The sequence below is a fragment of the Sinorhizobium alkalisoli genome, from assembly GCF_008932245.1.
Lineage (GTDB): Bacteria > Pseudomonadota > Alphaproteobacteria > Rhizobiales > Rhizobiaceae > Sinorhizobium > Sinorhizobium alkalisoli.
On sequence record NZ_CP034909.1, the window covers coordinates 1 to 113,746 of the forward strand.

The 113,746-nt window shown below is 63.0% G+C and carries 104 protein-coding genes, 1 tRNA gene and 1 pseudogene (1 of these 106 cut by a window edge); 61 read left to right on the forward strand and 45 right to left on the reverse strand.

Annotation, left to right across the window (positions count from 1 at the left end; all coding sequences use genetic code 11):
- Positions 1–100 precede the first annotated feature (100 nt).
- The 5 genes from dnaA (at position 101) to EKH55_RS00025 (ending at position 4,971) form a co-directional block, all read left to right on the forward strand.
- The gene (gene dnaA, locus EKH55_RS00005; protein ID WP_069460012.1) at positions 101–1,543 is read left to right on the forward strand and encodes a chromosomal replication initiator protein DnaA; all 1,443 of its coding nucleotides are present in this window, start codon (positions 101–103) and stop codon (positions 1,541–1,543) included.
- Positions 1,544–1,759: 216 nt separating this feature from the next.
- Positions 1,760–2,134, forward strand: coding sequence for a YciI family protein (locus EKH55_RS00010; protein ID WP_151610754.1), 375 nt, complete (start codon positions 1,760–1,762; stop codon positions 2,132–2,134).
- The gene (locus EKH55_RS00015) at positions 2,131–3,393 is read left to right on the forward strand and encodes an RNA polymerase sigma factor (protein ID WP_069459693.1); all 1,263 of its coding nucleotides are present in this window, start codon (positions 2,131–2,133) and stop codon (positions 3,391–3,393) included. Before EKH55_RS00010 ends, EKH55_RS00015 begins: the two co-directional genes overlap by 4 nt.
- A gap of 187 nt (positions 3,394–3,580) precedes the next feature.
- On the forward strand, positions 3,581–4,063 hold the full coding sequence (locus EKH55_RS00020; RefSeq protein WP_069459692.1) for an SRPBCC family protein: 483 nt from the start codon (positions 3,581–3,583) through the stop codon (positions 4,061–4,063).
- A 44-nt stretch (positions 4,064–4,107) separates the two neighbouring features.
- Positions 4,108–4,971: a nuclear transport factor 2 family protein gene (locus EKH55_RS00025; protein WP_069459691.1), complete on the forward strand. Its 864-nt coding sequence runs from the start codon at positions 4,108–4,110 to the stop codon at positions 4,969–4,971.
- 16 nt (positions 4,972–4,987) lie between these two features.
- On the opposite strand, the gene hemW is transcribed toward EKH55_RS00025, so the two are convergent.
- The 4 genes from hemW to rph form a co-directional block, all read right to left on the reverse strand.
- The gene (gene hemW / locus EKH55_RS00030) at positions 4,988–6,169 is read right to left on the reverse strand and encodes a radical SAM family heme chaperone HemW (protein WP_069460011.1); all 1,182 of its coding nucleotides are present in this window, start codon (positions 6,167–6,169) and stop codon (positions 4,988–4,990) included.
- A gap of 11 nt (positions 6,170–6,180) precedes the next feature.
- Positions 6,181–6,825 carry an RdgB/HAM1 family non-canonical purine NTP pyrophosphatase gene (gene rdgB / locus EKH55_RS00035; RefSeq protein ID WP_069459690.1) on the reverse strand — a complete coding sequence of 215 codons (645 nt, stop codon included), beginning with the start codon at positions 6,823–6,825 and terminating at the stop codon, positions 6,181–6,183.
- Positions 6,826–6,845: 20 nt separating this feature from the next.
- Complete coding sequence (locus tag EKH55_RS00040) at positions 6,846–7,262, reverse strand: VOC family protein (RefSeq protein WP_069459689.1); 417 nt, start codon at positions 7,260–7,262, stop codon at positions 6,846–6,848.
- A gap of 87 nt (positions 7,263–7,349) precedes the next feature.
- A complete protein-coding gene (rph, locus tag EKH55_RS00045) occupies positions 7,350–8,069 on the reverse strand; it encodes a ribonuclease PH (protein WP_151610755.1) in 720 nt (239 codons plus the stop codon).
- Positions 8,070–8,223: 154 nt separating this feature from the next.
- Between rph and hrcA the strand changes: the two genes are divergently transcribed.
- Both hrcA and grpE read left to right on the forward strand, forming a co-directional pair.
- Positions 8,224–9,303, forward strand: a complete 1,080-nt coding sequence (gene hrcA, locus EKH55_RS00050) for a heat-inducible transcriptional repressor HrcA (RefSeq protein WP_069459687.1) — start codon at positions 8,224–8,226, stop codon at positions 9,301–9,303.
- Positions 9,304–9,509: 206 nt separating this feature from the next.
- Entirely contained in the window at positions 9,510–10,127 is a 618-nt protein-coding gene (grpE, locus tag EKH55_RS00055; RefSeq protein ID WP_151610756.1) for a nucleotide exchange factor GrpE, read from the forward strand.
- Between the two features lie 164 nt (positions 10,128–10,291).
- On the opposite strand, the gene ptsN is transcribed toward grpE, so the two are convergent.
- The 6 genes from ptsN to lptC all read right to left on the reverse strand — a co-directional run bounded on the left by ptsN (position 10,292) and on the right by lptC (position 15,544).
- Complete coding sequence (gene ptsN, locus EKH55_RS00060; protein ID WP_069459685.1) at positions 10,292–10,756, reverse strand: PTS IIA-like nitrogen regulatory protein PtsN; 465 nt, start codon at positions 10,754–10,756, stop codon at positions 10,292–10,294.
- A 171-nt stretch (positions 10,757–10,927) separates the two neighbouring features.
- Positions 10,928–11,494: a ribosome hibernation-promoting factor, HPF/YfiA family gene (gene hpf, locus EKH55_RS00065; protein ID WP_069459684.1), complete on the reverse strand. Its 567-nt coding sequence runs from the start codon at positions 11,492–11,494 to the stop codon at positions 10,928–10,930.
- Positions 11,495–11,763: 269 nt separating this feature from the next.
- On the reverse strand, positions 11,764–13,326 hold the full coding sequence (gene rpoN / locus EKH55_RS00070; protein ID WP_069459683.1) for an RNA polymerase factor sigma-54: 1,563 nt from the start codon (positions 13,324–13,326) through the stop codon (positions 11,764–11,766).
- Between the two features lie 142 nt (positions 13,327–13,468).
- On the reverse strand, positions 13,469–14,281 hold the full coding sequence (lptB, locus tag EKH55_RS00075) for an LPS export ABC transporter ATP-binding protein (protein ID WP_069459682.1): 813 nt from the start codon (positions 14,279–14,281) through the stop codon (positions 13,469–13,471).
- Positions 14,282–14,294: 13 nt separating this feature from the next.
- Positions 14,295–14,858, reverse strand: coding sequence for an LptA/OstA family protein (locus tag EKH55_RS00080; RefSeq protein ID WP_069459681.1), 564 nt, complete (start codon positions 14,856–14,858; stop codon positions 14,295–14,297).
- Positions 14,859–14,875: 17 nt separating this feature from the next.
- On the reverse strand, positions 14,876–15,544 hold the full coding sequence (gene lptC / locus EKH55_RS00085) for an LPS export ABC transporter periplasmic protein LptC (protein WP_069460010.1): 669 nt from the start codon (positions 15,542–15,544) through the stop codon (positions 14,876–14,878).
- 258 nt (positions 15,545–15,802) lie between these two features.
- Here lptC and sppA point away from each other — a divergent pair, with 258 nt between their 5' ends.
- The 3 genes from sppA to EKH55_RS00100 all read left to right on the forward strand — a co-directional run bounded on the left by sppA (position 15,803) and on the right by EKH55_RS00100 (position 17,731).
- Entirely contained in the window at positions 15,803–16,762 is a 960-nt protein-coding gene (gene sppA / locus EKH55_RS00090) for a signal peptide peptidase SppA (RefSeq protein ID WP_069459680.1), read from the forward strand.
- Positions 16,763–16,879: 117 nt separating this feature from the next.
- Complete coding sequence (locus EKH55_RS00095; RefSeq protein WP_069459679.1) at positions 16,880–17,182, forward strand: integration host factor subunit beta; 303 nt, start codon at positions 16,880–16,882, stop codon at positions 17,180–17,182.
- Positions 17,183–17,389: 207 nt separating this feature from the next.
- The gene (locus EKH55_RS00100) at positions 17,390–17,731 is read left to right on the forward strand and encodes a LapA family protein (protein ID WP_069459678.1); all 342 of its coding nucleotides are present in this window, start codon (positions 17,390–17,392) and stop codon (positions 17,729–17,731) included.
- Between the two features lie 46 nt (positions 17,732–17,777).
- Here the strand turns inward: EKH55_RS00100 and EKH55_RS00105 are convergent, their stop codons facing one another.
- Complete coding sequence (locus tag EKH55_RS00105) at positions 17,778–18,236, reverse strand: SRPBCC family protein (protein WP_069460009.1); 459 nt, start codon at positions 18,234–18,236, stop codon at positions 17,778–17,780.
- A 200-nt stretch (positions 18,237–18,436) separates the two neighbouring features.
- Between EKH55_RS00105 and EKH55_RS00110 the strand changes: the two genes are divergently transcribed.
- The 5 genes from EKH55_RS00110 to olsB all read left to right on the forward strand — a co-directional run bounded on the left by EKH55_RS00110 (position 18,437) and on the right by olsB (position 24,324).
- Positions 18,437–19,579, forward strand: coding sequence for an RsmD family RNA methyltransferase (locus tag EKH55_RS00110; protein WP_069460008.1), 1,143 nt, complete (start codon positions 18,437–18,439; stop codon positions 19,577–19,579).
- Positions 19,576–20,436 carry a TrmH family RNA methyltransferase gene (locus tag EKH55_RS00115; RefSeq protein WP_069459677.1) on the forward strand — a complete coding sequence of 287 codons (861 nt, stop codon included), beginning with the start codon at positions 19,576–19,578 and terminating at the stop codon, positions 20,434–20,436. The genes EKH55_RS00110 and EKH55_RS00115 overlap by 4 nt, the downstream gene beginning before the upstream one ends.
- Positions 20,433–20,933 (forward strand): signal peptidase II, encoded by a 501-nt coding sequence (gene lspA / locus EKH55_RS00120; protein ID WP_069459676.1) that lies wholly within the window; start codon positions 20,433–20,435, stop codon positions 20,931–20,933. The genes EKH55_RS00115 and lspA overlap by 4 nt, the downstream gene beginning before the upstream one ends.
- 47 nt (positions 20,934–20,980) lie before the next feature.
- Positions 20,981–23,155, forward strand: coding sequence for a hybrid sensor histidine kinase/response regulator (locus EKH55_RS00125; RefSeq protein ID WP_151610757.1), 2,175 nt, complete (start codon positions 20,981–20,983; stop codon positions 23,153–23,155).
- Positions 23,156–23,442: 287 nt separating this feature from the next.
- Positions 23,443–24,324, forward strand: a complete 882-nt coding sequence (olsB, locus tag EKH55_RS00130; RefSeq protein ID WP_069459674.1) for a l-ornithine N(alpha)-acyltransferase — start codon at positions 23,443–23,445, stop codon at positions 24,322–24,324.
- A gap of 439 nt (positions 24,325–24,763) precedes the next feature.
- Here olsB and EKH55_RS00135 read toward each other — a convergent pair whose 3' ends face one another.
- Positions 24,764–27,049 carry an NADP-dependent malic enzyme gene (locus tag EKH55_RS00135; protein ID WP_069459673.1) on the reverse strand — a complete coding sequence of 762 codons (2,286 nt, stop codon included), beginning with the start codon at positions 27,047–27,049 and terminating at the stop codon, positions 24,764–24,766.
- A 102-nt stretch (positions 27,050–27,151) separates the two neighbouring features.
- Between EKH55_RS00135 and mutS the strand changes: the two genes are divergently transcribed.
- The 14 genes from mutS to EKH55_RS00205 all read left to right on the forward strand — a co-directional run bounded on the left by mutS (position 27,152) and on the right by EKH55_RS00205 (position 44,170).
- Positions 27,152–29,896 carry a DNA mismatch repair protein MutS gene (mutS, locus tag EKH55_RS00140; RefSeq protein ID WP_069459672.1) on the forward strand — a complete coding sequence of 915 codons (2,745 nt, stop codon included), beginning with the start codon at positions 27,152–27,154 and terminating at the stop codon, positions 29,894–29,896.
- Positions 29,897–30,028: 132 nt separating this feature from the next.
- Entirely contained in the window at positions 30,029–32,878 is a 2,850-nt protein-coding gene (locus tag EKH55_RS00145) for a [protein-PII] uridylyltransferase (RefSeq protein ID WP_069459671.1), read from the forward strand.
- On the forward strand, positions 32,875–34,479 hold the full coding sequence (gene murJ / locus EKH55_RS00150) for a murein biosynthesis integral membrane protein MurJ (RefSeq protein ID WP_069459670.1): 1,605 nt from the start codon (positions 32,875–32,877) through the stop codon (positions 34,477–34,479). Before EKH55_RS00145 ends, murJ begins: the two co-directional genes overlap by 4 nt.
- Positions 34,479–34,871 carry a VOC family protein gene (locus tag EKH55_RS00155; protein ID WP_069459669.1) on the forward strand — a complete coding sequence of 131 codons (393 nt, stop codon included), beginning with the start codon at positions 34,479–34,481 and terminating at the stop codon, positions 34,869–34,871. Before murJ ends, EKH55_RS00155 begins: the two co-directional genes overlap by 1 nt.
- A 73-nt stretch (positions 34,872–34,944) precedes the next feature.
- On the forward strand, positions 34,945–36,009 hold the full coding sequence (trpS, locus tag EKH55_RS00160; protein WP_069459668.1) for a tryptophan--tRNA ligase: 1,065 nt from the start codon (positions 34,945–34,947) through the stop codon (positions 36,007–36,009).
- A gap of 52 nt (positions 36,010–36,061) precedes the next feature.
- Positions 36,062–36,553, forward strand: a complete 492-nt coding sequence (locus EKH55_RS00165; protein WP_069459667.1) for a universal stress protein — start codon at positions 36,062–36,064, stop codon at positions 36,551–36,553.
- A gap of 107 nt (positions 36,554–36,660) precedes the next feature.
- Positions 36,661–37,227 (forward strand): NifU family protein, encoded by a 567-nt coding sequence (locus tag EKH55_RS00170; protein ID WP_069459666.1) that lies wholly within the window; start codon positions 36,661–36,663, stop codon positions 37,225–37,227.
- 207 nt (positions 37,228–37,434) lie between these two features.
- Positions 37,435–38,115: a tRNA (adenosine(37)-N6)-threonylcarbamoyltransferase complex dimerization subunit type 1 TsaB gene (gene tsaB, locus EKH55_RS00175; protein ID WP_151610758.1), complete on the forward strand. Its 681-nt coding sequence runs from the start codon at positions 37,435–37,437 to the stop codon at positions 38,113–38,115.
- 80 nt (positions 38,116–38,195) lie between these two features.
- Complete coding sequence (locus EKH55_RS00180; RefSeq protein ID WP_069459664.1) at positions 38,196–38,693, forward strand: GNAT family N-acetyltransferase; 498 nt, start codon at positions 38,196–38,198, stop codon at positions 38,691–38,693.
- Positions 38,694–38,800: 107 nt separating this feature from the next.
- Positions 38,801–39,616, forward strand: coding sequence for a lyso-ornithine lipid O-acyltransferase (gene olsA, locus EKH55_RS00185; RefSeq protein ID WP_069459663.1), 816 nt, complete (start codon positions 38,801–38,803; stop codon positions 39,614–39,616).
- Between the two features lie 286 nt (positions 39,617–39,902).
- Entirely contained in the window at positions 39,903–41,303 is a 1,401-nt protein-coding gene (gene miaB, locus EKH55_RS00190; RefSeq protein ID WP_069459662.1) for a tRNA (N6-isopentenyl adenosine(37)-C2)-methylthiotransferase MiaB, read from the forward strand.
- A 117-nt stretch (positions 41,304–41,420) separates the two neighbouring features.
- The gene (locus EKH55_RS00195; RefSeq protein WP_069459661.1) at positions 41,421–42,476 is read left to right on the forward strand and encodes a PhoH family protein; all 1,056 of its coding nucleotides are present in this window, start codon (positions 41,421–41,423) and stop codon (positions 42,474–42,476) included.
- A 15-nt stretch (positions 42,477–42,491) separates the two neighbouring features.
- Complete coding sequence (ybeY, locus tag EKH55_RS00200) at positions 42,492–42,998, forward strand: rRNA maturation RNase YbeY (RefSeq protein WP_069459660.1); 507 nt, start codon at positions 42,492–42,494, stop codon at positions 42,996–42,998.
- A gap of 11 nt (positions 42,999–43,009) precedes the next feature.
- Positions 43,010–44,170, forward strand: coding sequence for a hemolysin family protein (locus EKH55_RS00205; RefSeq protein WP_069459659.1), 1,161 nt, complete (start codon positions 43,010–43,012; stop codon positions 44,168–44,170).
- Between the two features lie 19 nt (positions 44,171–44,189).
- On the opposite strand, the gene EKH55_RS00210 is transcribed toward EKH55_RS00205, so the two are convergent.
- Positions 44,190–44,768 (reverse strand): LabA-like NYN domain-containing protein, encoded by a 579-nt coding sequence (locus EKH55_RS00210; protein ID WP_069459658.1) that lies wholly within the window; start codon positions 44,766–44,768, stop codon positions 44,190–44,192.
- 415 nt (positions 44,769–45,183) lie between these two features.
- Between EKH55_RS00210 and lnt the strand changes: the two genes are divergently transcribed.
- From lnt to trmB, 4 genes are all read left to right on the forward strand, one after another.
- Positions 45,184–46,779: an apolipoprotein N-acyltransferase gene (gene lnt, locus EKH55_RS00215; protein ID WP_069459657.1), complete on the forward strand. Its 1,596-nt coding sequence runs from the start codon at positions 45,184–45,186 to the stop codon at positions 46,777–46,779.
- A gap of 147 nt (positions 46,780–46,926) precedes the next feature.
- On the forward strand, positions 46,927–47,346 hold the full coding sequence (locus EKH55_RS00220; protein ID WP_069459656.1) for a helix-turn-helix domain-containing protein: 420 nt from the start codon (positions 46,927–46,929) through the stop codon (positions 47,344–47,346).
- 203 nt (positions 47,347–47,549) lie between these two features.
- Positions 47,550–48,818, forward strand: coding sequence for a methionine adenosyltransferase (metK, locus tag EKH55_RS00225; RefSeq protein ID WP_069459655.1), 1,269 nt, complete (start codon positions 47,550–47,552; stop codon positions 48,816–48,818).
- 233 nt (positions 48,819–49,051) lie between these two features.
- The gene (gene trmB, locus EKH55_RS00230; protein WP_069459654.1) at positions 49,052–49,750 is read left to right on the forward strand and encodes a tRNA (guanosine(46)-N7)-methyltransferase TrmB; all 699 of its coding nucleotides are present in this window, start codon (positions 49,052–49,054) and stop codon (positions 49,748–49,750) included.
- Positions 49,751–49,899: 149 nt separating this feature from the next.
- Here the strand turns inward: trmB and EKH55_RS00235 are convergent, their stop codons facing one another.
- Both EKH55_RS00235 and EKH55_RS00240 read right to left on the reverse strand, forming a co-directional pair.
- The gene (locus EKH55_RS00235; protein ID WP_069459653.1) at positions 49,900–50,157 is read right to left on the reverse strand and encodes a BQ00720 family protein; all 258 of its coding nucleotides are present in this window, start codon (positions 50,155–50,157) and stop codon (positions 49,900–49,902) included.
- A 46-nt stretch (positions 50,158–50,203) separates the two neighbouring features.
- Complete coding sequence (locus EKH55_RS00240) at positions 50,204–50,635, reverse strand: Hsp20 family protein (RefSeq protein WP_069459652.1); 432 nt, start codon at positions 50,633–50,635, stop codon at positions 50,204–50,206.
- Positions 50,636–50,846: 211 nt separating this feature from the next.
- Here EKH55_RS00240 and EKH55_RS00245 point away from each other — a divergent pair, with 211 nt between their 5' ends.
- Positions 50,847–51,791 carry a nucleoside hydrolase gene (locus tag EKH55_RS00245; RefSeq protein ID WP_069459651.1) on the forward strand — a complete coding sequence of 315 codons (945 nt, stop codon included), beginning with the start codon at positions 50,847–50,849 and terminating at the stop codon, positions 51,789–51,791.
- A gap of 73 nt (positions 51,792–51,864) precedes the next feature.
- On the opposite strand, the gene EKH55_RS00250 is transcribed toward EKH55_RS00245, so the two are convergent.
- The 3 genes from EKH55_RS00250 to EKH55_RS00260 all read right to left on the reverse strand — a co-directional run bounded on the left by EKH55_RS00250 (position 51,865) and on the right by EKH55_RS00260 (position 56,678).
- Entirely contained in the window at positions 51,865–54,249 is a 2,385-nt protein-coding gene (locus EKH55_RS00250; RefSeq protein WP_151610759.1) for a methyl-accepting chemotaxis protein, read from the reverse strand.
- Between the two features lie 273 nt (positions 54,250–54,522).
- Positions 54,523–55,422: a ribokinase gene (locus EKH55_RS00255; protein ID WP_069459649.1), complete on the reverse strand. Its 900-nt coding sequence runs from the start codon at positions 55,420–55,422 to the stop codon at positions 54,523–54,525.
- A 50-nt stretch (positions 55,423–55,472) separates the two neighbouring features.
- Complete coding sequence (locus tag EKH55_RS00260) at positions 55,473–56,678, reverse strand: DNA recombination protein RmuC (RefSeq protein WP_069459648.1); 1,206 nt, start codon at positions 56,676–56,678, stop codon at positions 55,473–55,475.
- Positions 56,679–56,828: 150 nt separating this feature from the next.
- On the opposite strand from EKH55_RS00260, the gene def reads away from it, so the two are divergent.
- The 3 genes from def to truA all read left to right on the forward strand — a co-directional run bounded on the left by def (position 56,829) and on the right by truA (position 59,115).
- A complete protein-coding gene (gene def / locus EKH55_RS00265; RefSeq protein WP_069459647.1) occupies positions 56,829–57,353 on the forward strand; it encodes a peptide deformylase in 525 nt (174 codons plus the stop codon).
- An 83-nt stretch (positions 57,354–57,436) separates the two neighbouring features.
- Entirely contained in the window at positions 57,437–58,372 is a 936-nt protein-coding gene (gene fmt, locus EKH55_RS00270; protein ID WP_151610760.1) for a methionyl-tRNA formyltransferase, read from the forward strand.
- Positions 58,372–59,115 (forward strand): tRNA pseudouridine(38-40) synthase TruA, encoded by a 744-nt coding sequence (truA, locus tag EKH55_RS00275; RefSeq protein ID WP_069459645.1) that lies wholly within the window; start codon positions 58,372–58,374, stop codon positions 59,113–59,115. Before fmt ends, truA begins: the two co-directional genes overlap by 1 nt.
- A 9-nt stretch (positions 59,116–59,124) precedes the next feature.
- Here the strand turns inward: truA and EKH55_RS00280 are convergent, their stop codons facing one another.
- The 5 genes from EKH55_RS00280 to EKH55_RS00300 all read right to left on the reverse strand — a co-directional run bounded on the left by EKH55_RS00280 (position 59,125) and on the right by EKH55_RS00300 (position 66,383).
- Positions 59,125–59,721, reverse strand: coding sequence for a hypothetical protein (locus EKH55_RS00280; RefSeq protein WP_069459644.1), 597 nt, complete (start codon positions 59,719–59,721; stop codon positions 59,125–59,127).
- Positions 59,708–60,901, reverse strand: coding sequence for a succinyl-diaminopimelate desuccinylase (gene dapE / locus EKH55_RS00285; protein ID WP_069459643.1), 1,194 nt, complete (start codon positions 60,899–60,901; stop codon positions 59,708–59,710). The genes EKH55_RS00280 and dapE overlap by 14 nt, the downstream gene beginning before the upstream one ends.
- Before the next feature lie 138 nt (positions 60,902–61,039).
- On the reverse strand, positions 61,040–64,225 hold the full coding sequence (locus EKH55_RS00290) for an efflux RND transporter permease subunit (RefSeq protein WP_151610761.1): 3,186 nt from the start codon (positions 64,223–64,225) through the stop codon (positions 61,040–61,042).
- 115 nt (positions 64,226–64,340) lie between these two features.
- Positions 64,341–65,528, reverse strand: coding sequence for an efflux RND transporter periplasmic adaptor subunit (locus tag EKH55_RS00295; RefSeq protein WP_069459641.1), 1,188 nt, complete (start codon positions 65,526–65,528; stop codon positions 64,341–64,343).
- 39 nt (positions 65,529–65,567) lie between these two features.
- Positions 65,568–66,383 (reverse strand): alpha/beta hydrolase, encoded by an 816-nt coding sequence (locus EKH55_RS00300; protein WP_151610762.1) that lies wholly within the window; start codon positions 66,381–66,383, stop codon positions 65,568–65,570.
- Between the two features lie 136 nt (positions 66,384–66,519).
- On the opposite strand from EKH55_RS00300, the gene EKH55_RS00305 reads away from it, so the two are divergent.
- Positions 66,520–67,428 carry a LysR family transcriptional regulator gene (locus EKH55_RS00305; protein ID WP_151610763.1) on the forward strand — a complete coding sequence of 303 codons (909 nt, stop codon included), beginning with the start codon at positions 66,520–66,522 and terminating at the stop codon, positions 67,426–67,428.
- 11 nt (positions 67,429–67,439) lie between these two features.
- On the opposite strand, the gene EKH55_RS00310 is transcribed toward EKH55_RS00305, so the two are convergent.
- The 3 genes from EKH55_RS00310 to dapD all read right to left on the reverse strand — a co-directional run bounded on the left by EKH55_RS00310 (position 67,440) and on the right by dapD (position 70,709).
- Entirely contained in the window at positions 67,440–69,317 is a 1,878-nt protein-coding gene (locus EKH55_RS00310) for a DEAD/DEAH box helicase (RefSeq protein WP_069459638.1), read from the reverse strand.
- 148 nt (positions 69,318–69,465) lie between these two features.
- Positions 69,466–69,849 (reverse strand): DUF805 domain-containing protein, encoded by a 384-nt coding sequence (locus EKH55_RS00315; protein WP_069460007.1) that lies wholly within the window; start codon positions 69,847–69,849, stop codon positions 69,466–69,468.
- Positions 69,850–69,851: 2 nt separating this feature from the next.
- Positions 69,852–70,709, reverse strand: a complete 858-nt coding sequence (gene dapD, locus EKH55_RS00320) for a 2,3,4,5-tetrahydropyridine-2,6-dicarboxylate N-succinyltransferase (protein ID WP_069459637.1) — start codon at positions 70,707–70,709, stop codon at positions 69,852–69,854.
- 316 nt (positions 70,710–71,025) lie between these two features.
- On the opposite strand from dapD, the gene EKH55_RS00325 reads away from it, so the two are divergent.
- Positions 71,026–71,925 (forward strand): LOG family protein, encoded by a 900-nt coding sequence (locus EKH55_RS00325; protein WP_069459636.1) that lies wholly within the window; start codon positions 71,026–71,028, stop codon positions 71,923–71,925.
- Between the two features lie 81 nt (positions 71,926–72,006).
- On the opposite strand, the gene EKH55_RS00330 is transcribed toward EKH55_RS00325, so the two are convergent.
- Positions 72,007–72,720: a pyrimidine 5'-nucleotidase gene (locus EKH55_RS00330; protein WP_106407885.1), complete on the reverse strand. Its 714-nt coding sequence runs from the start codon at positions 72,718–72,720 to the stop codon at positions 72,007–72,009.
- A gap of 104 nt (positions 72,721–72,824) precedes the next feature.
- On the opposite strand from EKH55_RS00330, the gene EKH55_RS00335 reads away from it, so the two are divergent.
- Both EKH55_RS00335 and EKH55_RS00340 read left to right on the forward strand, forming a co-directional pair.
- Positions 72,825–73,736, forward strand: a complete 912-nt coding sequence (locus tag EKH55_RS00335; RefSeq protein WP_069459634.1) for a DMT family transporter — start codon at positions 72,825–72,827, stop codon at positions 73,734–73,736.
- 170 nt (positions 73,737–73,906) lie between these two features.
- Positions 73,907–74,683: an isocitrate lyase/PEP mutase family protein gene (locus EKH55_RS00340; RefSeq protein ID WP_069459633.1), complete on the forward strand. Its 777-nt coding sequence runs from the start codon at positions 73,907–73,909 to the stop codon at positions 74,681–74,683.
- A 70-nt stretch (positions 74,684–74,753) separates the two neighbouring features.
- Here the strand turns inward: EKH55_RS00340 and argB are convergent, their stop codons facing one another.
- A complete protein-coding gene (argB, locus tag EKH55_RS00345; RefSeq protein WP_069459632.1) occupies positions 74,754–75,641 on the reverse strand; it encodes an acetylglutamate kinase in 888 nt (295 codons plus the stop codon).
- Between the two features lie 267 nt (positions 75,642–75,908).
- Here argB and EKH55_RS00350 point away from each other — a divergent pair, with 267 nt between their 5' ends.
- Positions 75,909–76,616, forward strand: coding sequence for an anti-sigma factor (locus EKH55_RS00350; protein ID WP_151610764.1), 708 nt, complete (start codon positions 75,909–75,911; stop codon positions 76,614–76,616).
- A 13-nt stretch (positions 76,617–76,629) separates the two neighbouring features.
- On the opposite strand, the gene EKH55_RS00355 is transcribed toward EKH55_RS00350, so the two are convergent.
- The 5 genes from EKH55_RS00355 to rpmH form a co-directional block, all read right to left on the reverse strand.
- Positions 76,630–77,169, reverse strand: coding sequence for a DUF1269 domain-containing protein (locus tag EKH55_RS00355; RefSeq protein ID WP_069459630.1), 540 nt, complete (start codon positions 77,167–77,169; stop codon positions 76,630–76,632).
- A gap of 107 nt (positions 77,170–77,276) precedes the next feature.
- The gene (yihA, locus tag EKH55_RS00360; RefSeq protein ID WP_069459629.1) at positions 77,277–77,930 is read right to left on the reverse strand and encodes a ribosome biogenesis GTP-binding protein YihA/YsxC; all 654 of its coding nucleotides are present in this window, start codon (positions 77,928–77,930) and stop codon (positions 77,277–77,279) included.
- Between the two features lie 158 nt (positions 77,931–78,088).
- Complete coding sequence (gene yidC / locus EKH55_RS00365; RefSeq protein WP_192803729.1) at positions 78,089–79,873, reverse strand: membrane protein insertase YidC; 1,785 nt, start codon at positions 79,871–79,873, stop codon at positions 78,089–78,091.
- Positions 79,873–80,268 carry a ribonuclease P protein component gene (gene rnpA, locus EKH55_RS00370; RefSeq protein ID WP_069459627.1) on the reverse strand — a complete coding sequence of 132 codons (396 nt, stop codon included), beginning with the start codon at positions 80,266–80,268 and terminating at the stop codon, positions 79,873–79,875. Before rnpA ends, yidC begins: the two co-directional genes overlap by 1 nt.
- Positions 80,269–80,289: 21 nt before the next feature.
- Complete coding sequence (gene rpmH, locus EKH55_RS00375; RefSeq protein ID WP_083265374.1) at positions 80,290–80,424, reverse strand: 50S ribosomal protein L34; 135 nt, start codon at positions 80,422–80,424, stop codon at positions 80,290–80,292.
- Positions 80,425–80,963: 539 nt separating this feature from the next.
- Between rpmH and EKH55_RS00380 the strand changes: the two genes are divergently transcribed.
- The 6 genes from EKH55_RS00380 to EKH55_RS29640 all read left to right on the forward strand — a co-directional run bounded on the left by EKH55_RS00380 (position 80,964) and on the right by EKH55_RS29640 (position 85,882).
- Positions 80,964–81,764, forward strand: a complete 801-nt coding sequence (locus EKH55_RS00380) for a TVP38/TMEM64 family protein (protein WP_151610766.1) — start codon at positions 80,964–80,966, stop codon at positions 81,762–81,764.
- Between the two features lie 15 nt (positions 81,765–81,779).
- Positions 81,780–83,204 carry a dihydrolipoyl dehydrogenase family protein gene (locus EKH55_RS00385; RefSeq protein WP_151610767.1) on the forward strand — a complete coding sequence of 475 codons (1,425 nt, stop codon included), beginning with the start codon at positions 81,780–81,782 and terminating at the stop codon, positions 83,202–83,204.
- A 21-nt stretch (positions 83,205–83,225) separates the two neighbouring features.
- A complete protein-coding gene (locus EKH55_RS00390; protein ID WP_151610768.1) occupies positions 83,226–84,707 on the forward strand; it encodes a sensor histidine kinase in 1,482 nt (493 codons plus the stop codon).
- A 149-nt stretch (positions 84,708–84,856) separates the two neighbouring features.
- Positions 84,857–84,933: transfer RNA gene (locus EKH55_RS00395), tRNA-Arg, on the forward strand.
- A 74-nt stretch (positions 84,934–85,007) separates the two neighbouring features.
- A complete protein-coding gene (locus EKH55_RS00400; RefSeq protein ID WP_151610769.1) occupies positions 85,008–85,244 on the forward strand; it encodes a hypothetical protein in 237 nt (78 codons plus the stop codon).
- Positions 85,245–85,333: 89 nt separating this feature from the next.
- Positions 85,334–85,882, forward strand: coding sequence for a type II toxin-antitoxin system HicB family antitoxin (locus tag EKH55_RS29640; protein WP_246231748.1), 549 nt, complete (start codon positions 85,334–85,336; stop codon positions 85,880–85,882).
- A gap of 629 nt (positions 85,883–86,511) precedes the next feature.
- Here the strand turns inward: EKH55_RS29640 and EKH55_RS00420 are convergent.
- The 6 genes and pseudogenes from EKH55_RS00420 to EKH55_RS00445 form a co-directional block, all read right to left on the reverse strand.
- On the reverse strand, positions 86,512–86,985 hold the full coding sequence (locus tag EKH55_RS00420) for an aminoacyl-tRNA deacylase (protein ID WP_069459624.1): 474 nt from the start codon (positions 86,983–86,985) through the stop codon (positions 86,512–86,514).
- A 191-nt stretch (positions 86,986–87,176) separates the two neighbouring features.
- Positions 87,177–87,605, reverse strand: a complete 429-nt coding sequence (locus EKH55_RS00425; protein WP_151610771.1) for a DUF1810 domain-containing protein — start codon at positions 87,603–87,605, stop codon at positions 87,177–87,179.
- 263 nt (positions 87,606–87,868) lie between these two features.
- Positions 87,869–88,453 (reverse strand): IMPACT family protein, encoded by a 585-nt coding sequence (locus EKH55_RS00430; RefSeq protein WP_069459623.1) that lies wholly within the window; start codon positions 88,451–88,453, stop codon positions 87,869–87,871.
- A 151-nt stretch (positions 88,454–88,604) separates the two neighbouring features.
- Positions 88,605–92,312, reverse strand: a complete 3,708-nt coding sequence (putA, locus tag EKH55_RS00435) for a trifunctional transcriptional regulator/proline dehydrogenase/L-glutamate gamma-semialdehyde dehydrogenase (protein ID WP_151610772.1) — start codon at positions 92,310–92,312, stop codon at positions 88,605–88,607.
- 188 nt (positions 92,313–92,500) lie between these two features.
- Positions 92,501–92,815 carry a YkgJ family cysteine cluster protein gene (locus tag EKH55_RS00440; protein ID WP_069459621.1) on the reverse strand — a complete coding sequence of 105 codons (315 nt, stop codon included), beginning with the start codon at positions 92,813–92,815 and terminating at the stop codon, positions 92,501–92,503.
- Positions 92,816–93,122: 307 nt separating this feature from the next.
- Positions 93,123–93,626 (reverse strand): annotated as a pseudogene (locus EKH55_RS00445) (SEL1-like repeat protein); the annotation flags it as partial.
- A 166-nt stretch (positions 93,627–93,792) separates the two neighbouring features.
- On the opposite strand from EKH55_RS00445, the gene EKH55_RS00450 reads away from it, so the two are divergent.
- On the forward strand, positions 93,793–94,410 hold the full coding sequence (locus tag EKH55_RS00450; protein WP_069459619.1) for a FecR family protein: 618 nt from the start codon (positions 93,793–93,795) through the stop codon (positions 94,408–94,410).
- On the opposite strand, the gene EKH55_RS00455 is transcribed toward EKH55_RS00450, so the two are convergent.
- Together EKH55_RS00455 and EKH55_RS00460 are read right to left on the reverse strand one after the other, a co-directional pair.
- Complete coding sequence (locus EKH55_RS00455) at positions 94,402–96,285, reverse strand: CHASE2 domain-containing protein (RefSeq protein ID WP_069460003.1); 1,884 nt, start codon at positions 96,283–96,285, stop codon at positions 94,402–94,404. The two genes, EKH55_RS00450 and EKH55_RS00455, sit on opposite strands and share 9 nt — an antisense overlap.
- 23 nt (positions 96,286–96,308) lie before the next feature.
- On the reverse strand, positions 96,309–97,013 hold the full coding sequence (locus tag EKH55_RS00460; RefSeq protein ID WP_069459618.1) for a Crp/Fnr family transcriptional regulator: 705 nt from the start codon (positions 97,011–97,013) through the stop codon (positions 96,309–96,311).
- 230 nt (positions 97,014–97,243) lie between these two features.
- On the opposite strand from EKH55_RS00460, the gene EKH55_RS00465 reads away from it, so the two are divergent.
- Entirely contained in the window at positions 97,244–97,684 is a 441-nt protein-coding gene (locus EKH55_RS00465) for a DoxX family protein (RefSeq protein ID WP_069459617.1), read from the forward strand.
- Positions 97,685–97,739: 55 nt separating this feature from the next.
- Here the strand turns inward: EKH55_RS00465 and EKH55_RS00470 are convergent, their stop codons facing one another.
- Both EKH55_RS00470 and EKH55_RS00475 read right to left on the reverse strand, forming a co-directional pair.
- On the reverse strand, positions 97,740–98,174 hold the full coding sequence (locus EKH55_RS00470; RefSeq protein ID WP_069459616.1) for an RbsD/FucU family protein: 435 nt from the start codon (positions 98,172–98,174) through the stop codon (positions 97,740–97,742).
- 39 nt (positions 98,175–98,213) lie between these two features.
- Positions 98,214–99,443, reverse strand: coding sequence for an ROK family transcriptional regulator (locus EKH55_RS00475; RefSeq protein ID WP_069460002.1), 1,230 nt, complete (start codon positions 99,441–99,443; stop codon positions 98,214–98,216).
- Positions 99,444–99,781: 338 nt separating this feature from the next.
- On the opposite strand from EKH55_RS00475, the gene EKH55_RS00480 reads away from it, so the two are divergent.
- From EKH55_RS00480 to EKH55_RS00510, 7 genes are all read left to right on the forward strand, one after another.
- Complete coding sequence (locus EKH55_RS00480; protein WP_069459615.1) at positions 99,782–100,807, forward strand: sugar ABC transporter substrate-binding protein; 1,026 nt, start codon at positions 99,782–99,784, stop codon at positions 100,805–100,807.
- A 277-nt stretch (positions 100,808–101,084) separates the two neighbouring features.
- On the forward strand, positions 101,085–102,167 hold the full coding sequence (locus EKH55_RS00485) for an ABC transporter permease (protein WP_069459614.1): 1,083 nt from the start codon (positions 101,085–101,087) through the stop codon (positions 102,165–102,167).
- Positions 102,167–102,949 (forward strand): ATP-binding cassette domain-containing protein, encoded by a 783-nt coding sequence (locus EKH55_RS00490; RefSeq protein WP_069459613.1) that lies wholly within the window; start codon positions 102,167–102,169, stop codon positions 102,947–102,949. The genes EKH55_RS00485 and EKH55_RS00490 overlap by 1 nt, the downstream gene beginning before the upstream one ends.
- The gene (locus tag EKH55_RS00495; protein ID WP_151610774.1) at positions 102,946–103,566 is read left to right on the forward strand and encodes a nucleoside triphosphate hydrolase; all 621 of its coding nucleotides are present in this window, start codon (positions 102,946–102,948) and stop codon (positions 103,564–103,566) included. The genes EKH55_RS00490 and EKH55_RS00495 overlap by 4 nt, the downstream gene beginning before the upstream one ends.
- 243 nt (positions 103,567–103,809) lie before the next feature.
- Positions 103,810–104,847 carry a dihydroorotase gene (pyrC, locus tag EKH55_RS00500; RefSeq protein ID WP_151610775.1) on the forward strand — a complete coding sequence of 346 codons (1,038 nt, stop codon included), beginning with the start codon at positions 103,810–103,812 and terminating at the stop codon, positions 104,845–104,847.
- Between the two features lie 47 nt (positions 104,848–104,894).
- Positions 104,895–105,593 carry an orotate phosphoribosyltransferase gene (locus EKH55_RS00505; protein ID WP_069459610.1) on the forward strand — a complete coding sequence of 233 codons (699 nt, stop codon included), beginning with the start codon at positions 104,895–104,897 and terminating at the stop codon, positions 105,591–105,593.
- Between the two features lie 48 nt (positions 105,594–105,641).
- Entirely contained in the window at positions 105,642–106,568 is a 927-nt protein-coding gene (locus EKH55_RS00510; RefSeq protein WP_069459609.1) for a carbohydrate kinase family protein, read from the forward strand.
- Positions 106,569–106,628: 60 nt separating this feature from the next.
- Here the strand turns inward: EKH55_RS00510 and pgi are convergent, their stop codons facing one another.
- A complete protein-coding gene (gene pgi, locus EKH55_RS00515) occupies positions 106,629–108,254 on the reverse strand; it encodes a glucose-6-phosphate isomerase (RefSeq protein WP_069459608.1) in 1,626 nt (541 codons plus the stop codon).
- Between the two features lie 138 nt (positions 108,255–108,392).
- Complete coding sequence (locus EKH55_RS00520) at positions 108,393–110,093, reverse strand: long-chain fatty acid--CoA ligase (RefSeq protein WP_069459607.1); 1,701 nt, start codon at positions 110,091–110,093, stop codon at positions 108,393–108,395.
- Between the two features lie 436 nt (positions 110,094–110,529).
- Here EKH55_RS00520 and EKH55_RS00525 point away from each other — a divergent pair, with 436 nt between their 5' ends.
- The 4 genes from EKH55_RS00525 to EKH55_RS00540 all read left to right on the forward strand — a co-directional run.
- Positions 110,530–111,708 (forward strand): AI-2E family transporter, encoded by a 1,179-nt coding sequence (locus EKH55_RS00525; RefSeq protein ID WP_069460001.1) that lies wholly within the window; start codon positions 110,530–110,532, stop codon positions 111,706–111,708.
- A 143-nt stretch (positions 111,709–111,851) separates the two neighbouring features.
- Positions 111,852–112,511 carry a CDP-alcohol phosphatidyltransferase family protein gene (locus EKH55_RS00530; RefSeq protein ID WP_151610776.1) on the forward strand — a complete coding sequence of 220 codons (660 nt, stop codon included), beginning with the start codon at positions 111,852–111,854 and terminating at the stop codon, positions 112,509–112,511.
- Positions 112,508–113,119, forward strand: coding sequence for a lysophospholipid acyltransferase family protein (locus EKH55_RS00535; protein WP_151610777.1), 612 nt, complete (start codon positions 112,508–112,510; stop codon positions 113,117–113,119). The genes EKH55_RS00530 and EKH55_RS00535 overlap by 4 nt, the downstream gene beginning before the upstream one ends.
- Before the next feature lie 7 nt (positions 113,120–113,126).
- Positions 113,127–113,746, forward strand: partial view of a phosphatidate cytidylyltransferase gene (locus EKH55_RS00540; protein WP_151610778.1) — the 5' portion only. It continues 322 nt past the right edge of the window; only the first 620 of its 942 coding nucleotides appear in the window; the start codon lies at positions 113,127–113,129; its stop codon lies off the right edge, out of view.

A 113,746-nucleotide genomic window follows, 5' to 3' on the forward strand; every position in this document is an offset into this window, starting at 1 on the left:
GATTTTGGAAGGCGGCAACATGCAGATGAATTTGGCGACGGCACCTGAAGGATTCCAGGCCGGAAGCAATCAGTCTCAGGCGGCGGGGGAAAAACAGGACATGCGGCATGACGCACTTTTCGAGCGGGTAAGTGCGCGTCTGAAAGCTCAGGTTGGTCCGGATGTCTTCGCCAGTTGGTTTGGGCGTCTCAAGCTTCATTCCGTGTCGAAAAGCGTCGTGCGCCTGTCGGTGCCGACGACGTTCCTCAAATCCTGGATCAACAACCGCTATCTGGATCTCATCACCGGTCTGTTCCAGCAGGAAGACGGCGAGATCCTGAAGGTGGAGATTCTGGTCCGCACGGCAACGCGCAGCCAGCGTCCGGCCGCTCATGAAGAGACGGCGCCCGCCGTGGCCGAGCCGGCACCGGCGCCGGTCCGGCGCTCCACCTCGCCGCAGCCGGTCGCAATCGCTGCCGCCGCGGCGGTCGCTGCCGCGCCGAAGGCGGTCCAGGCGCCGCTTTTCGGCTCGCCCCTCGACCAGCGCTACAGTTTCGACAGTTTCGTAGAGGGTGCGTCCAACCGCGTCGCCCTTGCCGCCGCCCGCACGATCGCGGAAGCGGGCGCCGGCGCCGTCCGTTTCAACCCGCTCTTCATCCATTCGAGCGTCGGTCTAGGCAAGACGCATCTTCTCCAGGCGATCGCGCTTGCGGCCCTGCAGAGCGCGCGCGCGCCGCGCGTTGTCTATCTCACGGCAGAATATTTCATGTGGCGTTTCGCCACAGCCATCCGCGACAACGACGCCCTTTCCTTGAAGGAATCGCTGCGCAACATCGATCTCCTGATCATCGACGATATGCAGTTCCTGCAGGGCAAGTCGATCCAGCACGAATTTTGTCATCTCCTGAACATGCTGCTCGACTCGGCAAAGCAGGTGGTCGTCGCGGCCGACCGGGCGCCTTGGGAGCTGGAATCGCTCGACAGCCGCGTTCGCTCGCGACTGCAAGGTGGTGTGGCGATCGAAATGGAAGGGCCGGATTACGAGATGCGGCTGGAGATGCTGAAGCTTCGTCTCGAGGCGGCGCGGCAGGACGATGCCTCGCTGCAGATTTCCCAGGACATCCTGTGCCACGTCGCGCGCAACATCACCGCCAGCGGCCGCGAGCTCGAGGGCGCCTTCAATCAGTTGCTTTTCCGCCGCTCCTTCGAACCGCAGCTCTCGATCGAGCGCGTTGACGAACTGCTCGGCCACTTGGTCAATGCCGGCGAACCGCGCCGCGTCCGAATCGAGGACATACAGCGTGTCGTCGCCAAGCACTACAACGTCTCACGCCAGGAACTGGTGTCGAACCGTCGCACCCGCGTGATCGTCAAGCCGCGTCAGATCGCCATGTACCTGTCGAAGACACTGACGCCGCGTTCCTTCCCGGAGATAGGCCGTCGCTTCGGAGGCCGCGACCACACCACCGTGCTGCATGCCGTGCGCAAGATCGAAGAGATGATTGCCGGCGACACGAAGCTCGGCCACGAAATCGAACTCTTGAAGCGGCTGATCAACGAGTGAAGCCGATGCAAGTGAGCGCCTGGCGCGTGCATAAGTAAGCCGAACTTTATAGGGGCCCGGTTTTCCAGCCGGGCCTGTTTTTTTGGGGCCTGCCTGGGGTGAGGGCCTACTCGCCCCAAGCAACTTCGCCCGGAGAGCGTTCCAACCATTTTTTTCGCCGCGCTTGTCGGCTATCACTGGCTCCATTCGTCTTCAGACCAGAGCGGAGAATTCTCGATGCTTTATGCGGTGCTTTGCTACAACGATGAAAGTGTCACCAGTGCCTGGAGCAAGGAGGAGGACGACAGGGTCATGCGTGACCTGACCGCCGTCCAGAGCAAATATGTCGAGACCGGCAAGCTTGGGCCGGTTGCGCGGCTGCTGCCGACGACGGCCGCGACGACCTTGCGCCACGCAACGGGCGAAACGATCGTCATTGACGGCCCCTTTGCCGAAACGAAGGAGCAACTGCTCGGCTTCTATCTGATCGATTGCGAGTCGCTCGACGAGGCCCTCGCCTTTGCGCGCGACTTGAGTACCGCCAATCCGAGCGCCGGTTCCTATGAAATCCGCCCCCTCGCCCTCTATGAACCCGGCGGGCTTCCCTCATGACGGACACGGCCTGGATCGACCTCGCCCTCACTTCCTCGCGCCCGCAGGCGATGGGAGCGCTGCTGCGCTATTTCCGCAATCTCGACCTTGCGGAGGAGGCGTTCCAGGAAGCATGCATCCGGGCCCTGAAGACCTGGCCAACGAACGGTCCGCCGCGTGACCCGGCTGCCTGGCTGATCTTCGTCGGCCGCAACAGCGGCATCGATAAGGTTCGGCGCCAGGCGCGCGAGGCGCCGCTGCCGCCGGAAGAGCAGCTGTCCGATCTCGGCGATCGGGAAGAGGAGCTTGCCGACCGTCTCGACGGATCGCACTACCGCGACGACATCCTGCGGCTGCTCTTCGTCTGCAGCAATCCAGTGCTGCCGGCGACCCAGCAGATCGCGCTTGCGCTACGCATCGTTTCCGGCCTTTCCGTCAAACAGATCGCCCGCGCCTTTCTCGTCAGCGAGGCGGCGATGGAGCAGCGCATCACCCGCGCCAAGGGGCGTGTCGCTGCCGCGGGCATTCCCTTCGAAACGCCGGATGCCGCCGACCGCGCCGAGCGGCTCGCGACCGTGGCGACTATGATCTATCTCGTCTTCAACGAGGGCTATTCGGCGATGAACGGCCCGGACGGCGTTTCCGCCGATCTCTGCGACGAGGCGATTCGGTTGTCGCGGTTGCTGCTTCGCCTGTTTCCCGCCGAGCCGGAGATCATGGGACTGACGGCGCTGCTTCTTCTTCAGCATTCGCGCGCCCGCGCCCGGTTCGATGCCGATGGCTCCATCGTCCTACTGGAGGACCAGGACCGCCGGCTCTGGAACAGGCGGATGATCGCGGAAGCCCTGGCGATGATCGACAAGGCGATGCGCCACCGCCGCCCCGGTGCTTACCAGATTCAGGCGGCGATCGCTGCCCTTCATGCCCGCGCGGAGCGGCCTGAACTGACCGATTGGGAGGAGATCGATCTGCTCTACCAGGCGCTCGAACGGTTGCAGCCCTCGCCGGTCATCACGCTCAACCGCGCGGTCGCCGTGTCGAAACGCGAGGGTGCCGAGGCGGCACTTGCGATGGTCGAGCCGCTGGCTGAGAGCCTTTCCGGCTACTTTTATTTTCATGGCCTGCATGGTGCGTTGCTCAACCAACTGGGGCGAGCCCGCGAGGCCCGCATCGCCTTCGACCGCGCAATCGCGCTTGCCACCAATGCCGCCGAGGCCGCCTATATCCGCAAGCAGCTCGACCATTTGGCGGACGAAGCGGGCCACTGCATATCTTCTTAAATCGACCTCGGTTCAAGGGAGACATGCAACAATTCAAAGTGCTGCGGCCACGTTTGTGCGTCTGACGAGATGCGCGGTGCTGTAAACGGCCCTTGCCGAAGTGAAAAAACGACAAAACATACGCAGCCCTGTCGGGAGCCGTCGCCTCCATTCGTCCTTGGATCGAAACCAACCCGGAGGATACGAAATGACTGCAGCAACCGACAGGAAACCCGCCGACGAACGCGAACTGGTGCTGGTTCGGCTGATCGATGCGCCGCGCGAGAAGGTCTATCGCGCCTTCACCGACGCCGATCTCCTGAAGCAATGGTTCGCGCCGCTGCCGTGGACAATCACGGAAGCGGAACTCGATGTCAGGCCTGGCGGTACCAATCGTTTTATCATGCGCTCTCCGGAGGGTGATCTCTATCCCAATCAGGGCGTCTATCTGGAGGTCGAGCCCAACGAGAAGCTCGTCATCACCGATGCCTATACCGAGGCCTGGAAGCCCTCGGAGAAGCCCTTTATGACGGCGATCCTCACCTTCGAGGAGGAGGGTGGCAAGACCCGCTACACGGCGCGAGCCCGCCACTGGAGCACGGCGGACAAGAAGGCGCACGAAAAGATGGGCTTTCATGAGGGCTGGGGGCAATGCGCCGATCAGCTCGCTGCGCTCGTTGCCACACTTTGATGTCGCTTGCGTGGCCGCATTTCACGTTGACGAGGAGATGAACCATGTCCGAGATCGAAAGCAGAACCGCCGCGGCAGAAATTCGCGCGGTGATCGAGGATTGGGCGGGGGCCATTCGCCGGAAGGATGCCGGCCGCTTCCTCGCGCATGGCGCGGAGGATTGTCTCATCTATTCGCTGGCGCCGCCGCTCAAGGCGCCGGAAGCGGATGCCGAGGGGCTTGAGCGGTGGTTTTCGACCTGGGAGGGCCCGCTCGGCTATCGGATTCAGGATCTCGACATTGCCGCGAACGGCGACGTCGCTTTTGCGACGGCGCTAGCGCATCTTTCCGGCGAGAAGCTGGACGGCGAGAAGGCATCTTTCTGGTACCGCCTGACACTCGGTCTGAGGCGCGTGGCCGAAGGGTGGAAGATTGCACACCAGCACGAGTCCGTGCCCTTCTACATGGACGGAAGTCTGAAGGCGGCGGTCGATCTCGACCCCGACTCCTCGGTCGACTGGAACGCGCCGTCACGCCCGCCGATGGCCGGTGTCATCGCCTATCTGAGCGTTCAGGACGCCAATGCCAGCGCCGAATTCTACGGCCGCGCCTTCGGCGCCAGGGAACAACACCGCAAATATGCCGAGGACGGCAAGCGGCTCATCCATTGTCATCTGGCGATCAATGGCGGCGCGCTCATGATCAATGATCCCTTCCCGGAATTCGGTCATTCCTGGAAGCCGCCGGAAGGTTTCGTGCTCCATCTCGTCGTCGACGACGCGGATTTCTGGTGGCAACGTGCGGTTGCGGCCGGCGCGGAAGTGACGATGCCGCTGGAGATCGCCTTCTGGGGCGACTATTACGGCCAGCTTCGCGATCCATTCGGCGTCATGTGGGCGATCGTGGCGCCGATGAAGAAGGGTGATTGAGCAGGCCCGCCGACCGTCAGCAGGCGAGGTCGGCCACCACCGCGTCGAGGATCAGCATGCCGGCGGGCGTGCAGCGCAGACGCGAATTGCCGAGCCGCTCGAGGAATCCGTGCTCTATCAGGAACTGCTCGCGATCTGGATCCGGATCGCGACCGGAAAGCATCTGCCAACGGGCAAGGTCGACGCCTTCCCGAAGTCTCAGCCCCATCAGCAGGAGCTCGTCGGCCTGCGCTTCGAGGTCGAGCAGTTCCCGTTCGGCAATGCCGTCGCCGCGCTCCTCGACCAGACGGAGCCATTCCTCCGGGTTCCGCTCCGTTGCCGTCGCCACCTTGGCGGCACCGATGGTGAGCCGCCCATGGGCCCCCGGGCCGATTCCCGCATAGTCGCCGTAGCGCCAATAGGTGAGGTTATGGCGACTTTCGGCGCCCGGCCGCGCGTGGTTGGAGACCTCGTAGGCCGGCATGCCGATCGCCGCCGTGATCTCCTGCGTCGCCTCGTAAAGCACGGCCGAATGCTCGCCGTCCGGGACGATCAGCTTGCCCGCCTTGTGCAGCCCGAAGAAGGGTGTGCCCTCCTCTATGGTGAGCTGGTAGAGCGAAAGGTGATCGACGGCGTAGGAGACGGCCTCCTTCAGTTCGCGCTCCCAGTCCTCGACCGTCTGGTTCGGTCGTGCATAGATCAGGTCGAAGGACATGCGCGGGAAAATCTCGCGCGCGAGCCTTACCGCCTTCAGCGCATCCTCGACATTGTGCAGCCGGCCGAGGAATTTCAGGTCGCGGTCGTTCAATGCCTGGACGCCGAGCGAGACGCGATTGACGCCGGCCGCCCGGTAGCCGTGGAACCGGGTCGCCTCGACGCTCGAGGGATTGGCTTCCATGGTGATCTCGATGCCGTCCGGCACGTGCCAGTTGCGGGCGATGCCGTCGAGGATCGCCTCTGCCGTTCCTGGCTCCATCAATGATGGCGTGCCGCCGCCCATGAAGATGCTGGTCACGGTCCGGGGCCCGGAAATCGCGCGAATAGCCGCCATCTCCTCGAGGAAGGCGGCGACGAAACGCTGCTGATCCACCGGCTGGTGGCGAACATGGCTGTTGAAGTCGCAATAGGGGCATTTGGCCGCGCAGAACGGCCAGTGCACATAGACGCCGAATCCCGGGTCCATGCCATCACCGATCGCCGAAAGCGGAGCCGCTTGCATCATATTCCGTCTCAGGCGCCGAGGCAGGTCTCGGCAAATAGCTTGAAGGCGCGGGCGCGGTGCGACAAAGCCTCGGCGTCGCCCGGCCTCCAGCCGTGCTTCTCTTCCGCGCTCATTTCACCGAATGTGGTGTCGAAGCCCTTCGGCTGGAAGACCGGATCATAGCCGAAGCCGCTCGTCCCGCGCGGCGGCCAAACGACACGGCCCTCCACCTCGCCGCGGAAGAGCTCGACATGCCCGTCCGGCCAGGCAAGGCAGAGCACTGACACGAAACGAGCGGTGCGGCTTTCGGCCGCTGTCGCACCTTTTTCTCGAAGTGCCTTCTCGACCTTTTCCATCGCCATTGCAAAGTCGCGGCTGCCGTCTTCGCGTTCGGCCCAATTGGCGGTGTAGACCCCGGGCGCGCCGCCAAGGGCGTCGATGGCGAGGCCGGAATCGTCCGACAGCGCCGGCAGGCCCGCGGCCTTCGCCGAGGCGACGGCCTTGATCATTGCATTTTCCTCGAACGTCGTTCCGGTTTCCTGGGGCTCGACGAAATTGAGCTCGGCCGCCGATTTCGCCTCGAAGCCGAGAGGACCGATCAAATCGCGGATCTCGCGGATCTTGCCGGCATTGTGGCTCGCGACCACAATCGTCTTGTCAAGCAGTTTGCGCATCCTGATCACTTCCGTTCGGGTCAATTCTTGGCCCAGAGGCCCGGTTCCGCGCATTCGAGGCTATTGCCGGCCGGATCGCGGAAATAAAACGACCGGGCGCCATTAGGCCAACGGATATCCGCTTCGATTTCGATACCCGCCGCCTTGAGCGTCGCCTTCCAGGCGTCGAGCGCTTGCGGCGCCACACGGAAGCACATGTGGCCGTTGCCCTTCGCGCCATGCGGCGGCACCGGAAGCGCATCATTAGTAGGGTGCTTCACGGTCTCCGCCGGGTTGAAGATCAAGAGCACGCCCTCGCCGCAGCGGAAGAAGACATGCCGATTGCCGACACGGGTGATGCGCTCAAGGCCGAGGATCCTACCGTAGAAGGCCTCGGCGCTGTCGAGATCGTCCGCATAGAGTGCGGTTTCGAGAATGCCTTCGAGCGCCGGAGCCAATGCCACGCCTCCTCTTCAATGCACGGCTGCAATTCAACGCAGCGACCTTCGCGCGCCTGAAAAGGCGCGCGAAGCCGCAGGTGATTCTCAGCCGGCTATCGCCTGCTTCTGCAGCCCTACGAGCTCGGCAATGCCGTCTTTTGCAAGCCGCATCAGCGTTGCGAATTCCTCCTCGCTGAAGGGCTTGCCCTCTGCCGTTCCCTGGATTTCGACCAGGCCGCCGGCGCCCGTCATCACGAAATTGGCATCGGTTTCGGCAGCCGAGTCCTCGATGTAATCGAGATCGATGACCGGCTGGTTGGCGAAGATGCCGCAGGAGATGGCGGCGACATGATCCTTTAGAACCTTCTCCAGCTTGATCATGTTGCGTCCTTCCATCCACTTCAGGCAGTCGTGCAGCGCGATCCAGGCGCCGGTGATCGAAGCTGTCCGGGTGCCGCCATCCGCCTGGATCACGTCGCAATCGATCGAAATCTGGCGCTCACCGAGGGCCGGCAGGTCGACCACCGCGCGAAGCGACCGGCCGATTAGGCGCTGAATCTCCTGCGTGCGACCGCTCTGCCTGCCTGTCGCCGCTTCGCGCCTCATCCGCTCGCCGGTCGCCCGCGGCAGCATGCCGTATTCCGCGGTGATCCAGCCCTTGCCGCCATTGCGCAGCCAGGCGGGAACCTTTTCTTCAAGGCTTGCCGTGCACAGGACATGCGTGTCGCCGAAGCGCACGAGGCATGAGCCCTCCGCGTGCTTGGAGAAATTGCGCTCGAAGGAAACCTTGCGCATTTGGTCGGTTCGTCTGCCGGATGGCCGCATATTCTGCTCCTGTTCTACCTTGCTCAGCCTTCTAGATCATGGCGCGGCCAAAGGGAACCGGTTGATATCGGGGAGGGGAGGCGATTTTTCCCTTTTGCCTTCGGATCGGCGGATCACTATATTCGCGAGGAAACCAATGACTGCACGGAGTGACATGGTAGCGCGCAACCCTCCAAAAAAGGGGATCGCATCGGCGCTGGACGAGCGCTCCGGCGAGATTTTCCGGCGAATCGTAGAGACCTATCTCGAAAGCGGCGAACCGCTCGGTTCACGCAATCTGTCGCGGCTCTTGCCGATGTCGCTCTCGCCCGCTTCCGTGCGCAATGTCATGAGCGATCTCGAGCACCTCGGGCTTATCTATTCGCCTCATGTCAGCGCCGGACGGCTGCCGACTCAGACGGGCTTACGCTTCTTCGTCGACGCATTCATGCAGGTCGGCAGGCTTTCCCCCGAAGACCGCGCCTCGATCGAGCGGCAGGTGCGACCGGGCGACCGCGATCAGCCGGTGGAGAGCCTGCTTACGGAAGCAAGCCAGATGCTCTCCGGCATGTCCCGCGGCGCCGGCCTCGTGATCACGACCAAGAGCGATCCGGTGCTGAAGCACGTCGAATTCATTCGCCTGGCGCCGACAAAAGCGCTCGCCGTCCTCGTCGGAGAGCACGACCAAGTGGAAAACCGGATCATCGAGCTGCCGGCGGGGATCACGAGCGCGCAACTCACCGAAGCCGCGAATTTCGTCAATGCCCATCTCGCCGGCCAGACCATACCCGAGTTGCGTTCGCAGCTGGAAAAGGTCAAGGAGACGGTGCGCGGCGAACTCAATGCACTGTCGCAGGATCTGGTCGAGCGCGGGCTGGCGATCTGGTCGGGCAGCGAAGGCGATGGCAAGCCGGCGCGCCTCATCGTGCGCGGGCGTGCCAATCTGCTCGAGGGCGTGGAGGGCGGCGAAGACATCGACCGGCTGCGCATGCTGTTCGACGACCTGGAAAAGAAGGACAGCCTGATCGAACTGCTCGATCTCGCCGAAAGCGGCCCGGGCGTGCGTATCTTCATTGGCTCGGAGAACAAGCTGTTCTCGCTATCCGGATCGTCGCTGATCGTTGCGCCCTATCGCGACGGAGACGACCGCATCGTCGGCGCAGTCGGCGTAATCGGGCCGACCAGGCTCAATTATTCGCGCATCGTCCCCATGGTGGATTATACCGCGCAACTGATGTCGCGGCTGTCTCGCTGAACCTGTGCGTTGGTCGATCGGCCGATTGGACCCTTGATTTTTCGGGCTCAAACCTCGATATCGGCTTCGAACCCACTGCATCATTCTTAAACGGGATTCTTGATTTGAGCACAAATCATGCAGCGTTTCAGAACGTTCAAGCAGAGCGACTTCCGCTGGTTTGATGATGCCGAAGAGATGACAAGAGAAGAAATTCGGAGAACGTCATGACCGACGAAACGAACAAGAACGGATCTGGGGCCGCGGCGCCGGAGGAAAACGTGAAGGCCGCTGAGCCGGAAGCGACGGAAACGCCGGAAGCTGCGGCCGCGCCAGATCCGCTGGAGCTCGCCAAGGCGGAGAATGCAGAGCTTCGTGACAAGTATCTTCGCCTGGCCGCCGAGATGGACAATCTGCGCAGGCGAACCGAGCGTGACGTCAGGGATGCCAAGTCCTATTCCGTCGCGGGCTTCGCGCGCGACATGCTGGCCGTGTCCGACAATCTTCGCCGCGCCCTCGACGCCATTCCAGCGGAAGCAAGGGAATCGGCGGATGCGGGTCTCGCCGCGCTGATCGAGGGCGTCGAGATGACCGAGCGCTCCATGCTGGCCGCGCTTGAGCGCCATGGCGTGAAGAAGCTCGACCCCACAGGGCAGAAATTCGATCCGAATTTCCACCAGGCGATGTTCGAGATTCCCAACGTCGAGGTTCCAAACAACACCGTCGTTCAGGTCGTCCAGGCGGGCTACACGATCGGTGAACGCGTGCTGCGTCCCGCAATGGTCGGCGTCGCCAAGGGTGGTCCGAAAGTGGCCTCGAGCGAAAACGAGACGCCGGCAGCCTAGCGCATCGGCCCGAAAATCGTACCCGATTTTCGGAGATTCAAAGAGTTAAAGCGAGCTTTGCGCGTCTGAAAAGACGCGCAAAGCCATAGCGGCGTCAACTCAGTTGCGGATTGCTGTGTCGGCGGAAGCGTTTCGGTCGCGCTCCAGGCTTCGCTCAGCCGGCCTCAGGCGGCGTGCGAGGTCGTATCCTCGTTGAGAAGCGTGTAGATGGCGCTCGCGGAATCGCTCGCCCGCAGCCGCGTGACCATGTCATGGTCGCGCAGTACGCGCGCAATACGCGACAGCGCTTTCAGGTGGTCGGCGCCGGCACCCTCGGGCGCGAGCAACAGGAATACGAGGTCGACCGGCTGGTCGTCGAGTGCCTCGAAATCGACCGGCGTTTCGAGCCGGGCGAAAATGCCAACAAGCGAGGATAGTTCGGCAAGCTTTCCATGCGGAATGGCGATGCCGTTGCCCACGCCCGTTGAGCCGAGCCGCTCCCGCTGAAGGATTACATCGAAGATTTCCCGCTCGGGAAGACCGGTGAGTTTGGATGCTCTGGCCGCCAATTCCTGGAGGACTTGCTTTTTCGAGTTGGCCCTCATGGCCGGGATGATCGCATTTTGATGCAGCAAGCCTGCCAATGCCATTCTTCTGTCCTCGTTCGCCGGTTAGAGCCTGGCAACTTCATCACAAATATGCCGCAATGGCTCTAACCATCTTTGTTCCGGCGGGGGCCATTCACAGAAAAGTAACCCTTTTCCACCACACCGTCGGCGCGTGCGGCGGGAAGACCGGTTCGCCCGGTCCTTCCGCTCTGCTCATGCCTTGATATTGGCGGCGTCGATCCAGCCAATATTTCCATCGTTCCGTCGATAGACGATATTCAACTCTTCCTTGCCGGGGCTGCGGAACATCAACACCGGTTCGTCCGTCATATCGAGTGCCATCACGGCATTGGCGACAGTCATCGTTCTCAGCTGCTTGGTGCTTTCGGCAACGATCGTCGGCGCATAGTCCTCGGGAACTTCCTCGTCTTCATAGGGCACCGAGTCCATCACCCGATAGGCGACCTCCGCCTGGCCGTTGCCGTTGTGGTGATCCTTGAGCTTGCGCTTGTAGCGTCGAAGCCGTTTTTCGATGCGCTCCGAAGCTACATCGAAAGCCGCCTGTGGCTCGTTCGCCTGGCCGTTCGCCTGCAATATCACGCCTGTATCGAGATGAAGCTTGCAGTCGGCGCTGAAGCGCGACCCGGATTTTTCCACAGTGACCTGGCTCGAATATCCTCCGTCGAAATATTTGCTGACGGCCTGGCGTATCTGCTCGCCGATACGCGAGCGAAACGAATCGCCGATTTCCATATGTTTACCGGACACACGCACACTCATGGAGTTTCCTCTCTCGTTCGTGACTTGCGCATCCAGTCTATTCCAAGCGCCGTCGTCATCCAAGCATTTCAGCAAACATGCCGACCTCCCGGAGTCCAGTCGATGTTCTCCGGAAATTGCGGCGGCCTCATATCCGCTGCGCCGCAGGGAGTCAATCGCGGGCCGCGAGATTAAACGATGACGGTGCGCTGGCGGTTCCACGTCCCGGTTGCAAATGATCAGCCATTTTTTGTACGATCCGGCGCCAAATGGGAAGTTGATGCGCCCGGTCAGAGACCGGCGGCTTTGGCAAGCGCACGTTTCTCGCGCCGCCTCTGCACCGAGGAGGGGATATTCATCGCCTCGCGATACTTGGCGACCGTCCGGCGGGCGATGTCGACGCCGGCCCCTTTGAGCATATCGACGATATCGTCGTCCGAAAGCACGGTGTGGGCGCTTTCCTCATTGATCATCGTGCGGATGCGATGGCGAACCGACTCCGCCGAGTGGGCATCGCCATTCTCCGCCGAACCGATGGAGACGGTGAAGAAATATTTGAATTCGAACAGGCCGCGCGGGGTCAGCATGTATTTGTTCGATGTGACGCGGCTCACCGTCGATTCATGCATCTTGATCGCGTCGGCAACGATCCTGAGGTTCAGCGGCCGCAGGTGATCGACGCCGTGCAGCAGAAAAGCGTCCTGCTGGCGGACGATTTCGCTCGCCACCTTCACGATCGTTCGGGCTCGCTGGTCGAGGCTGCGCGTCAGCCAATTGGCGTTCTGCAGGCATTCGCTGAGAAAGGCCTGTTCAGCGCTGTTTTTCACGCTCCCGCGTGAGATCTCGGCAAAGTAGTCGTGATTGACGAGAACGCGCGGCAATGCGTCGGGATTGAGTTCGACCAGCCACCCGTTGGTGGAGGTGCGCACGACGACATCGGGGATGATCGCTTCGGTAATGCTGGTCTCAAAGCTCGTGCCCGGCTTCGGGTCGAGCTTGCGGATTTCGCCGAGCATGTCGATGAGGTCCTCCTCATCGACTCCGCAGATCTTCTTGAGACTTGCGAAATCGCGGCGCGCCAGAAGTTCGAGATTGGCGAGCAGCGCTTCCATGGCCGGATCGAGGCGGTTGCGTGCTCGCAATTGAATGGCGAGGCATTCGCTGAGCGAACGCGCGAAGACGCCGGGCGGGTCCAGCCGCTGTAGCGCGAGAAGCACGCGTGTCGCGTCCTGTGTCGTCGCGCCGAGCGCCGCCGCCGCCTCTGCCAGGTCGCCATGCAGATAACCCGCTGCGTCGAGCTGGTCGATGAGGTACTGGGCGATCAAGCGGTCGCCGGGCGCGCTCAGCGCAAAAGGGAGCTGTTCGAGGAGGGTTTCCCGCAAGGTCGCTCGGACGGCGACGAAATCGTCGAGATCGTATCCTTCGCCGTTGTCGCCGTCGCCCGCCCCCGGCATCGATTTCCATTGGCCGAGCAGTTCCGGGGCATCGGCGCGCTGCGGCATCGTGTCGTCGGGAAAAACATTGGCGAAATCAGAGTCGAGCTCGGCGCTGAGCCTCTCGCCCGAGCGGGAGGTGGCGCTGTCGTAGAGGTCTGCCTGGTCCGTCGATTCTGCGGCACCGTCGGAGGTCTCGGCGGCAGGCGGGGCAGCCTCCTCGCTTCCTCCTCGGTCCTGGTCGGCGACCGCTTCCTCGCCGCCCTGCAATTCGAGCAGGGGGTTCTTCTCGATTTCCTGGGCGATGAACTGTGTCAGCTCGACATGCGTCATTTGAAGCAGTTGGATCGACTGCATCAATTGCGGCGTCATCACCAGCGACTGAGATTGCCGCAAATGTAGGCTGGCGGACAAAGCCATGCTGACGCGCTTCTCCCGTCAAATGTCTGTGCCCATGTCTTCTTCGGACGGGCCATAATCGTTTGGCCCAAAACTTGCTTATTACTTGGATTTGGTCAAGCGCCGTGACTGCCAAGGACGGCTGAATCGTCGTCGGCGACGATCAGAGGCTGAAATTATCGCCGAGATACAGCCTGCGCACGTCCGGATTGGTGACGATATCGTTGGCGCGGCCATGCGTCAGCACCTCGCCTGCATGGATGATGTAGGCGCGGTCGATCAGTCCGAGCGTTTCCCGTACATTATGATCGGTGATGAGAACGCCGATACCGCGCGAGGTGAGATGGCGCACGAGGGCCTGAATGTCGGCGACCGAAATCGGATCGACGCCAGCGAAGGGCTCGTCAAGCAGCATGAAGGTCGGGTCCGTCGCAAGCGCACGGGCGATTTCCAGACGCCGCCTTTCGCCGCCCGAAAGTGCAATCGCCGGCGATTTGCGCAGATGCGTGATCGAAAATTCACCAAGTAGTTCGTCGAGCTTCTCCTCTCGGCGATCGACATTCTTGTCATGGACCTCGAGCACGGCGCGGATGTTCTCCTCGACCGTCAACCCGCGGAAGATCGAAGCCTCCTGCGGCAGATAGCCGACGCCAAGGCGCGCGCGGCGATACATCGGCATGCTGGTGACGTCGTTGCCGTTGATCTCGATCGAGCCTTCGTCGACGGGTACGAGCCCCGTGATCATGTAGAAGCAGGTGGTCTTGCCGGCGCCGTTCGGCCCGAGCAGGCCAACCGCTTCGCCGCGGCGCACGACGAGCGAAACGCCGTTGACGACGCGGCGAGACCGGTAGGTCTTCGTCAGGCCGCGAGCAATCAGCGTGCCCTCATAGCGCGCCTTGTCGACCGTGCGTGTAGCTGCGGTTGCCGCCGACGGCCTCTTTATCCGTTTGCGTTTGTGAAAAAAGGGGAACTGCACGAGCGGGTCTATGTCAATTCTGCTTGCGGGACTTTGGGTCGAGCTGGATCTGCACGCGGCCTCCGCAGGCTTCGAGCTGAGCTTCGCCCGTATCCATCTGCACGTTCAGCTGGCAGCCGACGAAGACGTTCTTGCCCTCGGAGAGCACCACCTTGTCGCCCTTGAGCACCAGTTTCTGCGTCGTCAGGTTGACGGAGCCGCTGTCGCCCGTCGCCTGTTGAGTGCCGGAGCTGAGGAATACGCGCTCGTTCACCTCGATCCGGTCTATATCGGCATTGCCGCTCGTGACCGTGGCGCCGCCTGCAGTCTTGTAGAAGACGGTCATGCTGCCGGCCTGCAGCGTCGTCGTGCCCTGAACGACCTTCACATTGCCGGTGAAGATTGCCTTGCTCTCCGGATCCTTGATCTCGAGCTTGTCGCTCTCGATCTGAATCGGCTGGTCATTGGACAGCTGCATGCCTTTCATGCGGCCGGACGTGGCCTGGGCGGCTGCCTGCGGGACGATCGCCAGGGCGCCGAAAACCACGGCCGCGAGACCGGCGGAAAGTTTGAAAAAAACGGTAGATCTCACCGACATGGGAGCGCCCAGTCCTATTATTTTGCGTTCTTACGGATGGCGCTGGGTTCGACGTTCACCCGTACCATGCCCTCGAATGTTACAATACGTCCCTTATCTGTCATTCTCAGCGTCTGCGCAATGATCGATCCGCCATTCATGCTGATCGCGATCGGTCGTTTCGTTTCCATTTCGCCGGCACTGATGTCCAGATAGGCCGACTGGAAATCGGCATTGACGCCATTATTCAGGGAAATGGTGAACGGGGCGTTCATGTCGAGCGTGTTCCCGCCCCGGTCGTATATGCCGCTTTTCGCGTCTACGGTCGCGATCAGCGTGTCGTTGACCGGCATGGCGGCGTGAATGTTCTGGAGCGTGATGAGATCCGGGTTCTCGATGTCCTGGAGCGCGCGCTCGGCCTTCATCGAATAGCTGATGCCCTGCTTGTTACGGCCGGAGATCGCCGGATTCTGCATGACGATCTTACCGTCCTCGATCGTGGCGGCATCGAGTTGCAGTTCCTCGGGCAGGAAAGCGCGCACGAACGAAACCGCTATGAAGATCAGGGCGATGGCGCTGGCGAGGAGCGGCAGGGCGACCTTCAGTCGCCGCACGCGCGCGGAGTGCCGCGCTGCCGATGCGTAGGCATCGCCGGTGGCTGCACCCGGATCTTCAAAGATTTCGGGAAATCGCGCTTCATTCAGCATGAAATGGCTCGTCGAACTCCGTTGGGTCTCGGCAGGGCCCAGCACCCGCATTTACATACAGTGGCGTAAATCACGGCGAATATGGTTCCTTTGTTGTCGTCCGGCAATGGAGCGACAAAAAATCGAAACGCCGCGCGGAGCGCCGGACGGGCTTGCAATTGCCGCCGACCCCAGGCCTATAGGCTCTCACGCTTCGCGCAGATAGCATGTTACTGAGGAAACTGACAGAAGGCTGTGCCAAGAAATCGGGAGATACCAATGGACGAACTCGCCATCGCCGATCGCCGCCGCCTGCGACGGAAACTCAGCTTCTGGCGTTGGGCGGCCGCCGTCGTTCTTCTGTCCGCCGGCTTCGCGCTTTTCGCATTTTCCGGTATGGGCGAGACGAGGGAGCGTGCCCGCGACCACGTGGCGCGCGTTACCATAACGGGCGTCATCCAGGACGATCGCGAGCTGGTCGAGCGCCTGGAGAGAATCGCCGACAGCGACTCCGCCAAGGCCCTGATCGTCACGATTTCATCGCCGGGCGGCACCACCTACGGAGGTGAAGTCATCTATCGGGCCATCCGCAAGGTCGCGGCCAAGAAGCCGGTGGTCTCCGATCTCAGAACGCTGGCCGCCTCCGCCGGTTACCTAATCGCGCTCGCCGGCGATCGCGTCGTCGCCGGCGAGACCTCGATCACCGGCTCGATCGGTGTGATCTTCCAATATCCGCAGATCAGGGAACTGATGGACAAGCTCGGCGTGTCTTTGGAGTCGATCAAGTCGCGTCCGCTCAAGGCCGAACCGTCCCCGTTCCATCCGCCGAGTGACGAGGCGAGAGCGATGATCCAGAGGATGATCAATGACAGCTACGACTGGTTCGTCGATCTGGTCGCCGAGCGGCGCAATCTGTCGCGACCGGAGGCGTTCGCGCTTGCGGATGGCCGCATATTCACGGGGCGCCAGGCGCTCGAGTACAAGCTTGTCGACGAGATCGGCGGGGATGACGAGATCAGGGCCTTCCTGGCCGAGCGCCAGGTGTCCACAGATCTGCCCGTCGTCGATTGGCGAGCGGCAAGCGGCAAATTCTCGTTCGGACTCGCGGGATTCGCCTCCGATCTCCTCAAGATATTGGGATATGAGGCTTTTCCGGCGATGAACGGGTTCGAAAAGCTGGGCGGAGACAAGTTGTTTCTTGACGGTCTTCTTTCGGTTTGGCAGGTTGAAGGTCAATGAGGAAGGCGAAAATTTGCTGGCGTGCGCGAGTGGGGCTGACGACATCCCGCAGGCCGCATTAGGCCTTCGAAACGGCAAGAACCGAACAGAACAAGCAAAAAGACGAAGGGGGCGACAGTGATCAAGTCAGAACTGGTGCAGATTGTGGCCGCGCGCAATCCGCATCTCTATCACCGCGACGTCGAAAACATCGTCAATGCGGTTCTCGATGAGATCACGGATGCACTTGCCGCCGGCAATCGTGTCGAGCTGCGCGGCTTCGGCGCCTTCTCCGTCAAGAACCGCCCGTCGCGTTCAGGCCGCAACCCGCGCACCGGCGATGCCGTCTTCGTCGAGGAAAAGTGGGTGCCCTTCTTCAAAACCGGCAAGGAGCTACGCGAGCGGCTCAACCCCGACATGAACGGCAAGGACGAGACTTGACGAGAGATCCTGCGCGTTGCAGTGCCGCGCGTCCTTTCAGTCGCGCAAGGGGCGCTGAAACTCTTTGAACCGGGCGCATCGGCCCGAGCATCGGATCCGATTTTCGGGCCGATGTGCCAGGCAGCGCTCAAGAAGCGACTGAGGCAAACTGCGTGCGGTGATCCGCCGGCACGCTCCATCCAATCGCAATCGAGTCGGAGCGGGTGAATGCTCAAGAAACTCATCAACATCATCGTCTTCGTGCCTTTGGCGGTCGTCCTCGTCGTCCTGAGCGTCGCCAACCGGCAGACGGTGACCTTGGCGCTCAATCCGTTCGAGCCGGCCGACAGCATGCTTTCCGTCTCGGCTCCCTTTTTCGTGTTCCTCTTTCTCGCCGCCATTGTCGGCCTGATCCTCGGTGCCGCCGTCACCTGGTTTGCCCAGGGAAAACACCGCCGTCGCGCACGCAACGAAGCCAATGAAGCCTTGAAGTGGCACAGAGAAGCCGAAAAGCAGCGCAGCGCGGCCGAAAGACTGGTGCAGCCGACGCTACCGACGCCGCAAAACTGAGCGGCGCCCGGTTGTAGCGTTTAGACGCCTGCATGGCTCTCGCGCGTCAGCCTGCCGCTTCGGTTGGACTGCTGACCGCAACATTGAAATTCGTGAAGAACTGCTGTGCGAGCTTCCTGGCTGTCGAATCGATTAGCCGTGATCCGAGTTGAGCGAGCTTGCCGCCGACTTCGGCCTTGACGTCATAACGCAGCACCGTCTCGTCGTTTTCCTCGTCAAGCGTGACATCGGCACCGCCCTTGGCAAAGCCGGCGATGCCGCCCTTGCCTTCGCCCGATATCGTACAGCCGGAGGGCGGACTCAAGTTGGAGAGCGTGACATGGCCGTTGAAAGTTGCCGAAACGGGGCCGATCTTCACTTTCACGACAGCGGCGAGTTCCGTCGGCGATTTCATTTCGAGCGACTGGCAGCCCGGAATGCAACGTTTCAGGATATCCGGGTCGTTCAAACCTTGCCATACGGCCTCGCGGCTGGCCGGAATGCGTTCCTCTCCTGTCATGTCCATGAGCATCGCCTCCCGTTTTGCCCGCGGGATCAAGGGGTGGCAAGCCGCCGACGCCGGTCCTTGTCCCGCTATCGCCTCATCTTCGCAATCGGAAACGGCTTTGCCAAGAGCATTCGCGATGCTATTGCACGCGACGAGCATGTCGCGCGCCCGATGAGCGGAGGCGCCGGATGGTATGATTGAAGGCCAAGGGTCAGCGCGTGAAGGAAAAGGATCGGAGATCAAAGAACGCTTCGGTCACCGCGGCAAAGGGCCGGGGGGCGGAGGCGCGTGGCGGTCGCCACGAACTGCGACATCCGCCCCCGAGGAATGCCGGTCCGAAGGGCAATGCGGCTGGGCCGCCAGCCGCAAAGCCTGTGTCGGAAAGGACAGGGCGGCCGGCGGCGCAGGGGGCGGCGCCGACCCGTCCGGTCGAGCTGAGACACGGCGACAAGCCGGTCGAAACGGTGCCGTTAATCCTGGAGACAGCGGCGACGGCCGGCTATCACCTGATCGACAGCGGCGACGGGGAAAAGCTCGAGCAGTACGGCCCCTATCGTATCGTGCGGCCCGAGGCTCAAGCGCTGTGGCCGAAGTCGGTACCGGCGGTCGTCTGGGACGAGGCGGATGCCATCTTCACCGGCGACACGGACGAGGACGGCATCGGCCGCTGGCGCTTCCCCGGCGAGGTGCTCGGGGAAACCTGGCCGATGCAGCTTCTCGACACGGATTTCCTCGGCCGTTTTACCTCGTTCCGGCATGTCGGCGTCTTTCCGGAGCAGCTTGCACATTGGTCCTGGATGCGAAACCAGGTGGCCTCGGCCGGCCGACCGCTGAAGGTCCTCAACCTATTCGGCTATACGGGTGTCGCCTCGCTCATCGCCGCCAGGGCGGGCGCGGAGGTCACCCATGTCGATGCCTCCAAGAAGGCGATCGGCTGGGCGCGTGAGAACCAGGCGGTGGGGCGGGCCGAAAGGCTGCCGATCCGCTGGATCTGCGACGATGCGATGAAGTTCATCCAGCGCGAGGAACGCCGCGGCATCCGCTACGACATCATCCTCACCGACCCGCCGAAGTTCGGCCGCGGCCCGCATGGCGAGGTCTGGCATCTCTTCGACCACCTGCCGGCCATGCTGGATACTTGCCGGGAGATACTCTCCGACGAGGCGCGCGGCCTGGTGTTGACGGCCTATTCGATCCGGGCAAGCTTCTATTCGATCCATGAGTTGATGCGCGAGACGATGCGCGGGCGCGGCGGCCGGGTGGAGTCGGGCGAGCTCATCATCCGCGAAGGCGGCCTTGATGGCGCGAGCCCCGGCAGGGCGCTCTCCACGTCGCTTTTCAGCCGCTGGGTACCGAAATGAACAAAGAGAGAAACGATCACAGCGCGCCGCGCGTCGGCCAGGTGAAGGAGGTCACCAGCCTCGTCAACCCGGTCATCAAGGATATCCGGGCGCTTTCGCAGAAGAAGCATCGCGACGAGACGCATGCCTTCATGGCGGAAGGGCTGAAGCTAGTGATCGATGCGCTCGATCTCGGCTGGAAGATCAGGACGCTCGTCTATGCCAAGGCGGCAAAGGGCAAGCCGCAGGTCGAGCAGGTTGCGGCCAGGACCATAGCAAAGGGCGGACTTGTTCTCGAAGTGAGCGAGAAGGTGATTTCGACTGTCACCCGGCGCGACAATCCGCAGATGGTGGTCGGCATCTTCGAGCAGCGCTACCGTGCGCTGAAGGACATCCAACCGCAGGAAGGCGAGACCTATGTGGCGCTCGACCGCGTGCGCGATCCGGGCAATCTAGGCACGATCGTCCGCACCGCGGATGCCGCCGGCGCCTCCGGCGTTATATTGGTGGGCGAGACCACCGATCCGTTTTCGCTCGAAACCGTGCGTGCGACGATGGGTTCGATTTTCGCCATGCCGATCGCGCGAGCAAGCGCCGAGGATTTCGTCAAGTGGCAGAAGTCGGCGGATGTTCGGGTCGTGGCGACGCATCTCGCAGGCTCGGTCGATTACCGCACGATAGATTATCGGTCGAAGCCAGTCGTCCTGCTGATGGGCAACGAGCAGGCCGGCCTGCCGGTGGAGCTTGCGCGCCAGGCCACCGCACTCGCCCGGATTCCGCAGGCGGGGCGCGCGGATTCGCTCAATCTCGCCATTGCCACCGGCATCATGCTGTTCGAGGCGCGCCGGCACCTCCTATCATTGGACGGACCCCAATGAGCGGACACCGGACCCTTTTTTCCCGGCCCATGCCGATCGCGCTCTTTGTCGTCATCGCCATTGCCGCAGACCAACTGCTCAAATATCTGGTCGAAGCCTTCCTGCCCTTTCAGCAGGCGGTGCCGGTCATGCCGATGCTCGCGCTCTACCGCACCTACAACTACGGTGTCGCCTTCTCGATGCTTTCCGGCATGGAGGGTTGGTTCATCGTCGGCATGCGCCTGGTCGTCGTCGCCTTCGTTCTGTGGCTTTGGCGTCGGACGCCGAAGGATCGCTTCTTCGCCCATCTTGGCTATGCGATGATCATCGCAGGCGCGCTCGGTAACCTGGTGGACAGGCTGCTGTTCGGCTATGTCATCGACTATATCCTGTTTCATACGGACAACTGGTCTTTCGCGGTCTTCAACCTCGCGGACAGCTTGATCACCATCGGTGCCGGAGCGATCGTTCTCGATGAGCTGCTGCAGACGAAATGGGGCCGCTCGCTAAAACTTTAGCGATACGTTGAAGCCATTCGGAAGGCTTGCCATGCCAGGTTGAAAGCATGAACAAGCCTTCACGACTCGGACAGCGGATGAGGATCACGGCCGCCCACGACGGCGCGCCGTCCGCCACCCGCATTCTTTGCGCCTGTGCGGGTGTTTTGGCCGCACTTGTCGTCCTCACGATCGGTCTCAGCGCAAATCTTCATTTCTTGCCGGCGATCGTCGCCATTGGCGGCTTGTCGGGGGCTTTCCTCATGCTTTCCGGTGAAGGCGAGCCTGGATGGCAAATGCTGCCAGGGAGACAGAGAGGCGTGCCGGAAACCCCGGCCCTGCTTTCGACCATCCATGACGCGCTCGGAGATATTGCTATCGTGCGCGACATGGATGGCCGGATCGTGCAGTCGAATGGCGTTTTTCACCAGGTGCTGGGGCGGGTCAATGTGATGGGCCTGACCTGCGCTTCCCTTGGCCTGAGCTTCGAGCCGAAGCCGGATCCCGATCATTTCCTCGTACGCGTCGCAACGGCGGGGGGAGAACGTCTTTTCGATTGGCACGACGTGATCGTGCGCGAGCCGGGTCGGGGGAGGCTGGTGCGCCACAGCATCGGCCGCGACGTCACCGAGGAAGCGAGGGCGGCGCGCGAGCGGGAGGCGGCGCGCCACCGCGCCGAGGAGGCGAGCCAGGCGAAGTCGCGGCTGCTTGCCACCGTGACGCACGAGATTCGCACTCCGCTGTCCGGAATTCTCGGCATGAGCCACCTGCTCGGACAGACGGAACTTTCTGCGGAGCAAAGGAACTACCTTGCCGACATGCAGCAGTCCGGGCACGCGCTGGTGCAACTGGTCGAAGACCTGATTGACTTCTCCTCGCTTTCCGCCGGGCGGTTCCAGTTGCACCCATCCCGTCAGGATCTGCGGCTAGTGGTCGAAAACGTCGTGGAAATGCTCTCCCACCGGGCGCATGAAAAGGGCATCGAGATTGGCGCGACCATTGCGGCGGATGTGCCCACCTCGATGATCTTCGACGCGGCGCGGCTGCGGCAGGTGCTGTTCAACGTCGTCGGAAATGCCGTGAAATTCACGGAAACCGGCGGCGTTCTCGTCTCGGTTGCCAGGATCGAGGGCGCGCTGCGAATCCGGATTGACGATAGCGGGCCGGGTATGTCGGAGGTCGAGGTTGCCCGCGTTTTCGAGGAATTCGAGCAGGCCGGCGACGACGCCCAGCGCGCGAAGGGAACCGGTCTCGGCTTGGCGATCTCGCGTCGGATCATGGAAGCCTTCAGGGGCAGCTTGACGGCATCGAGCGTCGCCGGAAAGGGAAGCCGATTCGAGATATGCTTTGCGATGGAAGGTGCCGAGCCATCTTTGCCGAGCCGGAACGGAGTGCTCGCCGGCGCGCATGTTCTCGTCATGGCTCCGGAGGGCCCGGCCTCGGCCGCGCTTGCCGCGACCATCGAAACGCTCGGCGGCTCCTGTCATCGGGCTCCGACGCTCGATGCGGCCCGAAGCCTTGTCAAGGATGTGCTGCAGGATCGCCTGCGCTTGACCGACATCATCGTCGACCACCGACGGGCGGATGACTTCCAGCAACTGCTTTTGCTTCACCCGGCGCTGGATCGCCTTGGGCTGCGGAGGACCTACCTCATCAATCCGGAAGAGCGCAGCAGTCATCCGGTGCATCGCCTGGGCGGCTACGCGGCGTGGCTGATTCGTCCTTTGCGCGAAAAATCACTGGTCGAGGTGCTGCTCGGCCGCCTGAAGGGAATTGAGAGCCGGGACGCGATCGCCGACAACAGACCTGTGCTCCGCGACGCACCCGCAACGGCCGGGGCTGGCAAAGCTGTCCATCGCGTCGTTCTGGCCGAGGACGATCCGGTCAATGCATTGATGCTACGGACGATGCTCGAGCGCAATGGGCATGCCGTACAGCACGTGGCGGACTTTTCCGCGCTTGAAACCCTTCTGCACGAGCCCGGCGCCAATTGGCCAGCGATAGTCGTCACGGATCTCAACATGCCGGGCGGCGACCTTCCCGCCATGCTGAGACGGCTGCGCCGAGAAGGTGCCTCCCACGATCGGCGTCGGCTCCCCGTCCTGGTGCTGACGTCCGACGGCCGCAGCGATCTTCACCAGAGCCTCACCATCGCCGGTGCCGACGCGGTGCTGACTAAGCCCGCCCAACCGGCGCAGCTCCTTGCCGAAGTCGCGCGCCTCATCGAAACGGGCAAGGCCTGATCCAACCTACGCGGATATTGACCGATTGCGTGGGACCGGCCGCGGATGTCCAAAAAATGTCTCAAGAAAAGAGCTGAGCGGATGAAGCCTTGGCTTGCCAACGCAAGTCTGCTTGGGGCTTGCCCGCTGGTCTGCTGCCTGTATCTTACGATTTAAGATGCATGCTGCGGCAAAAGTGCTACAGCGGACTTTGCGCTTCTATTGGATGCGCGACGCGCAGTGTCACTATCTTGTTGCACAAACGTGTTCTAAGCCCGGCAGAAACTGACGATTCGGGATGACACGAAATGGCGCTCGAGCTTTTGGAATCGACAAGCGTGGTAGATACGTCGCAGGCTTGCCCCCGCAAGACGATTGCCGTTCCGGCAACGGCCGTCCTCGGCCGCATTGCCAATCTCGAGACGCGACTTGCTCGCTCCGCCTCCGAGATCGACGCCGCGCAGGCGGTCCGTTACAGGGTCTTCGTCGAGGAGATGAGAGCGCAGGTCGCACCGGAAGCCGAAATGCGCAAGCGCGATGTGGATAGCTGGGATTCGATCTGCGATCATCTCCTCGTGCTCGACACCGCCATCGAAGGCGATCCGGAGGAACAGATCGTCGGCACCTATCGCCTGCTCCGCCAGGACGTGGCCGAGCGCGCCGGCGGTTTTTATTCCGCTTCGGAGTTCGCGATCGACAAGCTGCTCGCGCGCCACCCTGACAAGCGCTTCATGGAGCTCGGACGTTCTTGCGTCCTGCCGGAATATCGGACCAAGCGTACGGTCGAACTGCTTTGGCAGGGCAATTGGGCCTATGCGCTCAGGCATGGCGTCGATGCGATGTTCGGCTGTGGCTCCTTTCCGGGCGTGATTCCCGAGGAGCACGCGCTCGCTCTTTCCTTCCTGCACCACAATGTTCTCGCCCGAGACGATTGGGCCGTCGCTGCGCGGCCGGAGCTCCACCGCACGATGGACCTGATGCCGTCCGAGGCGATCAATCCGAAGAAGGCGCTGGCGGCCCTGCCGCCGCTCATCAAGGGCTATATGCGTCTCGGCGCCATGGTCGGTGACGGTGCAGTGGTCGATCACGCCTTTCGCACGACGGATGTACTGATCGTCCTGCCGATCAGCAATATTTCCGGCCGGTATCTCAATTATTATGGCGCCGACGCGGGACGCTTTGCCTCCTGACGTATTTTCTCCAGATACGTGTTCGGCTCCGGCCAGATGGCGAGAGTGAGATCAGCAAATCACAGCCGCGTGGAACCTGGGTCTATTCCCGGGTGGGGCTTTGCTTCGAATCTGAATTGGTATTAACCACTTGTTAAGTATGTGTTTGACTTTCAACGTCGAACGGGGAAGTGTATCTCCGTGGTTGGGCCGAATTTCATAAAGCGAAAGTGTAAAAACAGAAAGGGAAAATCGTAGACTCGACTCGAGGGGGTCGATGTCGCGACGAATTCCCTCTCATTTTTCATGACCTAAGGAAGCGGACCGCCCACGATATATTGAGCCCACTTCCGTTCGGGCGGAGGTGGGCTCCTATTTTGTCTGGGTAAGCTGTGCCGTTACTGAACAGTTAGGGCGCGGCTTGGCGCCGGCGGCGGTTATCGTCCCGAAACGGTCCAGTTCAAGTGCCGGCATTGTAGGCAGCGATGGCCGCCATATTGACGACGTCCGAATCCTTTGCCGACATCGACACGATCTGCACGGACTTGTCGAGGCCGACAAGCAACGGACCGATCACGGTCGAGCCGCCGAGTTCCTGCAGCATCTTGGTCGAGATGGAGGCCGAGTGGAAGGCGGGCATCACCAGTACATTGGCGGTGCCGGAGAGGCGGCAGAACGGGTATTGCTCCATCACCCGGCCGTTGAGTGCGACGTCGGCCGCCATCTCGCCGTCATATTCGAAATCGACGCGGCGCCTGTCGAGTATCTTCACGGCCTCGCGCACCCGCTCGGAGCGTTCGCCGGAGGGGTGGCCAAAGGTCGAATAGGCGAGCATGGCAACGCGGGGCATATAGCCCAGCCGCTTGGCAAGCCCCGCGGCCTCCTCGGCGATGTCCGCCAGTTCCTCGGCCGTGGGCATGTCGTGCACCGCGGTATCGGCAACGAGCACGGTGCGACCGCGGCAGAGCGCGATCGATACGCCGATCACCCGATGGCCGGGCTTGGCGTCGATGCAGCGGCGCACGTCTTCGAGCGCCGTCGAATAGTTGCGCGTCAAGCCGGTGACCATGCCGTCCGCATCGCCGAGCGCCACCATCGAGGCGGCGAAATGGTTGCGGTCGTTGTTGATCAGCCGCTGCACGTCACGGAAGAGATAGCCCTTGCGCTGGAGTCGCGAATAAAGGAAGTCCGTATAGGCGCCGACACGTTTCGACAGGCGCGCATTGACGATCTGAATGCCGGGCCGGTCGAGGTCGATGCCCTCCCGTTCGGCAGTTTCGCGCATCTGCTCTTCGCGCCCGAGCAGGATCGCGGTGCCCAGTTGCTGGTTGGCATAGGCGATAGCCGAGCGCATCATCTGCACCTCCTCGCCCTCGGCGAAGACAATGCGCTTCGGCTGGCGGCGGACACGCTCGTAAATGCGCTGCAGGGTCGAGGCGATCGGATCGCGGCGGGCGGATAGCTGCTGTCCATAGGCGTCCATATCCGCGATCGGCTTGCGGGCCACGCCCGATTCCATGGCAGCCTTGGCGACCGCCATCGGGATGGCAGAGATGAGACGCGGATCGAAGGGGACCGGAATAATGTATTGCGGTCCGAAGCGCGGCCGGTTGCCCTGGTATGCCGCCGCCACGTCGTCCGGCACGTCCTCCTTGGCAAGGCGCGCCAGCGCTTCCGCCGCGGCGATCTTCATCGCATCGTTGATCGTCGAGGCGCGCACGTCCAGCGCTCCCCGGAAGATATAGGGAAAGCCGAGAACATTGTTGACCTGGTTGGGATAATCCGAGCGGCCGGTCGCGACGATGGCGTCGTCACGAATCTGGGCAACTTCTTCCGGAGAGATTTCCGGATCCGGGTTGGCCATCGCGAAGATGATCGGCTTATTCGCCATCGACCGCACCATGTCCGGTGAAAGTGCGCCCTTTGCCGAAAGGCCGAAGAACACGTCGGCCCCCTTGACCGCCTCGGCCAGCGTCCGTGCATCGGTCTCCACCGCATGCGCCGATTTCCACTGGTTCATGCCGTCGGTCCGGCCTTTGTAGATCGCGCCCTTGGTGTCGCAGAGAATGATGTTGTTCGGGGCAAAACCCATTGCCTTGATGAGCTCGACGCAGGCGATTGCCGCGGCACCCGCCCCGTTGCAGACGAGCTTCGTCGACTTGAAGTCGCGACCCGTCAGTGTCAGCGCATTAATGAGGCCGGCGGCGGCGATGATCGCAGTGCCGTGCTGGTCGTCGTGGAACACCGGGATGTCCATGACTTCGCGAAGCCGCTGCTCGATGATAAAGCAGTCCGGCGCCTTGATGTCTTCGAGATTGATGCCGCCGAAGGAAGGGCCAAGGAAGCGCACGCAGTTGACGAATTCATCGACATTTTCCGTATCGACCTCAAGATCGATCGAATCGACGTCCGCGAAGCGCTTGAAGAGGACGGATTTGCCTTCCATGACCGGTTTGGAGGCGAGCGCGCCGAGATTGCCGAGGCCGAGGATTGCCGTGCCGTTCGAAATCACCGCAACCATGTTGCCGCGCGCGGTGTAGTCGTAAGCCGTCTGCGGGTCATCGGCGATCGCCTTCACCGGCACGGCGACGCCGGGCGAGTAGGCGAGCGACAGGTCGCGTTGGGTCGCCATCGGCTTCGTCGGTGAAATCTCCAGCTTTCCGGGGCGTCCCTGTGAGTGGAAGTCGAGCGCTTCCTGGGCGGTTACGCTCGTCATCGCGCGATCGGACTTGTCGGTAGCCGGCATGTTTCCTCAACCTCCTGTGGGCGACCCTACTGGTCAGCCTCTTTGCTATTGTCGTCTATAAAACCTTGCGGATAGTGTGCCATCTCTTTTTTTGGAACAACTATGAATTTGCTGACCGATTCATCGAGCCAAACGGGTGAGATATTCTCAGTGTCCGATCTGGCGAGCGAGGAGAGCCGCTCCGCAGCCACGCCGATGATGGAGCAGTACATCGCGATCAAGGCGAACAATCCCGATTCGCTCCTGTTCTATCGCATGGGTGATTTCTACGAGCTGTTCTTCCAGGACGCGGTCGAGGCTGCGCGCGCGCTCGGCATCACCCTCACCAGGCGCGGCCAACACATGGGCCAGGAAATCCCCATGTGCGGCGTGCCGGTGCACGCCGCCGACGACTACCTGCAGAAACTGATTGCGCACGGCTACCGCGTCGCCGTCTGCGAGCAGGTGGAGGATCCGGCGGAAGCGAAGAAGCGGGGCGGCAAGTCGGTCGTGCGCCGGGACGTGGTGCGCCTGGTGACGCCGGGAACGATCACCGAGGAAAAGCTCCTTTCGCCGTCGGAAACTAATTACCTGATGGCGTTGGCCCGCATCAGAAGCGGCTCGGAGCCGGCCTATGCGCTGGCCTGGATCGACATTTCGACCGGCATCTTCCGCCTTGCCGAGACGATGGAGAGCCGTCTGCTCGCCGACATATTGCGCATCGAGCCACGCGAACTGATCCTGCCCGACACCGTCTTCCACGATCCGGAACTGCGTGCAGTTTTCGACGTGCTCGGCCGTGTCGCCGTGCCTCAGCCGGCCGTGCTCTTCGACAGCGCCACGGCGGAAGGCCGCATTGCCCGCTACTACGGCGTCAAGACCCTCGACGGGTTCGGAAGCTTCTCCCGGGCCGAACTTGCGGCGGCCTCGGCGGCCATTTCCTATGTCGAGAAAACGCAGCTCGCCGAGCGTCCGGCGCTCGGTATTCCCGAGCGGGAAAGTGTCGCTTCGACCCTGTTCATAGATCCCGCCACGCGCGCCAATCTCGAACTGGTGAAGACGCTTTCCGGTGGCCGCGAAGGAAGCCTTCTGCGAGCGCTGGACCGGACCGTAACCAGCGGCGGCGCCCGGCTGCTCGCCGAGCGGCTTATGTCGCCCCTGACCGATCCCGACCGGATCAATCAACGGCTGGATTCAATCGAGATCCTCGCCGATCAGCCAGGCTTCGCCATAGAGGTCCGCGAGGCCCTGCGGCGAGCCCCCGACATGCCGCGCGCCCTGTCGCGGCTCGCCCTCGGTCGCGGCGGTCCGCGCGATCTCGGTGCCATCCAGGCGGGCTTGCGGGCCGCGGCGGCCCTGTCCGCGCTGCTTGCCCGCGCCGAGCTTTCGGCCGAGCTCGACGAGGCGCGAGAGGCGATCGCCGCCCTGCCAGTGGAGTTGCTCGCCCGTCTCGACTCGGCGCTCGCCGAGGAACTGCCGCTCCTGAAGCGCGACGGCGGGTTCCTGCGCGAAGGTGCGAACGCCGAACTCGACGAGATGCGGGCGCTGCGCGACCAGTCGCGCCGCGTCATTGCCGGTCTGCAGCTCAAGTATTGCGAGGAGACAGGCGTCAGGTCGCTGAAGATCAAGCACAACAACGTGCTCGGCTACTTCATCGAGGTGACCGCCGGCAATGCCGGGTCGATGACCGACACGGATGCCGGACGGGCCCGCTTCATCCATCGCCAGACCATGGCGAACGCCATGCGCTTTACCACCACCGAGCTCGCCGACCTCGAAACCAAGATCGCCAACGCCGCCGACCGGGCGCTGGCGATCGAACTCGAAGCCTTTGAGGCGATGACGCGTGAGGTGGTGGCCCATGCCGAGGCGCTCAAGGCGGCGGCGCTGGCGCTGGCGGCGATCGACGTGTCTGCCGCTCTCGCCGTGCTCGCAGAGGAGCAGAACTATGTCCGCCCGATCGTCGACCGGTCGCGGATGTTCGCCATCGACGGCGGACGTCATCCGGTCGTCGAGCAGGCGCTGCGGCGCCAGGTGGCAAGCCCCTTTGTCGCCAATGGCTGCGACCTGTCGCCGCCGGATGCCCAAGAGGCAGGTGCGATCTGGCTGCTCACCGGCCCGAACATGGGCGGCAAATCGACTTTCCTGCGCCAGAACGCACTCATCGCCATCATGGCGCAGATGGGCTCCTTCGTGCCGGCGGTCGCCGCGCATATCGGCGTCGTCGACCGGCTCTTCTCTCGCGTCGGCGCCTCCGACGACCTCGCCCGCGGTCGCTCGACCTTCATGGTCGAGATGGTCGAGACGGCAGCGATCCTCAACCAGGCGACCGATCGCTCGCTGGTGATCCTGGATGAGATCGGCCGCGGCACGGCGACCTTCGATGGCCTGTCGATCGCCTGGGCGGCGGTCGAGCATTTGCACGAGGTCAATCGCTGTCGTGGCCTTTTTGCCACCCATTTCCATGAGTTGACGGTGCTCTCCGAAAAGCTCGGCCGCCTGTCCAATGCGACGATGCGGGTCAAGGAGTGGGACGGCGACGTCATCTTCCTGCATGAAGTCGGGCCCGGCGCCGCCGACCGGTCCTACGGCATCCAGGTGGCCCGTCTTGCCGGCCTGCCGGCATCTGTCGTCGCGCGGGCGCGCGACGTGCTCGCCAAGCTCGAGGACGCGGATCGCAAGAACCCGGCAAGCCAGCTGATCGACGACCTGCCGCTCTTCCAGGTCGCGGTGCGACGGGAGGAGGCCAAGGCGGCCGGGCCATCCGAAGTCGAGGACTCCTTGCGCTCTCTCAATCCGGACGACATGACTCCACGGGAGGCACTTGAGGCGCTGTATGCGCTAAAAAAAGAACTCGCCAGCCGTTGAGCCGGGGTTGCCGGTCCGGGATGTTTTTCCTGTCCATCGACCGGCAAAAAGGCTATACAGCGCCGCGCGTCTTGTCAGACGCGACATTGAGCGACCACATATTCAGTCGGACAGGACGCCTCTCGGCACTTCATGGCCAGCCAAGAAACTTCTTTTCCCGAGATCCTCGACGTAGCGGCGCTTCGGGCGAAGTGCAATTTCATCGCATCGGCCCATGCCGAGCAACGCCAGCCAATGCGCCAGGCCCTGCTTGCGGTCTTGAGGCAGGCCAATGTCGAAGGGCGCGCCAAGGCGCGCGAAATGCTTGCCGCCGATGGCGCCGGAATCCGATGCGCCGAGCGTATCTCCTGGCTGCAGGACCAACTGATCACTGTCCTGCACGATTTCGCGCTGAACGAGGTGTTCGACGCCGCCGAGGCCCCGGATGCTGCGCGCATCGCCGTCGCTGCGGTCGGCGGCTACGGGCGCGGGACGCTGGCGCCGGGATCCGACATCGACCTGCTCTTCCTTCTGCCAGCCAAGAAGGCCGTTTGGGCGGAGCCGGCGATCGAGTTCATTCTCTACGTGCTCTGGGATCTCGGTTTCAAAGTCGGCCATGCGACCCGCACGATCGAGGAATGCATCCGGCTATCGCGGGCCGACATGACGATCCGTACGGCGATTCTCGAAAGCCGCTATATTTGCGGCTCGGAAGCACTGGCAAGCGAGCTCGAGGCACGCTTCGATCACGAGATCGTCCGCAATACCGGCCCCGAATTCATCGCCGCAAAACTCGCCGAACGCGACGAGCGCCATCGCAAGGCGGGCGACACCCGTTACCTCGTCGAGCCGAATGTCAAGGAAGGCAAGGGTGGCTTGCGCGACCTGCACACACTGTTCTGGATCGCCAAGTATTTCTATCGGGTCAAGGATCCTGCCGATCTCGTCAAGCTCGGGGTTCTCTCCAAACAGGAATACAAGCTGTTCCAGAAGTCGGAGGATTTCCTCTGGGCGGTGCGGTGCCACATGCATTTCCTCACCGGAAAGGCGGAGGAGCGGCTGTCCTTCGACATCCAGCGCGAGATCGCCGAGGCGCTCGGCTATCACGACCATCCCGGCCTGACCGCGGTCGAGCGCTTCATGAAGCATTACTTCCTCGTCGCCAAGGACGTTGGCGATCTCACCCGCATCTTCTGTGCGGCACTCGAAGACCAGCAGGCGAAGGACGCGCCGGGAATTTCCGGAGTCATCAGCCGTTTCAAAAACCGCATTCGCAAGATCGCCGGCACGCTCGACTTCGTCGATGACGGTGGGCGCATCGCGCTTGCGAGCCCCGACGTCTTCAAGCGGGACCCCGTCAACCTCCTGCGGCTGTTCCACATCGCCGACATCAACGGGCTGGAGTTCCATCCCAATGCCCTCAAGCAGGTCACGCGCTCGCTGAGCCTTGTCACGCCGCAATTGCGCGACAACGAGGAGGCGAACCGTCTGTTCCTGTCGATTCTGACGTCGCGGCGCAATCCGGAACTGATCCTGAGGCGCATGAACGAGGCGGGCGTGCTCGGCCGCTTTATCCCCGATTTCGGGAAGATCGTCTCGATGATGCAGTTCAACATGTATCATCACTACACCGTGGACGAGCATCTGTTGCGCTCGGTCGATATCCTTTCGCGCATAGAGCGCGGCCTGGAAGAGCAGGGGCACCCGCTGTCGGCCTCGCTGATGCCGGGTGTGGAGGACCGCGAGGCGCTCTACGTCGCGGTGCTGCTGCACGACATTGCCAAGGGCCGCCCGGAGGATCATTCGACCGCCGGCGCGAAGGTGGCGCGCAAGCTCTGCCCGCGGCTCGGGCTTTCGCCGAAACAGACGGAGACCGTGGTCTGGCTGGTCGAGGAGCATCTGACCATGTCGATGGTGGCGCAGACCCGTGACTTGAACGACCGCAAGACCATCGTCGATTTCGCTGACCGGGTGCAGTCGCTCGATCGGCTGCGAATGCTCTTGATCATGACGGTCTGCGATATCCGCGCCGTCGGGCCGGGCGTGTGGAACGGCTGGAAGGGCCAGTTGTTGCGCACCCTCTACTATGAAACCGAACTCCTGCTTTCGGGCGGCTTCTCGGAACTGTCGCGCAAGGAACGCGCCAAGCACGCCGCCCACCAGCTGTCCGAAGCGCTCGAGGACTGGCCGCGCAAGGAGCGGGACGCCTATGTCCGGCTGCACTATCAGCCCTACCTCCTCACCGTCGATATCGCCGATCAGGTCCGGCATGCCGAGTTCATCCGGCAGGCGGACCGTGCCGGCAAAACGCTGGCGACGATGGTCCGCACCCACCAGTTCCACGCCATAACCGAGATCACGGTGCTCTCGCCGGACCATCCGCGCCTGCTCACTGTTATCGCGGGGGCCTGTGCCGCCGCCGGCGCCAACATTGTCGACGCGCAGATCTTCACGACGTCGGACGGCCGGGCACTGGACACTATTCTCGTCAATCGCGAGTTCCGGGTGGACGAGGACGAGACTCGCCGTGCTGCAAGCATCGGCAAACTGATCGAGGATGTGCTCGCGGGCCGCAAGCGCCTGCCGGAGGTCATAGCCAGCCGCGCCCGGACGAAGAAGCGCAACAAAGCCTTCACGGTTACGCCGGAGGTGACGATCAGCAACGCGCTGTCGAACAAGTTCACCGTCATCGAGGTCGAAGGCCTCGACCGGCCAGGCCTCTTGTCGGAAGTCACGGCCGTGCTATCCGACCTCTCCCTCGACATCGCCTCCGCCCACATCACCACCTTCGGCGAGAAGGTAATCGACACTTTCTACGTAACCGACCTGGTCGGTCACAAAATCACCAGCGAGAGCCGGCAGATCAATATCGCCGCCCGCTTAAAGGCCGTGCTGGCGGGCGAGGTGGATGAGGCACGCGCGCAGATGCCTTCCGGCATCATCGCGCCGGCCCCGGTTCCACGCGCATCGCATGAACCCAAATCGACAAAAGCCGAAACATGAGTCTGGTCAAGAAGTTCGCAACTGTTGGCGGCGCAACGCTCGGTAGCCGCGTCTTCGGCTTCGTTCGCGAGACCTTCATGGCGGCGGCGTTGGGCACCGGCCCGGTCGCCGACGCTTTTAATACCGCCTTCCGGCTGCCGAACACGTTTCGCCGGCTTTTTGCCGAGGGAGCCTTCAATTCGGCCTTTGTGCCACTCTTTGCCAGGGAAATCGAGGCCCGCGGCATGGATGGCGCCCGGCGCTTCGCCGAAGAAGTCTTCGGCGTGCTGTTCACTGTGCTTCTGCTTCTGACGATCGCCATGGAACTGGCGATGCCCTTCATTGTGCGGGAACTGATCGCGCCGGGCTTCGCCGATGATGCGGCGAAATTCGCAAGCACCGTCACCTTTGCGACCATCATGTTCCCGTATCTCGCCTGCATGTCGCTCGGCGCGATGATGGCGGGCATGCTCAATTCGCTGCATCGCTATTTCGCCGCCGCGATTGCACCGGTGTTCCTGAACTTCATTCTGATCGGCGTCCTCGCCTTTGCCTGGTACAGCGGCCATGACGCCATCGCCGTCGGCTACGGTCTTTCCTGGGGCGTGTTGGCGGCGGGTTTGGTTCAACTCGCTATCGTCTGGGTCGCCGTGCGGAATGCCGGGATGCGCATCGGTTTGCGGCGCCCACGGCTGACGGCCAACGTCAAACGGCTGCTGGTGCTGGCGCTGCCGGCGGCGATCACCGGCGGCATCACCCAGATAAACCTCTTGATCAACACCAATATTGCCTCGGGAAAGGCGGGTGCCGTGTCGTCGCTCGTCTATGCCGACCGCATCTACCAGTTGCCGCTTGGCGTCGTCGGCATCGCCGTCGCGACCGTGCTTCTGCCGGAGCTTGCGCGTGCGCTGCGCGCCGGCAACCTGAACGAAGCGGCCAATCTGCAGAACCGCTCCGTCGAGTTCACCCTGTTCCTGACATTGCCGGCGGCCGCCGCGCTGCTCGTCATGTCGGAGCCGATCGTCCGGTTGCTGTTCGAGCGTGGCAAGTTCTCGCCGGAATCGACCGTCGTCGTCGGACATATCCTGGCGATCTACGGCCTCGGCCTGCCGGCTTTCGTGCTGATCAAGGCCTTCATTCCCGGTTTTTTCGCGCGAGAGGATACGCGTACGCCGATGATATTCGCCGCCATATCGGTGGCAGTGAACGTGTCTCTGGCCTTGACGCTCTTTCCGTCGCTCGGAGCAGGCGGCATTGCGATTGCCGAGATCGTCGCCGGCTGGGCGAACGCGCTTCTGCTCTTTGCGACGCTCCTGTGGCGCGGACATTGGGGGCGCGACATTCCGCTGCTGACCCGCGTTCCGCGCCTTGTGATCGCCGCAGCGATCATGGCGGCCGCGCTCCACTACGCCGTTCAGTGGTTGGCCTTCCCGCTTTCTTCGGCCGCGCCGCTCGCAGTCCGCGCCGCGACGGTTTGCGCCCTGGTGGCAGTCGCGATGCTGATCTATTTCGCCGCCGCCTTCGGTCTCGGGGGGGCCAGCCTGGCGATGATCGGCCGCAGTCTGAAGCGCAAGGCGGCACCGGCGGCTGCTTCGACAGCAGGTGAAGGGACGGACGAGTGATGAGGCAGACCATTGCCCGTGTCGCCATTCTCGTTCCTGATTATGACGTGGCCATCGCGTTCTATTGCGGCCGGCTCGGCTTCGATCTGATCAAGGATAGCGATCTCGGTGGCGGCAAGCGCTGGGTGCTGGTGCGGCCGAGGGGCGCGAGCGAAACCGCGCTGCTCATCGCCAGGGCCGAGGGCGATCGGCAGACCGCGGCGATCGGCAATCAGACCGGCGGCCGCGTCGGCTTCTTCCTCTTCACCGACGACTTTGCCCGCGAGCATGCGGCAATGCTTGCCGCCGGCGTCGAATTTCTGGAGACGCCGCGCCATGAGGCCTATGGGACTGTCGCCGTGTTCACCGATCCCTTCGGCAATCGTTGGGACCTTCTGCAACCCGCCTCTTGATTGCAGTTGGTCCGCCGTGCATAAGCGCGGCGGTATCAATTGGTGGGCCCTCCACAAGCCCGATGAGGACGACATGAACGAATTCAAGCCGCTCGTATTTTCCGGGGTGCAGCCGACCGGAAATCTGCATCTCGGCAACTATCTGGGCGCGATCCGGAAGTTCGTCGCGCTGCAGGAGAGCCACGATTGCATCTATTGCGTCGTCGATCTCCATTCGATCACTGCGCAGCTTGTCCATGAGGACCTGCCCGGTCAGATCCGCTCGATCGCCGCAGCCTTTATCGCTTCCGGCATCGATCCCGAGAAGCACATCGTCTTCAACCAGTCGGCCGTGCCGCAGCATGCGGAGCTTGCCTGGATCTTCAACTGCGTCGCCCGCATCGGCTGGATGAGCCGGATGACCCAGTTCAAGGACAAGGCCGGCAAGGACCGCGAAAACGCTTCGCTCGGCCTGCTCGCCTATCCGAGCCTGATGGCGGCCGACATCCTCGTCTATCGGGCGACCCATGTTCCCGTCGGCGACGACCAGAAGCAGCACCTGGAACTGACCCGCGATATCGCCCAGAAGTTCAACATCGACTTCATGGATCACATCCGCCGCGGCGGGTATGGCGTCGACATCGTCGTCGGCGAGGAGCCGATTCACGCCTATTTCCCGCCGGTCGAGCCCTTGATCGGCGGCCCGGCGCCGCGCGTCATGTCGCTGCGCGACGGCACCAAGAAAATGTCGAAGTCCGACCCGTCGGATCTGTCGCGTATCAACTTGATGGACGACCCGGAGACCATCGCCAAGAAGATCCGCAAGGCGAAGACCGACCCGGACGCGCTGCCGAGCGAATCGGAGGGGTTGAAGGACCGTCCGGAGGCTGAAAATCTCGTCGGCATTTATGCGGCACTCTCCGACAAGTCGAAAGAAGCGGTTCTTGCCGAGTTCGCCGGACAGCAATTCTCGGTCTTCAAGCCGGCGCTGGTCGATCTCGCCGTCAGCGTCCTCGCGCCGATCAGCGGCGAAATGCGCCGCCTGCTGGACGACACGACGCATATCGACGCAATTTTGCGCAAGGGCGGCGAGCGGGCGCGGGCGCGGGCGGAAAAGACGATGCGGGAAGTTCGCGAGATCATCGGCTTTTTGCAGTAGCCGGCAAAAATGAGACCTTGCGGGCGGCGTGCTGCGATGTAATGTTCGCCGCATGGTTTCGACCCGACTCTCAAGACAGGAAGGTCATCGCCGCAAGTTCATGGCGGTGATCGACGACACGCCCGAATGCAGCCGTGCCGTGCATTACGCCGGCATGCGCGCGAAGAACTCCAATGGCGGTCTCGTGCTGCTCTACGTCATCGCCGATGGCGACTTCCAGCAATGGCTGGGCGTGGAGGAGATCATGCGGGCGGAGGCGCGCGAGGAGGCCGAGGCGACGCTTGCAAAGGTCGCCCAGACCGTGCGGGAAACGATCGGCATCGAGCCGGAGATCGTCATCCGCGAGGGTATTGCCACCGATGAGATCCATGCGCTCATCGAAGAGGATCGCGATATTGCGATCCTCGTGCTGGCAGCCGGCTCGGCCAAGGAGGGCCCTGGGCCGCTGGTGTCGTCCATTGCCGGGAAGGCGGCCGCCTTCCCGATTCCGGTGACGGTCATTCCCGATCTTCTGACCGATGAGGAAATCGACGCGCTGAGCTGACGGATTTGCGGTCGAAGGCGCTTGCGGCGCTGTGCCGGAGCTCCTATATTTTTGAATAATTCTAAAGAGCCGGTCGAGAACCGCTCGCGGCCGCGATGGAGATAGAAATGTTCATTCAAACGGAAGCCACGCCGAATCCGGCCACTTTCAAATTCCTGCCGGGCAAGGTCGTGATGGAGAGCGGTACGGCAGAATTCCGCAGCGAGGAGGATGCGCGCGCCGCATCGCCGCTTGCGGCACGGCTTTTCTCCATTCCCGGCGTGACCGGCGTCTATTTTGGTTATGACTTCATCACGGTCAGCAAGGAGGGGCAGGAGTGGCAGCACCTGAAGCCCGCGATCCTGGGCTCGATCATGGAGCATTTCATGTCCGGGCAGCCGGTCATGTCCGGCGCGGGTCGCGCCGAAGAGACCGACGAGGAAGGCGAGTTCTACGACAAGAGTGACGAGGCGATCGTCGCCACGATTAAGGAACTGCTCGAGACGCGCGTGCGCCCGGCTGTCGCCCAGGATGGCGGTGACATCACCTTCCGCGGCTTCAAGGACGGCACGGTGTTCCTCAACATGAAGGGGGCCTGCTCCGGATGCCCGTCGTCGACTGCGACGCTCCGCCATGGCGTGCAGAACCTGCTGCGCCATTTCGTGCCGGAGGTCGAGTCGGTCGAAGCCGTCTGAGCTCGGACGGACCGTGTTGGATTGAGTGGTCCCGCTGACGGGCCGCTCTCCCTCCAGACATCGATCGCGGCGAGCCGGCTTTCGGTCTCATGCGATCTCGGGATTACCCCACCGGCCAGGCTCGCTGCATCACAGTCGAGTGACCGGAGAGGGGAGAGGGGCGCCGTTGCGCGGCCGCGCAAGGCTCGGGAGGTTGTGTCGGCTAACATGCTTGTTCTTGCCATTGATACGTCCGGTTCCGGCTGTGCGACCGCCGTTTACGACGGCGCCGCCGGGGTGATTCTGGCGCGCGCGCAAGAGGATATCGGGCGCGGACATGCGGAGCGCCTGATGGCTTTCGTCGACGAGGCGCTCAGCGCCGCGGCCCGACGGCTCGAGGATATCGACCGGATCGCGGTGACCGTCGGTCCCGGCTCCTTCACTGGGATCCGCGTTGGCGTTGCGGCGGCAAGGGGACTGGCACTTGCACTTGGCAAGCCGGCTGTCGGCGTCACCACGCTCCATGCCGTCGCCGAGAGCGCCCGAAAGACTGAGCCTGGCCGGCCGGCGCTTGCCGTGATCGACGCCAAGCGCGACGAGGTCTATGTCCAGTTCTTCGACGCGCTTGGTCAGCCGGAGACGGCGCCAGAAGTCCTGCCGGTTGACCTGGCGCGCGAGCGGTTCTCCGGCTTTGACGGCCTCGTCTGCGGTTCCGCAGCGCATCTCGTCGCCGCTTCCGAAATGGCAGGTGAGGCGAGCCGTAAGACGGACATGATCGACATCGCCGTGGTCGCCCGGTTGGGTGCTGCGGCCGATCCAGCTTCGGCCAAGCCGAAGCCGCTTTATCTGCGCGGCCCGGACGCGAAGCCTCAAGCGGGTTTTGCGCTGACGCGGGCCGTTGCGGGATAGACCCAATGTTGATGTGACGAATTCGGTGCGTCGACGACGACGTACCGCGCCGTGCAACCGGATGCGCAGAATCGACGACGATGAGTTTCACCGACTATTTCACCCGCCGCGCCGAGTTCGATATTTTCCCGCTGGAGGAGGCTGATCTTGAGGCCGCGGCGACGCTTCATCGTCACCGTTTTGCCGCGCCCTGGAGCGACGGCGAAATTCACGCGCTTCTCACGCAGGATACGGTCTTCGGTTTTGCCGCACGCCAGACCAGCGGTGGCTTCCGCGCTTCCTTCGGCGGCTTCGTTCTGTCGCGTGCTGCCGCCGGCGAGGCGGAAATCCTGACGATCGGCGTCGACCCGCGCTTTGCCCGCTCCGGCCTCGGCTGGCGCCTGATGCAGGCCGTGACGCGCGAGGCGCTCGTCAAGGGAGCCGAGGCGCTCTTCCTCGAAGTCGACGAAACCAACGAGGCTGCGATCGGGCTCTATCGCAAGCTCGGTTTCTCGAAAGTCGGCGAGCGCCGGGCCTATTACCAGGGGCCCGCCGGCGCGCGCACCGCCGCGCTTGTCATGCGGCTCGATCTTCGCTAGTTCCCTGCGACGGCGATCCCCCAGCCCACATCCGTAGATCGGATGCGGGTGGAGGGAGATTTCGTAAGAGGCCGCGATGCCGCGGCCGGCGATCGGAAAGTTTGCGGATGGTCAACTGGATACGGGTCGCGTTCTACGGCCTCCTGCTCCTCGTCGTCTCCTTCCTTCTGATACCGGTCCAGTTGATCTGCCTCCGGTACGACCTGATGCCGCGCCGCTACCTGCCGCGGGTCTGGCATCGCATCGCCTGCGACCTGCTCGGTCTTCGCGTGCGGGTGCACGGGACCCTGGAGCGTCGCCGTCCCTTGCTTCTCAGTTCCAATCATGTCTCCTGGAAGGACGTCCTCGTTCTTTCGTCCATCGCCGACGTCGTCTTCGTCGCCAAATCCGAGGTCAAGGATTGGCCCGTCTTTGGCCATCTTGCCCGCCTGCAGGCTTCCGTCTTCATCGAGCGCGAGCAGAAACGTTCGGCCGGTCAGCAGGCAAATGAGATCGGCCGCCGGCTTGCCGATGGCGAAGTGGTGGTGCTGTTTCCCGAAGGCACGACATCGGACGGCAATCGCCTGCTCGAGATCAAATCATCCCTGTTCGGCGCCGCGGCCACGGCCGTGCCGCAGTCTCCGACCGGTGTGGTCCATGTCCAGCCGGTGGCGATTTCCTATACGGGCATTCACGGCATGCCGATGGGACGCTACCACCGGCCGATCGCAGCGTGGCCGGGCGATATCGGGCTGATCCCGCATCTCCTCGGCGTCCTTCGGGAAGGGGCGATCGATGTCGAAGTCGATTTCGGCGAGGCGGTGGACTACGACCGTCGGTCCAACCGCAAGGAGGTGAGCCGCCTGGTCGAACGGCGGATCCGCCGCATGTTGTCGGACCGGTTGAGGGGACGATCGGCAAGCGGCGCCCAGGACGCGGCCTAGAGCGCCGCGCGTCTTATTAGACCCGCAAAGGTCACTGTAGCACTTTGAAATGCTGCATGTCTTTGTCCTTTAATCGAGGTCGTTTAAAGGAGACATGCAGTAGCGCATCGCTCGGAAAGCTCAGTACTCAGTTCGAAGCGTTGCAGCGACCTGTTCGCGTCTGAAGGGTTGCGCGGGGCTGCAAGCGCCCTTGCGGGCGAACGCCGGACCCTGGCAGGTCCGGCCGAGCCACGGTGGCGGCCGAAAATGCTTCAATTTTGGGCCGCTTTGAACTAAAGAACCGCGCATGAGCCAGGAAACCGCCCTTCTGCCGACAGCGCCCGTTGCCGGCGACGACCACGCCCCGGTACGCAAGGTCTTTGTCAAGACCTATGGCTGCCAAATGAACGTCTACGATTCCGACCGCATGTCGGATGCGCTCTTGCGTGACGGCTATGTCGCGACCGACGCGGTGGAAGAGGCAGATTTCGTCCTGCTCAATACCTGCCATATTCGCGAGAAGGCCGCCGAAAAGGTCTATTCCGAATTGGGGCGCCTGCGCGAACTGAAGAAGGCGCGGGCGAGCGAAGGCCGCGAGATGGTGATCGGCGTTGCCGGCTGCGTCGCACAGGCCGAAGGCGACGAAATCCTTCGCCGCGCGCCGGCGGTCGATCTCATCATCGGTCCGCAGACCTATCATCGCCTGCCCGAGGCGCTGAAGCGGGCGCGCAACGGCGAACGCGTCGTCGAGACGGACTACGCCGTCGAGGACAAGTTCGAGCATCTGCCGCAGCCCGACAAGGCAAGGACCCGCGCCCGCGGCGTCACCGCCTTCCTGACCGTGCAGGAGGGCTGCGACAAGTTCTGCACCTTCTGCGTGGTGCCCTATACCCGCGGCTCCGAAGTGTCGCGGCCGGTGGCGCAGATCGTTGCCGAAGCGGAAAGGCTGGTGGAGGGCGGCGTTCGCGAGATCACCCTGCTCGGTCAGAACGTCAATGCCTGGCACGGAACGGGCCCGGACGGTCGCGACTGGGGGCTTGGCGATCTTCTGAAGCGCCTTGGCGCAATCGAGGCGCTCGCGCGCCTGCGCTATACCACGAGCCACCCGCGCGACATGGACGACAGCCTGATCGAGGCACATCGTTCCATGGCGAAGCTGATGCCCTACCTGCACCTGCCGGTTCAGTCGGGGTCCGATCGCGTCCTGAAAGCCATGAATCGGCGCCATACGGCTGCCGAATATCTCGCCCTTGTCGAGCGCATCCGGGCCGCGCAACCGGACCTAGCGCTTTCCGGCGATTTCATCGTCGGCTTCCCGGGCGAGACGGACAAGGACTTCGAGGACACGATGGGCCTCGTCGAGGCGGTCGGTTATGCACAGGCTTTCTCGTTCAAATATTCGAGCCGCCCGGGCACGCCGGGCGCAGAACTCGAGGAACAGGTTCCCGAGCACGTGAAGGCCAAGCGCTTGGAAAGATTGCAGACTTTGCTTACACGGCAGCAGCGCGACTTCGCCGCGGCCTGCGTCGGACGGGAAATCGATCTGCTTCTGGAAAAGCCGGGCCGCATGGCCGGCCAGCTTGTCGGTCGCTCGCCCTGGCTGCAGCCCGTGAATGTTGATGCAAAGCGATCGCAAATCGGTGACATTATCAAGGTACGAATCACCAAGGCCGGCTCCAACAGCCTGTTTGCCGAGATGATCGAATAGCGCCGTGACCGGCAATGGAGTTCAACGGGAGCTTTTGCGCCGGTAAAGTGTTACAAGAGTCTGCGCGCTGCCGTCCACGCGTGGCGCCGCGGATCAAGAGCGAGGAGCCCGAACCGCTTGAACGGACACGAGATGATTTCATCCTCATCGCGCCAATCGAAGACATCCGCGACAGACGCCAATCACTTCGTGCTTACGTTCGAGAACAATCGGTTCGCCAGTGAACTCTTTGGCCAATTCGACCAGAACCTGAAATTGCTCGAGGAGCGCCTGCGCATCCATGCGAGGCCCCGCGGCAATTCCGTTGCCATCTCCGGTGATGTGGTGGCGACGAATCAGGCGCGGCGCGCGCTCGATTACCTCTACGGGCGACTGCAAAGCGGCGCCGCCATCGAGACCTCCGACGTCGAGGGCGCGATTCGCATGGCGGTTGCGGCGGATGACCAACTGCAATTGCCGACGATGGAGCGCAAGGCCAAGCTGACCATGGCGCAGATTTCGACGCGCAAGAAGACGATCGCCGCCCGTACCCCGATGCAGGATGCCTATATCCGTGCCATGGACCGCTCCGAGCTCGTCTTCGGCGTCGGCCCCGCCGGCACCGGCAAGACCTATCTTGCCGTCGCACATGCGGCCCAGCTTCTGGAACGCGGCGCGGTCGATCGCATTATCCTGTCGCGGCCGGCGGTCGAGGCGGGCGAGCGGCTGGGCTTCCTGCCCGGCGACATGAAGGAGAAGGTCGATCCCTATCTGAGGCCGCTCTACGATGCCCTTTACGACATGATGCCAGGCGACAAGGTAGAGCGGGCGATATCGGCGGGCGTCATCGAGATAGCGCCGCTCGCCTTCATGCGTGGACGCACCCTCGCGAATGCCGCCGTAATCCTTGACGAGGCACAGAATACGACCTCGATGCAGATGAAAATGTTCCTGACCCGTCTTGGCGAAAACGGCCGGATGATCGTGACCGGCGACCCGAGCCAGGTCGACCTTCCGCGCGGCGTGAAATCCGGTCTCGTCGAGGCGCTGCAGATCCTGAAGGGTGTCGAAGGCGTTTCGGTCATCCGCTTCAAGGATGCGGACGTCGTGCGCCACGAGCTGGTGGCGCGCATCGTCAGGGCCTATGAAAGCCACACGGCCGTCCACGATGAGAGCGAGCAGAGCGATCGCTGACGATTGCGGGCGACCATGACGGCCTTGGATATTCAGATCAGCGTCGAAGGGGGAGACTGGGCGTCGGAGAGCGACCTGCAGTCGTTTTCGGCAGGCGTTCTCGCGACGGCAGCGGATTTTCTGGCAACTGAAGAGGGGCAGCCATTCCCCGCCGAAGCGCCGGAACTGTCACTGGTCTTTACCGATGATGCGTCGATCCGGGCGATCAATGCGGAATGGCGCAATCAGGACAAGCCGACCAATGTCTTGTCCTTTCCGGCATTTGCAGTCACTCCGGGCCAGATGCCGGGGCCGATGCTCGGCGACATCGTCATCGCCCATGAGACGTTGAAGCGTGAAGCGGCCGAATTGGGAAAGCCATTCGAGGAGCATTTGACCCATCTACTCGTCCATGGATTCCTGCATCTTTTCGGGTATGATCACATCGAAGACGGCGAAGCAGAAAAAATGGAGGGCCTGGAGACTCGCATTTTGGCGCGTCTTGGCCTATCTGACCCTTACGGGGACCTCTCCCCGCATTGACAGTTGGAACGATGAACGAGTTCAAGACACAGCCGGTCACGGTTGCGAATGAGGAGGCGGAAGCCTCCGGCGAGCCCGAGGCGGGCAGTAGTAGCTCCGCCTCCAGATCAGAGGGCAGCAGATCCACAACATCCTTCTGGAGCCGAGCTGCACGCCTGCTGCGCGGAGCAAATACGTCGAGCCTGCGAGAGGACCTCGCGGATGCGTTGATGTTCGATGCCGCCAGCAACACCGTGTTTTCGCCCGAGGAGCGGGCGATGCTCAACAACATCCTCCGCTTCCGCGAGGTGCGGGTCGAGGATGTCATGGTGCCACGCGCCGATATCGAGGCGGTGGACCAGGGCATCACCATTGGCGAACTCATGGTCCTCTTCGAGGAATCCGGGCGCTCGCGCATGCCTGTCTACAGCGAAGGCCTCGATGATCCGCGCGGCATGGTCCATATCCGCGACCTTCTCGCCTATGTGACGAAGCAGGCCCGCAACCGTCGCCGCAACGGCAGGGCGCAGGCCACCACGGCCATTGAAAGGGGCGAAAAGGCGTCGCGTCAGCCAAGGTCCGGCTTCGACCTCGCGCGCGTCGATCTGAACAAAACGGTCGAAGAGGCGGGCATCATACGCCAACTCCTCTTCGTGCCGCCCTCGATGCTCGCCTCGGACCTGATGCAGCGCATGCAGGCCGCACGCATTCAGATGGCTCTCGTCATCGACGAATATGGCGGCACCGACGGTCTCGTCTCACTGGAAGACATCGTCGAAATGGTGGTCGGCGACATCGAGGACGAGCATGACGACGAGGAGGTGATGTTCGCCAGCACCTCGGAGGACGTCTTCGTGGCGGATGCTCGTGTCGAGCTCGAGGAGATCTCCCAGGCGATCGGACCGGATTTCGACGTGCGGGAGCAGATCGAGGATGTCGATACGCTTGGCGGCCTCGTCTTCGCCTCGCTTGGCCGGATTCCGGTTCGCGGCGAGGTGGTTCAAGCCATTCCAGGCTTCGAATTCCAGATTCTCGACGCGGATCCGCGCCGCGTGAAGCGCGTGCGCATCATGCGCAAGCGTCCGCCGGCCCGTCGGCGACTGCACAAGGCCGAGAAAGAGGGCGTGCCGGAGGCGTTCACGCCGATCGGCGGCGGTCAGGCCGACCTCCGGTCTCCGCCACCCGTCGAGTGATCGCTGAGGCCATTCCGCGTCAATGGTTGACGTCTGCGTTCTTCTGTTTGACCGGCTGAGGTAAATATTCCGGCGGATGCCGGTCTATCTCGCCGCGCAAGGTGATCAGGTCGATGAAATGGTCCGCCTGGCGACGCAGGTCGTCGGCAACCATGGGCGGCTGCGTCGCCATCGTCGAAACGACGGAGACCTTGCGTCCCTTGCGCTGCAGCGCCTCGACGAGCGTGGTAAGGTCGCCGTCGCCGGAGAAGATCACGATGTGGTCGGCGACCTGAGATTGCTCCATGGCGTCGATCGCGAGCTCGATGTCCATATTGCCCTTGATCTTGCGCCGACCCTGGGCATCGGTGAACTCCTTGGCCGGTTTGGTGACGACCGTATAGCCGTTATAGTCCAGCCAATCGATCAAGGGACGGATCGTGGAAAATTCGAGGTCATCGATCAGCGCAGTGTAGTAATAGGCGCGCAGCAGATAGGCGCGCTTCTGGAATGCGCTTAGTAATTTGCGGTAATCGATGTCGAAGCCCAGGCTCTTCGATGCTGCGTAAAGGTTGGCGCCATCGATGAAGAGTGCGATCTTTTCGCGGGAATCGAACATTGTGACTCCTTTGTCACTCAACATACCCAAATCCCGGCGCCCTAAACGGATCGCCATAGGCGGAGTCGAACGCCTACTGCATGTCCACTTTAATCGTCCTCGATTTAGGGACAAAGACATGCAGCAATATAAAGTCCTACAGCGACCTTTGCGCCTCTGATAAGACGCGCGGCGCTGTAGTGACGATATGGTACGCAAAAATGAGAAAACCGATAGCTGCGCCCTAGCATATTGGCAACTGTGGTTAACTCGCGTCAATTCTACCTCAACCCTCGCGCGAAGTCATCGACGCAATTGCTGCGTCCGACAGGAATGGCCGCCGCCGTGGCGGGACAAGCGACCGTTTTTTTGAAAAACTGCCGCCAATCGATTCGGTTCTTCCCGCGCGGCTTTCCGGCCGCCGATTGGAGTGTCAATGGAAAGACTGGCAGGTAAAATCATCCTCCTTTCCGGAGTTTCCCGAGCATTTGTCGGCTTTCTGGCCGGTCTTGTGGCAGTGTTCACCCAGGCGCCTTTCGGGATTTTTGCGGCCGCTTTCCTGTCCTTCCCAGTCCTGGTCTGGTTGATCGACGGCGTGGCCTCCGATCCGAACGAGGGCTTGGTCCGGCGCCTGCTGCCCGCCGCTTCGATTGGCTGGAGCTTCGGCTTCGGCTATTTTCTGGGTGGCTTGTGGTGGCTCGGCAACGCCCTTCTCGTGGAGGCGGATGTCTTTGCCTGGGCGCTGCCGCTGGCAGTCATCGGCCTCCCTGCTTTTCTCGCACTCTTCTATACCTTCGCCGTGCTCGTGGCGCGCTGTCTCTGGTCCGACGGTGTCGGCCGAATTGCCGCGCTTGCACTCGGCTTTGGCCTTGCCGAATGGGCGCGCAGTTTTCTCTTCACCGGATTTCCCTGGAATGCGATCGGCTATGCGGCGATGCCGATGCCGCTGATGATGCAGTCGGCAAGCGTCGTGAACCTGGCAACGATCAATATGCTCGCGGTCTTCGTGTTTGCAGCCCCAGCCCTGGTCGGCACGGGAAGGGGCGCGCGTATCGGACTTGCCGCCGCCATTGTACTCTTCGCCGCCCATATCGGCTTCGGCTACTATCGATTGACCCTGCCGCCGCCAGCGCCGAAGAGAGCTTCGCTGACGGTGCGGCTCGTTCAGCCGGTCATCGACCAGGCGAAGAAGCTCGACGATCGCCAGCGCGCCGCCATTTTCGCCGAGCATCTCGCGCTGACGGCCGCACCGGGCGAGGAAGGCGCCAAAAGGCCGGACATCGTCGTCTGGCCGGAAACATCGATCCCTTTCATCCTGACGGACAATCCCGATGCGTTGACGCGGATCGACGAGGTTCTCGATGATGGCCAGATCCTCATCACCGGCGCTGTTCGTGCCGAGGATGCGGGCGCCGGCCTGCCGCCGCGCTATTACAATTCGATCTATGTCATCGACGACCGCGGCCAGATCGTCGCGGCCGCCGATAAGGTCCATCTGGTACCCTTCGGCGAATATCTGCCGTTTGAGCAATTGTTCTCGTCCTGGGGCCTGAGCTCCGTCGCCGCCTCGATGCCGGGCGGCTTTTCGGCGGCGAGAACACGTCCGCTGCTGACGCTGCCGGGGGGCAAGACCATCTACCCGCTGATCTGCTATGAAGCGATCTTTCCCGACGAGATTGATGGTAGTGGCCGTTTGGCCGACGCGCTCCTGAACGTCACCAATGATGCCTGGTTCGGCGATACGCCCGGGCCCCGCCAGCACTTTCATCAGGCGCAACTGCGTGCCGTCGAAAGTGGGACGCCGATGATCCGCTCCGCCAATAGCGGTATATCAGCAGTGATTGATGCACGCGGCGTTTTAGTGGTAGGGTTGGGATACAATTACAAGGGAGTTATTGACGCCACCTTACCGGGAAAAATGCTCACGGCGACTGATACTACTACGCGTGACCGGATTCTCTGGGTTACGATAGGGATTCTCTTTTTGATTGCGATGATTTCACGCAGAAGTTTCAGCCTTCGGAAGAATTGACCAAAAACCCCTAAAATTGCATAGTGGTTCTTACCGTCAACCTCCACCTGCCGCTGTAGCCCCGCCTTCGCGGGAAGCGTGCTTCCGATGAGCGGCAAGCAATGAGAGGTTGTGGATCATTGAAACAGCGTGTTTAGGAACGCGAATATGGTCGAAAACAAGAAGAAGCCGAATCCGATCGACATTCATGTCGGCAGCCGGATTCGCCTTCGCCGGACGATGCTTGGCATGAGCCAGGAGAAGCTCGGCGAGAGTCTGGGGATCACCTTCCAGCAAATCCAGAAGTACGAAAAGGGCACGAACCGCGTCGGCGCCAGCCGCCTGCAGAATATTGCCACGATCCTCAATGTCCCGGTCTCGTTTTTCTTCGAGGACGCCCCGGGCGAGGGAACCGGCGTTCAGTCCGGAATGTCGGAGTCATCCAGCTCCAACTATGTGGTCGATTTCCTGTCGTCTTCCGAGGGTCTGCAGCTCAATCGCGCCTTCGTCAGGATTTCCGACCCGAAGGTTCGACGCAAGCTGGTGGATCTCGTGAAGGCGCTGGCCGCGGAGGCGGAGAGCGACTGAGAAAGCGCTCCACCAATCTGAAAAAGCGGCCTTGGGCCGCTTTTTTCGTGCCGGCCGGCGCCTTCGGTAGTCCATCCCAGGCGCGCAGCGGAGCGTTGATCAATGCTGATATAAAGATATATTTATGTCGTTGTTCGCTTGTTTTTTGGCGGCAAAACCACTAACAGTTCGGGACCGCTTCTTTCATTGAGGGGACTTCCCGCATGCGCGCAAACTACCTGTTCACGAGTGAATCCGTAGCCGAAGGTCATCCGGATAAAGTGTGTGACCGCATCTCCGACGAGATCGTCGATCTGGTCTACCGCGAAGCGGCGAAGTCCGGTGTCGATCCGTGGAGTGTGCGCATTGCCTGCGAGACGCTGGCGACGACCAACCGCGTCGTCATCGCCGGCGAGGTCCGCCTGCCGCCGAGCCTGCTGAAGAAGGACAAGAACGGCAACGAGGTGATCAACCCGTCGAAGTTCAAATCCGCCGCCCGCAAAGCCATTCGTGACATCGGCTATGAACAGGACGGCTTCCACTGGAAGACGGCGAAGATCGACGTGCTCCTGCACTTCCAGTCCGCGCATATCGCTCAGGGGGTCGACAGTGCCGCAGACAAGCAGGGCGAGGAGGGCGCCGGCGACCAGGGCATCATGTTCGGCTACGCCTGCCGTGAGACGGCAGAGCTCATGCCGGCTCCGATCTACTATTCGCATCGCATTCTGAACCTGCTCGCCGCTGCGCGCAAAAAGGGTGACGGCGAGGTTGCCAAGCTTGGTCCGGACGCCAAGAGCCAGGTGACCGTTCGTTACATCGACGGCAAGCCGGCCGAGGTCACCTCGATCGTGCTTTCGACGCAGCACCTCGACGAGAGCTGGGATTCGGCCAAGGTTCGCGCCGTCGTCGAGCCATACATCCGCGAAGCGCTCGCCGACTTGAAGATCGCCGCTGACTGCACCTGGTATATCAATCCGACCGGCAAGTTCGTCATCGGCGGTCCGGACGGCGATGCGGGCCTTACCGGTCGCAAGATCATCGTCGATACCTACGGCGGTGCCGCACCGCACGGTGGCGGCGCCTTCTCCGGCAAGGACACGACCAAGGTCGACCGCTCGGCCGCCTATGCCGCCCGCTATCTCGCCAAGAATGTGGTCGCGGCAGGCCTGTCCGACCGTTGCACGATTCAGCTTTCCTATGCGATCGGTGTCGCCCAGCCGCTGTCGATCTATGTCGACCTGCACGGCACGGGCAAGGTTTCCGAAGACCAGGTCGAAAGGGCTATCCGTAAGACCATGGACCTCTCGCCCACCGGCATTCGCCGTCATCTCGATCTCAATCGGCCGATTTATGCCAAGACGGCCGCCTATGGCCATTTCGGACGCAAGGCCGGCCGCGACGGCTCCTTCTCCTGGGAAAGGCTCGATCTTGTGAAGCCGCTCAAGGAAGCGATCGCATTCGACGCCACGGCGCTCAACGGCCGCGCCGCCTGACCTGCCGGCCTGACAGAGGTCGTCGCGCTCAAATCGAAGCGCCACGGATCGATTCTGATGCATGGTTCTGCTACTGCATGTCTCCTTTAATCGACCTCGATTAAAGGACAAAGACTTGCAGAAATTCAAAGTGCTATAGCGACCTTTGCGCGTCTAATAAGACGCGCGGCGCTGTAGATCGCGGCGGATGCTCGAAACGGGCATCCGCCCCGCCTGTTGAATGGAATGACGACATGACCGAACCGCGCCGCGCCAGAGCAACGGAGGCCTTCTACGGCCGTCGCAAGGGCAAGCCCTTGCGGGAACGCCAGGCCACGAATCTGGAAACCATTCTGCCGGTTCTGAAGCTCGATCTCGACCATCCGGCGCCTGCATCCCTCCCGGAGCTCTTCGCCGTCCCGGTCCAGCGGATCCGATTGGAGATCGGCTTCGGCGGCGGCGAGCACCTCCTGCATCGCGCGGCGGAGGATCCGCGCACGGGCTTCATCGGTGTGGAGCCCTTCGTCAATTCCATGGCCAAGCTGCTCGGCCAGATCGAAACGCGGGGGATCGGCAATATCCGGCTTTACGACGACGATGCGACCCAGGTGCTCGACTGGCTGCCCGCCGCCTCACTGGACCAGATCGATCTGCTCTATCCCGATCCCTGGCCGAAACGGAAGCACTGGAAGCGGCGGTTCGTCTCGAAGGCCAATCTCGATCGTTTCGCCCGCGTGCTCAAACCCGGCGGCTTCTTCTGCTTCGCCTCGGACATCGACAGCTACGTCAATTGGACCCTTATCCATTGCCGCGATCACGCTTCCTTCGAATGGACGGCGGAAAATGCGGCCGACTGGCTGTCACCGTTCGCGGGCTGGCCGACCACGCGCTACGAGGCCAAGGCCCGCCGGGAGGGGCGCAACTCCGCCTATCTGACCTTCCGGCGCACTTAGCGCATCTGCCGAAAATCGGAATCGAGGTCGATGCGGTAGCCCTTCCAGGGGGGAGAGCCGCGGCACGCCCCTTTTCCCCGTCTTCGCGCCCGCTGGGAGAAGGCTGCGGCAGCGGCAGCCGGGTGAGCGGGAAGAAAACTGTCCAGCAGTCAATGCAGCGTTACGGTGCGCAATTCGTCCTCGGCGGCCTTGAAGAAAGTGCTGGAGCGGTTGTCGGTCAACAGGATCGGCGTTCCGTCGGCTGCAAATAACGCCCAGAGATCGATGCCGGGGCCGATTTCGGGTGCTTCCGGAAAGCAGCGGGAGACCTCCTCCGAACGCATCTTGCGGATATAACCGACTTCGCCCGCGCCGAGATGCGCGAGGTCGTTCTTGGACAGCAATGTGTTGATGGTTTTCAGTCCCATGGTGGTGCTCCGTGGTCGCCGGCGCGGGAAATGCCCGCCGGTTATCCTATTCTGGGACCGAAATGTTAATTTTCTTTACCATTCTCAACGGCTCTGGCCGCACGAGATCGACCGAGAGGAGTCCGTTGCGCAATTCCGCGCCGAGCACCTGCATGCCGTCGGCAAGAACGAAGGTGCGCTGGAACTGGCGGGCCGCAATGCCGCGATGCAGATAATCGCGCTCGCCGGTTTCTATCTGGCGGCCGCGGATGACGAGCTGGTTTTCCTCCGTCGTCACATCCAGGTCGTCCTCGGAAAAGCCGGCAACGGCAAGGGTAATGCGCAAGCGCTCCGGCGCGCCGGCCGTGCCGTCGCCATGAATGCGCTCGATATTGTAGGGAGGGTAACCGTCATTCGCCTTGGCGATGCGCTCAAGGGTCTTTTCCATGCTGTCGAAGCCCACCAGGAGCGGGCTCGTAAACGGCGTAATCCTGCTCATTCTTCAAGTCCTTGCGAGATCAAGCGACCATCTTCCAGGACCTGCCAAGCAGCATCCCGCCAAGCAATATGGTGGCTGTGCGCAACGAGTGCAAGCGGCTTGCCTCTGGTGCGGGCGCAAATCATAGTCCACCGGGCGACGGCCTGAAGCCGCGCCGTGGTTATGTGTTGCGCGGCAAATCCGCAGATTCGAGATGGCAGGAGTAGGACAAGTGTCAAACGCGCGAAAGATCATCATCGACACGGATCCGGGGCAGGATGACGCGGCCGCGATCATGCTCGCCTTAGGCAGCCCGGAAGAAATCGACGTTCTCGGCATCACCACCGTCGCTGGCAATGTGCCGCTCACGCTGACGGCGCGCAATGCGCGGATCGTCTGCGAGCTCTGCGGCAGGACGGACGTGAAGATTTTCGCAGGCGCGGATAGGCCGGTGGCGCGCCCGCTCGTCACCGCCGAGCACGTCCATGGCAAGACCGGGCTCGACGGCCCCGAATTGAGCGAGCCGACAATGCCGCTTGAGGAGCAGCACGCCGTCGATTTCATTATCGCGACGCTCAGCGCCGAGGCGCCGGGCGCGGTGACGCTTTGCACGCTTGGTCCGCTCACCAATATCGCGCTCGCCCTCACCAAGGCCCCGGAGATTGCCCCGCGGGTACGGGAACTGGTGATGATGGGCGGCGGCTTTTTCGAAGGCGGCAATATCACGCCGGCGGCTGAGTTCAATGTCTTTGTCGATCCGGAGGCCGCCGAGATCGTCTTTAGCTCCGGCATTCCGATCGTGATGATGCCGCTCGACGTGACGCACCGTGTCCTCACACACAAGGCCCGAGTCGAGAAGATCCGCGCAATCGGCAGCCCGGCGGCGGTCGCGCTTGCGGAGATGCTCGAGTTCTTCGAGCGCTTCGACATCGAGAAGTACGGCACCGATGGTGGGCCGCTGCACGACCCGACGGTTATCGCCTATCTGTTGCGGCCCGAGCTCTTCACCGGTCGCGACTGCAATGTCGAGATCGAAACGACTTCGGCGCTGACAACCGGCATGACTGTCGTCGACTGGTGGCAGGTCACGGGCCGCGAGCACAATGCCATGGTCATGCGGCACATCGACGATGAGGGCTTCTTCGATCTGCTTACGGATCGCCTGGCGCGTATCTGAGCATGGCCGGATGATACCCCAGAATATGAAAACGGCGCCAATGGGGCGCCGTTTTCTGTGTCTCCTGCTCTGGTCAGAACTCTTCCCAGTTGTTCTCCGCCAGGGCGTTGGCGCCGATAGTCCGGGCCGGCATGTGCGGCCGCGGGGGGGAGTACCCAGTACCTTGCTGCGTGCGGCTCGCCGCTGCGGAATGCGGACGGGAAGCTGCGCCTTCGGCTGACCGCAACCGCGCGGCGGCACCACGCAGCCGCTCGGCGGCCGCCTGCGTCGTTTCCTCCTCCGCCAACCGGAAGCGGGAGACGAGAGCGCTGAGCGCCCGGGCCTCGTCGTTGAGCGCCATGCTGGCCGCCGTAGTCTCCTCGACCATGGCGGCGTTCTGCTGCGTCACCTGGTCCATCTGATTGACGGCCACGTTGATCTCCTTGAGCCCGACGGCCTGCTCGGAGGCGGAGCTCGAAATCTGGCGGATTAGCCCGTTGATCTCGACCACCTGCTCGGCGATCTTTTCGAGCGCGCCGCCCGCCTTGCCGACCAGATCGACGCCCTCGCGCACCTGGCCCGCCGATGTGTTGATCAGCGTCTTGATCTCCTTGGCGGCATTTGCAGAACGCTGGGCAAGCTCGCGGACTTCCTGCGCCACGACCGCAAAGCCCTTGCCCGCCTCCCCGGCGCGAGCGGCTTCGACGCCGGCATTGAGCGCCAGGAGATTGGTCTGGAAAGCAATCTCGTCGATGACGCCGATGATGCGGCTGACCTCGTGCGAGGATTGCTCGATGCCATGCATCGCAGCTATCGCCTTTTGCACGACTTCGCCCGACTGTTCGGCATCGCTGCTGGCGAGCTCGACCGATTTTGCCGCGACCTTCGCATTTTCGGCACTGGCATTGACCTGCGAGGTCAGCTCGTCGAGGGCGGCCGCGGTCTCTTCGAGACTTGCCGCCTGCTGCTCGGTCCGCTGCGAGAGATCGTTGGCGGCGCTCGAAATCTCGCCGGTGCCGCCGCCGATGTTGACGACGGACTGGTTGACTGTGCGGATCGTCTCTTCGAGGCTGTCCATCGCGGCGTTGAAATCGCGCTTGAGCTGCGCGTATTCCGCGGGGAATTCATCCGCGATCCGGAAGGTGAGGTCACCGGATGCGAGATGTGACAGGCCGTTGCCGAGGCGTGCGACGATGTCGCGCTGGAGCGCACTGGTTTCGGCTCTTTCGCTCTCGGAGCGGCTGCGCTCGCGCTCCGCCTGCTCGCGTTCGTGCCGCGCTTCGCCTTCCAGGCGTTTGGTGTCGGCAAGCTGGTGGCGGAAGCCTTCGAGCGCCTTGGCCACGGCGCCGGTTTCGTCGGTGCGGTCCTGGCCGGAGATCGGGTTTGCGTAATCGCCGTTGCCGAGCGTCTCCACGTCGCGCACGAGCCCGGAGAGCGGCTTTTGCACGAAACTGCGCACGGCAAGATAAAGACCCGTGAGCACGGCGAGGAGTACGACGAGACCGCCACCGATCATCATATAGGTCTGGTTGTTGACCGGAGCGTTGATGATGGTGCGAGGCACATCCACGAGCACGACCCAACTGGCGTTCACATTGGGCAGCTTGAAGGGATAGACGACGCGGTCGAAGGGTTCGTTTCCGTCATAGGTCAGGTTCTTGATCGTGCCGGAGGCGTTTGACGAGAGGGCATTCTTGACCACGTCCGCGCCTTCGCCCTCATATTCCTTCATGAGCAACTCGGGAATCGGCGCGGCGAGCCACTTTCCGCTCTGCGAAAGCAGGTATACGCGGCCGGACCCGAAAGGCTTGAGCTTGCCGAGCCGGTCGGCGAGAGAAGCGAGCGAGATGTCGACCCCCGAGACACCGATCATCCTGCCATCCGACATCACCGGGTAGGCGATCGACGTCATCGTCGTCGGTACGTCAGTGCCTTCGGCGAGGTAAGGTTGCGTGATCGCACCCTTGCCGCTCTTTGCGGCCAGCGCGTACCATTCGGCGGCATAGTCGGCGCCGAAAGTCGAAAATTGCGCTTGGCCGTCGCGGTTCTTCGACCAATAGGGCGTGAAGACGCCGTCGGCGTTGGCGCCGAGTTCCTCGTTGCTGGCCACTTCCCGCTGACGCCCGTCGAAGGCTTTGATCTCCTCGGCAAACCAGCTGCCGAAGGCGAATTCATGCTGGTCCAGGTTCGCCTTCAAAAGGTTGATGGCGCCCGCACGGTCGACGGACTTTCCCGCGTGGCCGCGCCCGAGCACGCCTGACATGGTCCGCGCCGCCGCGGCGAGTTCACCGACGCTGCCGGCAATGTCGGAAGCAATGGCGCGTGCTTCCGCCTGCGCCCCCTCAAAGACCAGCGTCTCGACGCGATCCTGGGTCTGGGAGATGAGAACGAAATTCGAGGCGAGCAGCACCAGGGCGATCGTGCCGCCCGTCACGGCAATCAGCTTGGTCGCCAGCGATTTGGCATGGAACTTGATCATTAAATCCTCACGCACTGAGAGTCCGCAGCTTGCAATGCGGCGCGACAGTCCGAACTGTAGGGTGAAACTCCGTCATGGAGCGCGTGATGCCGACCGGCATGAAGGAACCGGGTCTAAAATGGCCCGCTTCGTAATCTGGATAAGCGATCAAAGATTAAGATAGAGGCAACAAATCGGCCAATTCCTGGCCCTCCGGGGATATTCCAGGGTGCAGGCGTCGTTGCCGCGACAGAGCCTGTCCTGATTGCGAATGGCCGAATATCGGCGCTGTCGTCAGAGGCGGACGGCGACCTCGGAGGCGAACGGGATCGCCGGTTGTGCGCCCGGCTTCAGGCAGGCGAGCGACCCGGCGACGGCGGCGCGGCGAAGCGCTTCGGGGAAGAAGAGTCCCGAGTCCAGACTCGCGGCGAGATAGCCGCAGAAGGTGTCGCCGGCACCGACCGTGTCGACGGGCTCGATCGCCAGCCCCTTCGCGCGATGGACCTCGCCATCGTGGATCGCCACGGCGCCGTCGGCGCCCAGCGTAACGATTAGCGTCTGCCCGGTCTCCGCGTGGAGAGCCATCATCGCCGCTTCCCGTTCGGGGCCCGCGATGCCGACCCTGCCGGCGAGCAGTTCGAACTCGGTCTCGTTCGCGATGACGATGTCGGCCATGCGGCCAAGGCGGGCGGCGTCCGGCGTCAGCGGCGCGATGTTGATGACGGAGCGGATCCGGCGCCGCCGGGCTTCGGTCAGTGCCTTCTCCACGGAGGCTGCCGGTATTTCCAGCTGCAGCATCAGCGTGTCGCCGACTGACATCGACTCGACGGCGGCAACGGCATTGCTTGCGCTGACGGTCGCATTGGCACCGGCAACGACGACGATGACATTCTCTCCCTCACCGTCGACCATGATATGTGCGGTACCGGTCGGCTCCACGGCCGTCTTCACAAGGCTGAGATCGGCACCCGCCTCCCTGAGCAGTGCAAGCGCACCTTCGGCAAAGCCGTCCGAGCCGACCGCACCGGCGATGCGCACGGATGCGCCGGCGCGACGGGCGGCCAGCGCCTGGTTGGCGCCCTTGCCCCCGGCGGCGGTGGCAAAGCCCGTCCCGGCAACGGTCTCGCCGGGCTTCGGGAGGCGCGTGGTCGTGGCGATCAGGTCCATGTTGATGGACCCAAGGACAGTGATCATCTGGAACGTGCCCCATCGGTTGCTGATTTGCCGGACAGTGCCCGAGCGCGTCAGTCCTCGTCAACCACTCTGAGCTTCAATTGACCGATACGGCCCTCCATGGACCGTTCGCCCGAACCTTCTTCCTTGCTGCTGCGCGCGGGTGCGGGTGGCGTTTCCAGGTCCAGCGCCTCGATCTTCGCGCCACGGCGCGTCAGCTTGTCGGAGGAGATCAGGATCTCGTCGATATCTTTCTGCGTCAGGGCGAAGTGCCCCTGGAGCTTGCGCACGCGCTCGTCGAGGCGGGATAGATCCTCCATGAGGCGCACGACCTCGCCCTGTATTAGATGCGCCTGCTCGCGCATGCGCGCGTCCTTGAGGATCGCCTGGATGACCTGGATCGAAAGGAGCAGCAACGACGGCGAGACGATGACGACGCGCTGGCGATGGGCCTTCTGCACGACCGTCTCGAAATGCTCGTGGACCTCAGCGAAGATCGATTCGGATGGGACGAAGAGAAACGCGGTCTCCTGCGTTTCTCCGGAGAGCAGGTATTTGCCGGCGATATCGCGGATATGGACTTCCATGTCGCGGCGAAAGGCCTGCGCGGCCTGCTGGCGCCGCTCGGCACTCTCGGCATCGCGCATGGCGTTCCAGGCCTCCAGCGGGAATTTCGCATCGATCACGAGCGGCGGCTGATCGTTCGGCATGCGGATGACGCAATCAGGCCGTGCGCCGTTGGAGAGCGTCGCCTGGAAGATGTAAGCGCCGATCGGCAGCCCATCCGCGACGATCGCCTCCATGCGCGACTGGCCGAAGGCGCCGCGCGTCTGCTTGTTGGAAAGGATGCTCTGCAGCCCGGCCATGTCCTTGGCGAGCGCCTGGATGTTGTTCTGGGCGCTGTCGATGACGGCCAGCCGCTCCTGCAGCCGCCGAAGATTTTCGTGGGTTGCCTTGGTCTGCTCGCTGATCGAGGCACCGATCCGGTGCGTCATCCCGTCGATCCGCTGACTGAGCGATTGGTTGAGCTCAGCCTGTCGGGCGCCGAAGACGTCCGCCATCGCTGCGATCCGTCCCTGCATTTCGGTCTGTGCCGCAAGCAGCGACGCAATCTGCTCGGCGCGCTCGTCCGCGCGAAGCGCACGGGCACGGCCCGCGGCCATGATCGCCAGGAGTGCGATCAGCAGGGCGGCAGCGGTGACAAAATAGCCTGCCGTGATGGGCAGGGCGCCGAGTTGAAACAGCGGCTGGTCGAAGGAAAAGGCGACGGGCTCCATGGCCGCAGCCTAACAGATTCGTTTCCGATGGCCAGATCAAAACGAGAACAAAGAAAAGTCGCGCCTTGGCGGGAGCCGATCGGGTGGCCATCCGGACCGCAATCGGCAAATTCCTTGCGCCCGAGCGGAAAGATCGGTTATGGGAGCGGCATGACGATCAAGCCGCTTATCATCCTTCCCGATCCCATTCTGCGCCAGATGTCGGCGCCGGTGGAGACCATCGACGACGAGGTCCGCCGCCTTGCCGACGATATGCTCGAGACCATGTACGATGCTCCTGGCATCGGCCTTGCGGCCATCCAGATCGGCTTGCCGAGGCGCCTTTTGGTGCTGGATGTCACCAAGGAGGGCGAGGAGAGAAAGCCGCTCGTCTTCATCAATCCCAAGGTCGTCCGCTACTCCGAGGAGCGCTCGGTCTACGAGGAAGGCTGCCTGTCGATTCCGGACTATTACGCCGAAGTTGAGCGCCCGGCGGCGATCACCGTCGAATATCTCGACCGTGACGGCAAGCAGCAGAGCATCGAGGCCGACGGGCTGCTTGCCACTTGCCTGCAGCATGAGATCGATCACTTGAACGGGGTGCTCTTCATCGACCATATCTCCAAGCTCAAGCGCGATATGGTGATCCGCAAGTTCACCAAGGCTGCCAAGGTACGCGGAAGCCGGGCGATCTGACGGCTCCGATGCAACCGGCATGAAGGATCGGCGCTTGAGCACGACGCCGTTTCGGGCAATCGAGAGATACGGAGTACACCGACTTGCCGCTGCGCATCATCTTCATGGGCACACCGGACTTTGCCGTTCCGACGCTGGCGGCGCTCGCAGAAGCCGGGCATGAGGTCGTCGCCGTCTACACCCAGCCGCCGCGTCCCGGTGGCCGGCGTGGCCTCGATCTTCAGAAATCGCCGGTGCACCAGGCGGCGGAGCTACTGGGCGCGCCGGTGTTGACGCCTGTCGACTTCAAGGATCCGGCCGATCGGCAGCGTTTTCGCGGCTTCGATGCCGATGTCGCCGTCGTCGTCGCCTATGGGCTCTTGCTGCCGGAGGAGATTCTCTCGGGCACGCGCCATGGCTGCTACAACGGCCATGCCTCGCTCCTTCCGCGCTGGCGGGGTGCGGCCCCGATCCAGCGCGCCATCATGGCCGGCGACAGCGAGACCGGCATGATGGTGATGAAAATGGACAAGGGGCTCGACACCGGCCCCGTCGCGCTGACGAAGCGCGTTGCGATCGGCGAGGCAATGACGGCCGGCGAGCTGCACGACAGGCTGATGCATGTCGGCGCGAGCCTGATGAAGGAAGCGATGGCGAAGCTCGAGGCGGGCGATTTGACGCTGACGCCGCAGCCGGAAGAGGGCGTCGTCTACGCCGCCAAGATCACCAAGGACGAGACACGCATCGATTTTTCGAAGCCCGCGCGCGAGGTCCACAACCATATTCGCGGCCTTTCGCCCTTTCCGGGCGCCTGGTTCGAACTCGTGACCGCCGGCCGTATCGAACGCACCAAGGTTTTGGGATCGGAACTTGCCGAAGGAACCGGCAAGCCCGGCACTGTGCTCGACGAAGCATTGACGATCGCCTGCAGCGAAGGGGCCGTGCGGCCGACGCGCTTGCAGCGGGCGGGCGGCAAGGCGCTTCCCACGGCCGAGTTCCTGCGCGGCACGCCCGTTGCGACCGGCTCGAGGATCGCCTGATGCCGCGCTATCGCCTGACTGTCGAATATGACGGCTCCGGCTATGTCGGCTGGCAGCGGCAGGAGAACGGCCGTTCAGTGCAGGGCGCGATCGAGAAGGCGGTGCTGTCGCTGACCGGCGAGATCGTCTCGATCCGCGGCGCCGGGCGCACTGATTCCGGCGTTCATGCAATCGGCCAGGTGGCGCATGTAGATCTGGGGCGCGAATGGAAGAGCCACACGCTGCGCAACGCGTTGAACGCCCACCTGACGCTCGCTGGCGATAGGGTCTCGATCCTCGATGCGGCGGACGTGCCGCCGGATTTCGACGCGCGCTTTTCCGCCGTCCGCCGCCACTATCTCTACCGCATCATTTCCCGCCGTTCGCCGCTGGCGCTCGAGGCAAGGCGCGCCTGGTGGGTGCCGAAGACGCTCGACCATGAGGCGATGCAGGAGGCGGCCCAGCGGCTCGTCGGCCATCACGATTTCACCACTTTCCGCTCGGCCCATTGTCAGGCGACGAGCGCTCTCCGTACGCTCGATCGGCTGGATGTCACCCGCAACGGTGAACTCATCGAGATCCGGGCGAGTGCGCAGAGCTTCCTGCATAACCAGATCCGCTCCTTCGCCGGCTCGCTGAAACTCGTCGGCGAGGGCAAATGGACGCCGGAAGCTCTGCAGGCGGCACTCGAAGCGCGGGACCGCAAGGCTTGCGGTCCTGTCGCGCCGCCCGACGGCCTTTACTTCCTGCAGGTGGACTACTGAACCGTGGGTTCAACCCGGTACCAGGCCGAAGAGATGCTGCAGATATTGTCCGACCATCATCGAAGGCAGCAGGAACAGCCCCGTCAGCGCTGCGGCGAGCAGGTTCTCATTGCCGGTGATCGTGCGCAGCAGCCGGAAGAGCAGGGCGATGCTGGCGAAGAGCACGATCAGCCACAGGAATGCGGTCACCTGCTGGCTTCCTCGCGTAAGGAGCAGGATCGCGGCCGGCACAGCCATCGCATAGGAGAGGGGCACAGACAGCCAGTTGCTGGTGACGATCACCGGCACCACGAGACCGGCGAAGCCGAGCGGCCGTGAAAGGACGACGATCAGCAGGATCGGCACGAGCCAGCTTGCGAGATCGACGATGAAGAGCTTGAGGAAAAAGCTGCCGCCGACGGTGGTGCCGCTCGGCATTGCGGAAAGATAGTAGAGACGCCAGGAGGCCCAGGTCACCGCCATGGCAGGCAGCGACCAGAGGATCGCCGCGAAGGAGCGCCACAGGCCGCGTTCGCTGATGTCCAGCCAGCCATAGCCTTCGCGCTTGCCGAGGATCAGCAGCCAAAGTCCCTTGACGTAGGAGAGGACCTCTTCAAGCGACGGCATGGCCGAACCAGCGGGCTATGAAGGATTCATAAATATTGGTGAGCGTCTCGAGATCGGCGACTGCGACGCGCTCATCGACCATGTGCATCGTCTGCCCGACGAGGCCGAATTCGACGACCGGGCAATAATCCTTGATGAAGCGTGCATCCGAGGTGCCGCCGGTGGTGGAGAGTTTGGGTCGGCGTCCGGTGACGCTTTCGACTGCGCCCGAAAGCGACTCGATCAGCGCATCGTTACGGGTCAGAAAAACATGGCTCGGGCGTTCGTTCCAGACGATTTCATAGCTGACCGGCGCCCGGCCGGGTCTGAGCCTGTCGTCCTTAGCGGCCTCGTCGAGCCGCGAGACGATCTCTGCCTTCAGGCTCTCGACCGTCCAGCTATCATTGAAACGGATGTTGAAAGCAGCACTTGCCTTGGCGGGAATGACATTCACGGCGACATTTCCGACATCGACCGTCGTCACTTCCAGGTTGGACGACTGGAAATTCTCCGTGCCCTTGTCGAAGGGCGGGTGCATGAGCGCCTGGACGAGCTGAACGACACCGCGCACCGGATTGTCGGCGAGGTGCGGATAGGCGGCATGTCCCTGAACGCCATGGACGGTGATCCGGCCGGAAAGGGAACCGCGGCGACCGATCTTGATCATCTCGCCGAGCGCATCGGGATTGGTGGGTTCGCCGACGAGGCAGGCGTCCCAGCGCTCGCCTTTGCCTGCCGCCCATTCGAGCAGCTTCACCGTGCCGTTGATCGCAGGACCTTCCTCGTCACCGGTGATCAGGAAGGAAACGGAACCCTGCGGCGGCCCATGCGTCTCAATGTGTCGGGCAACCGCTGCCACGAAGCAGGCGATGCCGCCCTTCATGTCGACGGCGCCGCGGCCATACATCTCGCCGCCGGCGATCTCGGCGGAGAACGGGCCATGGCTCCATGCGGCCTCGTCGCCGACCGGGACCACATCCGTGTGGCCGGCGAACATCAGATGCGGACCTTGCGTTCCGAGCCGTGCATAGAGGTTCTCGATATCCGGCGTCCCGGCCTCTTGCGCGACCATCCGGTCGACCTTGAAGCCGAGCGGCGAAAGCATCGCTTCGAGCGTAGCGAGCGCCCCGCCCTCGGTCGGAGTTACCGACGGGCAGCGGATGAGGGTGGCGAGATTGGAGATCGGATCGGTCGGAAACATGGAGCGGAATGCCTGCGGTGCCGGTGGGCCAATGGAGGAATTGCTGGTTTATCCGATCGATTTCGAGCTGTCACGCAGTCATGGAATCGAAAACGGCCGGACGATCGTCCGGCCCGCTTCCATCCTGATCGGACAAGCCTATTCGCCCGGGGCGAGATGCGGCGCTTCGATCCGGGCTCCCGCATGCTTCAGCGGCCTTTCGCCCGAGAGCTTGCGGATCAGCACATAGAAGACCGGTGTCATGAAGATGCCGAAGGCCGTAACGCCGATCATGCCGGCAAAGACCGCGATGCCCATGGCCGAGCGCATTTCCGCGCCGGCGCCGGTGGAGGTGACGAGCGGCACGACGCCCATGATGAAGGCCATGGAGGTCATCAGGATCGGCCGGAGCCGAAGCCGGCTCGCCTCGATCGCGGCGCTGACGGCATTGCTGCCGGAGAGCTCGAGTTCGCGGGCGAACTCGACGATCAGGATCGCGTTCTTCGCCGATAGCCCCACAAGCACGATCAGACCGATCTGCGTGAAGACGTTGTTGTCGCCACCCGTTAGCCAAACGCCCGCCAGCGCCGCCATGATGCCCATCGGCACGATGAGGATGATGGCGATCGGTAGCAGCAGGCTCTCGTATTGCGCGGCGAGCACGAGATAGACGAGCAGCAGCGCCAATGGGAAGATGAGGATGCCTGAATTGCCGGCGAGGATCTGCTGGTAGGTCAGATCCGTCCACTCGAAGCTAATGCCGGGCGGCAGCGTTTCCGCCGCGATCCGCTCGACCGCCGCCTGCGCCTGGCCCGAGGAGAAGCCCGGAGCCGGCCCGCCATTGATGTCGGCGGCGAGGAAGCCGTTATAGCGGATTGCCCGCTCGGCGCCCACCGTCTGCTCGACCTTGAGGAGCGCCGAGAGCGGGATCATCTCGCCCGAGGCCGAACGTACCTTCAGCTTGCCGATGTCGTCCGCATGGCTGCGGTAGCTCGCATCCGCCTGGATCCGCACGCTGTAGGTCCGGCCGAAGGCGTTGAAATCGTTGACGTACAGCGAGCCCAGATAGATCTGCAGCGTCTCGAAGACGTCCGTCACCGCCACGCCAAGCTGGCGCGCCTTGGTGCGGTCGAGGTCGGCATAGAGCTGCGGCACATTGATCTGGTAGCTCGAATAGAGTCCAGCCAACTCCGGCGCTTGCATCGCCTTGCCCAGGAAAGCCTTCGCGGCATCGTCGAGGGCCCGGTAGCCGAGGCCGTTCCTGTCCTCGATCTGCAGCTTGAAACCGCCCGTCGTGCCGAGGCCTTGGACCGGCGGCGGCGGGAACATGGCAATGAAGGCATCCTGGATCGCCCCGAATTGCTGGTTCAGCTGCATGGCGATCGCACCGCCGGAAAGCTCGGGCGTCGTGCGCTCCTCGAAGGGCTTTAGGGAGACGAAGACGATGCCGGAATTCGAAGAATTCGTGAAGCCGTTGATCGAAAGGCCGGGGAAGGCGATGGCATGCTCGATGCCCGGATGCTTCATCGCGATGTCGCTCATGCGGCGAATCACGTCCTCCGTACGGTCGAGTGTGGCCGCATCCGGCAGCTGCGCGAACCCGATCAGATACTGCTTGTCCTGCGCCGGCACGAAACCGCCGGGGACGGAGCGGAACAGGACGAGCGTGACACCGAGAAGCACGACATAGACGCCCATGATCAGCGACTTGCGCGTGAGAATACCGCCGACCCCTCGGCCATAGGCCCCGGAGCTCGCTCCGAAGAAGCGGTTGAAGCCGCGGAAGAACCAGCCGAAGGCCTTGTCCATCGCCCGCGTCAGCAGATCCTTCGGCGCACGATGATCCTTGAGCAGAAGCGCGGCGAGCGCCGGCGAGAGCGTCAGGGAGTTGAAGGCGGAGATCACAGTCGAGATCGCGATGGTCAGTGCGAACTGGCGGTAGAACTGGCCGGTGAGCCCGGTGATGAAGGCGAGCGGCACGAAGACCGCAACCAGCACTAGGGCGATCGCGATGATCGGACCGGAGACCTCCTGCATGGCGCGATAGGTGGCCTGGACCGGAGACAAGCCCTGCTCGATGTTGCGCTCGACGTTCTCGACGACGACGATCGCGTCATCCACGACGATGCCGATCGCCAGCACCAGTCCGAAGAGGCTCAGCGCGTTGATCGAGAACCCGAAGACATACATAACCGCGAAGGTGCCGACGATCGAGACGGGAACGGCGACGAGCGGGATGACGGAGGCGCGCCAGGTCTGCAGGAAGACGATCACCACGAGCACCACCAGCGCGATCGCCTCGAGCAGGGTGTGTACCACCGATTCGATCGACGCCCGGACAAACTGCGTCGTATCGTAGACGATCTCGTAATCGACGCCTTCCGGCATGGTCTGCTTCAGTTCGGCCATGACCTTGTGGACGTTCTCGGAAATCTGGATGGCGTTCGAACCCGGGGCCTGGAAAACGCCCATGCCGACGGCGGCGCTGTTGTCGAGGAGCGAGCGCAGCGAGTAGTCGGCAGCACCCATCTCGATGCGCGCGACGTCGCCAAGACGCGTAATCTCGCCATTGGCGCCGGACTTGACGACGATCTCGGCGAAGTCCTCGGGCGTTTTCAGACGCCCTTGCGCATTGACCGAGAGCTGCAGGTCGAGCCCTGGGACGGAGGGCGAGGCGCCGATTACGCCGGCGGCCGCCTGGACGTTCTGCCCGCGGATGGCATTGGCGATGTCGCTCGCCGCAAGCCCGCGCGCGGCGGCCTTTTCCGGGTCGATCCAGACACGCATCGAATAGTCGCCGCCGCCGAAGATCTGCACCTGGCCGACGCCCTCGACCCGCGCCAGCCGGTCCTTCACCTTGAGCACGCCGTAGTTGCGCAGATAGTTGATGTCGTATTGCCCGTTCGGCGAAATGAGATGCACGACGAGCGTCAGGTCGGGCGAGCTCTTGACGGTAGTGACACCGAGGCGGCGCACCTCCTCCGGCAACCGCGGCTCGGCCTGCGATACGCGGTTCTGCACCAGCTGTTGCGCCTGGTCCGGATCGGTGCCGAGTTCGAAGGTGACGGTCAGCGTCATCAGTCCGTCGGCAGTCGCCTGGCTCTGCATGTAGAGCATGCCCTCGACGCCGTTGATCTGCTCTTCGAGCGGTGTCGCGACAGTCTCGGCGATAACGGCGGGGTTGGCGCCGGGATACTGGGCGCGAACGACGATCTGCGGGGGCACCACCTCCGGGTATTCGGAGATGGGCAGGCCGGTCATGCCGATCAGGCCCGCGACGAAGATCAGGACGGAGAGAACGCCCGCGAAGACCGGGCGGTCGACGAAATAGCGTGAGAAGTTCATGTCATCCCCCTTTGGGACAAGTCAGGCACGCGGCGGGGCTTTTGCGGACAAGAATGCTTGTCCGCCGGCTCGGCGCATGCAGATTTGTGTTCGGACGCCCCCTTGGGACGATAGGCTATGGCTTCGCGATCGACGCCGTCGTTTGCTCGACCGGCTGCGGCGCGACGATCACGCCGGGGCGCACGCGCTGCAGCCCGTTGACAACGATGGTCTCGCCGGGAGCCAGGCCGTTCTCGACGATTCTCAGGCCATCGGCGGTCGGGCCGAGTGTCACCTGCCGGTATTCGACCGTGTTGTCGGGGCCGACGACCAGCACGAATTTCTTGTCCTGGTCCGATCCGATCGCGCGATCGCTGATCACCAGCTTCTCCCCCGGCTCCGGGTCGCCGATGCGGATGCGGACGAACTGGCCCGGGATCAAACGCCCGTCGGCATTGGCGAGCGCCGCACGGAGACGGATGGTGCCGGTCGCCGCGTCCACTTCATTGTCGATCAGCTGGATGTGGCCTTCGATCGGCGTGCCCTCGTCGGCGGCGGTGCCGATCTGGACCGGAATGCGCTCGATTGCATCCGTTCCGGAAAGCTTGGCAAGTGTGGCGGCGGCGACTTCCTCGTTGACGTTGAAGCTCGCATAGATCGGATCGATCGAGACGATTGTCGTCAACACCGGCGAAGCCGTGCCGGCTGCAACGAGATTGCCGGCCGTCACCTCGAGCGCTCCGACGCGCCCGGTAATCGGTGCCCGCACCTCCGTATACTGCAGGTCGAGCTGCGCGGAACGGAGCGCCGCCTTGGCCGATCGGACATTCGCCTGCGCCTCGTCATAAGCGCTTAGCCTCTGATCCACGCCGCTTTGCGGGATCGCATTGGTGGCAACGAGCTTGCGACCGCGCTCGAGCTCGGTGTTTGCAAGCGCAACCCTTGCTTCTGCGGCCGCGACCTCCGCCTCGGCGCGCTCGACGGCGGCGGCATAGGGCGCGGGATCGATCGTCAGGAGCAGGTCGCCCTTCTCGACCAGCGCCCCCTCGCGGAAGTTGGCACTCAGGATAGCGCCGCCGACGCGGGGGCGAATCTCGACTCGCTCAATCGCTTCAAGACGACCCGAGAAGCTCTCCCAGGTCGTGATCCGGCGCGTCTCCGCCTTGGCAACGGAAACAGGGATTGCCTGCGGTGCCGCCGCGGCCGTGGCGTCCGCCTGGGATCGGGTGGGCAGGCCGAATACAACAGCAGCACCGCCGGTGATGGACAACAGGATACTGAGGCCGGCACCCCAAAGGGCCCGGCGGGCAATGGTCGACGTCATGTTTTCTCCTTGCCGGTTGGGAGCCGGCTTTGGTTTCGATTACTGCCTGGTCGGCTTCGCCCCCGCCGCTTGAAAGAAGCGGGAGAAAAGGCCGGAAATGATTTCTTGCTGCGAAAGCCAGTGATGCTCGGCCGTGCCATTCGCCGTCAGCCAGGCTGCGCGCCCCGGCAGCAGGTGGAACTCGACCCGAACATCGGCCTTGCGCAGCCGCTCGGCGTAGGCCTCGGCCTCGTCACGCATCGGACATTCCTCGCTGGTGATGATCAGCGCCGGAACAAGACCGCCAAGCCGCGTGCAATGGCCGGGTGCCGCATAGGGGTGGGTCAGGCCGCTGTCTTCGCCGAGATATTGCTGCCAGCCGTTAGCGATCGACTGCGCCGAGCTCTGCGGACAGAACTTGCGGAACGACGGCGTAGCGAGACATGGATCGAGCAGCGGCGAGAGGAGAATCTGACCCTTGAGATCGGTCAGGTACTGGTCCCGCGCCATCAGTGCCAGACCGGCCGCTAGATTGCCGCCCGCCTCCTCGCCGGCGACGAACAGCATCGATTTCTTGTGCGCGAATTGCGGGCAGCGGCCACGCATCGACGCGAGCATCGAATAGGCGACGTCGATCGCCGCAGGGAATGGATTGAGACAGGCGGAGGGATAGTCAGGCGCGACGACGACGGCGCCGGCGGCGGCCAATGCAGTCGCCACCTTTTCGCCTGCGGCGACCGTCTCTCCGACAAAGCTCCCGCCGTGAAGGTGCAGCACGACCGGCGGCGGCGACAGCAGGGACCCGCCGCGATAGACGCGCGCACCGCACGAACCGCGGTGCGTTTGCATCGTCTCTTCGGTAAAATGCGTCTCCATCTCTTGCCTCCGCGCTGGGTGAATCCCTAAATGAGGGACAACCCGCGATATTCCAATCATACCATTGTCTTTCGTTTGGAATAGTCCGTAGAATTCGACTACACTATTCGGTATTTCGAACAATTCGGTTGTTGAAATGGATCAGCTCACGGCCATGCGCGTGTTTCTACGGGTGGTGGAAACCGGTAATTTCACTCGCGCTTCCGCCTCCCTCAACATGCCTAAAGCAACAGTCACCAATCTGATCCAGGGCCTGGAGGCGCATCTGCGCACCAAGCTTCTGAACCGCACGACCCGGCGGGTGCTGGTGACGCCAGACGGCGCTCTCTACTACGAACGCGCCGCCCGCCTCCTCTCCGACCTCGACGAACTGGACGGCAGCCTGTCGACTGCGCAAAGACTGCCCAAGGGGCGGCTGCGGGTAGAAACGGCGAGCGCCTTTGCCAACCTGATCATCATCCCGGCGCTACCCGAATTTCACAGGAAATATCCGGATATCCAGATCGATCTCGGCGTTTCCGACCGTACCGTCGATTATCTCGCGGAGAATGTCGACTGCGCCATCCGTGCCGGCACGCTGACGGACCAGTCGCTGATTGCCCGCCGCATCACGGAAATGAAGTTCATATCTTGCGCTTCGCCGGATTTTCTCGGCCGGCACGCGATGCCCGGACATCCGACCGATCTCGAGAAGAATTGCTATGTCGTCGGCTATTTCCTGCCGAAGACGGGGCGGCAGATGCCGTTCCATTTCCGCCGCGGCAATGAAGAGATCGAAGTAAACGGCCGTTATGTCGTGGCCGCCAACGAATCGACGAGCTATCTCGCCGCCGCCCGCGCAGGCCTTGGCATCATCCAGGCGCCGCTATTCATGGTGCGCGGCGATCTCCGCGCCGGCACTCTCATCCCGGTGCTCCCCGATTGGGAGATCGACCCGACGCCCATCTATCTCGTCTATCCGCCGAACCGGCACCTGAGCAGCCGCCTGCGTGTCTTCGCCGATTGGGTAGTGAAGGCAGTGGCGCAGGCGCAGATGGAGGGCTGAATCAAACCGGCCTATCGCTGCTGCGGCTTGTTGGGTTTGGATTTTGGCTTGAAGCCGCCGCGCTCTTTTTGGGCGCCCGGATAGGATTTCTTCTTGCCAGGCAGTGTCTCTCCGGGCCTCTCTGGGCGGATCTCCTGCCCCGGGTTCTTTTTGCCTTTGTGCCCCGGCTTGAACTCTGACGCTTCGCGCTCCACCCGTGGAGGCCGTTTTCTTGTGAACTCCGCCTTGTCCGACGATGGCCGAGAGAAGTCCGGCGTGCCTGTCAGCGGTGTGACGCGGATGCTCTTTTCCAGTGTGCGACCGGGGCCGATTGCCTCCAGCAAACTTTCCGCGCCGTCCGCCGACAGTTCGACAAAGGTCTCCTGCGGCTGCAGGCGGATCGCGCCGATCTGGCGCTTGGAAAGCCCGCCCTGGCGGCAAAGCATGGGGATCAGCCAGCGCGGCTCGGCGTTCTGCTTGCGTCCGACCGAAAGCGCGAACCAGCGGCCGTCGGGGAAATCCGGCCAAACCGGCGCCGCGTCGTCGCGCAGCGAAAAAGGACCGTCCTGCCTGGTTTTCCGGCGATCGTCGGCGAGGGACACTTCCGAGAGGTCCTCCGGTGCCGACCGTCGGGCGCGGAACTGGCGCAGGAAAGCGGCAGCCAGTCTTTCCGCACCCTGACGCTCGATCAGCGCCTGCACGATTGCCCGTTCGTCGTCGCGCAATGGCTCGTCGAAGGCGGCATCGGCAAGAAGGCGCTCCTCGTCGCGTCGCGTCACCTCGTCGGCCGAGGGCGGTTTCGCCCAGGTTGCGGTGATGCGTGCGCTTTCGAGCAGCCGCTCCGCCCGCCGGCGTGCGTTGACCGGTACGATCAGCGCGCTCACGCCCTTTTGCCCCGCCCGGCCGGTACGACCGCTGCGATGCAGCAGCGTATCCGGGTTGGTCGGCAGGTCGGCATGGATGACGAGTTCGAGCCCCGGCAGGTCGATGCCGCGCGCGGCGACATCGGTCGCGATGCAGACGCGGGCGCGTCCATCACGCATCGCCTGGAGCGCATGGGTACGCTCGTTCTGGCTGAGTTCCCCCGAAAGGGCCACCACCGAGAAACCGCGATTGTTGAAGCGGGCCGTCAGATGGTTGACCGCAGCGCGTGTCGAACAGAAGACGATTGCGTTGCGCGCCTCGTAAAAGCGCAGCACGTTGATGATGGCGTTCTCGCGGTCGCTCGGGACGACGAGAAGGGACCGATACTCGATGTCGCCATGCTGCTTCTCTTCCGAAGCGATGCCGATGCGCACGGCGTCGCGCTGGTAGTTTTTGGCGAGCGTCGCGATCGCGCGCGGCACGGTCGCGGAGAACATCAGCGTCCGCCGCTCGGCCGGCGCCGCCTCGAGGATAAACTCCAGATCTTCGCGGAAGCCGAGATCGAGCATCTCGTCGGCCTCGTCCAGAACCACGGCCCGCAGAGCCGAAATGTCGAGAGAGTCGCGGCGGATGTGGTCGCAGAGCCGGCCGGGCGTCCCGACGACGATATGCGCGCCGCGCTCAAGCGCCCGCCGCTCGCTGCGGATATCCATGCCGCCGACGCAGGAGGCGATCGTTGCGCCCGCCGGCGCATAGAGCCATTCGAGCTCGCGCTTGACCTGCAGCGCCAATTCGCGCGTCGGTGCGATGACGAGCGCCAGCGGTGCAGCCGGCCCGCCGAACTGCTTCGCCTCGTCAAGCAGGGTCGGGGCCATCGCCAGGCCGAAGGCAACGGTTTTGCCGGATCCGGTCCGGGCGGAAACCAGGACATCGCTGCCCTCGATCGCCGGGTCGAGCATTGCCTGTTGGACGGGCGTCAGCGTTTCGTAACCGCGTTTTGCCAACGCCTCGGCGATCGCCGGCGCGATCCCTTCGAATTCTTTCATGTCTCGTCTTTCGGATTTCGGTCTTCGCGCCGAGAGACGAGCGAGCCCTTGAACAGGTCGTCATCAGGCGTCGATTGCCGCGGCCAACACGTCGCGGCCAGTTCAATTGGGCCGCTACATACGCGCTGGCAGCACGAATGTACAGGGGCTAACGTCGGGGGGCGTTTCGGTCCCCGCCGAACTCGTTGGCGCCCTGGGAGCCCGGCCAAAGACAGAGGGCGATGAAGACGATCGGGCTCAAGACCGGAATGAAGAGGCAGAGCGCCAGCGGGCCGGGATAGCCGATATCGTGCAGACGTTTGATCGCCAGCATGACCAGCGAGACGGTCGACAGGAATCCGGAAGCGACCAGCGCCAGCGTCCAGAGCGTCAGAGCCGCGTCCTGGCCCTCATATTTCAAGACCTGCGCCAGCAGGAAACCGCCCGTGAAGAGCCAGAAAAGCCAGGAGAGCAAGAACGGCAGGCGGCCGATCCGGCCGGAGGGGCTGAAGAACAGCCAGGTCATACTCGGCTGCCGCCCCTCCTCCGCCATCATCAGTCCCGGAGAAGTTCGTTGATGCCGGTCTTCGAACGGGTCTTCTCATCGACCCGCTTGACGATGACGGCGCAATAGAGGTTCGGGGCCGGCTGGCCGTTGGCCATGGTCGAGCCCGAGGGCATGGAGCCTGCGACGACCACGGAATAGGGCGGCACTTCGCCGTACATCACTTCGCCCGTGGCGCGGTCGACGATTTTGGTCGACTTGCCGATGAAGACGCCCATGCCGAGTACCGAGCCTTCACGGACGATGCAGCCTTCGACAACCTCGGAGCGGGCACCGATGAAGCAATTGTCCTCGATGATGGTCGGACCGGCCTGCATCGGCTCGAGCACGCCGCCGATGCCGACGCCGCCCGAAAGATGCACGTTCTTGCCGATCTGGGCGCAGGAGCCGACGGTCGCCCAGGTGTCCACCATCGTCCCTTCACCGACGTAGGCGCCGAGATTGACGAAGGAGGGCATCAGGACTGCGTTCGGCGCGATATAGGCGGAACGGCGGACGACACAGTTCGGCACGGCGCGAAAGCCGGCCTTCTCAAATTCGTTGACGCTCCAGCCGTCGAACTTCGAGGGAACCTTGTCCCACCAGACCGAGTCGCCCGGACCCCCCTTGACGAGTTCCATCGGGTTCAGCCGAAAAGACAGCAGAACGGCTTTCTTGAGCCACTGATTGACCGTCCAGGTGCCGTCTTCGCCCCGCTCGGCCACACGCACCTTGCCGCTGTCGAGCAGATTGAGCGCCGTTTCCACCGCGTTGCGGATCACCCCGCGCGTGCCGGTGTTGACGGCCTCGCGATCTTCGAAGGCGGTCTCGATCGTCTGCGATAGGGAGGCGAGGTCGTGGTTCGTCATCGGAATTCCTTATTGGTCAGCGGTTGTCCAGCAAGCTCTACTGCATAAATCCCGAAATCGGAATCGATTCAAGGACGGAAATGGAATGGCAATCCAGTGGGGCGTCGCGAGCGACACACGGCAGAAAGACGTATGTTCCCATCGCCTCGGGCAGAAAGTTGAGGACCTTTTACGCCGCTCCTCCACTCTCTTCCACTGGGGGACTTGGCAAGCCTCCCCGTTTCCGGCAGAGAGACCCACTTATGGCTGAGGAGATTTATGAGGGCGTGTCCGGACGAGATGTCGGCTATCCGGAACGCGACGGGAAAGGCGAAACATGGGACGCATGAAAAAGCGAAGCCTTCGCCGCAGAGGCGGGGTCTGGGATCCGCTGGCGGACAGCCAGCAAAGCAGGCAACGCGCCTCCACCGTCCCGCTCACGGCGCAATCCGCTTCGCCGACCTATCGTCTCGCCTATGTCGACGACGATTTCCTATGCCGTGAGGAATTGCGCCCGGTACGTCTGCAGCTCGAACTATTGAAGACGGAGATGATGCTCGCGGAGCGCGGCATCAACTCTACCATCGTCATGTTCGGAGGCGCGCGGATTCCCGAACCCGGCGGCCCTGCCTGGGCGGCCAAGAACGAAACGCAGCGCAAGAATCTGGAGGCGGCGTCGGTCTATTACACCGAGGCGCGCAAGTTTGCCCGGCTCTGCTCGGAGCAGTCGGCCAAGCTCGGCCACAAGGAGTATGTCGTGGTGACCGGCGGCGGCCCGGGCGTCATGGAGGCGGGAAACCGCGGCGCGGCCGACGCCGGCGCCCCGTCGATCGGCTTCAATATCGTGCTGCCGCACGAGCAGGCGCCGAACAGCTACGTTACGCCCGAACTATCGTTCAATTTCCACTACTTCGCCATCCGCAAGATGCACTTCCTGCTGCGCGCCAGGGCCGTCGCAGTTTTCCCGGGCGGCTTCGGCACGCTCGACGAACTGTTCGAGACGGTGACGCTGATGCAGACGGGGCGCCTGGCGCTCGTGCCGCTCCTGCTCTTCGGCGAAAAATTCTGGCGCTCGATCATCAATTTCCAGGCTCTGGCGGATTTCGGCACGATCGCGCCGAACGATATCGATCTCGTCCACTTCGTCGAAACTGCGGAAGAGGCCTGGGACGTCATCGTGCGCTTCTACGAGACGGTTGACCCGAAGTCGATGCCCATGGCATCGGGCCGGCGATAGAGCATCTTGCAGTCAGGTGGAATCACCTGACGTTGCAAGCCAGGCCAGACGGCTGGAGCGGCAGCTTCTCCGGCTTACTCTTTACACGGTCGCAACGACGCGGCTGAGGAAGCCCGTCAGATCCTCGGTGACGTAGTCGATCTGCTCATCCGCGTCGCTCGACGTCTCCCACGCTTCGACGAATTCATATTCGAGATTGCGCGGCACCAGCAGCACGGTCTTCATGCCAAGTGCCTTCGGGACGACCAGGTTGCGTGGCAGGTCCTCGAACATCACCGCGTTCCGGGTATCCACCCGATGCAGGCTCATGAACTTGTCATAGGTGTCGCCGGCGGGCTTCGGGACGAAATCGGCGGCGACGATATCGAAGATTTCATCGAAATGATCGAGAATGCCGAGGGCGCGCGCCGTCATCTCCGCATGGGCGGTGCTGCCGTTGGTGAAGATGAACTTGCGCCCGGGCAAGGCCCGGATCGCCTCGCCAAGCGCCGGATCCGCGGGAACCACGCTGTAGTCGATCGCGTGTGCCCGCTCGAGAAAGTCGTTCGGATCGACGCCGTGATGGATCATCAGCCCCTGAAGCGTGGTGCCGTGATCGCGGTAATAGGCCTTCTGCAGCTTCTTCGCCTCCGCCGGATCGAGCGACAGCAGTTCTGCCACGTAAGCCGTCATGTTGCGGTCGATCTGGGCGAAGAGATTGACGTGGTGCGGATAGAGCGTGTTGTCGAGATCGAAGACCCAGTCGGTGACATGGGAGAATTCGGCACGGGTGGGCAGGCGATCGAGCTTCTTCATCGCCGCCTTATGGCATGGCCGGCGAGCGAAGGAAAACGGAATTCTTTTTTCGCCACCAATGGCTGGAGATGGATTGCCGCCCCCGCTCGTGCTAGCCCGCCTATATGGAAACCTGGGTTCTCATCACCATCGCCGCGGCATTCCTCCAGAATGTCCGCTCCGCCATGCAGAAACACTTAAAGGGCGTCATGGGAACGACGGGCGCCACTTTCGTACGCTTCGGCTTCGGCCTGCCCTTCGCGCTTTTCTACCTGGCCTTTCTCTACCGGTCGGGGCATGCCTTGCCGGTGCCGGGCGGCACGTTTCTTCTCTGGGCGACCATTGGCGGACTGGCGCAGATCGCGGCCACATTCCTGCTCGTCCACCTGTTCTCCTTCCGCAACTTCGCTGTCGGCACCGCCTATTCCCGTACGGAGCCGGCGCAGGCTGCCCTGTTCGGCCTGCTCTTCCTGGGCGAGAAAGCGAGCCCCGGCGCAGTCGTTGCGATCGCCATTTCCGTCGTCGGCGTTATGCTCATTTCCGTTGCTCGCACCACTTTGAGCATCCGGTCCCTACTAACCTCGGTCTTCAGTCGCACCGCGGGGACTGGTCTGCTCTCCGGCACTTTGTTCGGGCTCTCCGCCGTCTCCTACCGCTCCGCATCGCTGGCGCTGGCGCCGAGCCTGCCCGCTCCCGACTACCTGATGCAGGCAGGCTTTACCTTGAGTTTCGTCATCCTGCTGCAGACGCTCGCGATGCTGGCCTGGATCGTCCTGCGGGAACCGGACGAACTCGGCCGCATTCGCGGCGCATGGAAGCCCGCGGCTCTCGTCGGTTTCGTAGGCGCATCGGCATCGTTCGGCTGGTTTTCGGCAATGACCTTGCAACAGGCGGCGATGGTCAAAGTGGTGGCCCAGGTGGAGATGCTCTTCACCTTCGCCTCGTCCTTCTTCGTCTTCCGCGAATGGATCACCCGGCTCGAACTGATCGGCTGCCTGCTTATCGTGCTCGGCGTGGTGACGCTGCTCGTGCTCTGAGCGGCCGGATTCAGGAAAATGGATGCCCGAATTTCGGCGGACGGCACACGTGCAGGATGCTACAAAGCCGTATGATCTGCCGAACGGCGGCCTTGGCGATCATCGTACGGGGCAAATGGTAGCCGGACTCTATCGCGCCAGTTTTTACTCGTGGTTCAGGAGGATATGTGATGACACAGGAGGAAAGGGCGCTTGCCTTTGCAGCGCTCCACCGCAAGGGTGACCCGATCATTCTCTACAATATCTGGGATGCGGGCAGCGCCCGCTGTGTGGCCGAAGCGGGCGCCAAAGCGCTGGCGACCGGAAGCTGGTCGGTCGCGGCAGCCCATGGCTTTTCCGATGGGCAGAAGATACCGCTCCCGCTGCTGGTCGAGGTCGCCCGCGAAATCCTCGCCGCGACCGATCTCCCGCTTTCGGTGGACTTCGAAGGCGCCTATTCGGAAGATCCGGCGCAGGGGGCCGCCAATGTCGCACAGCTTATCGATGCCGGTGTTATCGGCATCAATTTCGAGGATCAGATCGTCGGCAAAAGCGGCATCCATCCGACCGACAGGCAGGTTGCAAGGATCCGCGCCATTCGCGAAATGGCGGAGCGCCAGAGCGTTTCGCTGTTCATCAACGCCCGCACCGATCTCTTCCTGAAGGAAAGCGACGAGACCCGCCACGGGGATCTCATCAACGAGGCGATCACCCGCGCCAGGGCCTATGCAGGCGCGGGCGCCAGCGGCTTCTTCGCGCCGGGACTGGCCGATGCCGACCTGATCGGCCGGCTGTGCGCGGCCTCCCCGCTGCCGGTGAACGTGATGATGAAGCCCGACGCGCCGGACGTTTCCACGCTCGCCGCCGCCGGCGTCGGCCGCATCAGCTACGGTCCGTTCCCCTATCGGGCGATGGTCGCCTGGCTGCGCGCAGAGGCGGAGAAGGTCTATGGGGGTGGAGGAAAATAGACTGATTCCCCAGGCGAATTTTATAGGTCCTGACCCTAGATCCTGCAGCCGATGCCGAAGCGGCGCCCTGCTACGGCACGATCAGCGTGCCGGCGCCGCGTTCGGTGAAGATTTCCAGGAGTACGGCGTGTGCGGTCTTGCCGTTGAGGATGACCACGCCCTGCACGCCGGCCTTGATCGCGTCGATGCAGGTCTCGACCTTCGGAATCATGCCGCCGGATATCGTGCCGTCGGCGATCAGTCCGCGCGCTTCGGCGACCGAGAGCTCCTTGATGAGCTCGCCGTTCCTGTTGAGAACGCCGGGCACATCCGTCAGGAACAGAAGGCGCGTCGCGTTTAGTGCGCCGGCGATTGCGCCGGCGAAGGTATCGGCATTGATGTTGTAGGTATGGCCGTCGCGGCCGGGGGCGACCGGCGCGATGACCGGGATCATCTCGGAGCGTGCGAGCAGATCGAGCAGTGTACGGTCCACTTCGACCACGTCGCCGACGAAGCCGAGATCGAGCACGCGCTCGATGTTCGAGTCCGGATCGCGGATGGTCTTCTTGGCCTTTTCCGCAAAGACCATGTTGCCGTCCTTGCCGCAAAGGCCGATCGCCCATTCGCCGGTCTGGTTGATCAGCGCGACGATCTCCTTGTTGATCGAGCCCGCAAGCACCATTTCGACGATCTCGACGGTCTTCTGATCGGTGACGCGAAGCCCGCCTTCGAATTTCGATTCGATGCCCATCTTGTTCAGCATGGCACCGATCTGGGGACCGCCCCCATGGACGACGATCGGATTGACGCCGGACTGCTTCAAGAGCGCGACGTCGCTGGCGAAGGCCCGGCCGAGTTCGGGATTGCCCATCGCATGCCCGCCATACTTCACGACGATCGTCTTGTTCTCGTAGCGCTGCATATAGGGCAGGGCCTGCGCGAGCAGGCGTGCCTGGATTTCACTTTCTGATGCGGACATGGCGGACCCTCGAAACAAACCGGCTGCTGTTTAGCGCAAACTTATGGCGGATGGAATGATCCCGGCGCAACATAACGCCGTAATGACGGCCGTGGAATGGCGCCTGCCAGCACCATTGCCTGCCTGCGGGCGGGGGTCGAGACCTCGAATCGAGATCAGCCGAAATCCCATTGGAACACGATTGACGGGGCTCATGATTTGACTGATCCTGCCTTGCATGCGGAAAATCGGGCACGGCCTCCGGATATCGAGAGAGTGCATGGAGCGATGACGACGCAGAAGCCCGAAAGCGGGGATTCCCGCCGCGATGAAGTAATCGCGGGGGAATACGTGCTGGGCGTTCTATCCGACGAAGACCGCCGGAAGGTCGAGGCGCGCATGGCCTCGGACAGTGATTTTGCGGCCATGGTCATCCGCTGGCAGAATAATCTCGCTTCCTTCGACGACGCCTACGAACAGGTCGCCCGTTCCGTGCGCGGATCGGCACCGGGCGAGCAGGCGATAGTCGACACGCCACAGCGCCCGCCCGGTCTGTGGCAGTCGCTGCCTCTCTGGCGCAGCCTCGCGCTTGCATCGCTCGCCGCAGTCGTTGTTCTTGCCGCCTCGTCGGTCGGCCTTTTCGGCGGGGGTACGGGCGGAGCGTCGCTGGTGGCTGACCTTTCCGGAGAGGGCAACGCCATCGACCTTGTCGCACGCTTCGATCCCGCATCCGGACGCCTGATGGTGACCCCGGTTGCCGCCAGTCAGACGGAAGAAAAGGCTCTGGAACTCTGGTTGATCAGAGGCACTGCCCCGGCGGTCTCGCTTGGCGTGCTGCCACAATCCGGCGAAGGGGAAATCCCGCTGTCGTCGGGCGACCGCGGCAAGGTCACCTCGGGCGCCACACTCGCCGTCAGTGTCGAGCCGCCCGGCGGATCGCCGACCGGCTCGCCCAGCGGCGCGGTCATTGCCCGCGGGACCGTGCGTTATCGCTGACTTAGCCGCGTTTTCAAAAAGTGCCCGGCTGCGGCGACGGCGTCTGCGCGTCCATGAGTGCCGCCTGCAGCTTCTGTTCCTGCTCCGGCGAAAGCGATGTCTTGAGGACGCGGCCGCGCAGCCCGGACAATTCTGCAAGCACCTTTTCCGGCTGCACCTTGCGCACCAGAATGAAAAGAGCCGAGGAATTGTTCGGGATGGTATTGCCGAGCGACTTGATGAAGTTGTCGTCGATGCCGTAGTCGACAAGCGATCCGGAGAGGGCGCCGGCACCGGCGCCGAGCGCGCCGCCGATCGCAAAGCCGGCGAGGGGGTTCAGGAACAGCAGCCCGACGAGTCCACCCCAGAGCGAGCCGGAAAGAAGGCCCGATGTTGCCCCGGCGGCCGTGAGGTTGAAGCTCTGCTTAAGATGTACTTTGCCGTCGGCGTCGCGCACGACGACGACCGCATCTTCGAGGTCGATCAGATATTCCTTCCTGAGGCTGCTGAGCTTCAAGAGAACCTTGTCGGCCTCTTCCGTCGAATCGAATCCTATGACGATCAAATCGGACATCTCTTCCTCCTGCTCTTGAGACGACGAATCAACGTCGCCAGCCGGAGATAGGGCGGCTCTAGGGCCAGTGAAGATGTCCGGAATGCTTCAGGTGTCGGGCGACCCGGTCAGCGCGCGACGGCAAGATCGATCGCGGCGCGCAGCTCCTCTATGCCGGCGCCTTTCTCCGAGGATGTCGACAGCACCTCCGGATAGGCGGCCGGACGCTTCTTGATCTTTTCGAGCGTTTCGGCGACGAGCGGCGGCACCCCGGCTGCCTTGATCTTGTCGGTCTTGGTGAGCACGATCTGGTAGGAGACCGCCGCCTTGTCGAGAAGCGACAATACCTCCTCGTCGTTCTTCTTGATGCCGTGGCGGGCATCGATCAGCACATAGACGCGCTTCAGCGTCGAACGACCGCGCAGATAATCGAAGACGAGTTTTGTCCAGGCGTCGACCTGTTCCTTGGGCGCCTGGGCATAGCCGTAGCCTGGCATGTCGACGAGTGCGATCGGCGGGAGGTCGCCGGCCTCTCCGGAATAGCCATCCGGCACGAAATAGTTGAGCTCCTGCGTGCGTCCCGGCGTGTTGGAGGTACGCGCAAGTCCCTTCTGGCCGACGAGCGCATTGATCAGCGACGACTTGCCGACGTTGGAGCGGCCGGCAAAGGCGATCTCCGTCGGACCCTCGGGCGGCAGGAATTTCATCGACGGAACGCCGCGGATGAATATCCACGGCCGACCGAAGGTGGCGGCGACGTTCCGGTTGCTGTTTTCGGTCATGTCCTGACATTCCTTATTGCCCAGTCGGGATCAGGCTTTTGGCGCCGCTTGTCAAGCGTGGCGGGCCGCTCGCATGGTTTCGGACAGCGCGCGCCGGCAGGACAAAAAAGCCCCGGATGACTTTCGTTCCGGGGCTTCGAGGCGAAGTGGGCTGCCGGCTATTCCGCCGGCTTGGGTCTCTTCGAAAACAGCGACTTCAGATTGTCGAAGAGCTCGATCCTCACGCCTTGGCGCTTCATGATGATCGACTGCTGGATGATCGACAGCAGGTTGTTCCAGGCCCAATAGATCACCAGTCCGGCGGGGAACGACGCCAGCATGAAGGTGAATACCACCGGCATCCAGGTGAACAGCATTGCCTGGGTCGGGTCCGGAGGCGTCGGGTTCATGCGCATCTGCAGGAACATGGTGATGCCCATCAGGATCGGCCAGACGCCGAGATGCAGGAAGACAGGCACGTCGTAAGGCAGCAGTCCGAAGAGGTTGAAGATCGTCGTCGGATCCGGCGCGGAAAGGTCCTGGATCCAGCCGAAGAAAGGTGCATGGCGCATCTCGATGGTGACATAGATCACCTTGTAGAGCGCGAAGAACACCGGAATCTGGATGAGGATCGGCCAGCAACCCGCCAGAGGATTGATCTTCTCATCCTTGTAGAGCTGCATCATCGCCTGCTGCAGCCCCATGCGGTCGTCGCCGAACTTCTTCTTCAGTTCCTCCATCTTCGGCTGGACCTTCTTCATATTCGCCATCGAGGCATATTGCTTGTTGGCGAGAGGGAAGAAGATCAGCTTGACCACGATCGTGGTGATCAGGATCGCGATGCCGAAATTGCCGAAAAGACGGAAGAAGAAGTCCATCATCTTGAACATCGGCTTTGTGATGAAGTAGAACCAGCCCCAGTCGATCAGCTTGTCGAAATTCGGGATCGAATAGGCGACTTCGTAATTGTCGACGACCGGGACTTCCTTGGCGCCCGCAAAGACGAGGTTTTTGACCTCTGCCGACTGGCCTCCAGCGACGGTGATCGTATCGCTCTTATAGTCGCTCTGGTAGCGGGCCCGGCCGTCCGTGAAATGCGAGAAACGCGTGTCGAAGGGCGTCTCCTGTGGTGGGACGATCGTGGCTGCCCAGTACTTGTCGGTGATGCCGAGCCAGCCGCCTGTCGACTTGCCGGGCTCGATGGTGGTTTCGTCCTCGGCGTCCGAATAGTCGACCTCCCGCAGACTGTCGCCGGTTACGCCGACGAATCCCTCGTGCAGGACATAGATGCTCGGCGTCGCCGGCTTGTTGAAGCGGGTGATGCGGCCGTAGGAGGAAAGCGAGATCGGCGCGGCGCTGTCGTTTTTGATGCTGTCGACCACCTCGAACATGTAGCGATCGTCGACCGAGATCGTCCGGGCGAAGATGACGCCCTTATCATTCGTATAGGTGAGCGTTACCGGCGTCGCGGGTGTCAGCTTGTCGCCGCGGGAGAGCGTCCAGACCGTCTGCGGTCCGGGTACCGCTCCCGTCGCGTCGCTGCCGATGTAGCCGAGTTCGGTGAAGTAGCCGTCCGCCGTTTCAGCAGGGCTGAAGAGCGTGATGATCGGGCTCTTCGGATCGACGGTTTCACGATAGCCCTTGAGCTTCAGGTCGTCGAAGCGTGCGCCGGTCAGGTTGATGGAGCCGGAAAGGGCAGGCGTGTCGATCGCAATGCGCGCGGACTTGGCGACCGCCTGTTCGCGGCTTTCGCCAGCGCCCGGAATGGCGCCGCCGGGCAGGGCTTGTCCCGGTGCCGCCTGCTGGCCGCCCTGCTGAGCTTCAATCTGCTGCGCCTGCTGCTGCGCCTGTTCCGCGGCAATGCGGTCCTTCTCGATCCTCGGATTGACATAGAAGAACTGCCAAGCAACGAGGATCAGTACGGACAGGGCAATCGCCACGAAATAATTGCGGTTGTTTTCCATCATGCTTTCCTGGAACCGGCTGGCGGCCGTTTCGGTTTCGGCTTGCTTTCGATGCGATCCTCGAGCGCCCGAGTCAATGCGTCAAAAGGAGCATTCAGGAGATCGCGTCGGGCGACAATCACATAGTCGTGTCCGGGTTTCATTGCAAACCCGGCGGTAAGCCGCACGGCTTCCTTTAACCGTCGACGCATACGATTGCGCTCGACGGCGTTGCCGTGTTTCTTGGTGACGGTAAAGCCGACACGGGGCTGCGCTTCCGGATCATCCCTGTCGAGCACTTCGAGGAGGAACATCGGCCCTTTGCGACTTTCTCCAGCCCTGACGGCCAAAAACTGCGGACGGCTTTTCAGCCGTCCGACAGGAAGCTTGTGTCTGTCTGTCATATGCCCGCACATGTGGATTCGGGCAGGCTCGGCTCAGGCCGAGAGACGCTTGCGGCCACGGGCCCGGCGGGCTCCGAGAACCTTGCGGCCACCCTTGGTAGCCATACGTGCACGGAAGCCGTGACGGCGCTTGCGAACAAGCTTGGACGGTTGGTAGGTACGCTTCATTTATTTAAATACCGCGGTGTGCGGCCCTTCTTGAGTTTGCATTATGCAAGGAGCGTTTACGTTACGGGCATAGCTCCGCCCCGGGGCGGTATGACCGAACGTGGCGGCTTATAGGGACAAAAGCCCGGCAAAGTCAATTCCCGCCGGTGGCCGACGATGCGCCCCGGCTGACTGGCATCGGCTTCTGCCGGCGGCGCAAGACACCGGAAGCGCCTCGGATCTTGCGGATCGAGAACATCTTCCTGGCCGGCGAAACGGACTGACCCCTTTTGTCGCCGCTTGGCCGGATGATGGGAACGGTGGCGCGTGCTTTCGGCGGTGGTTGGACGCCGTCGGCCGCGACCAAGGGCAGCAGTTCTGATCGGCTGGCCTCGCGTCTCTTCGATTTGCCGGAGCCGCCGATCCACAGGACCGGCCGCTTCCGCCGTCTCACGGCAAAGTGACTTGTTCCGCCCGCCCGTTCGCGCTGTCTTCGAGGGTACGGATCATTCATCCGCTTCCATTCATGGCGGGCGGACCTCGCCGAAGGCAAAACCGAAATGGGCCCTGAACTGAGCGACGGCGCGGAAGACGAAGCCTCCGTGAACGCATCGCCGAGCCGGACTGGCGGCGAAGCCGGCGGCGGTCGCTCGCCGTGGCGCTTCGCGCCGTTTGCGCTGCTCGTCGCTGGCGGAGTGGCCTGCTATACACTGGGCCTCCAGCGATACTTGACCCTGTCGGCGTTGGTCGACCACAGCGAGGCGCTCAGCGCCTATGTCGGCGCCTATCCTGTTCGATCGGCGCTCACCTTCTTTTCCGTCTATGTCATCGTTGTGGTCTTCTCGATTCCCGCGGCATCGGTGCTGACGATTACCGCCGGCTTTCTGTTCGGCTGCCTTCTTGGAAGCGTCATCGCGATCGCCGCCGCTTCCCTGGGGGCCTGCCTTCTGTTTGTGGCGGCACGCGGAGCCCTGAGAGACCTGCTGCGACGGCGCGCCGGGCGCTTCATCGAGCGCCTTGCCGCCGGCTTTCGCCGCGATGCCTTCCATTACCTGCTGATCCTGCGCCTCGTGCCGGTTTTTCCCTTCTTCATCGTCAATATCGCGCCGGCCTTCTTCGACGTGAAGCTGCGCACCTTTGCCGCGGCGACCCTTCTCGGCATCGTGCCCGGCACCTTCGCCTATGCCTGGCTCGGCTGCGGTCTTGACGAGGTGATCGCCCATGCGGCGGCAGGCGTGCGCACGTTGTCTCCGTTGGATTTCGCGACACGACACATTTCTCTGGCGCTTCTCGCGCTGGCGCTGATTGCGGCGCTGCCTCTCGTCTACAGGCGAATACAGCTGCGCCGGAGGGAAAACTGACGTGGGGCATGGAGCGTGGCAAGGATACTCAAACCGGACATTTGCGTGATCGGCGGCGGCGCCGCCGGCCTTTCCGTGGCCGCGGGCGCGGCCGCTTTCGGCGTGCCGGTCGTTCTCATCGAGCACGGCAAGATGGGCGGCGACTGCCTGAATTACGGCTGTGTGCCCTCCAAGGCGCTGATCGCGGCGGCGAAACATGCGCAGGCCATCCGCAAGGCCGGAGCGTTCGGTCTCGTTGCCGCGGAGCCGGTCGGCGATAACGAACGGCTCAAGGACCGGATCAGCCGGGTCATCGCAGACATTGCACCGCATGATTCCGTCGAGCGGTTCACGAGCCTCGGCGTCGAGGTGATTACGGAGACGGCGCGGTTCGTCGACGAGCGGACTCTGGCGGCCGGCGACTGCCTCGTCCGGGCCCGGCGCTTCGTCATCGCCACGGGTTCCTCGCCCGCCATTCCCGCGATTGCGGGTCTCGCGGAGACGCCATTCCTCACCAACGAGACGCTGTTCGAGCTGGAACAGGTACCCCGCCATCTAATCGTCATCGGCGCCGGCCCGGTGGGACTGGAGATGGCGCAGGCCTATTGCCGGCTGGGTGCGCGCGTGACCGTCATCGAGGGCGCTACGGCGCTCGCGAAGGAAGATCCTGAACTGAAGGCGATCGTGCTCGACGCGCTGCGCGCCGAGGGTGTCGTCCTCCACCAGCGAACGACGATCCATTCCGTGACGAGCAGCGAGGACGGCGTAATTCTGCGCTGCGAAGATCAAAGCGGAAGCCTCGATATCAAAGGCAACCACCTTTTGCTCGCGACCGGCCGCACTGCCAATCACGATTCGCTCAATCTCGCCGCCGCGGGCATTCGGCACGATGCCGCGCGCATCGAAATCGGCGCGAATCTGCGCACCAGCAACCCTCGGGTGTATGCGATCGGCGATGCGGCCGGCGGCCAGCAATTCACCCACGCCGCCGGCTACCATGCGCGGCTTGTCCTGCAACAGATCCTCTTCCGGCTGCCGGCACGAGAGATCCGCGCCATGATACCGCGGGTCACCTTCACTGATCCGGAGCTCGCCCATGCCGGCCTGACGGAAGAGGAGGCGCGGGAGAAGTCCGGAAGCGTTGACGTCGTTCGCTGCGATTATTCAGCCAATGACCGTGTTCGCATCGATGGCCATGGATGCGGACAGATGAAGCTGGTGATCGGCCGACGCGGACGGATTCTCGGCGCCGGCATCGCCGGGGCAGGGGCGGGGGAAATGATCGACATCTGGGCCCTTGCCATTGCCAACCGTTTGACGCTCAAGAGCTTCCGCGACCATGTAGCACCCTATCCCACCCTTTCCGAGATTGGAAAACAGGCAGCGATCTCCTATTATTCTCCCATGGCACGAAATCGCTTCGTCCGCACCGCAATCCGCATCTTGCGGCGCTTCGGCTGACGGCAGGGAAATTCTTCAAGCATGATAGAAGAGGCACGCCACGAGAATGCGACGGCGCCGCCCCGCGCGGCCGTCGGTTTTCTGCGCGGGCTCTCCGGCAAGCTGCTTCTGCTGACGGTCGCCTTCGTCATGCTCGCGGAAGTGCTGATCTTCGTGCCCTCCGTCGCCAATATGCGTATCCGCTGGCTTGAGGATCGGCTGAACACCGTCGCGGCCGCGGCCGTCGTCGTCGACGGTTTGCAGAACATCGAGCTGCCGCGCGCCGTGCAGCGCGAGACGTTGATGGCAACCGGCACCAAGGCGATCGTCATCCGACGCAAGGATGCGTCGCGGATGATCGCCAGCGTGGATATGCCGCCTCAAGTCGACGGCGAATACGACATCGCCAATTTCACGGCGCTCGGCGCGGTGCGCGACGCTTTCGACACGCTGCTTTTCGGCGGTCATCGCATCATGCGTGTCTATGGACCGCTCGGCGAAAGCGATGCGACCATTGAACTGGTGATGAAGGATGCGGGCCTGCGCAAGGCGATGCTTGTTTATTCGCGCAACGTTTTCCTGCTGTCGATCGTCATCTCGCTGATCACGGCATCGCTGATCTTTCTCGCGATCAACCGCATGCTGATACTGCCGATCAGGCGCCTGACGACGAGCATGCAGGAATTCTCCGGCGAGCCATCGAACCCCGAACGCATCCTCGTACCGCCCGAGGGCGGGGACGAACTGGCGGTCGCCGGCCAGCACCTCGCCAGCATGCAGCGCGAGTTGCAGAGAACTTTGAAGCAGCAGAAAAGCCTCGCCGAACTCGGCCTGGCCGTTTCGAAGATCAATCACGACATGCGCAACATCCTGTCCTCGGCGCAGTTGATATCGGACCGGCTTGCCGATGTCGATGATCCGGTCGTGAAGCGTTTTGCACCGACATTGCTGAGGACCATCGACCGCGCGGTCGGCTACACGCAGGAAGTCCTTTCCTATGGACGCACCGCGGAAGCGGAGCCGCGCCGTCGCTTCGTCGCGCTTCGCCCGCTCGTCGACGATGTCTCGGAACTCCTGGCGATCGATGGCCAAAGCGGCATTGAATTCCAAAACCAGGTTCGCGACGACGTTATGGTGGATGCGGACAGCGAGCAGCTTTTCCGGGTCATCCACAATATCTGCCGCAATGCGGTCGAAGCGCTGGCGAACCACGAGCCGGAGGATGGGCGCGGTCGGGCGATCTGCGTTTCGGCGGTCCGAACGGGCAGCGTGGTGACGATCTCGATCGACGATACGGGGCCCGGCATGCCGGCAAGGGCTCGCGAAAACCTGTTCGCCGCCTTTCGCGGCTCGGCCCGCTCCGGCGGCACGGGGCTCGGCCTTGCAATTGCCCGCGAATTGGTGCTCGCCCATGGCGGTACGATCGCGCTCGTGGAGAAGCCGACACCCGGCACGCTCTTCCGCATAGAGTTGCCGGACCGCCCCGTCCGCCTCGACGCATTCCGCGCGAAAGGACGCTCTTGAGCCTCGGCTTTGCCGGATCCGGTAAAGGCGCCGGGATGCGCGAGCCTGACCGTCGCAAAAATGAAATTTTTCCCGAAAGGTGCTTGCAATCCCCGAAAGGACGCTTTAGAGGATCGCCACGCAAGCGGTGGTCACCGCTTCCAAGACACGCACCCGTAGCTCAGCTGGATAGAGCACCAGACTACGAATCTGGGGGTCAGGAGTTCGAATCTCTTCGGGTGCGCCATTTCTCCAGCATGCTTGTCGATTGCCACGCTATTCTGCCTTTTTTGCCACTATGTTGCCCTTAGGGCAGCAGCGTTGACCTATCTCACGGAACAAAAACATTCCAGTTCAGCCGCGCGTATACCGAGCGATTCGCCTAAAATCAACTCGCCAGAATTGCGGTCAAGATTGCTGAGCGGCGCGATTGGATGTTCCGTCGTTGCTGAATGGCATAACGTGGTCGATCAACAGGTTGAGCGCTGGCAGGCGCACAAGGCGGGCGACATTCTCGACTGGCCTAGACCACCCGCCTTAGTAGACGTGACTGTGTGATGACCTTAGAAACCTGTTGCGCGTGAGGCACGAGCTATGGGAAGTACGCATGACCGCATTCATTTCGAATTCGCTGTGAGCGTCACGGCATGAGCGTCTATCTCGCACTCGTCGAACCCGGCAACGCGACGACGGCTTACGGCATCGTTTTTCCTGATCTTCCCGGCGTGCATTCCGCCGCCGATGAAGCGGCAGACATTCTGCCGAACGCCCTCGAAGCGTTGCAGCTATGGGCGGAAGACGAGGACATGCCTTTGCCTTCCGACATGGCGGCGATCATGAATCGCGATGACATTCGCAAGGCGCTCGCCGCAGGTGCAGTTCTACTGGCGGTGCCATTCACGAGGAAGGCTACGGGAAGGAAGCCATCCGGTTTCAACATCGGTGACGAATTCATTATGGCGAACGGCTGGCGCTGGCGGGTGACGGATATCGGCACGCGGGTGGTGGTCGCCATCCGCATCCAGCCTGTCGTGCTTCAATCGAAACGCAACGGCAAGATCACGCGAGAGGAAATCACCCAAACCGAGGCGGAGCAGGATGGCTGGTTTGACGGGCCGCCTTACGCCGTAGCTGAACAGGTCTTCGACGAATACGATTTAGACGGCATCGAAGAGATATGCCGCAAGGGAGCATGATGGCGCGCTCACCGCGTCGCATGAAGACATTCCATTTCGACACTCAAGATTTCATCAAGACCGCCGAAAGACAGGCCGGCTATCTGGAGCCGTTTTTGAGGTCGGCGACCCTGAAATGATCGCGGTGGCTATTGATGATGGGCGGTAGGTGGTCTGGCAACGATCACATATCCTCACTTGCGCATCAGATGAGGAGAGGCAGCCACGGTATACCGCTGCTTGCCATCCTTTTCTCCGTACCATGGATCCCCAAATAACTTGCTCGATTGCGGCTCAGTCAAGCTGAGATCGAGCGCTCGCAAAGCCGCGCGCTCGCGCCGATGCTCCTTCAGCTTGAAACGCTTATCGCTTTCGGCGGTCGTTATGCCAGTGATCGGTGTCCTACGTCGGGATCGCGCCATGTCTTATCCCCTCGCTTTCACATGAGATACCAGAAGCCGGTTGTTAGCCAATACCGAATCGAGCACGCGAGAATACAAAACGCGCTGCGCGGCTCAACACGCCTTCACCTGTTTGAAACGAATTTCATAGCGATAAGCCTTGCGCTTTGTCACAAAGGCCGCTCTCCACCTCTTCCCGGATCGATGTCGATCGGAAGAGGTGGTGCAATAGATCCCGCCTGTTCCGCGTCAGACCGATGGATGGCTGAAGCGGGCGACTTGCGCATCCTTCATCAGGTTGCGGAAATTGGTGCCGCTCATATGCACCAGCGTCCGGTGATCGCCGCCTTCGAAATAGACATCGCTCGCCCGGTCGAGGCTTTCGTCGAGTATGACCGGTACACCATAGGCCGATCCGATCGGCGGCACCGCGCCGATTTCGCAGTCGGAGAAAAGCGAACTGACCTCATCCTCTGAGGCGAGGCCCAAGCGCCTGTTCATGACGTCCTGCAACGTCGAGAGCTCGACGCGATGCGAGGCGGGAACGACGGCCAGTACATAGCCCATTTCGTGGTGCACGACCACGGACTTGGCCAGCCTGCTGCCCGGAACATGGGCGGCCTCGGCGGTCTGGCTCGATGTTGCGGTACGGTGATGCGCGACGGTGTCGTAGCTGACCCCTTCGCTGTCGATATAGTCCTGGAGTTTCTTAGCGATCGTCATCTTAGTCGCCCCTTCTGATAAGTCGCGACGCGCGCAACCATTCTGCCCTGATCGCCCTGGAAGTCAACGATGAATGGGTCGGAACGCCGGCGCTGGGTTGGTCGGGAGTTATCGGATCCACGGATAGATGCGCCAGCGGCATCGGCCCCGTTCGTTGTCTCGCAGACGTCGCTGCGTCGCAGGGGGCGGCCTCATTTTCCGGCAAGGATGTCGATCGTCCGGGCATCCCGTATTCCTTCGAAATAGCGCTCCAGTGCCCGGGCGAAGGCGCCGACGGTCGGGGCTGCGGCCTCGAAAAGGGTCATCGACGAGCGAAATTTGAGATCGTCCGGCCTGCCGAAGATCTCGAGGGCGCCGCGTCCCTTGAGGGCGTTGACCGCTTCGGTGCACTCTAGGATACGGCGGCCGAGAAGCGGGTGCCGCAGATAGGCGATGGCCTCGTCCATGCTCGAGAGCGCGTAATATTGTGCCGTCGGCGAATGGCCGAGGCCCCGGATCTGCGGAAAGATGAACCACATCCAGTGGCTTCTCTTGGCACCGGCCCGAAGTTCCGCCAGCGCAATGTCGTATACGCCCTCTTGCGCTTTGAGGAATCGTTCGAGATCGAAGGCCTCGCTCATGGTTGCAGTCCTGGCGCCGGTCACCACGCGCCCACTCTGCCTCTCGGCAGCGGCTGTCGATGCGGCTCCGATTTTTCATCACCGCTGACGACCATGAACCTTGATCAGCCGCTCGTAAAGGTCGGCAATGGCGGCCTCAGCGCATCGGGATTGGCGACGGAAACGGCATCCCGTTCGGGAATTCAACGCAAAGCGTCCTGCGGCGGCTGCCGGAAAATACTGTAAGATGATCTGCGACGAGAATGGTGCCGATGAAAAGCCGCTTAGTTCTCCAGTGAGACGATCGCCTTGCCGCGGCTGAGATCGGTGACGAGCGCCAGCACGTCGTCCACCAGATCTTTTCGCATCTCGATCGTGAGCACGGCTCCGGTGTCCGTGAAGCTCTCTGTGGTAACCGTGACGCCGCGGCTGGCAAGTCGCGCCTTTATCAGGGCCAGGTCGGAGAAGTCACAGGCGACCGTCGCGCCTTGCCTGTCCACGAGTTCGATCCTCTCGGCCGTTTTGAGGCAGAGTGCGGCGGTGCCGCCATAGGCGCGCATCAGCCCGCCGCTGCCGAGCAGGATGCCGCCGAACCAGCGTGTGACGAGGACCGCGACCCGATCGAGCTTCTGCCCGTCGATCGCGGCAAGGATCGGCTTGCCCGCCGTACCGCTCGGCTCGCCGTCGTCGCTGAAGCGATAGGACTGTCCGAGTCGCCAGGCCCAGCAATTGTGGTTGGCGGCGGGGGCGGAATGGGCTGCAAGGAAGGCCCTTGCCGATGACTCGTCCTCAATGGGGCCGGCGATCGCGAGAAAGCGGCTCTTCTTGATTTCCTGTGTCGAGGTCTCGATGCGCCGGAGCGTGAACATCCGCTTTTCCGTGTTTTGGCGGTGATAGCGGATTGGGAGAGGGCGCGCCAGCAGGGCATTGATTTGCCCCACCTCGCAGCCGTGACACCCCGCATGCGATCGCATGCGGGGAGAGGATCGAGAAAGGCATTCTGGAGAAATCGCGGTGCGATCACCCGATTGCCATCAGGCTCGCATTGCCGCCGGCGGCCGCCGTATTGATCGACGTGGAAACCTCCTCGACCAGCCAGTTCAGGCAATAGGCGTCCGGATTGCGGGTGACTACCTCGCTCGACGCCGCCTGGACGAGGAGCAATGGGCCGGGCAGGGCGGCGAGGGCCTTGTTGACCGCACGGATGCGTTCGCCATCCCCTTCGACCAGCGCGCCGGCGAAGGGGCCGTCGGCCGCCCAATCATTCGACCAGGAGACACGGGCGGCGACGCTGTGCGGCAAGCCTGCGAGCGAGGATTGCAGGCCCGAGCTGGCGTCGACGACGACGCTGTTGCCGGTGGCAAGCGCCGCTGCGAGCTGATGGTAAAGGCCGCTCTCGGTCGCCGGAACAGTGAGGATACGCCCGCGCGGATGGAGCGCATAGAGGTTGCGCTCGCCGACCGGACCGGGCAGTTCCACGTCGAGGCCCAAGGCCGAATTGCTGCCGGCATTGCGTGCGGCTTCGGCCTCCGCCGCCGCGCCCTTGCCGTCGAGCCATTTGGCGAAATCGCGCAGAACCGGATCCGTATGCACGGAGCTGTGCTGCGGCGGCACCGGCGGGCTCGTCACCAGCCGCCCGAGATAGAGCGGGCCGCCGGCCTTTGGCCCCGTGCCGGAAAGGCCGCGGCCGCCGAAGGGCTGCACGCCCACGACCGCGCCGATGATGTTGCGGTTGACATAGAAGTTGCCCGCCTTGATGCGGTCGGTGACATGGGCGATGGTTTCGTCCAGGCGCGTATGCAGACCGAAGGTGAGGCCGTAGCCGGTGGCGTTGATATCGTCGATCAGCCGGTCGATATCCTCGCGGCGATAGCGGATGACGTGCAGCACGGGTCCGAAGACCTCGCGTTTGAGGTCGGACATCTTCTCGAGCTCGATGATGGTCGGCGGCACGAAGGTGCCGTGGCCGGTCTCCGCGGCAAGACCGATCTGCTCCACCTTGCGGCCGAGCCGGCGCATCCCGTCGATATGCTTTTCGATGCCCGCCTTGGCCTCCGCGGTGATTACCGGACCGACATCCACGGAAAGCCGGTCGGTGCGGCCGATCTCCAACTCGTGCAGCGCCCCTTTCAGCATGGTCAGAATGCGGTCGGCGACGTCCTCCTGTAGGCAGAGCACGCGCAGCGCCGAGCAACGCTGGCCGGCGCTGTCGAAGGCCGATGCGATCACGTCGCCGACGACCTGCTCGGCAAGGGCGGAGGAGTCCACGATCATCGCATTCTGGCCGCCGGTCTCGGCGATCAGCGGGATCGGCCGGCCGGCCGGCGAGAGCCTTTCGGCGAGTTGCGCCTGGATCAGCCGCGCAACCTCGGTCGAGCCGGTGAACATCACGCCGGCGATCTCCGGTGCGCCGACGAGCGCCGCGCCGACACGGCCGTCGCCGGTGAGAAGCTGCAGCGCGCCCGCCAGGACGCCGGCCTCATGCAGGATGCGGACGCCCTCGGCGGCGATCAGCGGCGTCTCTTCCGCCGGCTTGGCGAGTACCGGGTTCCCCGTCACGAGAGCGGCGGCAATCTGGCCTGTGAAGATCGCCAGCGGGAAGTTCCAGGGGCTGATGCAGACGATGGGCCCGAGCGGTGCGTGGGCAGGGCCAAGCGTGCGGCGCGTCTGTTCGGCATAATAGCGCAGGAAATCGATCGCCTCGCGCACCTCGGCAATGGCGTTGGGCAGCGATTTGCCGGCCTCGCGCATGATGAGGCCCAGAAGCGTCGGCATCCGCGCCTGCATGAGATCGGCGGCCCGGTCTAGGCAGGCCGCCCGTTCCGTCGGAGAGACCGCCGCCCAGCCTGGCGCCGCTTCCGAGGCAAGCTGGGCCGCCCGCCGTGCATCCGCGTCCGACGTCTCGGTCACCGAGCCGACCACGTCGCGATGGTCGCCGGGATTGGAGATAGCCCGGGTCTCGCCCGAAGCCGCGCCTGTGGCAAGCTGCGGCGCGGCGGCCCAATTGACGGCGGCGCTTGCCTTCAACATCTCCGTCAGCGACGCGAGCGTCGCCTCGTTGGAGAGGTCGAGCCCGGCGGAATTCGTGCGCGACTCGCCGAAGAGCCGGGCGGGCAGCGCGATCTTGTCGTGTTTGGCGCCGACGACCGGCATGGCACGGACGAGCTCCACCGGATCGGCGATGAGCTCGCTGATGGAGACCTTCGGATCGGCGATGCGGTGGACGAAGGAGGAATTGGCGCCGTTTTCGAGCAGGCGACGCACGAGATAGGCAAGCAGCGTCTCATGCGTGCCGACGGGCGCGTAGATACGGCAGGGCCTGTTGAGCTTGTCCGGACCGACGACCTCCTCGTAAAGCGGCTCGCCCATGCCGTGCAGGCACTGGAACTCGTAAGTGCCGACGCGAAAGTCCGTGCCCGCCATGTGGTGGATCGTGGCAAGCGTCTGGGCATTGTGGGTTGCAAATTGCGGGAAGATCACGTCGGTGGCCTGAAGCAGCTTGCGGGCGCAGGCGACATAGGAAACGTCGGTGTGGATCTTACGCGTGAAGACCGGGAAATCCTCAAGACCGTCGATCTGCGCCCGCTTGATCTCGGCATCCCAGTAGGCACCCTTGACGAGTCTCACCATCATGCGCCGGCCGGAGCGCCGCGCAAGATCGATGATGTAGTCGAGCACGAAGGGGCAGCGTTTGCCATAGGCCTGCACGACGAAGCCCATGCCGTTCCAACCGGCAAGATCGGCGTCCATGCAGAGCTCTTCGAGGAGGTCGAGCGACAGTTCGAGCCGATCCGCTTCCTCGGCATCGATGTTGAAGCCGATGTCATATTGTTTGGCGAGCGCGGCGAGCGCCTTCACCCGCGGCAGCAGCTCGCTCATCACACGCGCCGCCTGCGCTCGCGCGTAACGCGGGTGCAGCGCGGAGAGCTTGATCGAAATGCCGGGGCCCTCATAGATGCCGCGGCCGGCGGACGCCTTGCCGATCGCATGGATGGCGGCCTCGTAGTCCTTGTAATAGCGCTCCGCATCGGCGGCCGTGGTCGCGGCTTCGCCGAGCATGTCATAGGAATAGGTGAAGCCCTTCCTCTCAAGTTCCTTCGAGCGCTGCAGTGCTTCCTTGATCGTCTCGCCGGTGACGAACTGTTCGCCCATCATCCGCATTGCCATGTCGACGCCGCGACGGATCACCGGTTCGCCGCATCGGGCGATGAGCCGCGTCAGCGCCGCTGAAAGGCTGCGGTCGTTGACGGTCGAGGTCAGCTTGCCGGTGACGACAAGACCCCAGGTGGCGGCGTTGACGAACAGCGAGCGGCCGCCGCCGAGATGCGCTTTCCAGTCGCCGTCGGAAATCTTGTCGCGGATCAGCGCATCGCGCGTCGCCGTGTCGGGAATGCGCAATAGCGCCTCCGCCAGGCACATCAGCGCGACGCCCTCCTGGCTTGAAAGCGAATATTCCTGCACCAGGCCTTCGACGCCCGAGCCCGAATGCTTGGCCCGCAGCGCCTCGACCAGCTTTCGGGCTGTTTTCGCGGCGGCTGCCCGCGTCTCCGGCGGCAATGTGGCCGCCTCGACGAGTGGCGGCAGGCATTCCGGCTCCGGCCGGCGATAGGCGGCGGTGATCGCCCGGCGAAGCGTGCTCTGCGGCCGGATCGGCGGCGCGAAGTCGGCAAAGGGAGCGGGGGCGGATTCGTCCGCCGGGGCTGATGTCTGAAGATGCGTTTGGCTCATTGGATGCGGTCCTTCACACCGGGCGCGCAGGGCGGCTGGCACCCCGCGATTTCGTGGCTAGAAGATACGCCTTCTCAAGCCGAACATCTATCCGCCAAATTCCATCGTTCTTGGTTTATATCGCTAGAGATGGCAAAACAGGCCGGGCAATGTACGGAGTATATCGGGAATGCCCGTATATTAGTTCCTCAAGCGGCGCTCCCGAACAGGCGCTCGCGCGCCATCAGGCATTCTTCGTCGCCGGGCATGCATGTCCGGCAGACGATCGGCCGAACGGCATAGATGGCGCAGCCGACCGACTTTCCAAGGGTGCCGGCGAGTGCCGTGCAGCGATCGTTGACGCAGCGCATTCCGCCGAGATCGGACGCGACGAATTGCGCCGGAATGCGGTCGAGTTCCGCCTCCGTCTCCAGCGAAAATCGCGGCCAATCGGCCGAATAGGCGCAGCATGCGCCGCAGCTCTGGCAGTCGAAATTCTGTGCGGCAGAAATGGCGGTGGTCATGACGCCAGCCTAGCGCATCGGCCCGAAAACCGGAACCGATTTTCGGAAAGCTCGATGCGCAGATTCAACGAGTTACAGCGACCTTGGCGCGTCCAAAAATGGCGCGCGGCGCTGTAGCACGACCCCGAACGGGTCGGAATGCCGTCGCCCTCGCACGGAACGCGTCTTATGTGATGCTGAGACGGCAGCCGATCTGCCGGATTCGCCTCTTCCGTCAATTGAGGCGCCCGTTCCTTCCCAGATGGGCGGCGCGAACCACGTCGCCCACCGCGCTCCGATGCGCGCTGAGCGTTTGGCCGCCTCCGGCCTGGGTCAACCACTGCGCCGCTAGCGCCTCATCGACGGTCGTGCCGATGCCCTCGCGGTAGGCGATACCGAGATGGTAGGCGGCAAGGCTGTTTCCTGCGGCGGCGGCACGCCTGTAAAACTCGAGAGCCGCCTCCGGATCGCCGCGTTCCGCAAGCCGGACACCGTAATTGACCATGGCGAGCGAGTGGCCGTTTTCTGCGGCCTCTCCGAGAATGCCAAGCGACTTCAGCTTTTCCCCGGCCCGCTCGAGAACACGGGCCAGTTGGAACTGCATGCGCGGGCCACCCTGCTGATTATAGGCTTCGCGGCAGGCGGACAGCGCGATCCCGATGCGGATATCCTCGGAGGCGACGGGCGGAAAGGCCGGATTGCGCTCGCGATCGACTTCGCTGCCTGCCTCCTTGTCGCATAGCTCGGACACGGAGAGATCGTTGGCACGCGCCGGCGCCACCGCCACAATGAAGGCGGCTGCCGCGACAACGCACGAGTTGGCGATCGGCATATGGGATTTCGTGCGCTTCATCGACGTTACCTCAATCGTTGTCAAAGGGTAAAACCGTCTTGCTGCCGCGGCTGTTCCGGGGGAAACTGCCGGCCTGTCGGCGGATCTCCGCGAATGGGCCGGTCTCGGAAACAGGGAGCGCTGCGATGAGGCGGCGGGGAAATCGATGCGGCACCGATATTTCGCAAGGCGCGCATTACTCGGCGGCGCACTCCTCGTCGGCCTCGCCGGCGGATTTCCGGCGGCGCAGGCAGCGGTGATCGGCAAGGCGCAGAGAATTCGCGGGAATGTTCGTCGTCGTCAAGGTGTAGAGGAGGAGCGGCTTGCCGCAGGCGGCGCCGTTCTCGACCGGGACTATGTCGCCACCAGCATCAACAGCTTTGCCGATCTTGCGCTCAGTGAGACGCGCATCCTGCTGGGGCCGCAGACGGAACTCCTGATCGACCGCTTCATCGCCGGCAAGGGCGGAACGCTGGAACTCGGGGTCGGCCGCATGGTCTTCGAGCGGCCGGAGGGGGCGCCGAGGATCGACCTGGCGGTGCGGACCGCCTTTGGCATGATCGGCGTGCGCGGCACAAAATTCTTCTGCGGCCCCAGCCGCTCGGCCGCCTTCGCCGTCTTCGTCGAGTACGGCGCTGTCACGGTCCGAGGCGGCGGCGCCGTGCGGACGGTCTCCGCTGGCGAGGGCGTGGATTTCGAGCGGCCCGGCGCGCCTGCGAGTGTGCCGACGCGCTGGGGGCAGGCGCGCATTCGCGAAGCCTATGCAAGCGTCGGGTCACGGTAGCGGCCCGCGAGACCACTGCATGCCTCCGCGCGTCGCCGTAGGGACCGTGAAAAGTTCCATGGTGCCGAAGCCCCGGATGTCGTGCTGGCCGAGGGATTGCATTGCGATGCTGCATTCCCCGGCGGCGGCCGGGCCGATGCAGATTGCAGTTCCGAGGAACTTGTTCGCCTCCTGAAGCCGGGCGGCGAGATTCACGGCGTCGCCATGGGCCGTGTAATCCAGTTTTCCGCCAGCACCGACTTCCCCGAGCACCGCCGGCCCCGTCTCTATGCCGATGCGCGTCCGGCCGAACCCCTGTTTTGCGAATTGCGGCCGCTTGCGCATCTCCTCCGTCAGAGCGTGAATGGCCAGCGCGCAGGCGACTGCCGCGTCGACGTGGTCCTTCAGATCCTCCGGCGCATTGAATAGGGCGTGCACCGCATCGCCCACCACCTTGTCGACCATGCCGCCATGGCGGGAGACGAGCGCATTCACCTCGGCGAAATAGATGTCGAGCAGTGCCACGAGGTCGCGCGGGGCGAGCTTTTGCGACAACGCCGAGAAGCCCTCGATATCGGTGAAGAGGGCGGTCACGACGCGTTCTTCGCCCGCGACGCGGCCATTGTCCGGTTCATCGATATAGCGGGCCACCACGGACTGCGGCAGATATTGCGAGAATTTCTGCCGGGCGAGCGCCTCTGCACGGCGCACGCGGCCAAGCTGCAGCGCGCTTGTGACGACGAGGACCGCCGACAGGGCCGCCGAAATGCTGAGTGCATCGACGAGCAAGCCGGTTGCCGCGTAGATGGCGCCGACGCCGGCGGTGACGGCAACGATGCCGATGAAGGCGGATGCGAGCGCCGCCAAGGGGCGGAGCTTCGTTGCGCCATAGGCGGCGAGAACACCGGCGGCGAAGCTGAACAGCGCCTCGTAAAACGGCAGGCCGCCGCCGCGATAGGGTACAAAGCCCGTCATGATCGCATTTGCGACGTCGGCATGGATTTGCACCGATGGCTCGAGCGGCATGGAAGCGGTCGGTCTTAACCCGCCGAGGCTCGGCACGCTGCTGCCGATGAACACGAGCTTGCCGGCAAGCCGGCTTTCCTCGATCCGGTCAGCCATGATCTCGGCCGCCGACAGCGTGCGTGCGGCAATCGTCTCCTGCGAACTGGCGACGAAGCGAAGATTGCCGCTCTCGTCGAGGGGAATGACGGCGTGGTCGAGCCGGAGCCATGCGGGTTCTCCGCCGAGCACCGGTGTGCTGCTTCCGGCGGCGAGCCGGCCCGCTTCGATGCCGAGAGCCGGATAGGCGTTGTTTCCGAGGATGGCGAAGGCCTGCGTGCGCCGGACACGCGCGTCCTTGTCGCCGACGAGAAACGCGGCGGTCGCCGCCTTCGACCGTTCCATGAATGCGGGACAGGAGGTTTCCGCGCCTTGAATGAACCAGGTCCCGGGAACCGCGAGCGGCCGCTGCAGGGCGAGTGGCGGAACGGGTCGCGGGCGTTCCAGCACGTGCTCGGCAGCCAGGAAGCCCAGGACAACCGGCGCGTCGCCGATCGCCGAAGCAAGCGCCCGATTGCCGGGCGCGGCCGGATCGCAGTCGGAACTGAAGACGAAGTCGACGGCGATCGTCTGCGCCCCGGTTGCCGCAAGGTGCATGAGAAGGCTGGCGGTCGCGGCCCTGTCCCAGGAGCCTGCGCTCGTTTCATATGCCTCGCGATCGATATCGATGACGACGATCCCCGGTGAACGGGGCGAGGCGACCATCTGGGTGAGACTGTCGAAGAAGAGCTCGCGCTGGGTACCGAACACGGCCTCCGCATAGAGGTAGAGCATGACCGCCGCCGAGAGGCTCGCGATGATCCCGCCTGCAAGCGGGCTGGAGCGATGATGCAGCCAGCGTGTCCGGCTCAAACGGCCTAGTCCTCCTCCGGATCGGCTATGTTCAGCAGGCGCTCGATATTGCAGGAGACGATCCCGTCCGAGCGGCTGAGGGCGCCGTTCTCCTCGAGCCACAAGATAGCCCGGTTCACCTTGGGCCGGCTCGCACCGAGAATGGATGCAATATCGGTCTGGCTGAGTGCCAGGCGGAGATTGGCGCTTTCGGGCAGCTCATTGCCATGGATCTGTCTCAGCGTCGCCAGGAAGAAGCGCGCAACGCGGGCGTTGAGATCGTAGAGCGCGATCGTCTCCAGCCTCTCGGTCGTATCGCGCAATTGTGCACAGAGGAAGCGGATTACGGCCTCGGCCGATTTGGGCCTTCGCGTGATCAGGCCGACGAAATCCTTCTTGCCGATCACATAGCCTTCGGCGGCGGTGACCGCGGTGGCATCCGCCGAGCGTGGCTGGTCGTCGAGCACGGCCATTTCGCCGAAGAGCGCACCGGCCTCGTGCTGGCGTAGTATGAGCTCGCGGCCCTGGGGCGTGAACAGCGAGATCTTGATCCGTCCGGAAACGACGACAATCATGTAGTTGCCCTCGTCGCCACGCTGGAAAATGACGGTGCCCGCGGCCCATTTCCGATAGCTGGCGAGATCGGCAAGTTCGCAAAGCGTGTCCCTGTCAAACTCTTCGAATATCGGGAAGGACCGCCAGAAAGCGGGACTCCGGTTAACTTCGGCCATGAGATTCCCCCGTGCGTGTCCGCTGCCGTGCGTACGCGCGGCGATTCTTTATGGTGTCGTCCTCTCTTGCAATAGAAAAAGCACGTCAGCGCCGGGGGAGATCCCGCGTGTTGACGAAAGCACGCGTCTGTCTTCGTGGGGTGAACGATCTGTTTCCGTGGCGGCGGCTAGATCAATCGGAAAATGCTGGTACTTCTGTTGCCAACTTGTTTCCAACAGGAGCCTCGCGCATGTCCCCGAATGTCATCGTCCTCATCGGGCGCATTCTTCTCTCGATCATCTTCATCACCTCCGGCTTCGGCAAGCTCGGCGATCCGTCCGGAACCGCCGGCATGATCACCAATGCCGGATGGCCGGCGGCGACCCTGCTCGCCTATCTCGCCGGCGTCTTCGAATTGGCCGCAGGCCTTGCCGTCCTCGTCGGCTTCCAGACGCGGATCGCCTCTTACCTGCTCGCCGCTTTCTGCCTGGTCACCGCCTTCGTGTTTCATGGCAGCGCCATCAACATTCCGGGTTTCCCTGATGCTGCAAACGGCTTGTTGTCGCTCTTCAACCAGATCATGATGATGAAGAACATCACGATCGCCGGCGCCTTCCTCGTGCTGGCCGGATTTGGTCCCGGCGCCTTCTCCATCGACGCGCGCTTCGGCAAATCGCTCGTGACCGCCTGAGTGCCTGAGCCACTATCGGAAGAAGAACCCGCCGGCGACTCCGGCGGGTTTTTTGTCATCTGCTCGGGTAAATCACGCCTTTGCGCAGGATGACATTGCCGTAGAGCCGCGGTTCGCTCGTCTGCACAACGGTATGGGCAGCCTTCACCCGCGGATAGAAGTCGGCGCCGAGGAGTGGCACGACCGGCCGGTCCGGCTCATGCCTGCGGCAGCACTCGATGATGTCCCGATGCACCGCGTCGAGCACCTCCTTGTCCTGCCCGACGGTCGCGCGGAAGATCGCTTCGGGCACGAAATCGTCGATTGGTAGAACGCTCAAGATGGCATCGAGAACGCGGATCAGGTGATGCCCATCGAGCCGCACCAGCCGGCGCGCATGCTCCTGTCCCGGATAGTTGCCGTCGACGAGGGCGATTTCGTCGCCGTGCCCCATCGCCCTCAGCGCCGAAAGCAATTCCGGGCTGAGGATGGGGTCGATTCCTTTTAACATCGGCCGGGTGCCTTTCGTTTCGAGATCAACATGGTCTGTTCAAAGCTCCTTGAAGAGAACATTGGTGTCGAGCAGGTAGCGTGAAAAGAGCGGCAGGCTCGCGCCGCCGATCGCCCGGGCGTGGCTTCCAACCGCGCCCTCGACGAGGTCGGGAACCGTCACGCCCTGCAGGTCGAGCGTCTTGAGCGCCTTGCGCGTCGCCGCAAGGAGCCGTGACTTCACCCATGGCGGGAAGCCGCCGTCGATCACGGCGGCGGAGAAGTCGATGATCGAGGCGGCCGACACGACGGCCTGGGCGAGAGCGGCCGCCGAATCCTGAATCCAGATTTCGAGCGGTTCGCCGAAGTCGATCCAGTCGTCCGCCGAGTACCAGAGCGGCTTCGGATCGACGCCATGTTCGCGCAGAAGCTTCTCGAGTACGAAAACCGAGGCGATTTTCAGCAATTGCGTCGTCCTGCCGTCCTTGCCGGAAACCGGCAGCGGACCGACGGCACCGGCAGTGCCGGTGCGGCCGGAGAACAGGGCGGAATTGATGACGACGCCACCGCCAATGAACGAGCCGATATAGAAATAGACGAAGTCCGGATAGTTGGCGCCGACGCCGAAAGCGAGTTCCGCACCGCAGGCGCTGGTGCCGTCGTTCTGCAGGAAGACCGGATATCGACTCCTGCCAGAGACCGCCGCAGTCAGGTCGAAATCGCGCCACTTGTCCATCGCTTCGCGCGGCGCGCCGACCTCCTCGGCCCAGTTCCAGAGTTCGAAGGGCGTGGCGATGCCAATGCCGGCAATGCGCTTGCGCTCATCCGGCTTGAGCTGCGCCTGCAGCTTCTCCGTACCGTCGATGATGAAGGCGACCAGGTCCGCGGGCAGCGGGTAGGCATGGATCTGGTGAAGATGCAGCCGAATCGATCCGACGAAATCCATCAGCACCAGATCGGTGCTGCGCCGGCCGATCTTGACGCCGAAGGAAAACACCGCATCGGGGTTGAGGCGCATTGGGATCGAGGGCTGGCCGACACGCCCGCGCACGGGATCGCCGCGGATGAGCAAGCCGTCCGCTTCGAGCGCCCGCATGATGACGGAGACGGTTTGCGCCGACAGCCCGGAACGGCGCGCGATCTCCGCCTTCGAAAGGCTGCCGTGGCGACGCACCAGCGACATGACCAGCCGCTCGTTATAGGCACGCACGCGCGTCTGGTTCGCCCCGCCGCTCGGGTCGATCACATCCGGCTGTAAGGCCCCCCTGAGGGGATCTCCTGTCACTGACATGCCACGGTCTCCTCCCGTCGGCAGCACGATCCTCAAATCGGGCAACTGAGAATCACGCGATCTTTTCAAGGCATTGAGGCTTCGCCAAACGGCACCCGCCCAAAACGCCTCCTTTTTCTTCATCTGCGCGTTTCGTGCTCGCCTCACCCGCGAGCTCGAGTCCGGCCAGCCCTTCGCAGCATGCCACATCCAGATAATAATTCAATTTGATTTATTTATTGACACTCCCGAGATTTGGTGTTTGAGTGATCGTCGGAAGCGCCGCTCGCGGAGGAGAAACTGCGATGGCGAAGCCCGGAGCCGGTGCGCCGGCATGTTCAAAACCTTGGGAGGGTTTTATGAAGAAAACTGTACTGTCTGCTGCCATGGGCGCGCTTGCTCTCGGCGTTGCCTTCGCCACGCCGTCTCAAGCGGCCGATGTTTCCGCCTGCCTTATCACCAAGACCGACACCAATCCCTTTTTCGTAAAGATGAAGGAAGGTGCGACCGCCAAGGCTCAGGAACTCGGCGTCACGCTCAAGTCCTATGCCGGCAAGATCGACGGTGATTCCGAAAGCCAGGTTGCCGCAATCGAGACCTGCATAGCCGATGGCGCCAAGGGTATCCTGCTTACCGCGTCCGACACCAAGGGCATCGTGCCGAGCGTGCAGAAGGCGCGCGACGCCGGTCTTCTGGTCATTGCGCTCGACACGCCGCTCGAGCCGATCGATGCCGCCGACGCCACCTTCGCGACCGATAACCTGCTTGCCGGCAAGCTGATCGGCCAGTGGGCGGCCGCAACGCTCGGCGATGCCGCCAAGGATGCTCGCGTCGCCTTCCTCGATCTGACGCCGGCGCAGCCCTCCGTCGACGTTCTGCGCGATCAGGGCTTTATGATCGGCTTCGGCATCGACCCCAAGGATCCGAACAAGATCGGCGACGAGGACGATCCGCGCATCGTCGGCCATGATGTCACCAACGGCAACGAAGAGGGCGGGCGTACCGCGATGGAGAACCTTCTGCAGAAGGACCCGACCATCAATGTCGTCCATACGATTAACGAGCCGGCTGCCGCTGGTGCCTATGAGGCGCTGAAGGCGGTCGGTCGCGAGAGCGACGTGCTGATCGTTTCCGTCGATGGTGGTTGCCCGGGTGTCAAGAACGTCGCCGAAGGCGTCATCGGCGCGACGTCGCAACAGTACCCGCTGATGATGGCGGCGCTGGGGATCGAGGCGATCAAGAAGTTTGCAGATACCGGCGAGAAGCCGGCCCCGACCGAAGGAAAGAACTTCTTTGACACCGGCGTTGCGCTCGTCACCGACAAGCCGGCCTCTGGCGTCGAGTCGATCGACACCAAGGAAGGCATGGAGAAATGCTGGGGTTGATCGCCCCTCGATTTCGGATCGAAGCATCTCAGAGAGGGGCGGCTGCCAGCCGCCCTTCGCGTAAGCACCAAGTCTTTGACAAGCCGTAAGACCTGGGCAACTTTTGTGGGGCGGGATGGAGGAACTTGCAAAGCGTTTCCGCTTGCGTCCCGCTCCGGCTTCTTCGGTCATGCCATCGAGATCGGCAAAGTTCCGAACCTCGCCGCGATGACCGGGGGCCGCGCATCCTGAAGCAATGCGACCCCCTTTGGGAGTGGGGTTCACGGGAGGAATCTCCATGAGCGAGCCAAACACAGCCGCACAGCCATCCCAGGAATTCGAAAAGGTCCTGGTTAACAGTTCGACGGAGGTGGCGTCCTTCGATACGCACGACAAGACGCCGCTCCAGAAGCTCCAGCACTTTCTTCATTCCAGCCCGGCCGCCGTGCCGCTGATCGTGCTGGTCCTGTCGCTGGCGGCGTTCGGCGCCATTCTCGGAGGCAAGTTCTTCTCCGCCTTCTCGATGACGCTGATCCTCCAGCAAGTAGCGATCGTCGGTATCGTCGGGGCGGCCCAGACGCTCGTCGTGCTGACGGCGGGCATCGACCTCTCAGTCGGCGCCATCATGGTGCTCTCGTCCGTTATCATGGGGCAGTTCACCTTCCGCTACGGACTGCCGCCGACGCTGTCGGTTCTCTGTGGCCTCGGCGTTGGCGCACTCTGCGGCTACATCAACGGCATGCTCGTCGCGCGCATGAAGCTGCCGCCATTTATCGTCACGCTCGGCATGTGGCAGATCGTGCTCGCGTCCAACTTCCTCTACTCGGCCAACGAGACGATCCGTTCCCAGGATATCTCCGCCAACGCGCCGATCCTGCAGTTTTTCGGCCAGAACATTCGCATTGGCAATGCGGTTTTCACCTATGGCGTCATCGCCATGGTGCTTCTCGTCTCGCTGCTCTGGTACGTCCTCAATCGCACCGCCTGGGGCCGTTACGTCTATGCGGTCGGCGATGACCCGGAGGCGGCCAAGCTGGCCGGCGTCGACGTCAAGCGCATGCTCGTCACCGTCTACACGCTGTCGGGACTGATCTGCGCCCTTGCCGGCTGGACCCTCATTGGCCGCATCGGCTCAGTCTCGCCGACCGCAGGCCAGTTCGCCAACATCGAATCGATCACCGCTGTGGTGATCGGCGGCATCTCGCTCTTCGGCGGACGCGGCTCCATTCTCGGCATGCTCTTCGGCGCGCTGATCGTCGGCGTCTTCTCCCTTGGGCTTCGGCTGATGGGGACCGATCCGCAATGGACTTATCTGTTGATCGGCTTGCTGATCATCACCGCCGTTGCAATCGACCAGTGGATCAGAAAGGTAGCAGCGTGATGGCACAGGAACCCATTCTCACAGCCCGCGGTCTCGTCAAGCGCTACGGCCGAGTGACCGCTCTCGACCACGCCGATTTCGATCTCTACCCGGGTGAAATCCTGGCCGTGATCGGCGACAATGGCGCCGGCAAGTCCTCCATGATCAAAGCGATCTCCGGCGCAGTCACGCCGGACGAGGGCGAGATCCGCCTCGAAGGCAAGCCCGTCCATTTCCGCTCGCCGATGGACGCGCGGAATGCCGGCATCGAGACGGTCTACCAGAACCTTGCCCTGTCGCCGGCGCTCTCCATCGCCGACAACATGTTCCTCGGCCGCGAGATCCGCAAACCAGGAATCATGGGCAGTTGGTTCCGCTCGCTCGATCGGGCGGCGATGGAAAAACAGGCGCGCGCCAAGCTCTCCGAGCTTGGCCTGATGACCATTCAGAACATCAACCAGGCGGTGGAGACGCTTTCGGGTGGCCAACGCCAGGGCGTCGCCGTCGCCCGTGCGGCCGCCTTCGGGTCGAAGGTCGTCATCATGGACGAGCCGACCGCCGCACTCGGTGTCAAGGAAAGCCGGCGCGTGCTGGAACTGATCCTCGACGTGCGCCGCCGCGGCCTGCCGATCGTCCTGATCTCGCACAACATGCCGCATGTCTTCGAAGTCGCGGATCGAATCCACATCCACCGCCTCGGCCGCCGCCTCTGCGTCATCAATCCGAAGGACTACACCATGTCGGATGCGGTCGCCTTCATGACCGGCGCAAAGGCACCTCCGGGCGAGGCGATCGCCGCATGAACCTCCAGTCCTTGACGGACGAAATCCTGAAACGGGCGGCGGATGCCGGCCGTTTCATTGTCGCCATTGCCGGCCCGCCCGGGGCCGGCAAGTCGACGCTTTCGGAGGCCCTGGCCGCTTCGATTGCCGATGCGGGCGAATGCGTCGCGGTGCTTCCGATGGACGGCTTCCACATGGACAATGCCGTCCTCGATGAGAAGGGGCTCATCGCCCGCAAGGGATCGCCCGAGACCTTCGACGTGCGGGCGTTCGTTTCGACGCTTGCCGCCGTGCGCGCCAATGACGGTGAAGTGCTGGTTCCGGTCTTCGATCGGTCCCGCGAACTGGCGATCGCTTCGGCGAGGGTCATCGCGCCGCAGACGAGGATCATTCTCGTGGAGGGCAATTACCTGCTGCTCGACGAGGCACCCTGGAACGGACTCGCCGGCGCCTTCGATTATTCGATCTTCATCGACCCGGGTATCGACGTGCTCGAACGGCGATTGCTCGAACGCTGGTACGACCACGGCTATGGCGACGAGCCGGCCCGCGAGAAGGCCTTCGGCAACGATATACCGAATGCCCGCCGCGTCATCGGCAGCCGCCGGCCGGTCGATCTCGTGATACGGGATTTCTGAGAGATGCCATTGTCTTCGGCGGAGCAATGATGATATCGAGGCGCCGGTTTCACCACATGAGCGACCGCCTTTGAAGCGCATCGGCCGGCGCTCTACTGCATGTCTCCTTTAATCGACGTCGATTAATGGACAAAGACATGCAGCAATTCAAAGAGCCACAGCGACCTTTGCGCGTCTAATAAGACGCGCGGCGCTGTAGCGCCGCACGCGCCGAACGGGCGCGAGCATCGGGAGAACGCTGACATGCAAGAGCTCGTAATCAGACGCCCGGACGATTGGCATCTTCATCTTCGCGACGGAGGCATGCTGCGCGGTGTCATTGCCGACACGAGCCGCCATTTCGCGCGCGCCATCATCATGCCCAATCTGGTGCCGCCGGTGGTCACGTCCGCCGATGCGGCCGCCTATCGCGAGCGCATCCTCGCCGCCGTACCTGCAGGAGATCGCTTCCAGCCGCTGATGACACTTTACCTCACCGAGACCACCGATCCGAACGACGTGGAAGCGGGCTTCAAGAGCGGTCTCGTCAAGGCGGTGAAGCTCTATCCGGCTGGTGCGACGACCAATTCGTCGAGCGGCGTGCGGGACATCGAAAAGGCGATGCCGGTGCTGGAGCGCATGGCCGAGATCGGTGCACCGCTCTGCGTCCATGGCGAGGTGACGACGGCGGATGTCGATATCTTCGACCGCGAGGCCGTGTTCATCGAGAAGGTGCTCGATCCGCTTCGCCGCCGCCTGCCGGACCTGAGGATCACTATGGAACACGTGACGACGAAGGACGGCATCGACTATATCATGACGTCGAAGGCCAATCTCGCCGGCTCGATCACCACCCATCACCTGATCATCAACCGCAACGCCATTCTCGTCGGCGGCATCAAGCCGCACTACTACTGCCTGCCGGTCGCCAAGCGCGAAACGCACAGGCTGGCGCTGAGGGCGGCGGCGACTTCCGCCGACAAGCGCTTCTTCCTCGGCACGGATTCCGCTCCGCACGGCGATCCCATGAAGGAGTGCGCCTGTGGCTGTGCCGGCATCTACACCTCGATCAACACCTTGAGCTGTCTGGCGCATGTCTTCGAGGAAGAGGGCGCACTCGACCGGCTGGAGGCCTTCACGTCGCTGAACGGCCCCGCCTGGTACGGCCTGCCTGCCAACGAGGAGAAGATCACGCTGCGCAAGCAGGAGGAACGGCTTCGCTACCCCGCCAAGATCGAGACGGAAGCGGGTCCCATCACAGTCTTCGATCCGATGTTCCCGCTCCACTGGGCCGTCGTCTGATCGGTTTTTTAGGGGATGACATCCGGTCAGCCCCGGAAGGAGAGGTCATGTTTTCAAATGCGTTCACCGACAAGGCGGTGATGGCCGAACTGCTCGCGAAGATGCTCTGGGAAATCAGGGCCGTACACTTCCGCGCGGACGAGCCCTACAAGCTTGCCTCCGGCATGGCGAGCCCCGTCTATATCGACTGCCGCAAACTGATCTCCTATCCGCGCATCCGCTCGGCGGTCATGGATTTCGCCGCCGCGACGGTCCTCGGCGAGGCCGGCTTCGAGCAGTTCGACCTGGTTGCGGGCGGCGAAACCGCCGGCATTCCCTTTGCGGCGATGCTCGCCGAGCGTCTCGGGCTTCCGATGATCTACGTGCGCAAGGCGCCGAAGGGGCATGGCCGCAACGCCCAGATCGAGGGCCACATGCCGGAGGGCGCGCGCGTGCTCGTGATCGAGGACCTGACCACCGCGGGCGGTTCGATGTTCAAGTTCATCGATGCGATCCGGGCGGCCGGCGGTATCGTCGAGCATGGCGTTGCCCTCTTCTACTACGACATTTTCCCGGAAGCGCGTGCCAACATGAAGTCCAAGGGCGTCGACCTGCATTACATCGCCACCTGGCGCAACGTGCTTGCGGTCGCCCGTAAGCAGGTGCTCTTCGACGAGAAGACGCTGAACGAAGTCGAGGCCTTCCTCGATGCGCCGCTCGACTGGTCGGCCCGCAATGGCGGCGTCAGCGCGCTTGCGGCCAATTGAAAGCCGCGCCCGCTCAATCAATTTGAATACCCATAGGGAGGGACAGTCATGATCGTTTGCTGCGGAGAGGCCTTGATCGATATGCTGCCGCGCGAGACGCCGTCCGGGGAAAGCGCCTTTGCGCCCTATGCGGGCGGCGCGATTTTCAACACGGCCATCGCGCTCGGGCGCCTTGGCATTCCGACCGGCTTCTTCACCGGCCTTTCCGATGACATGTTCGGCGACATACTGCGCGAGACGCTGAAAGCTGCGAATGTCGACTTCAGCCCCTCTGCCACCCTGCCGCTGCACACGACCCTCGCCTTCGTTAGGCTTGTCGATGGTCATGCGAGCTATGCCTTCTTCGACGAGAACACCGCCGGACGGATGATCACCATCGATCATCTTCCGGCGCTCGGCGATACCTGCGAGGCGTTGCATTTCGGCGCGATCAGCCTCATCCCCGAACCCTGCGGCTCGACCTACGAAGCACTGATGCGGCGGGAGCACGAAAAGCGAGTGATCTCCTTCGACCCCAATATTCGCCCGGGCTTCATCACGGACCGGCAGGCCCATCTTGCTCGCATGAACCGCATGGCGGCGATGTCCGACATCGTCAAGTTCTCCGACGAGGATCTCGCCTGGTTCGGCATGGAGGGAAGCCACGACGCACTTGCGGCCGAATGGCTGGCGCGCGGCCCGAAGCTGGTGCTGATCACCAAGGGGGCGGAGGGCGCGGTCGGCTATACGCGCGATCATAAGGTCGAAGTCGCAGGAGAGCGGGTGAGCGTAGTCGACACGGTCGGTGCCGGCGACACTTTCGACGCCGGCGTGCTGGCCTCGCTGAAGCTCAACAATCGACTGACGAAGCAATCCGTGGCGAGCCTCGACGAGGCAGCCATTCGCGCCGCCCTGACGCTCGGCGCCAAGGCGGCGGCCGTCACGGTGTCGCGCGCCGGCGCAAATCCGCCCTGGCGGCACGAAATCGGACTTTGATTGCCGAACAGGAGAGCCAGACGAGGCGCCGATACCATCGGCGCCTCGAATCGTTTCCGATCAGCGCGCCGCCTGCAGGATTGCGGCAACGAGACCCGCGGTTGAAGAATCGTGGCCTTCGGCGCTCTCTTTGCCTTCGACCACCGGCAGCAGGCCGGTCGCGAGTTCCTTGCCGAGTTCGACACCCCACTGGTCGAAGGAGTTGATGTTGAAGAGCGCACCCTCGACGAAGACGCGATGTTCATAAAGCGCGATCAGTCGGCCGAGCGCGAAAGGATCGAGCTGGTCGTAGACGAAGGTGAGCGACGGCCGGTTACCGGTGAAGACGCGGTGCGGCGCGATCCGGTTGGCCTTGGCCTCGTCCATGCCTTTGGCGGTAAGCTGTGCCTTTGCTTCGGCAAGCGTGCGGCCCTTCATCAGCGCCTCCGATTGCGCCAGGCAGTTGGCGATCAGGAGTTCGTGCTGGTGGCGCAGTGTCTTTTCGTGCCCGTTCGCGGCGATCATGAATTCGGCGGGAATGATGTCCGTTCCCTGGTGGATAAGCTGGTAGAAGGCATGCTGCCCGTTGGTGCCCGGCTCTCCCCAGACGACCGGTCCGGTCGCGAATTCGACCGGCGTGCTGTCGAGCGTGACGGCCTTGCCGTTCGATTCCATATCGAGTTGCTGCAGATAGGCGGGGAAGCGCGAAAGGCGCTGGTCGTAAGGCAGGATCGCCCGTGACGGATAGCCAAGCACGGTGCGATGATAGAAACCGATGAGGCCAAGCAGCATCGGGATGTTCTCGCGAACCGGTGCGCCGCGGAAATGCTCGTCGATCGCATGGCCGCCGTCGAGGAATCGGCCGAAATCCTTCTTGCCGATCGCAATCATCAGCGGCAGGCCGATGGCCGACCAGATCGAATAGCGGCCGCCGACCCAGTCCCAGAAACCGAAGACGCGGGACGCATCGATGCCGAAGGCGGAGACCTTGTCGAGCGCCGTCGAAACGGCCGCGAAATGATTGCCGACGGCCGCTTCGCCGAGCTTGTCGGCAATGAAGGCGCGGGCGGTTGCCGCGTTGGTCATGGTTTCGATGGTCGTAAACGTCTTGGAAGCGACAATGAAGAGCGAGGTTTCGGGGTCGAGCAGCTTCAGCGTATCGGCAATATGGGCACCGTCGACATTGGACACGAAATGCAGCCGCGGGCCGTCATGGAAAGGGGCAAGAGCCAGCGTCGCCATTACAGGACCGAGGTCTGAGCCACCGATGCCGATATTGACGACGTCGGTGATCTCCCTGCCCGTGGCGCCCTTCAGGCTGCCGGATCGCACGTCCTCGGCAAAGCCGCCCATTGCTTCTAGCACGGCATTGACGTCGGGCATGACATCCTTGCCGCCGACGAGGACCGGTCGGTTTCCTCGGTTTCTGAGCGCCGTGTGCAGCACGGCGCGTTCCTCGGTGATATTGATGATATCGCCGCGGAACATGGCGTCGCGCTTTTCCTCGACCCCGGCTGCCTTCGCCAGCGCTTCGAGCCCTTCCAGGACCCGGTCGTTCACCGCACATTTCGAATAGTCGAAGAGGAGATCGTCTAGCCTCGTGCTGAAGCGGGAAAAGCGGTTCGGATCGGCCGCGAAGGCGGCGCGGATATCGGTTGCATCGGTCTCGCGTGCACTGGCTTTCAGGCTTTCGACAAGCGCTTTCATCGCAGGGCTCCTTGCATCGGAATTGGCTGCGATAGCTAGTCGGTTTAACCGCGGCAAATCAAGGGCGAGTGTGCGCTGCAGCGAAAAAAGGTCGCCTGCCGACGGCCTTCAACGCGATCGGTGCTCCGTTGGTTCTGGCTAACCGCGCAGGTCCTTGCGCAGGATCTTGCCGACATTCGATTTCGGCAGTTCGGGGCGGAACTCGACGAATTTCGGGCGCTTGTAATTGGTGAGGTTGTCGGAGCAGTGGCGCTTGACGTCCTCTTCCGTGAGGTCCTGGTCCTTGCGCACGACGAAGAGCTTGACGGCTTCGCCCGAATGCGGGTCGGCAACGCCGATGGCGGCGCATTCCAGAACGCCCGGATGAGTGGCCACGACCTCCTCGATCTCGTTGGGAAAGACGTTGAAGCCGGAAACGAGAATCATGTCCTTCTTGCGGTCGACGATCTTCACGAGCCCGGCGGCATTCATGAAACCGACATCGCCGGTGCGAAAGAAGCCGTCCGGCGAGATCGCCCTTGCAGTTTCGTCGGGGCGCTGCCAGTAGCCGGCCATCACCTGGGGACCGCGGATGCAGATTTCGCCGATCTCGCCGACCGGCAATGCCTGACCGTCGTCGCCGCGAATTTCCACTTCGGTGGAGGGAAGCGGCATTCCGATGGTGCCGGTAAACTCGTCCGTATCGAGCCGGTTGGCGGTGGCAACCGGTGAGGTTTCCGACAGCCCGTAGCCCTCATGGATCGGGCAGCCGGTCATCTGAAGCCAGCGTTCCGCTACGGGCCTCTGCACCGCCATGCCGCCGCCGAAGGTCAGGATGAGCGAGGAGAAGTCGAGCTTCTGGAACTCGGGATTGTTCATCAGCGCATTGAACAGCGTATTGAGACCTGGGAAGATGTTCGTCCGGTATTTGCCAAGTTCCTTGACGAAGGCCGGAATGTCGCGCGGATTGGGGATCAGGATGTTGTTGCCGCCGAGCGCCAATCCCATCAGCGAATTCACCGTCAGCGCGAAGATGTGATAGAGCGGCAGCGCGCACATGAAAGTCAGGCTTTCCGGTCGCGGCTTGCGCAGGAAGGCCGTGTTCAGCCAGATGTCCATCTGCGCCATGTTGGCGAGAAGATTGGCATGGGTGAGAGTGGCGCCCTTGGAAATGCCGGTCGTGCCGCCGGTATATTGCAGGAATGCGACGTCCCCGGACGTGACATTGGGGTTCCTGAGCGTGAGTGTCGCGCCTTTGGCAAGGACCGTCCTGAAGGAGAGATGCCCAGGAATCGACCAGGCGGGCACGAGCTTCTTCACCCGGCGCACGACAAGGTTGACCAGCAGGCCCTTCATGCCGAGCATATCCCCCATGCTGGCGACGACCACATGCTTGACCGCGGTGCGGGCGACCACCTGCTCGACCGTGTGAGCGAAGTTTTCCAGAACGAAAATCGCCTTGGCGCCGGCATCGACAAGCTGATGCTCGAGCTCGCGGGGCGTATAGAGCGGATTGACGTTCACCACCGTGTAGCCGGCCCGCAGGATACCGTAGACGATCACCGGATTCTGCAGAATGTTCGGCAGCATGACCGCGACCCTATCGCCCTTTGCGAGACCCAGCGACTGAAGCCAGGCACCGATCCTGCCGGAATGGGCGTTCAGATCGGCGAAGGTCAGGGATTTGCCCATGCAGGTGAAGGCAGGGCGCCAGGAATATTGCGCAACGGCGTGATCGAAGAATGCGCCGATGGACTGATAGTTAAGTGGCCCGATATGGCCGGGCACGCCCGGCGGATAGGAATTGAGCCAGATCTTTTCCCCGCTGGACCCTGCCTGCTGCATGCTAGCTTCCGCCATGCCCTCTCTCCCTCTGGTCGCCAACGAACGGCTGTGCTCACGGCGGAGAAAAACCCTCCAGATCTTCCTCTCCGACGAAGATGCTGCTTTTGCTGCGCATCTTCAAGCAGTATTCCCGCTTATATGACCTTGACGTAAACGTCAATAAACACAAATAGCGAAGGGACGTCATCCCGCCTAAATCTGCCTGTCATGTGCTTCCGCTACAGGAGGCGGAACGCGACGGAGCGCCGACAGTGAAGTGATCACGATGAAAGCGAATTGAATCGGCCTTCGATCAGCACGATGTATTGCAGGCATTCCTTAACCGAAACCGAGAAGCATACGACGTCTTGCCGGATGGCCGGCAGCGGAAGCGAATGAACGCCGCCGGTGGGAGATGGGCTGGCAAGGCCATGGGTTTGCTGTAATGTTGCTAAAAGACGGAGGAATGCAGGTGCAGTTGGGCAATCGCGAGCGAGACAATCCCCCGGCGGAGCCACGGCTCTTCGGGCAGCCGGCCCATTCACGCTCCGCCCTGGTCCTGCCAATCTCGGCGGCGCGCTGGCTGCTCGTGCTGGTGCTGCTCGCCGGCGTTTATTTCTTCCACGGCTTCGTGGTGCCGGTGCTTGCTGCCGTCGTCATCGGCTTTGCCAGCTGGCCGATCTACCGCCATCTGCTGCAGGCGGTAAACGGCAACCGCACGCTCGCCGCGACCATCGCCATCGTCCTGGTGGTCGCCTTCATCGTCGTGCCGATTTCGATCGCTGCGATCTATGCGGTGCAGGAGGTTCGCGACTGGCTCGTCTGGGCGGTGGCGACCAATGCGAACGGGGCACCGGTACCCGATTGGCTGGCAACCATACCCATGGCGGGCGACTGGCTCGGTGCGCAATGGGTGAAATATGTCGGCCATCCGGGGGCGCTCGGCGAGCTGGTGCAGCTCGTCAGCGGCTCGAATATCGGCAACATCTATCGCGGCGTGCTCGTCATCGGCGCCTCCGCCTTTCATGCCTTCCTGACACTGCTCTTCATGCTGATCACGCTGTTCTTCGTCTATCGTGACGGACAATCGTTTTCGCGGCAGCTCGACCGTCTCGGCGAACAGATCTTTCCGATGCGCTGGGAACGACTGTCTCGTGTGGTGCCACTCACCATCAGCTCCACCGTGACCGGCATGGGCATCATCGCGATCGGCGAAGGCATTGTTCTCGGCGTCGCCTATTGGCTGGCCGGCATGCCTTCGCCGGTGACGCTCGGCATCATTACCGGCATCATGGCCCTCGTCCCGGGCGGTGCGCCGCTGTGCTTCACGCTGGTGTCGGCCTATCTGATCGCCAGCGGATCACCCATCCACGGTGTCGCCCTGTTCGTGTGGGGCACGACGGAGCTCTTCATCGTCGACAAGACGCTGCGTCCGAGACTTGTCGGCGGCCCGATCAAGCTGCCCTTCCTGCCGACGTTCTTCGGCCTCGTCGGCGGCGTCAAGACCATGGGCTTCCTCGGCCTTTTCGTCGGCCCCGTCCTCATGGCACTGCTTGTCGCCATCTGGCGTGAGTGGATGCGCGAAGTGACGGCCGACGCGTCTAACCAGGCGGAGGAACCGGTAAAGCGGCTGGATCTCTCCGCCAAGTAAAGTCGGTGTGAGAGGTCGCCGACAGCGCCGTGCGTCTGGAACGCAGGTGTTGCAATGCCCCGCGGGCCCATATGGTCTTTTTCGCCAAGTTGTTTTAAGACTTGCTGCAATCGTAAAATTTGCACATTCGGTCTTGCGCGAAGATGAATGAGGTTTCCGAGGCGGGCGAAAAGCCGAGTGCCGATCGCCGCCCGATTGCGGCGCGCCAGAGCGGTTTCGCGCGATGGCTGACGGCCCTCCTTCTCAAGACACCCATCACGCCGAACCAGATTTCGGTCCTCAGCATCGCCTTTGCGGCAATCGGGGCTGCTGCCATCCTCTTTGCGCCGCGTTGGCCGCTGCTTTATCTGATCGCCGTCCTCTGCACGCAGTTGCGTCTTCTCTGCAATTTGCTCGACGGGATGGTGGCCGTCGAGGGCGGGCGCGGTTCCGCCGTCGGCGCGCTCTATAACGAGTTTCCGGACCGAGTCGCCGACAGCGTGCTCATCGTTGCGCTCGGCTATGCTGCAGAAGCGGGTTGGCTCGGCTGGGCGGGTGCGCTCGCGGCGGCGCTCACAGCCTATGTGCGCGTCTTCGGGGGCTCGCTCGGCCAGGCGCAGGATTTCCGCGGGCCCATGGCGAAACAGCACCGTATGGCGCTCATAAGTCTTGCCTGCGTGCTGGCGCTATTTGAAGCGGCATTGACGACCGAGCGCCTCGTGCTCTACGGCGCCGCCTGGATCATCCTCGTGGGGTCGTTTCTCACCTGCCTGACCCGCACTAGAGCCATCGTCTCGCGCATCCCTGGAGCAACCAGCCCGTGATCGAGACCCTGCTGATCGCCCTCACACGCTTTCTCGTCGGCGGTCAGGCGCGATGGACGGGCGCTGGGCCGGAACCGCGCCAGCGCATCTATTTCGCCAATCACGCCAGCCACCTGGATACGCTGCTCATCTGGTCGGCGCTGCCGCGACCGTTGCGTGCGTCCACGCATCCGATCGCCGCCGCTGACTATTGGGGCAGCGGCAACATCCGGCGCCACATTGCGCTTAAGGTGCTGAATGCCGTACTTGTGGAACGCTCCGCCAAGGGACCGCCGGGGGCGGCGTTGGCGCCTTTGCGCGGTGTCCTGTCGGAGGGAGGCTCTCTCATTCTCTTTCCCGAGGGCACCCGCGGCAGCGAGCGCCTTCCGGGCCCCTTCAAAAGCGGTCTCTATTGGCTGGCGCAGGATTTCCCGGATGCCGAGCTGATCCCGACCTATCTCGACAATCCCTCGCGCGCCTTTCCCAAGGGAGCTTTCTTGCCCGTTCCGATCAGTTGCACGGTTCGTTTCGGCGCGCCGCTCGCCCGCCGCCAGGGCGAAGAGAAGGATGAATTTCTAGAGCGCGCCCGGCAGGCCGTGAGCGCACTTGCGTCGGACGCGATCGCGTGAGGCCGCCATGTCTTTGATGGACAAGCTTTTCATCCTCTTCGGCGGTATTTGCGGGCTACTCGCCATAGCCTCGATGATCGGCTTGGCGCTGTCGCGCAGCACCACGTCCGAAACCGGCCGGGCGACCGTCGACAATCTCAATGCCCGCATCGGGGCTTGGTGGGTGATGGTCGCGATCTTCGCCGTGAGCTTCGGCCTCGGCCGGGGAGCGACCGTGCTTCTCTTCGCGCTTACGTCATTCTATACGCTGCGGGAGTTCGTATCGCTGACGCCGACGCGTGCGGCCGATCATCTGCCCCTGGTCGGCGCCTTCTACCTGCTGCTGCCGCTTCAGTACTGGCTGGTCTGGATCGACTGGTATGCGCTGTTCACGATCCTGATCCCGGTCTACGGTTTCCTGCTCCTTCCGAGCCTTGCGGCGTTGCGGGGCGATACCGGGCAATTTCTGCTGCGCGTCTCGCGCATTCAATGGGGGCTCATGCTGACGGTCTTTTGCATCAGCCACGCGCCCGCCCTGATCACGCTCGATATTGCCGGCTACGAGGGCCAGGAGTTCCTGTTGCTCTTCTTCCTGATCACCGTCGCGCAGTTCAGCGACGTGATGCAATATGTCTTCGGCAAGCTGAT

Excerpts from the sequence above, each read along its gene's own strand:
- EKH55_RS00015 (WP_069459693.1), top strand. The coding sequence starts at position 2,131 with ATGACGGACACGGCCTGGATCGACCTCGCCCTCACTTCCTCGCGCCCG.
- argB (WP_069459632.1), bottom strand. The coding sequence starts at position 75,641 with ATGTCCGCATCAGAAAGTGAAATCCAGGCACGCCTGCTCGCGCAGGCC.
- EKH55_RS00305 (WP_151610763.1), top strand. The coding sequence starts at position 66,520 with ATGGATCAGCTCACGGCCATGCGCGTGTTTCTACGGGTGGTGGAAACC.
- EKH55_RS00470 (WP_069459616.1), bottom strand. The coding sequence starts at position 98,174 with ATGTTAAAAGGAATCGACCCCATCCTCAGCCCGGAATTGCTTTCGGCG.
- EKH55_RS00010 (WP_151610754.1), top strand. The coding sequence starts at position 1,760 with ATGCTTTATGCGGTGCTTTGCTACAACGATGAAAGTGTCACCAGTGCC.
- lptC (WP_069460010.1), bottom strand. The coding sequence starts at position 15,544 with ATGCTGAATGAAGCGCGATTTCCCGAAATCTTTGAAGATCCGGGTGCA.
- EKH55_RS00205 (WP_069459659.1), top strand. The coding sequence starts at position 43,010 with ATGAACGAGTTCAAGACACAGCCGGTCACGGTTGCGAATGAGGAGGCG.
- rpoN (WP_069459683.1), bottom strand. The coding sequence starts at position 13,326 with ATGGCTTTGTCCGCCAGCCTACATTTGCGGCAATCTCAGTCGCTGGTG.
- EKH55_RS00490 (WP_069459613.1), top strand. The coding sequence starts at position 102,167 with ATGGCACAGGAACCCATTCTCACAGCCCGCGGTCTCGTCAAGCGCTAC.
- metK (WP_069459655.1), top strand. The coding sequence starts at position 47,550 with ATGCGCGCAAACTACCTGTTCACGAGTGAATCCGTAGCCGAAGGTCAT.
- EKH55_RS00510 (WP_069459609.1), top strand. The coding sequence starts at position 105,642 with ATGATCGTTTGCTGCGGAGAGGCCTTGATCGATATGCTGCCGCGCGAG.
- EKH55_RS00295 (WP_069459641.1), bottom strand. The coding sequence starts at position 65,528 with ATGACGTCGACCATTGCCCGCCGGGCCCTTTGGGGTGCCGGCCTCAGT.
- EKH55_RS00240 (WP_069459652.1), bottom strand. The coding sequence starts at position 50,635 with ATGAGCAGGATTACGCCGTTTACGAGCCCGCTCCTGGTGGGCTTCGAC.
- EKH55_RS00165 (WP_069459667.1), top strand. The coding sequence starts at position 36,062 with ATGGTTTCGACCCGACTCTCAAGACAGGAAGGTCATCGCCGCAAGTTC.
- EKH55_RS00330 (WP_106407885.1), bottom strand. The coding sequence starts at position 72,720 with ATGAAGAAGCTCGATCGCCTGCCCACCCGTGCCGAATTCTCCCATGTC.
- EKH55_RS00315 (WP_069460007.1), bottom strand. The coding sequence starts at position 69,849 with ATGGCGGAGGAGGGGCGGCAGCCGAGTATGACCTGGCTGTTCTTCAGC.
- EKH55_RS00350 (WP_151610764.1), top strand. The coding sequence starts at position 75,909 with ATGACGACGCAGAAGCCCGAAAGCGGGGATTCCCGCCGCGATGAAGTA.
- def (WP_069459647.1), top strand. The coding sequence starts at position 56,829 with ATGACGATCAAGCCGCTTATCATCCTTCCCGATCCCATTCTGCGCCAG.
- olsB (WP_069459674.1), top strand. The coding sequence starts at position 23,443 with ATGGCGCTCGAGCTTTTGGAATCGACAAGCGTGGTAGATACGTCGCAG.
- EKH55_RS00485 (WP_069459614.1), top strand. The coding sequence starts at position 101,085 with ATGAGCGAGCCAAACACAGCCGCACAGCCATCCCAGGAATTCGAAAAG.
- trmB (WP_069459654.1), top strand. The coding sequence starts at position 49,052 with ATGACCGAACCGCGCCGCGCCAGAGCAACGGAGGCCTTCTACGGCCGT.
- EKH55_RS00020 (WP_069459692.1), top strand. The coding sequence starts at position 3,581 with ATGACTGCAGCAACCGACAGGAAACCCGCCGACGAACGCGAACTGGTG.
- EKH55_RS00125 (WP_151610757.1), top strand. The coding sequence starts at position 20,981 with ATGAACAAGCCTTCACGACTCGGACAGCGGATGAGGATCACGGCCGCC.
- EKH55_RS00505 (WP_069459610.1), top strand. The coding sequence starts at position 104,895 with ATGTTTTCAAATGCGTTCACCGACAAGGCGGTGATGGCCGAACTGCTC.
- ybeY (WP_069459660.1), top strand. The coding sequence starts at position 42,492 with ATGACGGCCTTGGATATTCAGATCAGCGTCGAAGGGGGAGACTGGGCG.
- lnt (WP_069459657.1), top strand. The coding sequence starts at position 45,184 with ATGGAAAGACTGGCAGGTAAAATCATCCTCCTTTCCGGAGTTTCCCGA.
- EKH55_RS00170 (WP_069459666.1), top strand. The coding sequence starts at position 36,661 with ATGTTCATTCAAACGGAAGCCACGCCGAATCCGGCCACTTTCAAATTC.
- murJ (WP_069459670.1), top strand. The coding sequence starts at position 32,875 with ATGAGTCTGGTCAAGAAGTTCGCAACTGTTGGCGGCGCAACGCTCGGT.
- mutS (WP_069459672.1), top strand. The coding sequence starts at position 27,152 with ATGAATTTGCTGACCGATTCATCGAGCCAAACGGGTGAGATATTCTCA.
- EKH55_RS00450 (WP_069459619.1), top strand. The coding sequence starts at position 93,793 with ATGCGGCACCGATATTTCGCAAGGCGCGCATTACTCGGCGGCGCACTC.
- EKH55_RS00520 (WP_069459607.1), bottom strand. The coding sequence starts at position 110,093 with ATGGCGGAAGCTAGCATGCAGCAGGCAGGGTCCAGCGGGGAAAAGATC.
- EKH55_RS00460 (WP_069459618.1), bottom strand. The coding sequence starts at position 97,013 with ATGGCCGAAGTTAACCGGAGTCCCGCTTTCTGGCGGTCCTTCCCGATA.
- pgi (WP_069459608.1), bottom strand. The coding sequence starts at position 108,254 with ATGAAAGCGCTTGTCGAAAGCCTGAAAGCCAGTGCACGCGAGACCGAT.
- EKH55_RS00250 (WP_151610759.1), bottom strand. The coding sequence starts at position 54,249 with ATGATCAAGTTCCATGCCAAATCGCTGGCGACCAAGCTGATTGCCGTG.
- trpS (WP_069459668.1), top strand. The coding sequence starts at position 34,945 with ATGAACGAATTCAAGCCGCTCGTATTTTCCGGGGTGCAGCCGACCGGA.
- EKH55_RS00105 (WP_069460009.1), bottom strand. The coding sequence starts at position 18,236 with ATGGACATGACAGGAGAGGAACGCATTCCGGCCAGCCGCGAGGCCGTA.
- EKH55_RS00210 (WP_069459658.1), bottom strand. The coding sequence starts at position 44,768 with ATGTTCGATTCCCGCGAAAAGATCGCACTCTTCATCGATGGCGCCAAC.
- EKH55_RS00340 (WP_069459633.1), top strand. The coding sequence starts at position 73,907 with ATGACACAGGAGGAAAGGGCGCTTGCCTTTGCAGCGCTCCACCGCAAG.
- yihA (WP_069459629.1), bottom strand. The coding sequence starts at position 77,930 with ATGACCGAAAACAGCAACCGGAACGTCGCCGCCACCTTCGGTCGGCCG.
- rpmH (WP_083265374.1), bottom strand. The coding sequence starts at position 80,424 with ATGAAGCGTACCTACCAACCGTCCAAGCTTGTTCGCAAGCGCCGTCAC.
- EKH55_RS00495 (WP_151610774.1), top strand. The coding sequence starts at position 102,946 with ATGAACCTCCAGTCCTTGACGGACGAAATCCTGAAACGGGCGGCGGAT.
- tsaB (WP_151610758.1), top strand. The coding sequence starts at position 37,435 with ATGCTTGTTCTTGCCATTGATACGTCCGGTTCCGGCTGTGCGACCGCC.
- EKH55_RS00465 (WP_069459617.1), top strand. The coding sequence starts at position 97,244 with ATGTCCCCGAATGTCATCGTCCTCATCGGGCGCATTCTTCTCTCGATC.
- EKH55_RS00290 (WP_151610761.1), bottom strand. The coding sequence starts at position 64,225 with ATGAACTTCTCACGCTATTTCGTCGACCGCCCGGTCTTCGCGGGCGTT.
- dapD (WP_069459637.1), bottom strand. The coding sequence starts at position 70,709 with ATGACGAACCACGACCTCGCCTCCCTATCGCAGACGATCGAGACCGCC.
- pyrC (WP_151610775.1), top strand. The coding sequence starts at position 103,810 with ATGCAAGAGCTCGTAATCAGACGCCCGGACGATTGGCATCTTCATCTT.
- hrcA (WP_069459687.1), top strand. The coding sequence starts at position 8,224 with ATGGTAGCGCGCAACCCTCCAAAAAAGGGGATCGCATCGGCGCTGGAC.
- grpE (WP_151610756.1), top strand. The coding sequence starts at position 9,510 with ATGACCGACGAAACGAACAAGAACGGATCTGGGGCCGCGGCGCCGGAG.
- EKH55_RS00280 (WP_069459644.1), bottom strand. The coding sequence starts at position 59,721 with ATGCCGTCGCTTGAAGAGGTCCTCTCCTACGTCAAGGGACTTTGGCTG.
- EKH55_RS00310 (WP_069459638.1), bottom strand. The coding sequence starts at position 69,317 with ATGAAAGAATTCGAAGGGATCGCGCCGGCGATCGCCGAGGCGTTGGCA.
- EKH55_RS00380 (WP_151610766.1), top strand. The coding sequence starts at position 80,964 with ATGGGCCCTGAACTGAGCGACGGCGCGGAAGACGAAGCCTCCGTGAAC.
- EKH55_RS00135 (WP_069459673.1), bottom strand. The coding sequence starts at position 27,049 with ATGCCGGCTACCGACAAGTCCGATCGCGCGATGACGAGCGTAACCGCC.
- EKH55_RS00115 (WP_069459677.1), top strand. The coding sequence starts at position 19,576 with ATGAACAAAGAGAGAAACGATCACAGCGCGCCGCGCGTCGGCCAGGTG.
- EKH55_RS00425 (WP_151610771.1), bottom strand. The coding sequence starts at position 87,605 with ATGAGCGAGGCCTTCGATCTCGAACGATTCCTCAAAGCGCAAGAGGGC.
- EKH55_RS00475 (WP_069460002.1), bottom strand. The coding sequence starts at position 99,443 with ATGTCAGTGACAGGAGATCCCCTCAGGGGGGCCTTACAGCCGGATGTG.
- EKH55_RS00325 (WP_069459636.1), top strand. The coding sequence starts at position 71,026 with ATGGGACGCATGAAAAAGCGAAGCCTTCGCCGCAGAGGCGGGGTCTGG.
- EKH55_RS00390 (WP_151610768.1), top strand. The coding sequence starts at position 83,226 with ATGATAGAAGAGGCACGCCACGAGAATGCGACGGCGCCGCCCCGCGCG.
- EKH55_RS00300 (WP_151610762.1), bottom strand. The coding sequence starts at position 66,383 with ATGGAGACGCATTTTACCGAAGAGACGATGCAAACGCACCGCGGTTCG.
- rph (WP_151610755.1), bottom strand. The coding sequence starts at position 8,069 with ATGCGGCCATCCGGCAGACGAACCGACCAAATGCGCAAGGTTTCCTTC.
- EKH55_RS00480 (WP_069459615.1), top strand. The coding sequence starts at position 99,782 with ATGAAGAAAACTGTACTGTCTGCTGCCATGGGCGCGCTTGCTCTCGGC.
- EKH55_RS00180 (WP_069459664.1), top strand. The coding sequence starts at position 38,196 with ATGAGTTTCACCGACTATTTCACCCGCCGCGCCGAGTTCGATATTTTC.
- hpf (WP_069459684.1), bottom strand. The coding sequence starts at position 11,494 with ATGAGTGTGCGTGTGTCCGGTAAACATATGGAAATCGGCGATTCGTTT.
- rnpA (WP_069459627.1), bottom strand. The coding sequence starts at position 80,268 with ATGTGCGGGCATATGACAGACAGACACAAGCTTCCTGTCGGACGGCTG.
- ptsN (WP_069459685.1), bottom strand. The coding sequence starts at position 10,756 with ATGGCATTGGCAGGCTTGCTGCATCAAAATGCGATCATCCCGGCCATG.
- EKH55_RS00260 (WP_069459648.1), bottom strand. The coding sequence starts at position 56,678 with ATGGAGCCCGTCGCCTTTTCCTTCGACCAGCCGCTGTTTCAACTCGGC.
- EKH55_RS00025 (WP_069459691.1), top strand. The coding sequence starts at position 4,108 with ATGTCCGAGATCGAAAGCAGAACCGCCGCGGCAGAAATTCGCGCGGTG.
- putA (WP_151610772.1), bottom strand. The coding sequence starts at position 92,312 with ATGAGCCAAACGCATCTTCAGACATCAGCCCCGGCGGACGAATCCGCC.
- dapE (WP_069459643.1), bottom strand. The coding sequence starts at position 60,901 with ATGTTTCCGACCGATCCGATCTCCAATCTCGCCACCCTCATCCGCTGC.
- lspA (WP_069459676.1), top strand. The coding sequence starts at position 20,433 with ATGAGCGGACACCGGACCCTTTTTTCCCGGCCCATGCCGATCGCGCTC.
- EKH55_RS00235 (WP_069459653.1), bottom strand. The coding sequence starts at position 50,157 with ATGGGACTGAAAACCATCAACACATTGCTGTCCAAGAACGACCTCGCG.
- EKH55_RS00440 (WP_069459621.1), bottom strand. The coding sequence starts at position 92,815 with ATGACCACCGCCATTTCTGCCGCACAGAATTTCGACTGCCAGAGCTGC.
- EKH55_RS00145 (WP_069459671.1), top strand. The coding sequence starts at position 30,029 with ATGGCCAGCCAAGAAACTTCTTTTCCCGAGATCCTCGACGTAGCGGCG.
- EKH55_RS00100 (WP_069459678.1), top strand. The coding sequence starts at position 17,390 with ATGCTCAAGAAACTCATCAACATCATCGTCTTCGTGCCTTTGGCGGTC.
- EKH55_RS00155 (WP_069459669.1), top strand. The coding sequence starts at position 34,479 with ATGAGGCAGACCATTGCCCGTGTCGCCATTCTCGTTCCTGATTATGAC.
- EKH55_RS00220 (WP_069459656.1), top strand. The coding sequence starts at position 46,927 with ATGGTCGAAAACAAGAAGAAGCCGAATCCGATCGACATTCATGTCGGC.
- EKH55_RS00530 (WP_151610776.1), top strand. The coding sequence starts at position 111,852 with ATGAATGAGGTTTCCGAGGCGGGCGAAAAGCCGAGTGCCGATCGCCGC.
- rdgB (WP_069459690.1), bottom strand. The coding sequence starts at position 6,825 with ATGCGCAAACTGCTTGACAAGACGATTGTGGTCGCGAGCCACAATGCC.
- yidC (WP_192803729.1), bottom strand. The coding sequence starts at position 79,873 with ATGGAAAACAACCGCAATTATTTCGTGGCGATTGCCCTGTCCGTACTG.
- sppA (WP_069459680.1), top strand. The coding sequence starts at position 15,803 with ATGGACGAACTCGCCATCGCCGATCGCCGCCGCCTGCGACGGAAACTC.
- miaB (WP_069459662.1), top strand. The coding sequence starts at position 39,903 with ATGAGCCAGGAAACCGCCCTTCTGCCGACAGCGCCCGTTGCCGGCGAC.
- truA (WP_069459645.1), top strand. The coding sequence starts at position 58,372 with ATGCCGCGCTATCGCCTGACTGTCGAATATGACGGCTCCGGCTATGTC.
- EKH55_RS00080 (WP_069459681.1), bottom strand. The coding sequence starts at position 14,858 with ATGTCGGTGAGATCTACCGTTTTTTTCAAACTTTCCGCCGGTCTCGCG.
- dnaA (WP_069460012.1), top strand. The coding sequence starts at position 101 with ATGCGGCATGACGCACTTTTCGAGCGGGTAAGTGCGCGTCTGAAAGCT.
- EKH55_RS00430 (WP_069459623.1), bottom strand. The coding sequence starts at position 88,453 with ATGTTCACGCTCCGGCGCATCGAGACCTCGACACAGGAAATCAAGAAG.
- EKH55_RS00335 (WP_069459634.1), top strand. The coding sequence starts at position 72,825 with ATGGAAACCTGGGTTCTCATCACCATCGCCGCGGCATTCCTCCAGAAT.
- EKH55_RS00420 (WP_069459624.1), bottom strand. The coding sequence starts at position 86,985 with ATGACGATCGCTAAGAAACTCCAGGACTATATCGACAGCGAAGGGGTC.
- olsA (WP_069459663.1), top strand. The coding sequence starts at position 38,801 with ATGGTCAACTGGATACGGGTCGCGTTCTACGGCCTCCTGCTCCTCGTC.
- hemW (WP_069460011.1), bottom strand. The coding sequence starts at position 6,169 with ATGCAAGCGGCTCCGCTTTCGGCGATCGGTGATGGCATGGACCCGGGA.
- EKH55_RS00255 (WP_069459649.1), bottom strand. The coding sequence starts at position 55,422 with ATGATCACTGTCCTTGGGTCCATCAACATGGACCTGATCGCCACGACC.
- EKH55_RS29640 (WP_246231748.1), top strand. The coding sequence starts at position 85,334 with ATGAGCGTCTATCTCGCACTCGTCGAACCCGGCAACGCGACGACGGCT.
- EKH55_RS00355 (WP_069459630.1), bottom strand. The coding sequence starts at position 77,169 with ATGTCCGATTTGATCGTCATAGGATTCGATTCGACGGAAGAGGCCGAC.